99 protein-coding genes and 1 pseudogene are annotated in these 115,343 nt (G+C 68.1%); 64 read left to right on the top strand and 36 right to left on the bottom strand.

Annotation, left to right across the window (positions count from 1 at the left end; genetic code table 11):
- Positions 1 to 164: 164 nt before the first annotated feature.
- Positions 165 to 2,177: an MFS transporter gene (locus G6034_RS08510; RefSeq protein ID WP_218063722.1), complete on the bottom strand. Its 2,013-nt coding sequence runs from the start codon at positions 2,175 to 2,177 to the stop codon at positions 165 to 167.
- Between the two features lie 377 nt (positions 2,178 to 2,554).
- On the opposite strand from G6034_RS08510, the gene G6034_RS08505 reads away from it, so the two are divergent.
- From G6034_RS08505 to G6034_RS08470, 8 genes are all read left to right on the top strand, one after another.
- Entirely contained in the window at positions 2,555 to 2,857 is a 303-nt protein-coding gene (locus G6034_RS08505) for an urease subunit gamma (RefSeq protein ID WP_176634673.1), read from the top strand.
- Between the two features lie 83 nt (positions 2,858 to 2,940).
- Positions 2,941 to 3,276 carry an urease subunit beta gene (locus tag G6034_RS08500; RefSeq protein WP_176634672.1) on the top strand — a complete coding sequence of 112 codons (336 nt, stop codon included), beginning with the start codon at positions 2,941 to 2,943 and terminating at the stop codon, positions 3,274 to 3,276.
- Complete coding sequence (gene ureC, locus G6034_RS08495) at positions 3,273 to 4,985, top strand: urease subunit alpha (protein WP_176634671.1); 1,713 nt, start codon at positions 3,273 to 3,275, stop codon at positions 4,983 to 4,985. Before G6034_RS08500 ends, ureC begins: the two co-directional genes overlap by 4 nt.
- A 10-nt stretch (positions 4,986 to 4,995) precedes the next feature.
- Positions 4,996 to 5,490 (top strand): urease accessory protein UreE, encoded by a 495-nt coding sequence (gene ureE, locus G6034_RS08490; protein ID WP_176634670.1) that lies wholly within the window; start codon positions 4,996 to 4,998, stop codon positions 5,488 to 5,490.
- Positions 5,491 to 5,498: 8 nt separating this feature from the next.
- On the top strand, positions 5,499 to 6,188 hold the full coding sequence (locus tag G6034_RS08485) for an urease accessory protein UreF (RefSeq protein WP_176634669.1): 690 nt from the start codon (positions 5,499 to 5,501) through the stop codon (positions 6,186 to 6,188).
- Between the two features lie 27 nt (positions 6,189 to 6,215).
- A complete protein-coding gene (gene ureG, locus G6034_RS08480; RefSeq protein ID WP_176634668.1) occupies positions 6,216 to 6,833 on the top strand; it encodes an urease accessory protein UreG in 618 nt (205 codons plus the stop codon).
- Positions 6,830 to 7,798 (top strand): urease accessory protein UreD, encoded by a 969-nt coding sequence (locus G6034_RS08475; RefSeq protein ID WP_343037991.1) that lies wholly within the window; start codon positions 6,830 to 6,832, stop codon positions 7,796 to 7,798. The genes ureG and G6034_RS08475 overlap by 4 nt, the downstream gene beginning before the upstream one ends.
- Positions 7,798 to 8,865 carry a HoxN/HupN/NixA family nickel/cobalt transporter gene (locus G6034_RS08470; RefSeq protein WP_176634667.1) on the top strand — a complete coding sequence of 356 codons (1,068 nt, stop codon included), beginning with the start codon at positions 7,798 to 7,800 and terminating at the stop codon, positions 8,863 to 8,865. The genes G6034_RS08475 and G6034_RS08470 overlap by 1 nt, the downstream gene beginning before the upstream one ends.
- Positions 8,866 to 8,875: 10 nt before the next feature.
- Here the strand turns inward: G6034_RS08470 and cyoE are convergent, their stop codons facing one another.
- Complete coding sequence (gene cyoE, locus G6034_RS08465) at positions 8,876 to 9,844, bottom strand: heme o synthase (RefSeq protein WP_176634666.1); 969 nt, start codon at positions 9,842 to 9,844, stop codon at positions 8,876 to 8,878.
- Between the two features lie 235 nt (positions 9,845 to 10,079).
- Between cyoE and G6034_RS08460 the strand changes: the two genes are divergently transcribed.
- Positions 10,080 to 10,628 carry an AMIN-like domain-containing (lipo)protein gene (locus tag G6034_RS08460; protein WP_176634665.1) on the top strand — a complete coding sequence of 183 codons (549 nt, stop codon included), beginning with the start codon at positions 10,080 to 10,082 and terminating at the stop codon, positions 10,626 to 10,628.
- Positions 10,629 to 10,649: 21 nt separating this feature from the next.
- On the opposite strand, the gene G6034_RS08455 is transcribed toward G6034_RS08460, so the two are convergent.
- Positions 10,650 to 11,708 (bottom strand): substrate-binding domain-containing protein, encoded by a 1,059-nt coding sequence (locus G6034_RS08455; protein WP_176634664.1) that lies wholly within the window; start codon positions 11,706 to 11,708, stop codon positions 10,650 to 10,652.
- A 251-nt stretch (positions 11,709 to 11,959) separates the two neighbouring features.
- Between G6034_RS08455 and G6034_RS08450 the strand changes: the two genes are divergently transcribed.
- The 3 genes from G6034_RS08450 to G6034_RS08440 are packed head-to-tail and all read left to right on the top strand — an operon-like array spanning position 11,960 to position 15,230.
- On the top strand, positions 11,960 to 13,093 hold the full coding sequence (locus tag G6034_RS08450) for a Gfo/Idh/MocA family protein (RefSeq protein WP_176634686.1): 1,134 nt from the start codon (positions 11,960 to 11,962) through the stop codon (positions 13,091 to 13,093).
- Between the two features lie 2 nt (positions 13,094 to 13,095).
- Positions 13,096 to 14,337 (top strand): dihydrodipicolinate synthase family protein, encoded by a 1,242-nt coding sequence (locus G6034_RS08445; RefSeq protein ID WP_176634663.1) that lies wholly within the window; start codon positions 13,096 to 13,098, stop codon positions 14,335 to 14,337.
- Positions 14,334 to 15,230, top strand: coding sequence for a sugar phosphate isomerase/epimerase family protein (locus G6034_RS08440; protein ID WP_176634662.1), 897 nt, complete (start codon positions 14,334 to 14,336; stop codon positions 15,228 to 15,230). The genes G6034_RS08445 and G6034_RS08440 overlap by 4 nt, the downstream gene beginning before the upstream one ends.
- Before the next feature lie 53 nt (positions 15,231 to 15,283).
- Here G6034_RS08440 and G6034_RS08435 read toward each other — a convergent pair whose 3' ends face one another.
- A complete protein-coding gene (locus G6034_RS08435) occupies positions 15,284 to 16,435 on the bottom strand; it encodes a PQQ-dependent sugar dehydrogenase (protein ID WP_176634661.1) in 1,152 nt (383 codons plus the stop codon).
- A 43-nt stretch (positions 16,436 to 16,478) separates the two neighbouring features.
- On the bottom strand, positions 16,479 to 16,688 hold the full coding sequence (locus G6034_RS08430; protein WP_176634660.1) for a hypothetical protein: 210 nt from the start codon (positions 16,686 to 16,688) through the stop codon (positions 16,479 to 16,481).
- An 826-nt stretch (positions 16,689 to 17,514) separates the two neighbouring features.
- Between G6034_RS08430 and G6034_RS08425 the strand changes: the two genes are divergently transcribed.
- Complete coding sequence (locus G6034_RS08425) at positions 17,515 to 17,679, top strand: hypothetical protein (RefSeq protein WP_176634659.1); 165 nt, start codon at positions 17,515 to 17,517, stop codon at positions 17,677 to 17,679.
- Between the two features lie 296 nt (positions 17,680 to 17,975).
- On the opposite strand, the gene G6034_RS08420 is transcribed toward G6034_RS08425, so the two are convergent.
- Positions 17,976 to 18,611, bottom strand: coding sequence for a uracil-DNA glycosylase family protein (locus tag G6034_RS08420; RefSeq protein WP_176634658.1), 636 nt, complete (start codon positions 18,609 to 18,611; stop codon positions 17,976 to 17,978).
- Positions 18,612 to 18,840: 229 nt separating this feature from the next.
- Here G6034_RS08420 and G6034_RS08415 point away from each other — a divergent pair, with 229 nt between their 5' ends.
- From G6034_RS08415 to G6034_RS08395, 5 genes are all read left to right on the top strand, one after another.
- The gene (locus tag G6034_RS08415) at positions 18,841 to 19,218 is read left to right on the top strand and encodes a PadR family transcriptional regulator (RefSeq protein WP_246295461.1); all 378 of its coding nucleotides are present in this window, start codon (positions 18,841 to 18,843) and stop codon (positions 19,216 to 19,218) included.
- Entirely contained in the window at positions 19,215 to 20,156 is a 942-nt protein-coding gene (locus G6034_RS08410; protein ID WP_176634657.1) for a permease prefix domain 1-containing protein, read from the top strand. The genes G6034_RS08415 and G6034_RS08410 overlap by 4 nt, the downstream gene beginning before the upstream one ends.
- Positions 20,157 to 20,523: 367 nt before the next feature.
- Complete coding sequence (locus G6034_RS08405; protein WP_176634656.1) at positions 20,524 to 21,759, top strand: pyridoxal phosphate-dependent aminotransferase; 1,236 nt, start codon at positions 20,524 to 20,526, stop codon at positions 21,757 to 21,759.
- Between the two features lie 132 nt (positions 21,760 to 21,891).
- Positions 21,892 to 22,935 carry an LLM class flavin-dependent oxidoreductase gene (locus G6034_RS08400; RefSeq protein WP_176634655.1) on the top strand — a complete coding sequence of 348 codons (1,044 nt, stop codon included), beginning with the start codon at positions 21,892 to 21,894 and terminating at the stop codon, positions 22,933 to 22,935.
- A gap of 146 nt (positions 22,936 to 23,081) precedes the next feature.
- A complete protein-coding gene (locus G6034_RS08395) occupies positions 23,082 to 25,505 on the top strand; it encodes an HNH endonuclease signature motif containing protein (protein WP_176634654.1) in 2,424 nt (807 codons plus the stop codon).
- Positions 25,506 to 25,636: 131 nt separating this feature from the next.
- Here G6034_RS08395 and G6034_RS08390 read toward each other — a convergent pair whose 3' ends face one another.
- Complete coding sequence (locus tag G6034_RS08390; protein ID WP_176634653.1) at positions 25,637 to 26,620, bottom strand: pirin family protein; 984 nt, start codon at positions 26,618 to 26,620, stop codon at positions 25,637 to 25,639.
- A 298-nt stretch (positions 26,621 to 26,918) separates the two neighbouring features.
- Here G6034_RS08390 and G6034_RS08385 point away from each other — a divergent pair, with 298 nt between their 5' ends.
- Complete coding sequence (locus G6034_RS08385; protein WP_176634652.1) at positions 26,919 to 28,301, top strand: inorganic phosphate transporter; 1,383 nt, start codon at positions 26,919 to 26,921, stop codon at positions 28,299 to 28,301.
- A complete protein-coding gene (locus tag G6034_RS08380) occupies positions 28,301 to 28,606 on the top strand; it encodes a hypothetical protein (protein ID WP_246295459.1) in 306 nt (101 codons plus the stop codon). The genes G6034_RS08385 and G6034_RS08380 overlap by 1 nt, the downstream gene beginning before the upstream one ends.
- Before the next feature lie 57 nt (positions 28,607 to 28,663).
- On the opposite strand, the gene G6034_RS08375 is transcribed toward G6034_RS08380, so the two are convergent.
- Positions 28,664 to 29,122 carry a hotdog fold thioesterase gene (locus tag G6034_RS08375; RefSeq protein WP_176634651.1) on the bottom strand — a complete coding sequence of 153 codons (459 nt, stop codon included), beginning with the start codon at positions 29,120 to 29,122 and terminating at the stop codon, positions 28,664 to 28,666.
- Between the two features lie 115 nt (positions 29,123 to 29,237).
- On the opposite strand from G6034_RS08375, the gene polA reads away from it, so the two are divergent.
- The 3 genes from polA (at position 29,238) to G6034_RS08360 (ending at position 34,599) form a co-directional block, all read left to right on the top strand.
- Complete coding sequence (polA, locus tag G6034_RS08370; protein WP_246295474.1) at positions 29,238 to 31,883, top strand: DNA polymerase I; 2,646 nt, start codon at positions 29,238 to 29,240, stop codon at positions 31,881 to 31,883.
- A 50-nt stretch (positions 31,884 to 31,933) separates the two neighbouring features.
- Positions 31,934 to 33,277 carry a GNAT family N-acetyltransferase gene (locus G6034_RS08365; RefSeq protein WP_176634649.1) on the top strand — a complete coding sequence of 448 codons (1,344 nt, stop codon included), beginning with the start codon at positions 31,934 to 31,936 and terminating at the stop codon, positions 33,275 to 33,277.
- A 68-nt stretch (positions 33,278 to 33,345) separates the two neighbouring features.
- Positions 33,346 to 34,599 (top strand): NAD(P)/FAD-dependent oxidoreductase, encoded by a 1,254-nt coding sequence (locus G6034_RS08360; protein ID WP_176634648.1) that lies wholly within the window; start codon positions 33,346 to 33,348, stop codon positions 34,597 to 34,599.
- 18 nt (positions 34,600 to 34,617) lie between these two features.
- On the opposite strand, the gene G6034_RS08355 is transcribed toward G6034_RS08360, so the two are convergent.
- The gene (locus G6034_RS08355) at positions 34,618 to 35,322 is read right to left on the bottom strand and encodes an ABC transporter permease (RefSeq protein ID WP_218063720.1); all 705 of its coding nucleotides are present in this window, start codon (positions 35,320 to 35,322) and stop codon (positions 34,618 to 34,620) included.
- Between the two features lie 255 nt (positions 35,323 to 35,577).
- Here G6034_RS08355 and rpsA point away from each other — a divergent pair, with 255 nt between their 5' ends.
- Positions 35,578 to 37,059: a 30S ribosomal protein S1 gene (rpsA, locus tag G6034_RS08350; RefSeq protein WP_176634647.1), complete on the top strand. Its 1,482-nt coding sequence runs from the start codon at positions 35,578 to 35,580 to the stop codon at positions 37,057 to 37,059.
- Between the two features lie 136 nt (positions 37,060 to 37,195).
- Here the strand turns inward: rpsA and G6034_RS08345 are convergent, their stop codons facing one another.
- Positions 37,196 to 37,918, bottom strand: coding sequence for an IMPACT family protein (locus G6034_RS08345; RefSeq protein WP_176634646.1), 723 nt, complete (start codon positions 37,916 to 37,918; stop codon positions 37,196 to 37,198).
- A gap of 23 nt (positions 37,919 to 37,941) precedes the next feature.
- On the opposite strand from G6034_RS08345, the gene coaE reads away from it, so the two are divergent.
- From coaE to G6034_RS08330, 3 genes are all read left to right on the top strand, one after another.
- Entirely contained in the window at positions 37,942 to 39,135 is a 1,194-nt protein-coding gene (gene coaE, locus G6034_RS08340; protein ID WP_176634645.1) for a dephospho-CoA kinase, read from the top strand.
- 56 nt (positions 39,136 to 39,191) lie between these two features.
- The gene (gene uvrB, locus G6034_RS08335; RefSeq protein ID WP_176634644.1) at positions 39,192 to 41,267 is read left to right on the top strand and encodes an excinuclease ABC subunit UvrB; all 2,076 of its coding nucleotides are present in this window, start codon (positions 39,192 to 39,194) and stop codon (positions 41,265 to 41,267) included.
- Between the two features lie 161 nt (positions 41,268 to 41,428).
- A complete protein-coding gene (locus tag G6034_RS08330; protein ID WP_176634643.1) occupies positions 41,429 to 42,424 on the top strand; it encodes a TerC family protein in 996 nt (331 codons plus the stop codon).
- 107 nt (positions 42,425 to 42,531) lie between these two features.
- On the opposite strand, the gene G6034_RS08325 is transcribed toward G6034_RS08330, so the two are convergent.
- Positions 42,532 to 43,839, bottom strand: coding sequence for an alpha/beta fold hydrolase (locus tag G6034_RS08325; protein ID WP_343037990.1), 1,308 nt, complete (start codon positions 43,837 to 43,839; stop codon positions 42,532 to 42,534).
- Positions 43,836 to 44,366 carry a GNAT family N-acetyltransferase gene (locus G6034_RS08320; RefSeq protein ID WP_176634642.1) on the bottom strand — a complete coding sequence of 177 codons (531 nt, stop codon included), beginning with the start codon at positions 44,364 to 44,366 and terminating at the stop codon, positions 43,836 to 43,838. The genes G6034_RS08325 and G6034_RS08320 overlap by 4 nt, the downstream gene beginning before the upstream one ends.
- Positions 44,367 to 44,540: 174 nt before the next feature.
- On the opposite strand from G6034_RS08320, the gene G6034_RS08315 reads away from it, so the two are divergent.
- Entirely contained in the window at positions 44,541 to 45,908 is a 1,368-nt protein-coding gene (locus G6034_RS08315; RefSeq protein ID WP_176634641.1) for an MFS transporter, read from the top strand.
- 53 nt (positions 45,909 to 45,961) lie between these two features.
- On the opposite strand, the gene G6034_RS08310 is transcribed toward G6034_RS08315, so the two are convergent.
- Both G6034_RS08310 and G6034_RS08305 read right to left on the bottom strand, forming a co-directional pair.
- A complete protein-coding gene (locus G6034_RS08310) occupies positions 45,962 to 47,080 on the bottom strand; it encodes an alcohol dehydrogenase catalytic domain-containing protein (protein ID WP_176634640.1) in 1,119 nt (372 codons plus the stop codon).
- Positions 47,081 to 47,237: 157 nt separating this feature from the next.
- Positions 47,238 to 49,778, bottom strand: coding sequence for a DEAD/DEAH box helicase (locus G6034_RS08305; protein ID WP_176634639.1), 2,541 nt, complete (start codon positions 49,776 to 49,778; stop codon positions 47,238 to 47,240).
- A gap of 57 nt (positions 49,779 to 49,835) precedes the next feature.
- On the opposite strand from G6034_RS08305, the gene G6034_RS08300 reads away from it, so the two are divergent.
- The 17 genes from G6034_RS08300 (at position 49,836) to secG (ending at position 69,911) form a co-directional block, all read left to right on the top strand.
- Positions 49,836 to 50,651, top strand: a complete 816-nt coding sequence (locus tag G6034_RS08300) for a trans-aconitate 2-methyltransferase (RefSeq protein WP_246295457.1) — start codon at positions 49,836 to 49,838, stop codon at positions 50,649 to 50,651.
- A 29-nt stretch (positions 50,652 to 50,680) separates the two neighbouring features.
- On the top strand, positions 50,681 to 51,379 hold the full coding sequence (locus tag G6034_RS08295) for a PIG-L deacetylase family protein (protein ID WP_176634638.1): 699 nt from the start codon (positions 50,681 to 50,683) through the stop codon (positions 51,377 to 51,379).
- Positions 51,380 to 51,624: 245 nt separating this feature from the next.
- Positions 51,625 to 53,367, top strand: a complete 1,743-nt coding sequence (locus tag G6034_RS08290; protein WP_176634637.1) for an ABC transporter transmembrane domain-containing protein — start codon at positions 51,625 to 51,627, stop codon at positions 53,365 to 53,367.
- Positions 53,364 to 55,295 (top strand): ABC transporter ATP-binding protein, encoded by a 1,932-nt coding sequence (locus G6034_RS08285; RefSeq protein WP_176634636.1) that lies wholly within the window; start codon positions 53,364 to 53,366, stop codon positions 55,293 to 55,295. Before G6034_RS08290 ends, G6034_RS08285 begins: the two co-directional genes overlap by 4 nt.
- A 5-nt stretch (positions 55,296 to 55,300) precedes the next feature.
- Complete coding sequence (locus G6034_RS08280; protein WP_176634680.1) at positions 55,301 to 55,684, top strand: GntR family transcriptional regulator; 384 nt, start codon at positions 55,301 to 55,303, stop codon at positions 55,682 to 55,684.
- A 178-nt stretch (positions 55,685 to 55,862) separates the two neighbouring features.
- Positions 55,863 to 58,748 (top strand): excinuclease ABC subunit UvrA, encoded by a 2,886-nt coding sequence (gene uvrA / locus G6034_RS08275; protein ID WP_176634635.1) that lies wholly within the window; start codon positions 55,863 to 55,865, stop codon positions 58,746 to 58,748.
- Positions 58,749 to 58,836: 88 nt separating this feature from the next.
- Positions 58,837 to 59,583: an HAD hydrolase-like protein gene (locus G6034_RS08270; protein WP_343037989.1), complete on the top strand. Its 747-nt coding sequence runs from the start codon at positions 58,837 to 58,839 to the stop codon at positions 59,581 to 59,583.
- A complete protein-coding gene (locus G6034_RS08265; RefSeq protein WP_176634634.1) occupies positions 59,570 to 60,238 on the top strand; it encodes a 1-acyl-sn-glycerol-3-phosphate acyltransferase in 669 nt (222 codons plus the stop codon). The genes G6034_RS08270 and G6034_RS08265 overlap by 14 nt, the downstream gene beginning before the upstream one ends.
- A gap of 2 nt (positions 60,239 to 60,240) precedes the next feature.
- Positions 60,241 to 62,208, top strand: coding sequence for an excinuclease ABC subunit UvrC (gene uvrC / locus G6034_RS08260; protein ID WP_176634633.1), 1,968 nt, complete (start codon positions 60,241 to 60,243; stop codon positions 62,206 to 62,208).
- Between the two features lie 135 nt (positions 62,209 to 62,343).
- Positions 62,344 to 63,264, top strand: a complete 921-nt coding sequence (gene rapZ, locus G6034_RS08255; RefSeq protein WP_176634632.1) for an RNase adapter RapZ — start codon at positions 62,344 to 62,346, stop codon at positions 63,262 to 63,264.
- Between the two features lie 3 nt (positions 63,265 to 63,267).
- Positions 63,268 to 64,296: a gluconeogenesis factor YvcK family protein gene (locus G6034_RS08250; RefSeq protein ID WP_176634631.1), complete on the top strand. Its 1,029-nt coding sequence runs from the start codon at positions 63,268 to 63,270 to the stop codon at positions 64,294 to 64,296.
- Positions 64,297 to 64,299: 3 nt separating this feature from the next.
- A complete protein-coding gene (gene whiA, locus G6034_RS08245; RefSeq protein ID WP_176634630.1) occupies positions 64,300 to 65,280 on the top strand; it encodes a DNA-binding protein WhiA in 981 nt (326 codons plus the stop codon).
- Between the two features lie 112 nt (positions 65,281 to 65,392).
- Positions 65,393 to 66,019, top strand: coding sequence for a Fe-Mn family superoxide dismutase (locus G6034_RS08240; RefSeq protein ID WP_176634629.1), 627 nt, complete (start codon positions 65,393 to 65,395; stop codon positions 66,017 to 66,019).
- 231 nt (positions 66,020 to 66,250) lie between these two features.
- Positions 66,251 to 67,258, top strand: a complete 1,008-nt coding sequence (gap, locus tag G6034_RS08235) for a type I glyceraldehyde-3-phosphate dehydrogenase (protein WP_176634628.1) — start codon at positions 66,251 to 66,253, stop codon at positions 67,256 to 67,258.
- Between the two features lie 23 nt (positions 67,259 to 67,281).
- Positions 67,282 to 68,520 carry a phosphoglycerate kinase gene (locus G6034_RS08230; protein ID WP_176634627.1) on the top strand — a complete coding sequence of 413 codons (1,239 nt, stop codon included), beginning with the start codon at positions 67,282 to 67,284 and terminating at the stop codon, positions 68,518 to 68,520.
- Between the two features lie 101 nt (positions 68,521 to 68,621).
- Complete coding sequence (gene tpiA / locus G6034_RS08225) at positions 68,622 to 69,437, top strand: triose-phosphate isomerase (protein WP_176634626.1); 816 nt, start codon at positions 68,622 to 68,624, stop codon at positions 69,435 to 69,437.
- Positions 69,438 to 69,665: 228 nt separating this feature from the next.
- Complete coding sequence (gene secG / locus G6034_RS08220; RefSeq protein ID WP_176634625.1) at positions 69,666 to 69,911, top strand: preprotein translocase subunit SecG; 246 nt, start codon at positions 69,666 to 69,668, stop codon at positions 69,909 to 69,911.
- A gap of 75 nt (positions 69,912 to 69,986) precedes the next feature.
- Here secG and pgl read toward each other — a convergent pair whose 3' ends face one another.
- From pgl to tkt, 6 genes are all read right to left on the bottom strand, one after another.
- The gene (pgl, locus tag G6034_RS08215) at positions 69,987 to 70,793 is read right to left on the bottom strand and encodes a 6-phosphogluconolactonase (RefSeq protein WP_176634624.1); all 807 of its coding nucleotides are present in this window, start codon (positions 70,791 to 70,793) and stop codon (positions 69,987 to 69,989) included.
- Entirely contained in the window at positions 70,790 to 71,731 is a 942-nt protein-coding gene (locus G6034_RS08210) for a glucose-6-phosphate dehydrogenase assembly protein OpcA (protein ID WP_176634623.1), read from the bottom strand. The genes pgl and G6034_RS08210 overlap by 4 nt, the downstream gene beginning before the upstream one ends.
- On the bottom strand, positions 71,728 to 73,272 hold the full coding sequence (gene zwf / locus G6034_RS08205) for a glucose-6-phosphate dehydrogenase (RefSeq protein ID WP_176634622.1): 1,545 nt from the start codon (positions 73,270 to 73,272) through the stop codon (positions 71,728 to 71,730). The genes G6034_RS08210 and zwf overlap by 4 nt, the downstream gene beginning before the upstream one ends.
- Before the next feature lie 16 nt (positions 73,273 to 73,288).
- Positions 73,289 to 74,926 (bottom strand): glucose-6-phosphate isomerase, encoded by a 1,638-nt coding sequence (locus G6034_RS08200; RefSeq protein ID WP_176634621.1) that lies wholly within the window; start codon positions 74,924 to 74,926, stop codon positions 73,289 to 73,291.
- A 3-nt stretch (positions 74,927 to 74,929) separates the two neighbouring features.
- Positions 74,930 to 76,051: a transaldolase gene (gene tal, locus G6034_RS08195; protein WP_176634620.1), complete on the bottom strand. Its 1,122-nt coding sequence runs from the start codon at positions 76,049 to 76,051 to the stop codon at positions 74,930 to 74,932.
- A 66-nt stretch (positions 76,052 to 76,117) separates the two neighbouring features.
- A complete protein-coding gene (gene tkt / locus G6034_RS08190; protein ID WP_176634619.1) occupies positions 76,118 to 78,274 on the bottom strand; it encodes a transketolase in 2,157 nt (718 codons plus the stop codon).
- Positions 78,275 to 78,632: 358 nt separating this feature from the next.
- Here tkt and G6034_RS08185 point away from each other — a divergent pair, with 358 nt between their 5' ends.
- Entirely contained in the window at positions 78,633 to 79,613 is a 981-nt protein-coding gene (locus G6034_RS08185) for a heme o synthase (protein ID WP_425485487.1), read from the top strand.
- A 106-nt stretch (positions 79,614 to 79,719) separates the two neighbouring features.
- Here the strand turns inward: G6034_RS08185 and G6034_RS08180 are convergent, their stop codons facing one another.
- From G6034_RS08180 to G6034_RS08170, 3 genes are read right to left on the bottom strand one after another with little or no spacing between them, the layout of a single operon-like run.
- Complete coding sequence (locus G6034_RS08180; protein ID WP_343037986.1) at positions 79,720 to 80,664, bottom strand: COX15/CtaA family protein; 945 nt, start codon at positions 80,662 to 80,664, stop codon at positions 79,720 to 79,722.
- Positions 80,665 to 80,678: 14 nt separating this feature from the next.
- Positions 80,679 to 81,449: an ABC transporter permease gene (locus G6034_RS08175; RefSeq protein WP_176634616.1), complete on the bottom strand. Its 771-nt coding sequence runs from the start codon at positions 81,447 to 81,449 to the stop codon at positions 80,679 to 80,681.
- Entirely contained in the window at positions 81,446 to 82,438 is a 993-nt protein-coding gene (locus tag G6034_RS08170; RefSeq protein ID WP_343037985.1) for an ABC transporter ATP-binding protein, read from the bottom strand. The genes G6034_RS08175 and G6034_RS08170 overlap by 4 nt, the downstream gene beginning before the upstream one ends.
- Before the next feature lie 166 nt (positions 82,439 to 82,604).
- Here G6034_RS08170 and G6034_RS08165 point away from each other — a divergent pair, with 166 nt between their 5' ends.
- The 8 genes from G6034_RS08165 to G6034_RS08130 all read left to right on the top strand — a co-directional run bounded on the left by G6034_RS08165 (position 82,605) and on the right by G6034_RS08130 (position 90,557).
- Entirely contained in the window at positions 82,605 to 83,381 is a 777-nt protein-coding gene (locus G6034_RS08165) for a helix-turn-helix transcriptional regulator (protein ID WP_176634615.1), read from the top strand.
- Complete coding sequence (gene sufB / locus G6034_RS08160) at positions 83,381 to 84,856, top strand: Fe-S cluster assembly protein SufB (RefSeq protein WP_176634614.1); 1,476 nt, start codon at positions 83,381 to 83,383, stop codon at positions 84,854 to 84,856. Before G6034_RS08165 ends, sufB begins: the two co-directional genes overlap by 1 nt.
- A complete protein-coding gene (gene sufD / locus G6034_RS08155) occupies positions 84,857 to 86,194 on the top strand; it encodes a Fe-S cluster assembly protein SufD (RefSeq protein WP_176634613.1) in 1,338 nt (445 codons plus the stop codon).
- Positions 86,194 to 86,556 carry a non-heme iron oxygenase ferredoxin subunit gene (locus G6034_RS08150; protein WP_176634612.1) on the top strand — a complete coding sequence of 121 codons (363 nt, stop codon included), beginning with the start codon at positions 86,194 to 86,196 and terminating at the stop codon, positions 86,554 to 86,556. Before sufD ends, G6034_RS08150 begins: the two co-directional genes overlap by 1 nt.
- Positions 86,557 to 86,606: 50 nt before the next feature.
- Positions 86,607 to 87,374, top strand: a complete 768-nt coding sequence (gene sufC, locus G6034_RS08145; protein ID WP_176634611.1) for a Fe-S cluster assembly ATPase SufC — start codon at positions 86,607 to 86,609, stop codon at positions 87,372 to 87,374.
- A 37-nt stretch (positions 87,375 to 87,411) separates the two neighbouring features.
- Positions 87,412 to 87,762: a metal-sulfur cluster assembly factor gene (locus G6034_RS08140; RefSeq protein WP_176634610.1), complete on the top strand. Its 351-nt coding sequence runs from the start codon at positions 87,412 to 87,414 to the stop codon at positions 87,760 to 87,762.
- Between the two features lie 130 nt (positions 87,763 to 87,892).
- Entirely contained in the window at positions 87,893 to 89,365 is a 1,473-nt protein-coding gene (locus tag G6034_RS08135; protein WP_176634609.1) for a class I adenylate-forming enzyme family protein, read from the top strand.
- Positions 89,346 to 90,557 (top strand): acetyl-CoA C-acyltransferase, encoded by a 1,212-nt coding sequence (locus G6034_RS08130; RefSeq protein WP_176634608.1) that lies wholly within the window; start codon positions 89,346 to 89,348, stop codon positions 90,555 to 90,557. The genes G6034_RS08135 and G6034_RS08130 overlap by 20 nt, the downstream gene beginning before the upstream one ends.
- Positions 90,558 to 90,630: 73 nt before the next feature.
- On the opposite strand, the gene G6034_RS08125 is transcribed toward G6034_RS08130, so the two are convergent.
- The 4 genes from G6034_RS08125 to G6034_RS08110 form a co-directional block, all read right to left on the bottom strand.
- On the bottom strand, positions 90,631 to 93,606 hold the full coding sequence (locus G6034_RS08125) for a hypothetical protein (RefSeq protein WP_176634607.1): 2,976 nt from the start codon (positions 93,604 to 93,606) through the stop codon (positions 90,631 to 90,633).
- Positions 93,607 to 93,726: 120 nt separating this feature from the next.
- A complete protein-coding gene (locus tag G6034_RS08120; protein ID WP_176634606.1) occupies positions 93,727 to 94,401 on the bottom strand; it encodes an energy-coupling factor transporter transmembrane component T family protein in 675 nt (224 codons plus the stop codon).
- Positions 94,401 to 95,120, bottom strand: a complete 720-nt coding sequence (locus tag G6034_RS08115) for an energy-coupling factor ABC transporter ATP-binding protein (RefSeq protein ID WP_425485485.1) — start codon at positions 95,118 to 95,120, stop codon at positions 94,401 to 94,403. The genes G6034_RS08120 and G6034_RS08115 overlap by 1 nt, the downstream gene beginning before the upstream one ends.
- A complete protein-coding gene (locus G6034_RS08110; protein WP_176634605.1) occupies positions 95,117 to 95,764 on the bottom strand; it encodes a biotin transporter BioY in 648 nt (215 codons plus the stop codon). The genes G6034_RS08115 and G6034_RS08110 overlap by 4 nt, the downstream gene beginning before the upstream one ends.
- Positions 95,765 to 95,900: 136 nt before the next feature.
- On the opposite strand from G6034_RS08110, the gene G6034_RS08105 reads away from it, so the two are divergent.
- A complete protein-coding gene (locus tag G6034_RS08105) occupies positions 95,901 to 97,499 on the top strand; it encodes an ABC-F family ATP-binding cassette domain-containing protein (protein WP_176634604.1) in 1,599 nt (532 codons plus the stop codon).
- A gap of 21 nt (positions 97,500 to 97,520) precedes the next feature.
- Here the strand turns inward: G6034_RS08105 and G6034_RS08100 are convergent, their stop codons facing one another.
- Genes G6034_RS08100 through G6034_RS08085 form a run of 4 tightly spaced genes read right to left on the bottom strand, consistent with a single transcriptional unit; the run spans position 97,521 to position 99,631 of the window.
- Complete coding sequence (locus G6034_RS08100) at positions 97,521 to 98,000, bottom strand: YbaK/EbsC family protein (RefSeq protein ID WP_176634603.1); 480 nt, start codon at positions 97,998 to 98,000, stop codon at positions 97,521 to 97,523.
- 39 nt (positions 98,001 to 98,039) lie between these two features.
- Positions 98,040 to 98,927 (bottom strand): SURF1 family cytochrome oxidase biogenesis protein, encoded by an 888-nt coding sequence (locus G6034_RS08095; RefSeq protein WP_176634676.1) that lies wholly within the window; start codon positions 98,925 to 98,927, stop codon positions 98,040 to 98,042.
- A gap of 9 nt (positions 98,928 to 98,936) precedes the next feature.
- Positions 98,937 to 99,170, bottom strand: a complete 234-nt coding sequence (locus G6034_RS08090) for an acetone carboxylase (protein WP_176634602.1) — start codon at positions 99,168 to 99,170, stop codon at positions 98,937 to 98,939.
- Entirely contained in the window at positions 99,167 to 99,631 is a 465-nt protein-coding gene (locus G6034_RS08085) for a DUF3099 domain-containing protein (RefSeq protein ID WP_246295455.1), read from the bottom strand. Before G6034_RS08085 ends, G6034_RS08090 begins: the two co-directional genes overlap by 4 nt.
- A 122-nt stretch (positions 99,632 to 99,753) precedes the next feature.
- Between G6034_RS08085 and G6034_RS08080 the strand changes: the two genes are divergently transcribed.
- The gene (locus tag G6034_RS08080; protein ID WP_176634601.1) at positions 99,754 to 100,488 is read left to right on the top strand and encodes a beta-ketoacyl-ACP reductase; all 735 of its coding nucleotides are present in this window, start codon (positions 99,754 to 99,756) and stop codon (positions 100,486 to 100,488) included.
- Between the two features lie 48 nt (positions 100,489 to 100,536).
- Positions 100,537 to 101,277, top strand: a complete 741-nt coding sequence (locus G6034_RS08075; RefSeq protein WP_176634600.1) for an SDR family oxidoreductase — start codon at positions 100,537 to 100,539, stop codon at positions 101,275 to 101,277.
- A gap of 78 nt (positions 101,278 to 101,355) precedes the next feature.
- Here G6034_RS08075 and serB read toward each other — a convergent pair whose 3' ends face one another.
- A complete protein-coding gene (gene serB / locus G6034_RS08070; protein WP_176634599.1) occupies positions 101,356 to 102,261 on the bottom strand; it encodes a phosphoserine phosphatase SerB in 906 nt (301 codons plus the stop codon).
- A 112-nt stretch (positions 102,262 to 102,373) separates the two neighbouring features.
- Between serB and G6034_RS08065 the strand changes: the two genes are divergently transcribed.
- The 6 genes from G6034_RS08065 to G6034_RS08040 all read left to right on the top strand — a co-directional run bounded on the left by G6034_RS08065 (position 102,374) and on the right by G6034_RS08040 (position 107,181).
- The gene (locus G6034_RS08065) at positions 102,374 to 103,159 is read left to right on the top strand and encodes an ABC transporter ATP-binding protein (protein ID WP_176634598.1); all 786 of its coding nucleotides are present in this window, start codon (positions 102,374 to 102,376) and stop codon (positions 103,157 to 103,159) included.
- 52 nt (positions 103,160 to 103,211) lie between these two features.
- Entirely contained in the window at positions 103,212 to 104,030 is an 819-nt protein-coding gene (locus tag G6034_RS08060; protein WP_176634597.1) for a TrmH family RNA methyltransferase, read from the top strand.
- A gap of 9 nt (positions 104,031 to 104,039) precedes the next feature.
- Complete coding sequence (locus G6034_RS08055) at positions 104,040 to 104,519, top strand: peroxiredoxin (protein WP_176634596.1); 480 nt, start codon at positions 104,040 to 104,042, stop codon at positions 104,517 to 104,519.
- A 95-nt stretch (positions 104,520 to 104,614) separates the two neighbouring features.
- Positions 104,615 to 104,869: a type B 50S ribosomal protein L31 gene (locus G6034_RS08050; protein ID WP_176634595.1), complete on the top strand. Its 255-nt coding sequence runs from the start codon at positions 104,615 to 104,617 to the stop codon at positions 104,867 to 104,869.
- A gap of 162 nt (positions 104,870 to 105,031) precedes the next feature.
- Positions 105,032 to 106,093 (top strand): lipoate-protein ligase LplAB, encoded by a 1,062-nt coding sequence (gene lplAB / locus G6034_RS08045; RefSeq protein ID WP_176634594.1) that lies wholly within the window; start codon positions 105,032 to 105,034, stop codon positions 106,091 to 106,093.
- Positions 106,090 to 107,181, top strand: a complete 1,092-nt coding sequence (locus tag G6034_RS08040) for an SLAC1 family transporter (RefSeq protein ID WP_176634593.1) — start codon at positions 106,090 to 106,092, stop codon at positions 107,179 to 107,181. Before lplAB ends, G6034_RS08040 begins: the two co-directional genes overlap by 4 nt.
- On the opposite strand, the gene pepN is transcribed toward G6034_RS08040, so the two are convergent.
- The 4 genes and pseudogenes from pepN to glgC all read right to left on the bottom strand — a co-directional run.
- Positions 107,178 to 109,853, bottom strand: a complete 2,676-nt coding sequence (pepN, locus tag G6034_RS08035; RefSeq protein WP_176634592.1) for an aminopeptidase N — start codon at positions 109,851 to 109,853, stop codon at positions 107,178 to 107,180. The genes G6034_RS08040 and pepN overlap by 4 nt on opposite strands.
- A 57-nt stretch (positions 109,854 to 109,910) precedes the next feature.
- Positions 109,911 to 110,975 carry a putative sulfate exporter family transporter gene (locus G6034_RS08030; RefSeq protein ID WP_176634591.1) on the bottom strand — a complete coding sequence of 355 codons (1,065 nt, stop codon included), beginning with the start codon at positions 110,973 to 110,975 and terminating at the stop codon, positions 109,911 to 109,913.
- A complete protein-coding gene (locus G6034_RS08025) occupies positions 110,969 to 112,408 on the bottom strand; it encodes an SDR family NAD(P)-dependent oxidoreductase (protein ID WP_176634590.1) in 1,440 nt (479 codons plus the stop codon). The genes G6034_RS08030 and G6034_RS08025 overlap by 7 nt, the downstream gene beginning before the upstream one ends.
- 226 nt (positions 112,409 to 112,634) lie before the next feature.
- Positions 112,635 to 113,958 (bottom strand): annotated as a pseudogene (glgC, locus tag G6034_RS08020) (glucose-1-phosphate adenylyltransferase); the annotation flags it as partial.
- 103 nt (positions 113,959 to 114,061) lie between these two features.
- Here glgC and glgA point away from each other — a divergent pair.
- Entirely contained in the window at positions 114,062 to 115,261 is a 1,200-nt protein-coding gene (gene glgA / locus G6034_RS08015; RefSeq protein WP_343037992.1) for a glycogen synthase, read from the top strand.
- Positions 115,262 to 115,343: the final 82 nt, after the last annotated feature.

Below are 115,343 nucleotides of genomic sequence, written 5' to 3'. Positions count from 1 at the left end.
GTCGGCCGGGACACCCGTCGAGGGAGCCGGCCACGCCGGATTCCCCTCCTTCCATTGCAGGCCCTTTCCGCCGCAAGGTCAAGGGGGCCACAGCGGCCGGAGCGCCTGGGCCCACGCCAGCGGGATTCCCTGACCGGGGAGCGGGGTGAGGGCCCCGATGTGGACTAGTCGAGCCGGTGCCGGGGCTCCGCCGGCTGCGCGGCGCCGGGTGCGTGGCGGCCGGGGCCCGCGCCTGGCTGGGCATGGCCGGGCGTTGTTCCCGCGCGCCCGCGCCGCTCGACGGCCGGCACCCGCCGTGCGGGTGGGAAGTCGGCGGGTGGAAGGCCTGCGCGCGTCAGCCCGGGCAGGGGAAGCCGGCCGGCTGAAGGGCCGGAAGGTGCCTGGCGGCCCTCCGCCGGGCCGCCCTGCGCGTGGCCGCCCTGCGCCGGGTCCCGCGGCGTCGTGGGGAGCCCGCCGGCGGTCACCGCCGCCGGGCCGGGGTACGCGTATTTGCCGCCGCGGAGGGCGGACGCAACCGCCGCAACCAGGCACGCGGCAATGGCAAAGCCAAACGCCACGGCGAGCCCGGCGGCGAACGGCCCGGATATCAAGGCCGGGAAGAAGCCGCGGCCGGTGAGGTAGGCGGCATCGGCGGGGGACAGGCCGGAGAGGGCGGCCGGCCCCAACAGTGTCTGGACCGGGTTGTAGCCCAGCAGCGAGGCAAAGAGCACGGAGACGGGCGGCAGGGAGGCGACGTGTCCGGCGTCGGCCGCGCTGATGCCGTGGGCGGTGAGCCCGCTGCTCAGGGTGGCCGGCAGGGTGCGGGCGAGGCCCGTGACCATGAGGGAAAAGAAGATGCCGATGGACAGCACCATGGCTGAGTTTTGAAACGTGGTGCTCATCCCGGCACCCACCCCGCGGCGGTTGGGCGGCAGGCTGTTCATGATGCCGGCCCGGTTGGGCGCGGCAAAGAGCCCCATGCCGATGCCGTTCACCAACAGCGCCAGGGCAAACATCCAGTATTGGAAGTTCACTGGCAGCAGGAGCAGCCACCAGAAACTCAGGGCCGCCACCACCATCCCGCCCGTGGCCAGGAGCCGGGCGCCCATCCTGTCCGAAATCCAGCCGGACACGGGGCCCGCCACGAGGAAGCCGGCGGTCAGCGGCAGCATGTAGATCCCCGCCCACAGCGGCGTGCTGGCAAAGTCGTAGCCGTGGCGGGGGAGCCAGATGCCCTGCAGCCAGATGATCAGGATGAACATGAGTCCGCCCCGGCCTATGGCCGAGAGCAGGCTCGCCAGATTCCCGGCCGTGAAGGCGCGGATCCGGAAGAGCTTGAGTTCAAACATGGGATCCGGGACCCGCAGTTCAATGGCCGCGAAGGCCGCCAGCACGGCGGTGCCGCCGATCAGGGCCGAGAGCACCCACGGGTTGGTCCAGCCCATCGTGTGCCCTCCGAAGGGCTGGATGCCGTAGGTGATGCCCACCAGCACCGCCACGAGTCCGGCGGCGAAGGTCACGTTGCCCCACCAGTCGAGCCGGGCCGGCTGGCGGATGCCGTTGTCGTGCAGCTTCAGGTAGGCCCACACCGTGCCGAAGATTCCGACGGGGACGGAGACCAGGAACACCAGCCGCCAGTCAACCGGGCCCAGCAGCCCGCCGATGATCAGGCCCAGGAAGGATCCGGCGATCCCTGCCACCTGGTTCAGGCCGAGGGCGAGCCCGCGCTGGTCCACGCCAAAGGCGTCGGTGATGATGGCGTTGGAATTTGCCATGAGCAGCGCGCCGCCCACCCCCTGCAGGATGCGCATGGTGATCAGCCAGTACACGGCCGGAACACCCGTCATCCACGTGACGGAAAGCAGGATGGAAAAGACCGTGAAGATGGCAAAGCCGGCGTTGTACATCTTTACCCGGCCGAACATGTCCCCGAGCCGGCCGAAGCTGACCACCAGGACGGCCGTCACCACCATGTAGCCCATGATGAGCCAGAGCAGCAGCGAGGTGTTGCCCGGGGCGAGGGGATTGATGCCGACGCCGCGGAAAATGTCCGGCAGCGCGATCAGCAGGATGGAGGCGTTGATGGTGGCCATCAGGACGCCCACCGTGGTGTTGGAGAGCACGATCCACTTGTAGTGCGGGCTCGCAAGGTCGCGGTCGCGCCGTGCGCGGGCCGCGGCAGCGGTGGTTATTTTCACTGTTGTTTTGGCCACAGTGTTCGCACTCCCTCGGATAGTCCTACGTCCATGGGCAGGGGTTGGTGGTTACCTCTGTCAACTATCCATGCTATGCCTGTCGCGGCACGGTGAAGCTGAAAGGTTCCTGTCAACGCGGGGACGGGGCCGGCCGGAGGCAAGGCGTCGATCCGGCCGCGGGCCCGTGTTCGGTCCGTCCGCACCCGTGCCGAACACCGGTGGAACAAGCGCGGCCCGCCCGCTGCCGGAGGGACGTCCCGGGTCTGATAATCTGGCCGTATCCACGGACCTCCCGGCACGCCCTCCAAGGGCTGGCGATGCTTGCCGGTTGCAGATAACGGGTGGACACTGGAATCCGTTGCTGACTTGAGGAGAGCCACATGCACCTGACGCCCCGCGAACACGAGAAGCTCATGATTGTGGTGGCCGCAGACCTCGCGCGCCGACGGCAGGCCCGCCAACTCAAGCTCAACCATCCCGAAGCCATCGCGATCCTGACGTATGAGCTCGTTGAAGGGGCCCGTGACGGGCGCACCGTGGCGGACCTGATGAGCTGGGGGAGCACCATCCTGAGCCGCGACGACGTCATGGAAGGCGTGGCGGAGATGATCAAGGACGTTCAGGTGGAAGCCACCTTCCCGGACGGCACCAAGCTGGTCACGGTCCACAACCCCATCCGCTGACCCGGCCACACTGCGGACCGCCGCCCACCAAAGGCGGTCCACGGCAAGCGGTCCAATGACAGCCGAGCACTGAAAGGCAAGCCATGATTCCGGGTGAATACATCCTCCGCACCGATCCCATCACCTGCAACGAACAGGCCGAGGCAAAGCCGCTGCAGGTCACCAACCGCGGCGACCGGCCCATCCAGGTGGGCTCCCACTACCACTTCCTCGAGGTCAACAGCGCCCTCGAGTTCGATCGCGGCGAAGCCCGCGGGTACCGCCTGGACATCCCCGCGGGCACCGCCGTCCGCTTCGAACCGGGCGACGCAAAGACCATCAAGCTGATCAAACTCTCCGGCACCCGCGAAGTCCACGGATTCCAGGACCAGGTGAACGGGCCGCTCGACGCCGGCTCGGCAGGGGAGGGGCGCAAATGAGCTTCGAACTGAGTCGCAAGCAGTATTCGGACCTCTACGGGCCGACCACCGGCGACGCCGTGCGCCTGGCAGACACCGAGCTGTTTGCCGAAATCGAGCACGACTTCACCAGGTACGGCGAGGAAGTCGTGTACGGCGGCGGCAAGGTCATCCGCGACGGCATGGGCCAAAACGGCCAGCTGGTCCGCGACGAGGGCATCCCCGACACCGTCATCACCAACGTGATCGTCCTGGACTACACGGGCATCTACAAGGCCGACGTCGCCCTGCGCGACGGCCACATCTTCAAGATCGGCAAGGCCGGCAACCCCCAAATCTCCGACGGCGTCACCATCACCATCGGCGCGGCCACCGACATCATCGCCGGCGAGGGGAAGATCCTCACGGCCGGCGGCATCGACACGCACGTGCACTTCGTCAGCTCCGACCAGATCCCCGTGGCCCTGGCCTCCGGCGTCACCACGCTCATCGGCGGCGGCACCGGCCCCTCGGATGCCAGCAAGGCCACCACCGTCACGCCAGGCGCCTGGCACATCGGCAAGATGCTGCAGGCCGTGGACAGCATGCCCATCAACGTCGGCCTGCTCGGCAAGGGCCACGCCAGCGCCATCGAGCCGCTCGCGGAGCAGATCCGTGCCGGCGCCATCGGGCTGAAGGTCCACGAGGACTGGGGTGCCACGACGTCCTCGATCGACATGTCGCTGAAGGTCGCCGATGAGTACGACGTCCAGGTGGCCATCCACTCCGACACCCTGAACGAGTGCGGCTTTGTCGAGGACACGATCCGGGCCATCGACGGCCGCGTCATCCACACCTTCCATACGGAGGGCGCCGGCGGCGGGCACGCTCCGGACATCATCAAGATCGCCGGGCTGCCCAACGTCCTCCCGGCATCCACCAACCCCACCCTGCCCTACACGGTCAACACCATCGACGAGCACCTGGACATGCTCATGGTCTGCCACCACCTCAGCCCGGACATCCCGGAGGATGTGGCCTTCGCCGACTCCCGCATCCGCAAGGAAACCATCGCCGCCGAGGACGTCCTGCACGACATGGGCATCTTCTCCATCACCTCCTCCGACTCCCAGGCCATGGGCCGCGTGGGCGAGGTGGTGCTGCGCACCTGGCAGGTGGCCGACGCCATGAAGCGCCAGCGCGGCAAGTACGACGACGACCCCTCCGTGGGCGACAACGCGCGCCTCAAGCGCTTTGTGGCCAAATACACGATCAACCCGGCCATTGCCCACGGCATCGCCGATTCCGTGGGCAGCGTCGAGGAAGGCAAGTTTGCCGACCTGGTGCTGTGGGAACCTGCTTTCTTCGGCGTCAAGCCGGAGATGGTGCTCAAGGGCGGCCAGATGGTCATGAGCGTCATGGGCGACCCCAACGCCTCCATCCCCACCCCGCAGCCACGGACCCTGCGCCCGAACTTCGCCTCGCTGGGCCGCGCGGTGCACTCCAGCTCCATCACGTTCATGTCGCAGGCCGCCGTCGACGCCGGGGTGCCCGCGCAGCTGGGCCTGCAGCACGAGGTCCGGGCCTGCCACGGCATTCGCAACCTCACCAAGTCGGACATGAAACATAACGGCGGCACACCGGACATCCAGGTGGACCCCGAGACCTACGAGGTCCGCGTGGACGGCGAAGTGATCACGGCCGAACCCTCCAGCGTGCTGCCCATGGCCCAGCGCTACTTCCTGTTTTAAAAGGAGATCAATGATTATCAGTGCCATCCTGGGCAACAAGTTTGACCCGGCCACGGACTCCTTTGACCCCGCCAGTCTGGCCGGGCTGCACGAGGAAAAGGTGGTGCTGCCCTCCGCCGCCCTGGTCAAGCGCATCCAGCGCGTCACCACGGACCACGGCAGGGAGCTGGGCATCAGGCTCACCGGCGACACCGTGGCCGACCTTCGCGACGGCGACGTCCTGTTCCTTGCGGGGCACAGCGCCATCGTCGTGGCCGTCGAGTCCACCGACGTGCTGGTCATCGCCCCGGCGACCATCAAGGAGATGGGCGTGGTGGCCCACAACCTGGGCAACCGGCACATGCAGGCCCAGTTTTTCGACGCGGACACCGAGTACGGGGCCGAGGTGATGGTGCTGGCCTTCGACCACACGGTGGAGGACTACCTCAGGCACGTCGGCGTGCCGTACTCGCGCCAGGAACGCGTGATGCCCGTGCCGTTCCGGCACGCCGAACACTCGCACTGAGGCCGGCCATGAACTCCGCCGCACCGTCCTACCTGCTGCCGCTGCTGCAGCTGAGCGATTCGGCCCTGCCCACCGGGGCCTTCAGCCACTCGTTGGGCCTGGAAACGAGCCTGCACCGCGGCCAGGTGCACGACGAAGCCACCTTTGCCGACTGGCTCACCCAGTTCATCCGCATCCAGCTCGTCCACTCCGACGGCATGGCCATCCGCCTTGCCCTTGAGGCTGACACGGAGGCCGGGCTGAACCGGGTGGACCGGGAGCTGCACGCCGCGGCGCTGCCGCGGGAAGTCCGTGAGGCCGGGGTGAAAATGGGCGCGCGCATGCTGGACATTGCCCTTGCCGTGGCCCCCTCGGCGGGGCTCGGCCGCTACGCCGACGCCGTGGCCCGCGGGGAGTGCGCCGGGCACCCCTCCCTGGCCTTCGCCGTCGCCGGGAAGTCCCTGGGGGTTCCCCTGGGCGAGTTGTTGACGACGTACCTGTTTTCCACCGCCACGTCGCTGACCCAGAACGCGATCCGCGGCATCCCCTTGGGCCAAAGCGCCGGCCAGCGGGTCCTGCGGGCCGCCCACGGGGAGGTGCGGGACGCCGTCGTGCTGATCCAGGTGCTGGAACGCGGGGACTTCGGCGTCACGGCCCCCGGACTGGAAATCGCCCAAATGCAGCACGAACGCCAGCGGGCGCGCATGTTCATGTCCTGACCCCACAAACTTTAGAAGGAGACACACATGAAACCCATCAAGATCGGCATCGGCGGCCCGGTCGGCGCCGGCAAGACCCAGCTTGTGGAGCGCCTCACCCGGGCCCTGGACGGGGAAGTGTCCACCGCCGCCATCACCAACGACATCTACACCATCGAGGACGCCAAGATCCTGGCCGCGAACGGCGTGCTGCCGCTGGACAGGATCATCGGCATCGAAACCGGCGGCTGCCCGCACACGGCCATCCGCGAGGACACGTCGATGAACTCGGCCGCCGTGGCGGAGCTGGAGGCACGGCACCCGGACCTGCAGGTCATCTTCATCGAGTCCGGCGGCGACAACCTCTCCGCCACGTTCAGCCCCGAGCTCGTGGACTTTTCCATCTACATCATCGACGTGGCGCAGGGGGAGAAAATCCCGCGCAAGGCCGGGCAGGGCATGATCAAGTCCGACCTCTTCATCATCAACAAGACCGACCTGGCCCCCTACGTGGGCGCCGACCTGTCCGTGATGGAGGCGGACACGCTCGAGTTCCGCGGGCCCAGGCCCTACTGCTTCACGAACCTGAAAACCGACGACGGCCTGGACCACGTCATCAGCTGGCTCAAGCGCGACGTGCTCATGCTGGACCTGGAAGCCCGGTGACCGCAGCCGTCACCTCCGCTGGCGGCGGACCGGCATTCCCTCGGTCGCTCCCCGCCCAATCGGCCGCGGGCCGCCTCGGCCTCCTGGGCGCGAGCTCCGGGAACACCGGATCCGCCACGGTCGGCCGGCTTGCTGAACCGTCCCCGTGGGCCGGGACGCTTTCCCTGTCCATCGACCGGCGCGGAGACAAGTCGATCGCGGTGCGCCAACACCATGCCGGGGCGCTGCGGATCCTGCGTCCGCACTATCTCGACGGGTCCGGGCAGGTCTGCTACGTGGTCATCAACCCGGGCGGTGCCTACCTGGGCGGGGACAGGTACCTGATCGAGGTTGATGTCGCCCCGGGGGCGGACCTGCTGCTGACCACTCAATCAGCCACCAAGGTGTACCGCACGCCCGGCAGCCGCGCCGAACAGCACACCCACGTGCGGCTCGGGGCCGGGGCCCGGCTGGAACTGCTCCCGGACCCCCTCATCGCCTACCGCGAAGCGTCGTACCGCCAGGTGACCACCGTGGACATGGACCCCTCGGCATCGTTCGTCATGGCCGAGGTCCTCACGCCGGGGTGGTCCCCGGACGGGAAGCTGTTCCGCTACGACGAGATCCGCCTCCGGAACGAAGTCTCCGTTGACGCACGGCTGAGGGTGCTGGACAACTTGTTGATCCGGCCCCGGACGGGCTCGCCGGTGGACGGCATGTCCTTCATGGACCGGCACACCCACCTGGGCTCGCTGCTGGTCATGGACGCACGCGTCGATGGTGTGCTGGTCGACGAACTTCACACCGTCCTGGCGCCCATGGACCCGCAGGGGCAGCTGGGGATCACGCTGCTGGACGGGCCCGGCCTGGCCCTGCGCGCCCTGTCCCGCTCCACCGAACCCCTGAACGAAATCCTGGCCGCCGCCGTGGACCTGCTCCGCAGGCGCTGGCACGGCCAGGAAAACCTGAACCTGAGGAAATACTGATGACCGCCACCGCCCGGAGGGGATACCTCGAGCGCGAGCAGCTCCCCGTGGCCAGGCGTGCAGGTGCCACCTTTGCGGCGGTGGCCGCGCTTCACCTCGCGGTGGTCGCCCTGATGGCCTTCTCCGCCCTCCGCGACCCGCACCCCTTGGCCCTGGGCCTGGTGCTCACCGCGTACCTGGCCGGCGTCAAGCACAGTTACGACTGGGACCACATCGCCGCCATCGACAACTCAAGCCGGAAGTTTGCCGCCGAGGGCAGGGCTCCCGTCAGCGTCGGCTTTGCCTTCAGCATGGGGCACAGCTCCGTGGTGATGCTGGCCGGCATCCTGGTGGTCAGCGGCGCCGGAATCATGGGAACGCTGCTCCGGGAGGGGTCGGCCGCCAACATGGCACTGGCCGTGTCCGGGGCCGGCGTTTCCGCCTTGTTCCTGCTGGCCATCGGCCTGTTCAACGGCTCCGCGTTCCTGAAGGCCAATGTGCTCTTCCGGCGCGTGCGCCGGGGCGGATCGGTGGCCGGCGGCGAGCTGGTGCCCACCGGCATGGTGGCCCGGCTCCTGACCAAGCCCCTGTCCCGCGTCAAGCGGCCCCGGGACATTTATGTGCTCGGCTTCCTGTTCGGGCTGGGCTTTGACACGGCCTCCACCATTGCGTTCCTGCTGCTCACCGCCTCGGCCGCGCTGGCCGGGATCTCCATCGGGGCGCTGCTGGCCCTGCCCTTGGCCTTCACGGCGGCCATGACGCTCTGCGACACCGCCAACGGCATGGCCATGATGAAGATGTACCGCTCGGCCCTCATGAACCCGGCCCGGCGGATCGGCTTCAACATGGTTGTCACGGGGCTTTCCGCGACGTCGGCCCTGTTCATCTCGGCGCTGACCGCCGCCGCCGTGCTGCACGAGGCGCTCCGGCTCACGGACCCCGTCACCAGCTGGCTGGCGGGACTGGACCTCGGCCAGGCAGGGCTGTTGCTGGTGGGATTGTTCCTGGCGGTGTGGGGCGTGGCCGCCTTGGGCTGGCGCCGGGACCGCACCCGCGCGCCCGGCCCGGCTGGTCCCCCAGGCCGATAGTGGCGGCCCGTCAAGGCAGGCGGGGCCCCACGGCCAGCATGATGGAGAGTGCCGCCATCATCACCAGGGCGTAACGGAACATCAGCCGGGCCCACGCCTCAGCCGGCTCGGCGGCGAGCCCCCGGACGGCCGCCGCGACCCATCCAATGCACAGGGGGCCCATCACCGCCGTATAGCTCCAGCCGGCGAGGCCGGCGGGCTGGGGGAGCAGCGCCACCACGCCGAAGGCAACCGCGTACGCGAGAATCCGGACGTTGGTGTGGGCAACGCCGCGCGCCACGGAAATGACCGGAACGCCCGCCCTGGCGTACTCGTCGCGGCGGTAGATGGAGATGGCGTAAAAGGCCGGCAGCTGCCAGAAAAACAACATGAGAAACGCGATGGCGGCGCCGGCGTCCAGCCTGCCGGTGGCGCCCACATATCCGCCAAGGATTGGTGCGGCGCCGGAGATGCTGCCCACCAGGGTGCCGTGGACGGTCATCCGCTTCGACAGCATTCCGTAGAGCACCACGTACGCCAGGTAGCCGCCCAGCCCAACGGCGACCACCAGCCAGTTGGTCCAGGCCACCAGCATGGCGATGCCGGCCAGGCCCATGAGCACTGAAAAGATCAGCGCATTGCGGGCCTCGACGCTTCCTGTGACAGTGGCCCGCTTCCTGGTCCGTTCCATCACCGAGTCGATGTCACGGTCCAGTACGTTGTTCAGCACGCAGGCGGAGCCGATCACCAGCGTGGTGCCGGCGCAGACTGCCAGAAACTGCGCCCAGTCCACGCGGCCGGGGCTGCCGAACACAAAGCCCGCGGCGGCGGTGAGGACATTGCCAAAGAGCACTCCCGGTTTGGCCAGCGAAAAGTAGCGCAGGGCCGCAGCCCTCCAGCTGCTGCCGGTGGCGCGGGCGGCCAGGGCGGCGTCGGTGCCGTCGGCCGGGGATTTGCCGCCCATTCGACGGGCAGGTGGCGTGGGGCGGGGCGCGGCCATGCGGTCGCCTTTCAACGAAGTGCGGTGTCAAACCAGCATATCGAAACAATGCAACGGCGCCCGGTCACGGTTGGTCGCAGGTGAGACGGGAGATAACGTTTGGGGCCGCCGTCGTTGTGTGCTAACAATTCACCGCCATTTGGTTCCCGGGGCTCGCATGCCGTGCGGTGGTGCGATAAACCTGAACTTGCCCATCACCCGTTCAGTGCACACATTCCCCCAAGGGGTGTTCCCAATGAGAAAGTTCAAGTCATGGCTGGCCGTACTGGGGCTGCTGGCCGCATTCGTTTTGGTGGCGCCAAGCCAGTCACAGGCGGCCCCCTACTGCGGGATCACCTGGGGTTCCCTGGCGAAGTCCGCAGGCACGCTGTCCAGTGCACCCATCTCCAACGTCAGGGCCGGCCGGCATGCCTGCTTTGACCGCCTGGTGGTTGACATCAGCGGCCACGGCGGCGGCTACACGGTGCAGTACGTCTCCGCGGTCCACCGCGAGGGCAGCGGCGCTGTGCTGCCGCTGCGCGGCGGCGCATTCCTGCAGGTGGTGGTGAAGGACCCCACCTACAACGTGGCGACGGGCGCCGCCGTCTACAGCCCCGCCAATCCCCGTGAGCTGGTCAACACTGCCGGCTACGCCACGTTCCGACAGGTGGCACTGGGCGGCAGCTTTGAATCCCAGACCACGCTGGGTCTGGGCGTGCGGGCACGCCTGCCGTTCACGGTGTTCACGCTGGGCGGACCGGGGAACCAGACGCGGCTGGTCGTTGACGTCGCCCACCGCTGGTAGGCGTTGGGACGCGCCGGGGCGCTATGCCCCGGCGCTTTCGCGCAGGATGACTTCCCCCGTGATGCCGGCCCCGGGTGCGTGCTCCGGGTCCAGGGCCAGCTCCGCCGCGAGCCGGCCAATCCCCTTCAGCGGCAGCCGATACGTGGTCAGCCCGGGGGAGTGGTCGCGCAGGGTGGGGATGTCGTCAAAGCCGGCCACCTGCACGTCCTGGGGGATGCGCAGCCCGCGCGAGCGCAGCGCCGTCATGGCGCCGAGGGCCATGACGTCGTTGGCCGCCAGGAGGCACACGCCGGCGGCAACACCGCCGCCGTCCCCCGCCGCGGCGCCGCCGGGCCTGATGCCGAGCGCGTCCAGGCACTCGAGCGCGGCGTCAAAGCCACCCTGGCTGTTGAAACCGCCCGGGACCACGGCCAGCGGATCGATTCCGGCCGCGGCCAGGGCGTCCAGGAAGCCCTCCACGCGTCGGCGGGCCGTGTTCCGGTCCCCGGGGCCGGCGAGGACGGCAAACCGGGCGTGGCCGCGGTCGATGAGGGCACGGGCCAGCGCGGCCGCCCCTTCCCTGTTGGGCAGGGTCAGCGACTGCGCCCCCGGGATGGTCGTGGCGCCCAGGGCCACCACCCGGCCCCCGTTTTTGATGTAGCGGCCCAGGGCGGCGGAAAGCCGCGGGTCCTCCTCCTTCAGCCGCGACACCGCGAGGATGATTGCGTCCGTGCGGTAGGAGATGAAGGCGTTGACGGCGGACAATTCTGCGCTGCGCTCCGGTTCGGCACCGCCGGCGATGTCCGTGCCCGCGAGCAGCACCTGGTGGCCGTGCTGCAGCGCGGACTCCTGGACGCCGTGGGCAATTGCGGAAAAGTAGGGGTCGGCGATGTCGTGGACCACCAGGCCCACCAGCCCCGTTGTGGACCGGGCCAGGGCCTGCGCCTGTGCGTTCGCAACGTAGCCAAGCTCGTCGGCCGCGGCCCTGACGCGGTCCGCGATGGCGGCGGCCGGCGTCCGGGCGGAGCCGTTCAGGACCCGGGAGGCGGTGGCCAGCGACACGCCGGCCTGGCGGGCCACTTCTGCTAGTTTCACGCTCACGGTGCGGATCCTTCTCGTGGAATGGCTGTGGGTCCGGCGGACACGTCTGAGGGGTCTTGACCGGCGGCTATGTTCAGCATATATTGGAAAGCGCTTTCCAAACTTCGGGCCACGCCGGACCACCCGCCGCGGCCACCACCCCCTTCAAGGAGTTTCCAGTGTCGCTGACAGCCACCACCGAACGGGCCGCCACCGCAGCCACTACCGCCGGCACCAGTACGGGGGGTGGAGGGAAGGTCATCCGCATCGCCATGAACGGCATCACCGGGCGCATGGGCTACCGCCAGCACCTGCTCCGCTCCATCCTGCCCCTGCGCGAAACCGGGCTGACACTGGAAGACGGCACCAAGGTTGCCATCGAGCCCATCCTGGTGGGCCGCAACGAGGCCAAGGTGCGCGAGCTGGCCGGGCTGCACAACGTTGGGCACTGGACCACCGACCTGGACGCGGTCATCGCCGACCCCACGGTCGACGTCGTCTTTGACGCCTCCATGACCAGCCTGCGCGCCGCCACCTTGAAGAAGGCCATGGCCAACGGCAAGCATATCTTCACCGAGAAGCCCACGGCCGAGACCCTGGAAGAGGCCATCGAGCTGGCCCGCATCGGCCGGGAAGCGGGCATCACCGCCGGAGTCGTGCACGACAAGCTGTACCTGCCCGGCCTGGTCAAGCTGCGCCGCCTGGTCGATGAGGGCTTCTTCGGACGGATCCTCTCCATCCGCGGAGAGTTCGGCTACTGGGTCTTCGAAGGCGACCACCAGGCGGCCCAGCGCCCCTCCTGGAACTACCGCAAGGAAGACGGCGGCGGCATGACCACCGACATGTTCTGCCACTGGAACTACGTCCTGGAAGGGATCATCGGCAAGGTCAAGAGCGTCGCCGCGAAGACCGCCACCCACATTCCGGCCCGCTGGGACGAGGCGGGCAAGGAGTACAAGGCAACCGCCGACGACGCCGCCTACGGCATCTTTGAGCTCGAGACCCCGGACGGCGACCCCGTCATCGGCCAGATCAACTCCTCCTGGGCCGTGCGCGTCCACCGCGACGAACTCGTGGAGTTCCAGATCGACGGCACCCACGGCTCCGCTGTGGCCGGCCTGAACAAGTGCGTCGCCCAGCAGCGCGCCCACACGCCCAAACCCGTCTGGAACCCGGACCTGCCCGTCACCGAATCCTTCCGGGCGCAGTGGCAGGAAGTCCCGGCGAACGCGGAACTGGACAACGGCTTCAAGCTGCAGTGGGAGGAGTTCCTGCGCGACGTTGCTGCCGGCCGCGAACACCGCTTCGGCCTGCTCTCCGCAGCGCGCGGCGTGCAGCTGGCCGAGCTGGGCCTGCGGTCCTCCGAGGAGCGCCGCACCCTGGACATCCCGGAAATCGAGCTTTAACCATGACCACCTCCATCACCCTGCCGCTCGCCACCGGCGGGCTTGAAACCCTGACGCTGAACGCGACCGGCCCGTGGCGCAAGCCGGCGTCCCTGATCACCAGCCGCAAGGTCTACGCGGCAGCCCACGTCACTCCGAAGGTGCTGGGCGGCAACGTCCCCGGCGCCCCGGCCGACATTGACTGGGACGCCACCCTGGCCTTCCGCCGCGAACTGTGGAGCTGGGGCCTGGGCGTCGCCGACGCCATGGACACCGCCCAGCGCGGCATGGGCCTCGACTGGGCCGCCACGCAGGAGCTCATCAACCGTTCCGCCGCCGAGGCCGCCCTCTTTGCGAGCCCCGAGCGCACGGTCCGCGACCTCCTGGCCTGCGGCGCCGGCACCGACCAGCTGGACCCGGCCTCCGTTGAGCCCGGCGAGGCCGGCCTGGCCGCGGTACTGGCCGCCTACCGCGAGCAGATCGCCGTCGTCGAGGCCTCCGGCGCCAAGGTCATCATCATGGCCTCGCGCGCCCTGGCCAAGGTTGCCGCGGGCCCCGGAGACTACCTGGCCCTCTACGGCACGCTGCTGTCCGAGGTGAAGGAGCCTGTTGTCCTGCACTGGCTGGGCACCATGTTCGACCGTGCCCTGGCCGGCTACTGGGGCAGCGACGATGTCTCCGCCGCCACGGTCACGTTCGAGCAGCTCGTTGAGGCGCACGCCGCGAAGGTGGACGGCGTGAAGGTTTCCCTGCTGGACGCCAGCCACGAGGTTGCGCTGCGGGCCGGCCTCCCGGGGGGCGTGCGCCTGTACACGGGGGACGACTTCAACTACCCCGAGCTCATTGACGGCGACGGCTCCCACCACTCGGACGCGCTCCTGGGCATCTTTGCCGCGATCGCCCCCGCCGCCTCAACCGCCCTGCAGGAATACGATGCCGGCCGTCCGGCCGGGGCGCGGGCCATCCTGGACTCGACCCGGGACCTTGGCCTGCACATCTTCGAGGCGCCCACGTACCACTACAAGACGGGCATCGCCTTCCTCGCCTGGCTCAACGGCCACCAGGCCGGCTTCCAGATGGTCGGGGGCCTGCACTCCGGGCGCGACGTCAACCACCTGGTCAGGCTGTTCCGCCTGGCCAACACGGCCGGCCTGCTGCTCAACCCCGGGCTGGCCGCCACCCGCATGGCGGGGTTCCTGAACACCGCAGGCGTTTCCTCCGAGGCCGCAGTTGGGTCAGCAGTCTTGGAAGGCGCCAACACATGAGCACCTTCGAAAAGCTCTCCATCAACACGGCCACCATCAAGAGGGCCTCGCTCACCGAAGCCCTCGACCTCAGCGTCGCCGCCGGCCTTTCCCACATTGGCCTGTGGCGCGACAAGGTCGCCGAAGTCGGCCTTGACACGGCCGTCGAGCTGGTCAAGGCGTCCGGCCTGCGGGTCTCCAGCCTGTGCCGCGGCGGCTTCCTGACCGCGGCGAACGAGGCTGGCCAGGCCGCCGCCCTCGAGGACAACAAGGCCGCCATCCTCGAGGCGAAGGCACTCGGCACCACCGAAGTCATCATGGTGGTGGGCGGGCTGCCCGACTTCAGCGTGGCCCCCGGCGCCGTGGACGCCGGGGGCGGCGCACCCGCCGTCGCCGGGGGCAAGGACCTGGTGCTGGCCCGCCGGCGCGTGGCGGACCGCCTCGCCGAGCTGGTGCCGTTCGCCCTGGAACACGGCGTCCGCCTGGTCCTGGAAGCCCTGCACCCGATGTATGCCGCCGACCGCGCCGTGCTCTCGACCCTGGGCCAGGCCCTGGACCTGGCCGCGCCGCACCCGGCCGGGGCCGTCGGCGTCGTGGTCGACACCTTCCACGTCTGGTGGGATCCGTCGCTGCGTGAGCAGATCGCCCGCGCCGGCGCCGAGGGCCGCATCGCGACCTACCAGGTGTGCGACTTCAACCTGCCCATCGCCGCGGACGCGCTGCTGTCCCGCGGATTCATGGGCGACGGCGTCATCGACTTCGCGTCGATCGGCGCGTGGGTTGCCGGGGCAGGCTACGACGGCCCGGTCGAGGTGGAGATCTTCAACGAGGAGATCTGGAACCGGCCCTGCGCGGACGTCATCGACACGGTCAAGCAGCGGTACGCCGAGCTGGTGGCCCCGCACCTCGGGTGATGGCGCTGCACGGAATTCCGCTCCGCGCCATGCAGGCGGCGACGGTGGTCCGTTCAACGTGCAACCTCCACGATCCTGTCACCGCCCGGCGTGGGGGCGCCGCGGCCGTCAGTGTTGTTCGTCAGGACAAGCAGGCGGCCGCCGGGCGTTAAGGCCACGTCGCGCAGGCGGCCCAGCTGGTTGGTCAGCAGCGCGCGGGCGGATGGTTCGCCGTCGAGGGCCACCTGCCACAGCCGTTCACCGCGCAGCGCCGCCATGTACAGCGTGGTGCCGCTGATGGCGATGCCGCTGGGGCTGGCCTGGTCCGTGGGCCAGACAAGGACCGGATTCGTGAACGGGGCCAGGTCCGGGCCGCCCATTCCCTCGACGGTGGGCCAGCCGTAGTTCCTGCCGGCCCTGATCTCATTGAGTTCGTCCCAGGTGTTCTGGCCGAACTCGGAGGCCCACATGCGGCCGCGGCTGTCCCAGGCGATCCCCTGCACGTTCCGGTGCCCCATGCTCCAGACCGGGCTGCCGGGGAACGGGTTGCCGGCCGGGATGCCGCCGTCGGGGGTCATCCGCAGGATCTTCCCCGACAGCGAGGACCTGTTTTGGGCGTTGGCGCTGGTGCCGGCGTCGCCCGTGCCCACGTACAGCATCCCGTCGGGGCCAAAGGCGATCCGGCCGCCGTTGTGGTTGGACGATTTGGGGATGCCCTGGAGAATGACGGCTGCCGGCCCCAACGACCTGCGGCCGGCCGTTTCCAGCAGCGGCATCCGCACAATCCGGTTGTCCGTCGCCGTGGTCAGATAGGCGAACAGGTCAAGGCAGGGGTTGTCGGGATCAAACGGACCAGGCCGCGGGCAGGAACCCACATGCACCGCCAGTCCCAGCAGCCCTCCCTCACCCTGGTGCACGACGCCGGCGACGGTGCCAACAAGCTGCCTGGTGCCCTTCGGGGCGACGTCGATGACTTGCCCCGCATCGCGTTCGCTGACCAGGAGGTGTCCGTCGCCCAGGACCACCATGGACCACGGTGCTGCCAGCCCGCCCACGGCAACGGTGCCACTTCCCGTGGGAACGGGGATCGACGGCGGCCGCGCGGTGACGGTTGTTTGCAGGTTTTCGGCCTGGGGTGGACCGGTGCAGGAGGCAAGTGCCAGGGCCGCGCACAGTGCGAGCGCGGTTGGTCCGCCGCGTCGCCGAGGAGCCCCTGTGCCCACCATCCCCCGAGCCTAGCGCAACGGGTCCGGCCCGGCGCTGTCCCGATCACAGTGGCCCCGGCGCCGCGAGGGTGATGGCCAGCCGGTGCTCCACGGGCAGGGGGCGGAGGAAGTGCTCATGGAGGTTGAGGCGGTGTAACGACCTGGCGTCCGGGAAGTCGCTGATCTTGACGGGCGCGCCGTCGGTGGTGTTTCTGCAATAGTTCACGAGCGGGTGCTCGCCGACGAAGCGGGCATGCACCTCGCGCGTTTCCACGCCCAGGCTGTGGAACGGAGGGTCACGGCAGCTGACGCCACGCGGACCGAATTCACTGTAGGTGGCGACGTCACCTCCCGGCAGCGACGACAGCGCGGGGGCACGGGGTCAGGAAATTGCCCAAGCCGGTTCGGGGGATCCAGACCCCCACCTGGTCCACCAGCGTTTCCAGCTGACGAAGCGACATGTACATCTCCAGCGCCCGATTTCACGAAGCCGCCTGGTGGCACGCCGCCGCGGTCCTGGCCCGGGGAGTCGTGCGCGATGTGCGTATATTCAACCGCCGCCCCGCTGCCTGGCGTAGGGGGTGGGCGGAAGCTGCACCGCAAAGATGAGGACGGCACATCACGGATTCAGGACGCATGGCGCAGTTGCGCGAGGGCATCCACGGCACAGTGGTTTCCCCGCAGGACGGGGGCCATGACGCGGCGCGGGCCGTGTACAACGGCATGATCGACAAGCATCCGGCGGCGCGGCCCGGTGGGAACCCGTCCCGGGTGCCGGACCGGTGCTGGGTCAGTTCGTCGGGCCCATGCCCTGCACGGCGCTCAACGGCCTGTTTCATGCCATGCTTCCGGCGGGGATGCAGGCCTGCCGGACGGCGGATTTCCCGGAGCAACTGAGCGATCAGGCGCGCGGGGTTGCCGTCGAGTTCAGTTCCCGGGTGCCCAGCGTCCAGCCGGCCAGCCACTTTTTGTCCAATTATTGGCGCGGTGCAGCGGGTGGCTGCTGATTTAACGGCGTTCGGCTGCCGGGACGTGGGATTTGTCCCGTCATTGCCGGCAGGTGGGACCACCCGGCGGCCAACGCGGCCAACATCAAGTGGGTGCGGGACCATCAGGAGGCGCTGCGCCCCTACGCCGAGGCTGGCGGCTACATCAACTTCATGGACGCGGATGACCAGCACCGCATCCAGGCCAACGACCCCGGCAACGTCTTCCACCTCAACCAGGACATTGTGCCGGCAGAACCTGCACTGTCCCATCAATGACACTCATTAGTGGCGGCGACTGGATGAAGGGAGGTGAAAAGAGTGGCACGGGTGATGATTGACTGCCGCAAAGTGCCCGGCGACGTTGGCTGCACCCTGACGGTGGCGGGAACGGGAGAGGAGGTCCCGGCCGTCTCCATGGCGCAGGCAGGGCGCCGCGCGCCCGGCGTCGTGGCTGAAAAGTCACGGACAAATATCTGTGCACCACGCGCTGCACGGAAATCCCCGATATCGGGAGGTTTCCGCACAGGGTGTGGTGCACGGTCACTGTGTGGTGCACGCTTGCGCGCGGCGGGTCAGTGTCCCTTGACGGGGATGCCGTTGCGGGTCATCGACTCGGCGTAGGCCTTGGCGGACTCCAGGAGCCAGCCGGCCTGCCGTTCGGCGGAGCCGGCGAAGCTGCGGCCGGAGAGGGACCGGACCTTGTAAATGCCGAAGCCGCGCTTGTAAAGCATGGGCCCCTGGGCCTTCAGGAGCTGGTCGGCGAGGCGGTGGGCCTCCGTGCCGTGGGCCACCAGGGCGGAGGCGCGGGGGACCAGTGTCATGAACTTCACCAGGGGGCGCAGTCCCTGTTCGATCTGGGCGGCCGTGAGACGGCCGTTGGCCTGGCCGGGCGTGAACCAGGGGTGGACGTTCCACGGCATCACGTAGCTCGGGCGCAGCCCAATCTGCCAGTGGATGCCGAGCAGACGGGTGGAGGCCTGCTCGTCGCCAGCCGTGATGAAACCCGACGGGTCCATTTCACCAACGTTGGAAAACAGGCTGACAATGCGGCACCCATCAACATCGTGAACCGGATCCACATACGCCACCTGCTGCTCGGGCCGGGCCTCGGCCAGGGAGTCGCAGAGTTCGGTTACGGGTGCAATGTTCTCGTCAAAGCGACGGTTCCAGAGCTGTTCACGCAGTGATTCGGTTGCCACGGATGTCATTGAGGGCTTGGTCTCCTTGAGGGTGAAAGTGATGTGACAGGCATTTCCCCACAAGTGCCTTGGTCCAACGTTTCAGCCTACCAATCTTCGGCCGTCCACGGGTGCGGGCCGGTTGTGCTAGGCCGCGTTAACGGTGTGCGTTGTGAGAAAGTCAACAGCCCTATCCGGAGGCCGGGCCGGGCAGAAGAACCTTTCCAGGCCGAGTACACGACCTGATATGGTAATTGACATGATGGAAAACCTCCAGGGCACGGTGCCACGGGCCGAGCCATTTTCCGCGGACCTGCTGCGGGGGCACACGGACACGATCGTGCTCGGGATGCTGGGCAATGCGGAACGGTACGGCTTCGAGATCTACAAGTTGATCCGCGACGCCACCGGCGGCCTTTATGAAATCAAGGAAGCCACGCTATACGCCACCTACCGCCGGCTGGTGAAGGACGGACTCGTCGAGGCCAGCTGGGGCGACGAAACCCAGGGCGGCCGGCGCAAGTATTACAGGATCACCGATGCCGGGCGCGCGGTCTACCACCAAAACGTGAGCGACTGGACCGCTACGCAGCGCATCATCAATACGCTCCTGACCGTGAAAGGCACCCTCGAATGAGCGCCGCCGACTGCTCCAACATCCACCGGCACCTGGACGAGGCCTTCGCGGGACGGGCCATGACGCCGGAACTTCAGGGCCTCAAGGAAGAGATCCGCTCCAACCTTGCCGCGCGGGTCGACGAGCTCCGGGGAAACGGCGCCGCGGAAGAGGAAGCCGCGGCGACCGCGATCGCCGCGCTGGGGGACATCGGTCAGATCATCCGGCAGGAATCGCCGGGGGAGGCCGACGAACCCGCTAGCCTGGGTGTGGCCCAGGCGCCGGAGTACGCGCGCAGTCGTGTCAGGCGCAGCTCCGGCTTCGCCATCGGCACGGTCCTGGTGTCCGTGGCGGCGGTGGCGGCGATGCTGCTGTTCGTGATGGTCCTGGGACCCTATGGAAATCCGGGGCTGGCCGTCCTGTCCGCACTCGTGGCCGCCATGTCCACCGGCACCATTGTCGCCTGGAGCCTGCGGCAGGAGACGAGCCAGAACTTTCCGGTGCCCCCGCGCCGGGCGGTCTCCTATGGCCTGGCGGCGGCTGCCGCCGTCGTCGGACTTGCCCTGTGCACCCTGGTGACCATGGCCGGGCCGGGCCTGCTGGCCGCCGGCGTGTTCGTGGTCCTGGGATCCGTGGTGGGCTTCATTCGGCTGGGTGTCTCCCAGACCAACAGGAGGAAGCCTTGGGTGCGGGAGGCGCAGCGCGGCAGGGAGGGCCGGGGCGGGTCTTCCCGGGATCCGGCGGCGGCTGCCAGGTTTGGCATGCACGTCGGCGCCCTCTGGGTCGCGGCCCTGGCCGTGTTTGCCGTGCTGTCGTTCACGGTGGGCCTTGCCTGGTCCTGGCTTGCGATCCTGGCCGCCCTGGCGGCCACCGTGGTGATCCTGGCCCGCATGCTGTTCCCCAACGGCGCCCCAGCGGAAACCCCCGCCGGGGACGAGGCGGACGGCGCGCCCGGCTGACCCCATCAAGCAGCACCACCCATAAAGGGAAGCGGCCCGGATGTTCGAGCTTCCAGGCCGCTTGTACCAACCAGGGGGTCGGCCGAACGGGAGCTGCGCTGGCAATCACTCAAGGCAATCACTGAAGGCACGCACTCAAGGCACGCTTGCCAGTTTCCGCCCACGAACCGTGACGGGAGGCTCCCACCAAGGAAGCCAACCACGGCACAGACACAACCGGCCTTGGAGGCCCGCGGGCCGGCCAGGTCCCATCCGGGTGGCCGCGGCAAACCGTGCCCTGCGGAGGCGCCGTGGTGCCTCGCTCCCGTGCGACCGCCATGTGGACGGGGCCGCGGCCCACGGGCCGGCCTGTGTGAAAATAGAGTTCATGCGCCCCATGCAACACTCCAGCAAACTGGCCAATGTACGGTATGAACTTCGCGGTCCGATTCTCCACGCGGCCCAGAAGATGGAGGCGGAGGGGCACCGGATCCTGCGCATGAACCTGGGTGACACCGCCCCGTTCGGCCTGGAGGCGCCCGAATCGATCGTGGTGGACATGATTCACCACCTGCGCGGGGCACAGGGCTACAGCGATTCCAAAGGCATCTTTTCCGCCCGGACCGCCATCTCGCAGTATTATCAGACCCAGGGCCTGATGACGATCGGCGTGGATGACATCTTTGTCGGCAACGGCGTCAGCGAGCTGATCTCCATGACCCTGCAGGCGTTCCTGGAAAACGGCGACGAGGTGCTGATCCCGGCCCCGGACTACCCGCTCTGGACCGCCTCCGTCACACTCACCGGCGGCGTGCCCGTCCACTACCTGTGCGACGAGGACAACGAGTGGTGGCCGGACATGGCGGACGTGGCGGCGAAGATCACCCCGGCCACGCGGGCCATGGTGATCATCAATCCGAACAACCCCACCGGCGCGGTCTACCCCCGGCACATCCTGGAGCGGTTTGTGGAGCTGGCGCGCGAGCACGACCTGGTGATCTTTGCCGACGAGATCTACGAGAAGATCCTCTATGACGGCCGCACGCACATCCACATGGACTCGCTCGCGGACGACGTGTGCATGCTCACCTTCAGCGGCCTGTCCAAGGCGTACCGGATGCCCGGCTACCGCGCCGGGTGGGTCGCGCTGTCCGGTCCGCGCGCCGCGATGGCGGACTTCAAGGAGTCGCTGGAGCTGATTGCCTCGCTGCGGTTGTGTTCGAACGTTCCGGCCCAGCACGCCATCCAGACCTCCCTGGGCGGCTACCAGAGCATCAACGACCTCACGAAGCCCGGCGGGCGCCTGTGCGAGCAGCGGACGCGTGCCTCGGAACTGCTCAATGCCCTGCCCGGCGTCTCGTGTGTTCCCGCGGCCGGTGCCATGTACCTGTTTGTGAAGCTGGACCCGGGGATGTACCCGATCGACGACGACGAAAAGTTCGTCATCGACCTGCTGCAGGACCAAAAGATCCTCGTCTCCCACGGCACGGCCTTTCATTGGCCCACCCCCGACCACTTCCGCTTTGTCCTGCTTCCCAATGTGCGCGACATCGAGGAGGCCGTGCGGCGGATATCCACCTTCCTGGCCGTGTACCGCAGCAAGGCGGCAGTGGCCCGCCGGTAGCGCCTCAAGCCGGCCGGGCCCGTGGCCGGGAATAGTTTTGCCTGCCGCCCAGTTTGCCCGATAGATGCAAACGCATATGTCCAGGCTGGCTTGTTTGACCACCGGGACTTTGGTTACGGAAGGAAGCAAGGCATGAGCGCTGCTGAATTTGAACTGGGGCTGGACACCTTTGGCGACGTCACCCTGGACAGGGAAGGCCAGCCCAAGCCGGCCGCACAGGTGATTCGCGACGTCGTTGAACAGGCCGTGCTGGCCGACTCGCTGGGGCTCGACTACTTTGGCATCGGCGAACACCACCGCGACGATTTCGCCATCTCGTCCCCGGACATGGTGCTGTCGGCGATCGCCGGGCAGACGACGCGGATCCGCCTGGGATCGGCCGTCACGGTGCTCAGCTCCGACGACCCCATCCGCGTCTTCCAGCGCTTTTCCACGCTCGACGCCGTTTCCTCCGGCCGCGCCGAGGTCACCCTGGGCCGGGGCTCGTTTACGGAGTCGTTCCCGCTGTTTGGGCTGGACCTTTCCCAGTATGAAGAGCTGTTTGAGGAAAAGCTGGCCCTGTTCGCCGAGTTGCTGAAGCAGGGGCCGGTCACCTGGAGCGGCAAGACCAGGCCGGCGCTGTCCGAACAGATGGTGTATCCGCACCTTGAGTCGGGAACGCTGAAGTCGTGGGTGGCCGTGGGCGGCAGCCCCCAGTCCGTGGTCCGCGCGGCGCACCACGGGCTGCCGCTGATGCTGGCGATCATCGGAGGGGAGCCGCTGCAGTTCGCGCCCTTCATCAAGCTCTACCACCGCGCCCTGAAGGAGTTCGGCCAGCCGGAGCAACCCGTTGGCGTCCACTCGCCCGGGCACATTGCCGAGACGGATGAAGAGGCCATGGAGGAACTCTGGCCGCACTATGCCGCCATGCACAACCGCATTGGACGCGACCGCGGCTGGCCGCCCCTGACCCGTCTGCAGTTCAACGCCACGGCCGGCCCCAAGGGAGCGCTCATGGTGGGTTCGCCGGAAACCGTGGCCCGCAAGATCACCGCGGTGGCGAAGTCGCTGGGGCTGTCCAGATTCGACCTCAAGTACAGCCACGGCACGCTTCCACACGAATCTATGCTGCGCAGCATTGAACTCTATGGCACACAGGTGGCACCCATGGTCAGGGAGAACCTGCGCAACGCCTGACGCGTGCCGCGTCGGGGTCGGCCGGCCGGCACGGATGAGGACCTGGGGAAACAAGCTGGAAGAGTCGGTATGAAAGGGGCAAAAATACTAGAATAAATATTCTAGGAACTATTGAGAAAGTCAGACATAGGGTCTAGTCTTGAGACATGGACACGCCGGATTCTGACCCCGGCAACGGGGGATTCCCCGCCACAGCTGATGCGGCGGCACTGATCTCCGCCCTGTCCCTTCCCTCCATTGAACCCTTTGGCCCCGACAATGCCCTGCTGGCCGGGCTGCCCGCCTACACCCCGCACCCGGCCCCGGTCCCGGAGCCGGCCTCGCGGGTCTCGGTGGCGCGGGCGGTGTACGATTCCGCGGCCGCCGCCCTGGCGGCGCTGAAGTGCCTGGAGGACCGGACGGCGGCCTGCAAGGCGGCCGCCGTGGCGCGCCTGCTGGGCGCCGCGGCCGTGGAGGCGGCCGCGACAGCCCTGGACCCGTGGCAGGCCGGGCTGGCCGAGTCCGCCGCCACGGCGGAGATCGCCACGACCCTGTGCATCCCGCAGGGCAGCGCGAGCGCCCTGGCCCACCAGGCGGCCGAGCTCACCACCCACCCGGACACCTTCGACGCCCTCGCCGACGGTGTCCTGTCCTGGCGGCACGCGTGCACCGTCCTCGCCGAAACCCGCACACTGGCTGCCACGCCCGGCACGCAGCCGTTGGACGTCACCGCCTTTGAGGCGGAGCTGCTCGCCGCCGCGCCCGGCACGACCGGAGGCGCGTTCGCCTCCAGGGCGAGGCGGCTGCGCGAGGGAGTGCACCCGGAAACCCTCACCACCCGGATGCGCGAAGCCATCGCCAAACGCTCCCTGAGCCTGGACCCGGGCAGGGACGGCATGGATTGGCTGACCCTGCACCTCCCGGCCCCGGCAGCCAACGGCGCCCTGGCCCACTGCACGCGCCTGGCCCGCGCCCAACAAGGCCCCGGCGAACACCGCACCCTCGACCAGCTCCGCGCCGACACCGCCGCGATCCTCCTCCTCGGCCAGGCCCTGCCCGACGCCTGCAATGCCGTACGCACCGGCACGAGCGCCGGCGCCGCCCCGCACGCCGCTCCGGGCAACAGCACCGGGGCGAACCACAGCGGCGTGAACCCCGGCAGCGCGAATCCCGGCGGCGCGAATCCCGGCGGCGCGAATCCCGGCAGCGCGAACCCCGGCAGCGCGAACCCCGGCAGCGCGAACCCCGGCGGCGGCAAGAATGCGATGGGGACCACCCAGGGGGCGGGCCAGGCGGCAGGCGTCCGGTCCTCGGGTGCACGCTTCATCGGCGATGCGCTCTCTGGCGCGATCCTGGACGCCTACGCACCCTTCGGTCCACAAAGGCTGGTAGACAACGGATACACGTGTCTGAGCCTCATTGATGTGGTTCCCGACTGGGTCCACCGCCCCAAAAACGCCGTGGTAGGGTCCCGGACCGAGGAAGGCCATGCCCGGGACCGGGCGTGGGAAACAAACCCGGAAAACATCCCCCTCCAAGGGCTCCTCTGCCCCGATGCCGGGCCCTCCAGCCAGGCTGACGACGGAGCCAGCACCCACCCTGACAGCCTCCACATCGACGGCGCTGGAGAAGCCCAACACCCGGGAGAAAACCCTGCCCCGGACCGTCAGCCTGCGGACGTGCCGGCAGTGGAGGGCGGCGGCAGCATTCCGGAGTTGATCACGGAGCTGGCGGCCGCCGTTCAAGACGGTGTGGTCGACGGCGTCCTGAAGGACCCCATGAAAGAGTACTTTGAGCAGTTGGAGGCCACCCGCAACGGGACGGCGGTCACGGAGCCGCCACTGCCTTCTGCTCAGGTCATCGTCACCGTCCCGGCCCTGGCCCTGCTCGGCCTCACGAACGAGCCAGCACAACTGGCTGGACACGGGCCCATCCCGGAAGAGATCGCCCGCAAGCTCCTGCTCAACGCCGGCGCGTTCCTGCGCGTGCTCACCGACCCGCTCACCAACGTTCCGCTGGCGGAGCTGCCCCCGGACCGCTACCGGCTGCGCGAAGCCGAGAAAACCCTGCTCCGGGCCCTGCACGAGACCTGCTCGTTCCCGAACTGCACCAACCCGGCCCTGGACACGGAAACCGACCACATCATCCCCTACTCCGCCGGCGGGCCCACCACCGTGGAGAATTCCCTGCCCGAATGCAAACGCCACCACGCGCTCAAGCACTTCCGTGACGACAAGGACAGGCACGGCCGGTTCCGGCAGGACCTGGACCCCGACCGTCGCGGGATCAAGCTCCGCGGCTGGAAAGCATCCGCCACCGCCGACGGGCGGGTCGGCTGGACGTCGCCTTCGGGCAAATACCACCCCCCGAAGCCGCGCACCACCCAGCCGCCCGCCTACCCCAAATGGCTCAAGAAGCGCATGGACAAAAAACTCAGGCACCGCAAAAGCTGCCCCGAAGCCAGCCCGGAGGCGATCACGGCAAACGACCTGCGCCCCGGCGCCCCACCACTGATCGACCTGCACCACAGCCCCCTCGAGCGGCTCATCAGCTACAACGTCAAGCATCCCAACGATGACAACGGCCCCTGAACTGGTTTCGACAGGCTCAACCACCGGGGGACTGAACTGGTTTCGACAGGCTCAACCACCGGGGGACTGAACTGGTTTCGACAGGCTCAACCACCGGGGCTTGCGCCAGGACAGACCACCGGCAGTTTCGCTCAGCTCGGATTGGTCCTCGGCCGCAGGGTGACTGTGGGCAGGCCCGGCGCGGGGAGCGGCGGATCAACGTGGTTTTCCGGCAGTCCAAAAAGCGGCACCGCGGCCGGAGCCCCAGCGGCGCCAATCTCGGCCTGCCAGGTGTTCCGTGCCGCGACAATGTCATCGTGGGTGCGTCCCACGAAGTTCCACCACATGACAATTGACTCGCCGAGCGGCGTGCCGCCAATGAGGAGCAGCCGAACCGGCGCCGCCCCGGCCTCCAGCAGGACTGTTGACCGGCCGGGGCCCACATACCCCAGTTCTGCGCAGCCCAGAGGTTGTCCGGCCACGGTGACAGTGCCCGAGTCCACGAGGAACCCGTGCTCAAAGGACGGGTCAGTGTCCAGCGTGACGGAAGCGCCGGCGTCGATCATCAACTCGGCGCCGAGGAGCGGCGTGTGGGTCACCACGGGGGACACCTCCCCGGCCAGGCCTCCAAGAAAGACGCTCAGCGACACGCCGGGCAGGGTGAGAGGCGCCGGACGGTAATGTTCGAACGTCGGCTCCATGAATCGCGCACCTGCCGGCAGGGCCACCCACAACTGGGCGCCATGGAGCATGGTGGTGGCGGCGGTGGAATACTCCGAATGGCTGATGCCGCGCCCGGCAGTCATCAGGTTCAGCTCGCCCGGCCGCACCATGGCGCGATATCCGGCGCTGTCGGAATGTTCAATTTCGCCGGTAAACAGCCAGCTGACCGTCTGCAGCCCGGTATGCGGGTGCGGCGGGACGGACATGCCCCCGGTGCTGGCAACGTCGTCCGGGCCGTAATGGTCAACGAAGCACCAGGCCCCGATGAGGGAGCGCTGCCTTTGCGGCAGGGTCCGGCGCACGGTCATGGCCCGAGGCCCGCCCAACGGCACCAGCCGCGGCTCCAGCACTTCCACCGAGCCGGGATTGCTCGGGCAGACAAGCTCCAGCGGGGCCTGCTCCAAGTTGCTCACAACACACCATCCATCCTTGAACCGCAACGCGGGCTGGGCCGGCCCCGAAACGTCCCCGGAAACCTCGGACCGGCGCCCCCCTTCATGCCTTGAAGCGTAGCGCGGCCGGCAGCTCCGTGGGGAGCTGACGGGGACAATGCCCCGCGGCAATTCCGGAGGGTGGCAGAACCGTCGTAGGATCGTAAGGTTGGCTCTTTCCACAGTGCAGGTGCTGAAGGCACACGCAAGGGCGGTGACTGCCTTGTCCGACTAGACTCTTTGAAGTTTCGCTTTTGCCCCCAAGAGAAATGGATCGCGGGTGGATCTCACCTTCATGGTCGTGCTTGTCATTGCACTGGCCCTTTTTTTCGACTTTACGAATGGCTTTCATGACACGGCAAATGCGATGGCCACGCCCATCGCCACCGGTGCCATCAAGCCCAAGACTGCCGTGGCGCTGGCCGCAATCCTGAACCTGGTGGGTGCGTTCCTCTCGACGGAAGTCGCCAAGACCATTTCCGGTGGCATCATCAACGAGGGACCCGGGGGCGTTGCCATCACCCCGGAAATGATTTTCGCCGGGTTGATGGGCGCCGTGCTGTGGAACCTCTTCACCTGGCTGCTGGGCCTTCCCTCCAGCTCCTCGCACGCGCTGTTTGGCGGCCTGATCGGTGCCGCAATCGTCGGAACCTGGTCCTTCGGCGCCGTCAATTTCCTGGTCGTCCTCTCCAAAGTCATCTTCCCGGCCCTCCTGGCGCCGGCCGTGGCGGGCGGAGTGGCCTACCTCTGCACCAAAATGGCCTACGGCATCACGCGCCGCTCCGACCCGGACTCGGGTGACAAACTGACCCAGAAGCGCCGCGGATTCAAGCACGGGCAGGTCTTTAGCTCCTCGCTCGTGGCCTTGGCGCACGGCACCAACGACGCCCAAAAGACCATGGGCGTCATCACCCTGGTGCTGATCGCATCCCAGCTGCAGGCCCCCGGCACGGGACCCCACATCTGGGTCATCACGGCCTGCGCCATTGCCATTGCCGGCGGGACCTACGCCGGAGGCTGGCGCATCATACGCACCCTCGGCTCCGGCCTGACCGACGTGAAACCCGCACAGGGCTTCGCCGCGGAAACCAGCACGGCGGTCGCCATCCTGGCGTCCAGCCACCTCGGGTTCGCCCTTTCCACCACCCACGTGGCGTCCGGCTCCGTCATCGGATCGGGACTTGGCCGCAAGGGTTCCACGGTGCGTTGGGGGGCCATCGGCAAGATCAGCCTGGGCTGGCTGTTCACGCTCCCCGCCGCCGCAGTGGTCGGCGGCCTGGCGGCCCTGCTGATCCGCACCGGCACAGTGGGAATCGTCATTGTGGCGGTTCTCGGACTGGGCGCCATCCTCGTCATGTTCTACCTCTCCCAGCGTGAAGTCGTAGACCACAGCAACGCCATCAGCGACGTCGACGCCGTGGGTGAGGCCCTGCACATCCCGAGCAGGAAGGAGCGGGACCGTCTCGCCGCCAAGGCCCGGGCCGCGGAAAAGCTGGCGGAGAAGGCCGCCCGGAGGGCCGCCGAGACCGCCGCCCTCCGTGCCAAGGCGCAGGCAGCCCTGGACCAGGCGGACACCGCCGTGCTGAAGGCCATGACCAAGGCCGCCGCCGCTGCCGACGCCCCAAAGCCGCGCAAGAAGCAAACCAGCAAGAAGGGTAAATAATGCAGTTTGCGACCATCGCCAACCTGGCCGCCAACACCGCCAACAAGGCTGTGATCGACTGGAAGGGGTTCATTGTCGTGGCCGTCGTCACGCTCGTCGGCGCCGGGTTCGTCGTCCTCATGTACTCCCTCGGCGTGCGCCTGACGGCCATCAGCAGCGACCACGCCGCCCGCGCCCACACCACGGCCAAATGGGGCGCCTGGACCTGCTTCGGCCTGTGCGGCCTGGCCGTGGCCATCGGCATCATCCTGATAGTCCCGCTCTTCTACAAAACCGTCATGGGCTGGTTCGGCGTCACCGCCTAGCCGCGCCAAGTACGACGCCGGGAACCCGCCGCGAACCTGCAAGCGGAGGGCGTGGGATCAGGCATCCAGGATCATGTTCGTGATCCGGGCGGTGGAGAGCAGCCGGCCGCCGGCGTCCGTCATGACCACCTCGTGCGTGGCCAGCGTGCGGCCCAGGTGCAGCGCGGTGGCGGTGCCGGTGACCAGGCCGGACGCGATGCCGCGGTGGTGCGTTGCACCGATCTCAATGCCGACGGGGCGGCGGTGCGGGCCGGCATGGAACGCCGCGGCAAAGGAACCGAGTGTTTCGGCCAGCACCAGGTGCGCACCACCGTGCAACAGCCCGGCCAGCTGCGTGTTTCCCTCCACCGGCATGGTGGCCGTCATCCGCTCCGCCCCCATCTCGCCAAAAACAATTCCCATCTTCACCACCAGGGCTCCGACGCCCAGGTCCCCGAGCCACGCGTGGTACTCGTCCGGCACCCCCGCAGCGGCAAGTTCGGCGAGAAAGGGCGGCGGCGTGAAATTAGCGTTCATGATGACTAGGCTGGCACCTGTGACTGAATCTGCCAAGACGGCCCCCAAAACACCTGTTTCCGCCGCTGCCACGCACGGCGGGGAGTCCCGCCTGCTGGTGATCGACGGCCATTCCATGGCGTTCCGGGCGTTCTACGCCCTGCCGCCGGAGAACTTTTCCACGGATTCGGGCCAGCACACCAACGCCGTCCACGGCTTCACGTCCATGCTGCTCACCATGATCCGCCAGCAGAAGCCCACCCACGTGGTGGTGGCCTTCGACCTGGACACCCCCACGTTCCGCTCCCTCGAGTACACGGAGTACAAGGGCGGGCGCAACAAGACGCCGGAGGAGTTCTACGGCCAGGTCGACCTGATCATCAAGGTCATGGCCGCGATGAACATCCCCACCATCTCCGTGGACGGCTTCGAGGCGGACGACATCATCGCCACCCTTGCCGCGCAGGGCGAGGCCGCCGGCTGGGACGTCCTGGTGGTCTCCGGCGACCGCGACGCCTTCCAGCTCATCACCGACAAGGTGCTGGTGCTCTACCCCAAGAAGGGCATCTCGGACATTCCGCCGATGGACGCCGCCGCCGTTGAGGCCAAGTACTTCGTGCCGCCCAACCGCTACTCCGACCTGGCCGCGCTGGTCGGCGAAACCGCCGACAACCTCCCCGGCGTGCCCGGCGTCGGGCCCAAGACCGCCGCCAAGTGGATCAACCTCTACGGGGGCCTTGACGGCGTCCTGGAGAATCTGGACTCAATCGGCGGCAAGGTGGGCGAGTCCCTGCGGGCGCACGTGGAGGACGTCAGGCGCAACCGCCGCCTGAACCACCTGCTGCGCGACATGGAGCTGCCCGTCGCCCTCGAGGACACGGTGCTGCGCGCCCCGGACCGCGAAGCCGTGGAAGAGCTCTTTGACGCCCTCCAGTTCAACACGCTCCGCAAGCGCCTCTTCGACCTTTTCGGCGAGGAGGAGGCGGCCGACGACGGCGAGGGCCACGAGGTGCCCCGGCACGAAGTGGTCACGGACGCGGCCGCGCTCAAGGCATGGCTCGACGCCGGGACCAACGGTTCCGGGGCGCCGGCACCCACCGCCGTGGAAGTGTTGTCCGAACGCGTCGGCCTGATGACCGAGGCCACCGCGGTGGCCCTGGTGCGCGCGGACTCGGCGGCCGTCGTCGAGCTTGGCACGGCGGACGAGGCACTGGACCGGGAGCTGGCACGCTGGCTGACCTCGGACGCCCCGAAGGTGGCCCATGAGTACAAGGAAGCGTTGAAGGCCCTGGCACCGCGCGGACTCGCCCTGGGCGGCGTGGTGGATGACACCTCCATTTCCGGCTACCTGATCCAGCCGGACCGCCGCAGCTACGACCTGCCGGACCTCAGCCAGGTCCACCTGAAGGTGACGTTTGCCGCCGCAGGGTCCACGGGCGCCGGCCAGCTGGACCTGGGCCTGGAGGATGGCGCGAAGTTCGCCGACGCGGTGCAGCGCGGCTACGTGGCCCTGCTCCTGAGCGGGCATTTCGCCCCCATGCTGGCCGAACGCGGCGCAGACCACCTGCTGGGGGAGCTTGAGCTGCCCCTGGCCGCCGTCCTGGCACGAATGGAACTGACCGGGATCGAGATCTCCCGGGACCGCCTGGACACCCTCATGGCAGACCTGACGGCTGCCATGGACGCCGCCCAGGCCGCCGCGTTTGCCGCGATCGGCCACGAAGTGAACCTCGGCTCGCCCAAGCAGCTCCAGCAGGTCCTGTTCGAGGAGCTTGGGCTGCCCAAGACCAAGAAGATCAAGACCGGCTACACCACGGACGCCGCCTCGCTGAAGGCGCTCCTGGACAAGACCGGGCACGAATTCCTGGCCCAGCTCATGGCCCACCGCGAGGCGTCGAAGCTGCGGCAGATGGTGGAGACGCTGAAGAAGTCCGTGGCGGACGACGGCCGCATCCACACCACCTATGCGCAGAACGTGGCCGCCACGGGCCGGCTGTCCTCCAACAACCCAAACCTGCAGAACATCCCGGTCCGCAGCGAGGAGGGCCGGCGCGTCCGGGACATGTTCGTGGTCGGTGCCGGCTACGAGTGCCTGCTGGCGGCGGACTACTCCCAGATCGAGATGCGCATCATGGCGCACCTCTCCGGCGATGCCGGGCTCATCCAGGCCTATGCGGAAGGCGAGGACCTGCACCGCTACGTGGGCTCCCACGTGTTTGGCGTGGCCCCGGGGGAGGTTACCTCCGCCATGCGCTCCAAGGTCAAGGCCATGTCCTACGGCCTAGCATACGGGCTCACCAGCTTTGGCCTGTCCAAGCAGCTGGAGATCTCCGTGGACGAGGCCCGCACGCTCGTCAAGGACTACTTTGACCGCTTCGGCGGCGTGCGGGACTACCTGCGCGGCGTGGTCGAACAGGCCCGCATCGACGGCTACACCTCCACCATCGAGGGCCGCCGCCGCTACCTGCCCGACCTCTCCAGCACCGACCGGCAGCTGCGTGAGCTGGCCGAGCGCGTGGCCCTGAACTCGCCCATTCAGGGGTCCGCCGCGGACATCATCAAGCACGCCATGCTCGGTGTTGCGGCGGAACTCGACAGGCAGGGCCTGAAGTCGCGCATGCTGCTCCAGGTCCACGACGAACTGGTACTGGAAGTCTGGCCGGGGGAGCGGGCGGCGGTCGAGGCCCTGGTGGTGGCGCAGATGGGCGCCGCGGCGGATCTCCTGGTTCCCCTGGAAGTCCAGGTGGGCGTGGGCTCCAGCTGGAACGACGCCGGACACTAGCCTCCCGGCCCCACCCGCCATCCCGCATCCCATACAGCGAAGGAACCACGATGAGCACGGAGCGCGACCCGTCCACCCGCAACCCGCGGCCGTTCCCGTACGAACTGCGCACCTTTCCCATGCGCCTGGTGGACGGGAAGGTTCCCGACGAGGTGGCCAAGTGGACGCAGGCCGTGGCGCTGGGGTTCTACGGCAACGCTCCGACGGCGGAGGACATCGCGAAGTTCGCCGTGATGGAGGAGGTGGACGGCCGCATGTCCACGGGGGCCTACCTGACGGATGCCCCCGGACACGCCGGGGCCTGGGGCCCGGAGTACCCCGTGGCCACCTACGCCTACCACCGCAAAAACCTCAACGTCGGAGGCGGGACGCTCCTGCCGGTGCACCAGATCACGGCTGTGACGGTGCGCCCCAGCCACCGGCGGCGCGGGATACTGCGCGCCATGATCAGCTCCGACCTGGCCCAGGCGAAGGCTGCCGGGATCCCCATGGCCGCGCTCACGGCGTCGGAAGCCGTCATCTACGGCAGGTTCGGCTTTGGCGTGGCCACGCACGTGTGCCAGGTGGAAGTGGCCAGCCGGGGCGGGATTGGCTTCCACAACCCGGCAGCCGCGGCCCGGGGCACGGTGGAGGTGGCCGACCCCCTGACCGTGCGGGACCTCCACAATGGGATCTTCGCCCGCGTCCACGCCGCCACATTCGGCTCGATCGGCCGGCACGACATGTACCGCCTGATCGCCTCTGGACAGGGGAACTACGCGTCCCTGGAACCGTCCCGGAACGTCCGCGCCGCGCTCCACTACGATGCCGCCGGCGCCGTGGACGGCTACGTCAGCTACCAGCCGGATGAGTCCGCGACTCCGCCCACGGTCAAGATTGTGGACCTGCTGGCGGCCGGGGAAGGCGCCTACCTGGCCCTCTGGAACTACCTCGGGTCGCTGGACCTGATCGAGCGGGTCACCTGGGACATGGCGCCGGAGGCGGACCCCCTTGAATGGGCCATGGCCGCCAAGCGGGACTACAAGCGGACCGGGACCGAGGACCACCTGTGGCTGCGCATCCTCGACGCCCCGGCGGCCCTGGCGGCCCGCAGCTACGCCGCGGACGGTCGGATCACCATCCACATCGGGGATCCGCTGGGCCATGCCTCAGGCATCTTCTCCATCGAGGTGGCCCACGGCACGGCCACCGTCACCCGCTGCCGGGAGGACGGGTCAGTCGCGCCGGAGCTGTCCATGGGGGTCAGCGAGCTTTCCAGCGCATACCTCGGTGCCGTCACGGCCCGGATCCTGCAGGCCGCCGGGCGGCTCCGGGAGGAAATGCCCGGCGCCGCCGCACGGTTCGACGCACTGTTTGCCCTGCCGGTCGCCGCCCACAGCCTGACCAACTTCTAGCCCGCTTCACCTGCCACATCCTGCCCGCCCCCGGTAGGATGCACCCACAGGAGTGAAAGGGCCAGGCAATGGAAAAGACATTCGAGGTCATAGTGGTGGGCGGCGGGTTTGCCGGCGTGGCCGCCGTCAGGGCCCTGGGCCGCGCCGGCGTTGAGGTGCTGCTCATTGACCAGAACAACTACCACCAGTTCCAGCCGCTGCTCTACCAGGTGGCGACGGCGCAGATCGGCGTCTCCGACGTCACGCGGACCTTTCGGGGCATGTTCCAGCGCTACCGCAGCGCCACCGTGCTCACCGCCAGGGTGGCGGCGGTGGATGTCCAGGCGCACACCGTCACCACCTCCGACGGCGACACGTTCCACGCCCAAATCCTGGTGCTGGCCGCCGGCGCCGAGGCCAACTACTTCAACACGCCCGGAGCCGAAGAGAACGCCTACCCCCTGTATTCAGTCACGGATGCCGTCCGTCTCGGCAATGCCCTGGTCCACGCCCTCGATGCGGCCCAGCGGCAGGGCAGCGGCAGCGGGGGAGTCCACGTCGTGGTGGTCGGCGGCGGGCCCACGGGAGTCGAGACCGCCGGCGCGATCGCCGAAAACTTCAAGTACGTGGTCCCCAAGTACTTTTCGAATGACGTGGCGGCGCGCTCCAGCGTGCACCTGGTCGACATGGTGCCCAGTGTCCTGACGCCGTTTTCGGACAGGAACAAGGCCTATGCCACCAGGCGGCTGCGGCAGGCCGGGGTGCGGCTCAAGATGGGGTCCGGCGTGACGGAGGTCCGCCGTGACGGGGTGGATTTTGCCGACGGCGCCTCCCTGCCCAGCCAAATCGTCGTCTGGGCCGGCGGGCTGAAGGCCGGCACGCTCATCGCCCAGTCGGGACTCCCCCAGGGGCGCGGCGGGCGGATCGACGTCAACCCTGACCTGACCGCCCCGGGGACCACGGGCGTCTATGTCCTGGGCGATGCGGCCAACATGACGGACTCCCGCGGGGAGAAGCTCCCGCAGCTCGGTTCCTGCGCCCAGCAGGCGGGCAAGTGGGCCGCCCGCAATATTCTGGCCGATCTGAAGGGCGGGCGGCGCAAGCCCTTTGCGTACCTGGACAAGGGCTACATGGCCATGATCGGCCGCGGCGCGGCCGTGGCGGAGATCGGCCGCAAGCGATGGCAAATACAGGGCCCACTGGCCTTCCTCGCATGGCTGGCCGTGCACGTGGTGCTGTTGTCCGGCAAGCGCCAGCGCGTCAGCGCGCTCATCTCGTGGGCGGACGACTACCTCACCCACAGCCGGTCCCACGTGGTGCTGGGCGGCCCGGACCGGGGTTGACGCCGCAGCGTCAGGCCGTCAGGCCGCCCGCAGGGCCCAGGCACCGCGGCAGCTCAGCCACAAGGTCGTTGCCGCGGCAGTGGAGTTGACCAGCAGCAGGGAAATCAGCACCAAAAGCTGGATCAGCCCGGCGTCCAGCGGCGCGGCACCGCCCAGGATCATGCCCACAAAGGCGCCGGGCAGCGTCACCAGCCCGGCCGTGCGGGTCTGGTCCACGGACGGCAGCACCGCCTCGCCGGCCACGGGCCTGCCCACCATCATCCGGGCGGCGAACCACATGAAGCCCAACGCCACGGCGGCCTCGACTTCGCCGCGGCGGACCACCAGCTCATCCTCAACCCGGCGGCCACTGAGCGTAACGGTGGACATGGCCCCGCCAATCTGCTGCCCCAGCACGGCGATGATGGCCAGGGCGGAGAACGGGAGCACGCCGGCGGCAAACATGAGCCCGGCCACGGGAAGCACCCCGGCGGCCAGGGGAAGCGCCGCCAGCCACCACCGGCCCTTCCGCGCCACCCGGCGCCCGCACGTCCACACGCCCACCAGGAACATGAGCGCCACAAAGGCAAAGGCCCATGCGCCGCGGTTGGCCAGAAAGGCAATGACCAGGGCGACGGCGGCCAGCTGGACGAGCGCCCGGAGCCCCGCCACCAGCATTTGGGCCGGCGGCCGGCCCAGCGTGACACCCCACATCGCAGCCGCCAGGGCCAGCAAAACGGCCAATAGAACCCACGCGCTCGGGCCCAACACGAGAAGGGTTGAATTGTCCACAAACGCAATTATCGCCGTCGTGCCTGCATTTTGCGCTGCTTGGCGCAACCCACTAGACTAATTGGGCATGTAATGCGTGGTTTGGGCCACCAAAAGCCCGGCACCCGCGCACCGCATGCAGGCACACCCGCAGGAACCCCTGCAAACATAGTAAATCGCCGGAACTGTCCCGGCTTAGCCAACTATCCACATCGGAGCCCCTACTACATGACCATCACGACCCCCGAGAAGACTAGTACCACTCCTGTTGTTGCCATCAACGACATCGGTACTGCTGAAGAATTCCTCGCCGCAGTGGACGCAACCATCAAGTACTTCAACGACGGCGACCTCGTCGAAGGTGTTGTAGTCAAGGTTGACCGCGACGAAGTTCTGCTCGACATCGGTTACAAGACCGAAGGCGTCATCCCCTCCCGCGAGCTCTCCATCAAGCACGACGTTGACCCCGGGGACGTTGTCTCCGTTGGCGATCAGGTCGAGGCCCTGGTGCTCACCAAGGAAGACAAGGAAGGCCGTCTCATCCTCTCCAAGAAGCGCGCGCAGTACGAGCGCGCCTGGGGCGACATCGAGAAGGTCAAGGAAGAAGACGGCGTCGTCACCGGTACCGTCATCGAGGTGGTCAAGGGTGGTCTTATCCTCGACATCGGCCTGCGCGGCTTCCTGCCCGCATCGCTCGTCGAGATGCGCCGCGTGCGCGACCTGGCTCCGTACATCGGCCAGCAGATCGAAGCCAAGATCATCGAGCTGGACAAGAACCGCAACAACGTGGTCCTGTCCCGCCGTGCCTGGCTCGAGCAGACCCAGTCCGAGGTTCGCTCCACGTTCCTCAACAAGCTGGAAAAGGGCCAGGTCCGTCCCGGCGTTGTGTCCTCCATCGTCAACTTCGGTGCCTTCGTGGACCTTGGCGGCGTAGACGGCCTCGTGCACGTTTCCGAGCTGTCCTGGAAGCACATCGACCACCCGTCCGAGGTTGTGGAAGTTGGCCAGGAAGTCACCGTCGAGGTGCTCGAAGTGGATCTGGACCGCGAGCGTGTATCGCTCTCGCTCAAGGCCACGCAGGAAGACCCGTGGCAGACCTTCGCCCGCACCCACGCCCTCGGGCAGGTTGTCCCGGGTAAGGTCACCAAGCTGGTTCCGTTCGGCGCGTTCGTTCGCGTCGAGGACGGCATCGAAGGCCTGGTCCACATCTCCGAGCTGGCCGTCCGCCACGTTGAGCTGGCCGAGCAGGTTGTCTCCGTGGGCGACGAGCTGTTCGTCAAGGTCATCGACATCGACCTGGAACGCCGCCGCATCTCGCTGTCCCTCAAGCAGGCCAACGAAGGCGTCGACGTCGACTCCACCGAGTTCGACCCGGCCCTGTACGGCATGGTGGCCGAGTACGACGAAGAGGGCAACTACAAGTACCCCGAGGGCTTCGACCCCGAGTCCAACGAGTGGCTCGAGGGCTACGAGACCCAGCGCGCCGTGTGGGAGCAGCAGTACGCCGACGCCCAGACCCGCTGGGAAGCCCACAAGAAGCAGGTTGCCCAGCACGCCGCTGAGGATGCAGCTTCCGACGGCACCGAAGGCGGTGGCGAGTCCGCAGGGACTTCGTACTCCTCCGAGCCCGCCGCGGCCGACACCGGTGCCGGCACCCTGGCTTCCGACGAGGCACTCGCCGCACTGCGCGAGAAGCTCACCGGAAACTAATTCGGCAACGGCAGTCACACGCGGGCGCCGTTGGATGGGCCCCCCACCTTCGGGTGGGGGGTCCATTCCCCTTTAATCGCCGGCGCGTCACCGTGCCGTGGCCGGACGTCGACGGCGCCCCGGCGGCCCGCTGCGCCTAGCGCCCGGCCAGCGGCGTGTCCACCCAGTCGGTGCCGGCGGGGACCAGGGTGCAGGCCCCCGCCGTGAGGGACGCCAGCCGCGCGTGCCCGGCCGCGATCACACCGGCGTCGTCGGCCATGGCCAGCCCCACGTAGGTGTTGACGGCGTCGAAGCTGTTGCCGGTCATCACATGGCCGGCGCTGCGGAGCTCGTTCTCCAGGCGCCCCGCGGCGGCGTGCGGGACGGCGACGGTGAACAGCTGCAGCCGGTCCCGGCGCACGAGCGGCGCCAGGGACACGGCCGCGCTGACCGATTCCGAATACGCCCGCACGAGTCCTCCTGCTCCCAGCAGGATCCCGCCAAAATAGCGCACGACGACGGCGCACACGTCGCTGAGGTCGGCCGCCGGCACCGCGCCGTTCCCGGTTTCGCGCTTGAGCAGCGCGTCGAGCATGGGCGCCCCCGCGGTGCCGGAGGGCTCGCCGTCGTCGTTGGAGCGCTGGACGCCACGGTCCGGACCCAGCACGAACGCCGAACAGTGGTGCCGGGCGTCGTAAAACTCGCGCCGGAGCTCCGCCACGAGCCCGCGCGCGGCATCCTCGTCGCCAACCCGCCGCAGCACGGTGATGAAACGCGAGCGCTTGACGGAGAGCTCGTGGCGGAAGTCCACCCCGGCGGCCAGCGTCGTGTAGCGGTTGGCGACCGGCAGCGCGGCGGGCAGGGGTCGTCTCTGGCTCATCCGATCCAGTCTAGTGTGGAGACATGCTTTCGATTGGTCTCACGGGCGGCATCGCCGCCGGCAAGTCCCTGCTGTCCGCACGCTTCCGGGAATTGGGTGCCGTGGTCATCGACGCCGACCGGCTGGCCCGGGAAGCCGTGGCCCCCGGAACCCCCGGACTGGCCGCCGTGGCGAAGGCGTTTGGCCCCGGCGTGCTCACGGCCGGCGGGGCCCTGGACAGGCCCGCCCTCGGGGCGTTGGTCTTCGCCGACAAGGACAGGCTGGCGGCGCTCAACGCAATAGTCCACCCCTTGGTCCGGGCTGCGGCCGGACGCCTTGAGGACGACGCCGCACCGGACGCCATTGTGGTCCAGGACATCCCGCTGCTCGTGGAGACGGGCCAGGGCGCAGGCTTCCACCTGGTCATCGTGGTGGATGCGCCGCTGGGGCAGCGGCTGGCGCGCATGGTCGAAACACGCCGGATGACGCCGGAGGACGCGCGCGCCAGGGTGGCGGCGCAGGCCGGCGACGAACAGCGGCGGGCGGCGGCCGACGTCGTGCTTGACAACTCCGGGGCGCCGGAGGCGGCCCTGGCGGCGCTGGACGCGCTGTGGGCTGCACGGCTGGTGCCGTTTGCCCGCAACCTGGCGGCGGGCGTGCCGGCCCGGCACCCGGGGCCGCCTGCCATCACGGGCCCGGACCCGGCGTGGCCGGGGCAGGCAGCCCGCCTGGCAGCCCGCATTGCGAAGGCTGCCGGGGGTTTTGGCGTGGCCGTCGACCACATTGGCTCAACGTCCGTGCCGGGGCTTGCCGCCAAGGACGTCATAGACCTGCAGCTGCGCGTGGCGTCGCTGGCGGACGCGGACGCGGCGGCCCCGGCCCTGGCCGCCGCCGGCTTCCCGCGCCGCAGGGGGCAGTGGTGGGACACGGGGCATGACTTTGCCGGGGGCCGTGCGGGGGAGCGGTGGGAGAAGCGCTTCCACAACGCCGCGGACCCGGGCCGGCCCGTCAACCTGCACGTGCGGGTGGACGGGTCGCCGGGGGCCGTGCTGGCGTTGGCCTTCAGGGACTGGTTGCGGGCCGATGCCCCGGCGCGGTCCCGCTACGAGTCAATCAAGCGCCAGCTGGCGGCCGCTCATGCCGCGGACACCGACACCGCCGGCTATGCCGGTGCCAAGGAGCCCTGGTTTGCCTCGGCTGTCCCCGAGCTGGCCAGGTGGCTGGAGCTCGCCCGGTAGTCGGTGACCTCGGGCGGGTTGTTCAGCGGCGCCACAACGGGAGTAGCGTTATGCGCATGAGTCTTGCGCAGGAAATTAACCGAGTCGTTGCCCCGTTTGAGGTCATTAGCGATTTTCAGCCGGCCGGGGACCAGCCCGCGGCGATCAAGGAACTCACCGAGCGGATCACCAACGGTGAGAAGGACATTGTCCTGCTGGGCGCCACGGGCACCGGAAAGTCCGCCACGGCCGCCTGGCTGATCGAGCAGGTGCAGCGGCCCACCCTCGTGATGGTGCAGAACAAGACGCTGGCCGCCCAGCTGGCCAACGAGTTCCGGGAGCTGCTGCCCAACAACGCAGTCGAATATTTCGTCTCCTACTACGACTACTACCAGCCGGAAGCGTACGTGCCGCAGTCGGACACGTTCATTGAAAAGGACTCCTCGGTCAACGAGGAAGTGGAACGGCTGCGGCACTCGGCCACCAACGCCCTGCTGACCCGGCGCGACGTGGTGGTGGTGGCCACGGTGTCCTGCATTTACGGCCTGGGCACGCCGGAGGAGTACGTTGCCGGCATGGTCACGCTGACCAGGGGCGCCACGATGAACCGCGACGACCTGCTGCGGAAATTCGTCAGCATGCAATACGCGCGCAACGACATCGACTTCCACCGCGGAACCTTCCGCGTGCGCGGCGACACCGTGGAGATCATCCCCATGTATGAGGAACAGGCCCTCCGCATCGAGTTCTTTGGCGACGAGATCGAGAACATCTACACGCTGCACCCGCTGACGGGCCAGGTCATCCGCGAGGAAACCGAAATGTACGTGTTCCCGGCCTCGCACTACGTGGCCGGGCCGGAGCGGATGGCCCGGGCCGTGAAGGCGATCGAGGACGAGCTGGCCGTGCGCACCAAGGAGCTGGAGAGCCAAAACAAGCTGCTCGAGGCCCAGCGGCTGCGCATGCGCACCACGTATGACCTCGAAATGATGGAGCAGATGGGATTCTGCAACGGCATCGAAAACTATTCACGCCACATTGACGGGCGCGCGGCGGGAACCGCCCCGCACTGCCTGCTGGACTACTTCCCGGACGACTTCCTGCTGGTCATCGACGAATCCCACGTCACGGTTCCCCAGATCGGCGCCATGTACGAGGGCGACATGTCCCGCAAGCGGACCCTGGTGGACCATGGCTTCCGGCTGCCCTCCGCCATGGACAACCGGCCGCTGAAATGGGACGAATTCCTGGACCGCGTCGGCCAGACCGTCTACCTTTCCGCCACCCCGGGCAAGTACGAGCTGGGAAAGTCGGACGGGTTCGTGCAGCAGATCATCCGCCCCACGGGCCTGATCGACCCGGAAATCATCGTCAAGCCGTCCAAGGACCAGATCAACGACCTTTTGGGCGAGATCAGGGAGCGGACGGCGAAGAGCGAGCGGGTCCTCGTCACGACGCTGACCAAGCGGATGGCGGAGGACCTGACGGACTACCTCCTGGGCAACGGCATCAAGGTCCAGTACCTGCACTCGGACGTGGACACCTTGCGGCGCGTGGAACTCCTGCGCGAGCTGCGCATGGGAGTTTTTGACGTCCTCGTGGGCATCAACCTGCTCCGGGAAGGCCTGGACCTGCCCGAGGTGTCCCTGGTCAGCATCCTGGACGCGGACAAGGAAGGCTTCCTGCGCTCCGGGACCTCCCTGATCCAGACAATCGGCCGTGCCGCGCGCAACGTGTCCGGACAGGTGCACATGTATGCGGACCGGATCACCGACTCGATGCAGTTTGCCATCGACGAGACCAACCGCCGCCGGGTCATCCAGGTGGCTTACAACACCGAACGGGGCATCGACCCGCAGCCGCTGCGCAAGAAGATCGCCGACATCACCGACCAGCTGGCACGGGAGGACGCGGACACCGCCGCGCTGCTCCAGGAGGCCCGGACCAAGCGCGAAACCGCCAAGTCGTCGGTGCGGCGCGACGGGCTCGCCGCCCGTCCCGCCGGCGACCTGGTGGACCTGATCGAGGACTTGACGGCACAGATGCACGGCGCCGCATCGGAGCTGCACTTTGAACTTGCGGCCCGGCTGCGCGACGAGGTGGGGGACCTGAAGAAGGAGCTGCGGCAAATGCGCGAGGCGGGCCACGCGTAGGCGGCAGGCCCCAATGCCGTGTAGGCTTGGACGCACGTAGGGGAGTATCCCAAGCGCTACATTCGTCAGCACGTGCGGCACCGTTGCCGCGCCGGGTGTAGCGGCTGCCTCAAGGCAGCGGAGAGACTTATGTCTCTTCGCCATACCTTGAAAGGCGCACAATGCACAATTTGCCCGTTTGGTTCGAGGTCGGGTCCTTTGCCGTCCTGGGATTGATCCTCCTCGCCGACCTCCTGCTGGTCATCAGGCGCCCGCACATCCCCTCCATGAAGGAGGCCGGGCTGTGGGTGGCCTTCTACGTCGGGCTCGCCCTCCTGTTCGCGGTGATGCTGTTCATCTTCACGGGCGCCGAGTTCAGCGGCCAGTTCGTGGCCGGCTGGGTCACTGAATACAGCCTCAGCATCGACAACCTGTTTGTCTTCATCATCATCATGGCCCGCTTTTCCGTGCCGCGACGCTACCAGCAGGAAGTGCTGATGGTGGGCATCATCATCGCCCTTGTCCTGCGCGGCATCTTCATCATGGTCGGCGCCGTGGTCATCGAGCAGTTCAGCGCCGTGTTCTACATCTTCGGCGCCTTCCTGCTTTGGACCGCCTGGAAGCAGAGCCGCCCCGAAAGCGAAGGCGGCGACGAGGACAAGGAGAACTTCCTCATCCGCGGCGTGCGCCGCATCATCCCCATGACTGACACCTACGACGCCGGCCGCCTCCGCACCACCACCGCCGCAGGCAAGAAGGTGTTCACGCCCATGCTGGTGGTGTTTGTCACCATCGGCATCACGGACCTGCTGTTCGCCGTGGACTCCATCCCGGCCATCTTCGGCCTGACGCAAAGCGCCTTCATTGTCTTCACGGCGAACATCTTCGCGCTCATGGGCCTGCGGCAGCTGTACTTCCTGCTCGGCGGGCTCATGGACCGGCTGGTATACCTCAAGCACGCCCTGTCCGTGATCCTGGCGTTTATCGGCATCAAGCTGGTGCTCCACGCCATGCATGTCAACGAGCTTCCGTTCATCAACGGCGGCCACTCCATCGCCTGGGCCCCGGAGATCCCCACCTTCGTGTCGCTGGCCGTCATTCTCGGCACCATGGCCGTCGCGATCGTCGCCAGCATCGTCCACGCCAAAAACAAGGAGCGCCAGCCCAACGCCGGTTGAGGCGTTCGGTGTTCGGAAGGCAAGTCCGGAGCAGGCCGCAAGTCTCACTTTGCGCATGCTCCGGACTGGCCCGGGCTGTGGCGCATGGTGGCCGCCGCCCAGCCCCCCTAGGCGTCTTCCCCGCGGACCATGGCCAGAAGGCGGGCAAAGATGCCCTCCCCGTCGTCGGCAATGCCGTCGTGGTGGAAGTCGGCCGTCTCCCAGACCTGGAGGCCCTTCACGGCGGACGCCGTGGACAGGGATATGTCCCGGTCCACATAGATGTCCTCCGTGTAGACTGCCGCCGCCGCGGGAACAGTGTTGCGCGCCAGCCGGTCCAGGTCGTACAACCGTCCCCAGCCCTCGGTCCGGGCGGCCAGGAGTGCCGCTACTTCACGCAGCGGCGCCAGCGCGGGGTCCTGGACGAAGTACCACGGATACACGGCCTCGCCCGTGAGCAGCGGCTCCGCCGCATCCGGGGCGAACTCGGGCCGGGCGGAGAGGACCCGCGCGGCGGCCCAGTTGCTGGCCTCTTCCTGGACGTAGATTGATTCGTGCATGAGCGCATACAGCGGATTTGCGGCGCGGGAGACCTGGGCGGACAGCTGGGTCAGGAATCCGTCGGAGAGGCGGTCGCCGCCGGGCGTGGGGACAAACGCGTCTTCCAACAGGTAGTGGAGTGCATCGATGCGCGTGTTGCCGCCAAGGTAGTTGCCGAGCATCTGCACGCGCTCAGGGGTGAGGCGTTCACCCGTGGGCAGGAGTTCCGGCACGTCCCTGACGTGGCGCATGATCCGGGTGAGAACCGCCCGGTCCTGCGGGTAGCGCGCAAAGTACTCGGCGTTGCGGCCAATCAGGCGGCCAAAGGTGGCCTGGTACACCTGGTCCGCCGGCCCAGTGAGCGGGCCCAGGCCACCCGTAATGAGCACCTCCTTCAAGCCCCCGGGGGCAAAGGACAGGTACGTCAGGGCGCAAAAGCCGCCGTAGCTCTGGCCGAAGATCGACCAGGGGCCCGACCCCAGCGCCGTGCGGATCAGCTCGGCGTCCGCCACAATGTCGGTGGCCCGGAAGTGGGCCAGGTAGTCGGCCTGCGCACCGGCATCGCCGAGCAGGGGCAGTGTCTGCCGCGATGCCGGGGTGGACAGGCCCGTGCCCCGCTGGTCCAGCATGAGCACCCGGAAGCTCTTGGACGCCTCGCGCAGCCAGCCGCTCAGCCCCAGGGGGCGGTTGCCGCGCCCGCCGGGGCCGCCCTGCAGAAACAGCAGCCAGGGCAGTCCCGCCGACTCCAGCGCGGGGTCAAACATCTCGCGGGCGAACAGCTTGATGGTGGGGCCGGACGGATCGGCGTGGTCCAGGGGGGCGTCAAACCAGTGGTCCCGCAGCGCGGTGCCACGGACTACATAGCTGGCCCCGGCGCCGTTGCCGCCGGCGCTCACGCGCCGGCCCCGGCGGTACTGGCCGCTTCCGCCGTGTTGGCCGCCCTGGCGCCCAGGGTGCCCAGCGCGCCGCCGTCGAGCCTGTACACGTGCCAGCCGTCCATGGGTTCGGCGCCGATCGACTTGTAAAAGTTGATGGACGGCTCATTCCAGTCCAGCACGCTCCACTCGACGCGGGCGTAACCGCGCTCGACCGCGATTCGCGCCAGCGTGCGCAGCAGGGCCTTGCCGTGGCCCCCGCCGCGCGCCTCGGGGCGCACATACAGGTCCTCGAGGTGGATGCCGTGGGTGCCCTCCCAGGTGGAGTAGTTCAGGAACCACAGCGCGAAACCGACAATCGGCCCGCCCGCAACCGGGCTGTCCACGACATGCGCGTAAACCTGCGGGTTGTCGCCAAAAAGGCGCGCATGCAGCATTTCCCCCGTGTTGACCACTGCGTGGGGCTCTTTTTCGTAGACGGCGAGATCGTGGATCATGCCCAGGATGGCGGGAACGTCGGCGGGCGACGCGGTGCGAATCAAACTCATGAATCGAGCTTATCCGGTGCCGGGGGCCGGTGCGCCGCGCCCGGTCCGCCAGCTGTGAATGCACAGCCGTTCCCAAGGAATCCTCCACGATTCCTTGACAAAACACACAACTCTCATTAGGACGGAAAAGGGGGAAAACGGTTTAAGCGATTCAATGATGAAAGCGGGACCACCATGAGTACAGGTGAAATGGCTGCGCTGAGCAGCCACGAACAGCGAAGCCAGATGCGCAAGGCGGCGGTCGCCAGCACCATTGGCACAACCATCGAGTGGTATGACTACTTCCTCTACGGCGCGGCGGCGGCCCTCGTGTTTCCGCACGTGTTCTTCCCCCACATGTCCCCCTACCTGGGCCTGATCGCCTCCTTTGCGTCCTACTTTGTCGGCTTCGTGGCGCGTCCCATCGGGGCGGCCATCTTTGGCCACTGGGGGGACAGGATCGGGCGCAAGGCGATGTTGATCATCACGCTGCTGATGATGGGCATTTCCACGGCACTGATCGGCGCCCTGCCCGGGGCCGGCTCCTGGGGCGACGCCGCCCCGGCCATCCTGATCATCCTGCGCGTCTTCCAGGGCATTGCGGTGGGCGGGGAGTGGGGCGGCTCCATCCTGCTGTCCATGGAGTGGGGCAACCAGAAGCGCCGGGGGCTCATGGCCAGCTGGCCGCAGCTTGGCGTGGCGATCGGCATCATTCTCTCCACGGGGTTGATGGCCCTGTTCAATGCCATCATGGGAACGGAGGCGTTCATCGCCTGGGGCTGGCGCATCCCGTTCCTCCTGAGCCTGGTCCTGGTGGCCATCGGGCTGTACATCCGGATCCGGATTCTGGAAACGCCCATGTTCGCGGAGGTGGTCAGGAACCAAAAGACCCAGAAGGCGCCCGTCCTGGAGGTCATCAGGCGGTACCCGAAGGAGATCGTCCTTTCGGCCCTCCTGCGCATGTCGGAGCAGATGCCCTTCTACATCGTGACGGCGTTTGTGCTGTCCTACCTGACCGACAAGAACCACAACTACAGCTACAACTTCGTCCTCATCGGCACCATGGTCGCCGCGGCGCTGGAACTCTTCTTTGTGCCGTACTTCGGGCATTTGTCAGACAAGAAGAGCCGCCTGCGGATCTACCAGCTCGGCGCCGCCATCACCGGGGTGTGGGGCTTTGTCTACTTCGCGCTGCTGGACAGCGGCGCCCCCTGGCTGGTCTTCATCGCCCTGTCCGTGGCGCTCATCCCGCACGCCATGCAGTATGGCCCCCAGGCGTCAATCATTGCGGAAAACTTCCCAACCAACCTCCGGTACACCGGCGCCGGGCTGGGATACCAGCTGTCCTCGATCATTGCCGGCGGCCCGGCCGCCCTGGTGGCCACCGTCCTGCTGCACAACTTCGGCACCGGATATGCGGTGTCCGTGTACATCCTGATCTCTGCCCTGATCACCATCGCCGCGTCGCTGGGGCTGAAGGACCGCTCCAAGTCCGACATCTCCGATTCGAGCACCTACACCCCGCGGCCGGACCGCGTGGGGGAAACCCGCAGCGCAGGCTGAGCGCCGGCCCGGCCGGCGCCCCGGCGTCGGACCGGGCCGGCCGGCGCCCGGCGTCAGGCCTTGAACAGCCGGCGCACCACCCGTCCGGCCGCCAGTTCGTCGAGGCTTTCATTGATCTCGGCCAGCGGCCGGGTGTCGGTGTGCAGCAGTTCCACGGGAAGCCGGCCCCGCCGCCAGCAGTCCAGGTACCGGGGAATGTCCTCCCGCGGGACGGCGTCGCCCATGTAGGACCCCAGCAGCCGCTTGCCCGCACCGGCGAACTGCAGGGCGGGAACGGTCAGTTCCGCGGAGGGGTGCGGCAGGCCCACGGACACCACGGCCCCGCCCCGGGTGACCAGGTCCAGGCAGGAGGCGATCACGGCCGCTGACCCGACCGCCTCGACAGCCACGTCGACGCCGTCGCCGGAGGCCTCGGCGACCAGCCGGGCGGCGTCGGCCGGCGTCCCCGCCACGCTCGCCCCGCAGTCGAGGGCGAGCTGGTGCTTGGCCCCAATCGGATCGATCGCGATGACGGCGGACGCCCCGGCCAGCCGGGCCGCCATGACGGCGGAGAGGCCCACGGCGCCCAGGCCAAACACGGCCACCGACTGTCCGGGCTGCACGTCCGCGGTGTGCAGGATGGTTCCTGCCCCGGTGAGCACGGCGCAACCGAACATGGCGGCGACCTCGTCGGGTACGTCGTCGTCGATGACCACCGCCGATTCGCGGGCGACCACGGCATAGTCGGCGAACGCGGAGACGCCCAGGTGGTGGTTGATGCGTTCGCCGCGGGAGGTTTGCAGCAGCGCGTCGCCGTGCAGCAGCGCGCCCGCGCCATTCGCGGCGGCGGCCCGGTGGCACAGGGCGGGGCGCCCGGCCGTGCAGGCCCGGCAACTGCCGCAGCTTGGCACGAACACGAGCACCACATGGTCGCCAACCTTCACGTCGGTCACCCCGGGGCCAACCGTGGCGACGCGGCCCACCGCCTCATGCCCCAGCGCCATGGGCAGCGGCCGGATGCGGGAACCGTCCACCACGGAAAGGTCCGAATGGCACAGGCTGGAGTACACGATGCGCACGCCCAGCTCCCCGGCGCGCGGTTCCGGCGCCTCGAGTTCTTCAAGGACCAGCGGACGCGCGTCCGCGTAGCTGGTTCCGGGCGCGACGGTGGAATAGAGGACAGCGGCTCGCATGGCACGGCCTTTCAGTGGATTCGGCGCGGGTGTGTGCCCCTGGCAGCCACGACCGGCCTTGTGGCGGCGGGAGGGTCATCCCAAGTGTCGGCAGGGGCACATGGCTCCAATGTCGATCCGGGCAGGCCTTCGTGTCAAGCGGGGCGCGCGGGGAGCGCTACAGGCGGCTGAAGTCCTCCAGGCGCACGACGGCGGCCCCGGCCTGGTTCGACGCCTCGAGGTCCACGGTGGCCGTGATGGACCAGTCGTGGTTGCCCGCCGGATCCGCCAGCACCTGCCGGACCTTCCATTGGGCGGGGCCCTCCGTGATGTGCAGGAGCGCCGGCCCGCGCGCGGCCGGGCCGGACTCGATGTACTCGTGCTCGTCCCAGTACCCGTCCAGGGCGTCGGCCCAGCGGTCGGCATCCCAGCCATGGCCGCCGTCGAGCGCGCCCAGCTCCTCAAAGTTGTCATCCGCGGCGAGTTCCACGCGGCGGAACAGCTCGTTGCGGACCATGACCCGGAAGGCGCGGTGGTTGTCCGTCAGCTTCGGTGGCACGGGAGGCACGGCAAATTCGGCCGCAAGGGCCTCCTCCGGCTCGCCACTGGTCATCTTTTCCCATTCGTCCAGCAGGCTGGAGTCCACCTGGCGAACCAGCTCGCCCAGCCAGGCGATGATGTCCTCCAGGTCCTCGCGCAGCGCGTCCCGGGGGACGGTCTGGCGCAGCGCCTTGTAGGTGTCGGTGAGGTAGCGCAGCACAATGCCCTCGGAGCGGGCCAGGGAGTAGTACTGGACGTATTCGCCGAAGTTCATGGCCCGCTCGTAAAGGTCGCGGACGATCGATTTGGGGCTGAGCTCAAAATCGCCCACCCACGGGGCCGCCTTGCGGTAGACCTCAAAGGCGCCGAACAGCAGCTCAGCCAGCGGCATCGCGTACGTGACCTCGTCAAGGATGGCCATGCGCTCGTCGTACTCGATGCCCTCGGCCTTCATGGCGGCCACCTTTTCGGTCCGTTCGCGCTTGAGCTGGGCGCTGAGGATCTGCCGCGGCTTCTCCAGCGTGGACTCGATGACGGAAATGACGTCCAGGGCGTAGCTTGGGGACTCGGGGTCCAGCAGCTCCAGCGCGGCCAGGGCGAAGGGGGAGAGCGGCTGGTTCAGGGCAAAGTTCATCTGCAGGTGCGTGGTGAGCCGGACGGTGCGCCCGTCCGCCTCCAGCTCAGCCTCCGGGATACGCTCCACAATGCCGGCGCCCAGCAGCTCGCGGTAGATGCCCAGGGCCTTGCGGATCAGCCTGCGCTGCGCGGCGGGGGACTCGTGGTTTTCGGTGAGCAGCTTCCGGGCCGCGTGGAAGGGGTCGCCCGGGCGCTCGAGGAGGTTCAGCAGCATCGCGTGGGTGACGGTGAAGCTGGACGTCAGCGGCTCGGGCACGGATTCGCTCAGCCGGGTGAACGTGGGCTCGCCCCAGCTGACAAAGCCCTGCTGCGGCTTCTTTTTCACCACCTGGCGCAGCTTCTTGGCGTCGTCACCAAACTTGGCCACCGCCTTGGCCATGGCCTTGGTGTTTTCAACGACGTGCTCCGGCGCCTCCACAATCACCGTCCCTGCGGTGTCGTAGCCGGCCCGCCCGGCCCGGCCCGCAATCTGCTGGAACTCCCGCACCTGCAGGACGCGGGTGCGCACGCCGTCGTACTTGCTCAGGGCCGTCATGAGGACGGTGCGGATGGGCACGTTGATGCCCACGCCCAGGGTGTCGGTGCCGCAGATGACCTTCATCAGCCCGGCCTGGGCCAGCTGCTCCACGAGGCGCCGGTACTTGGGCAGCATGCCCGCGTGGTGGACGCCGATCCCGTGGCGCACCAGCCGGTTGAGCGTCTTGCCGAAGCCCGCGGAAAAGCGGAAGCCGGCAATGAGCTCCCCGATCCGGTCCTTTTCCTCCCGCGTGCAGACGTTGATGCTCATCAGGTTCTGCGCGCGGTCAATGGCCTCGGCCTGGCTGAAGTGCACCACATAGACGGGGACCTGCTTTGTGGCGAGCAGTTCCTCGAGCGATTCGTGGACGCCGGTGGTGACGTAGTAGTAGTGCAGCGGAATGGGACGCACGCCGGAGGAGACCGTGGTGGTGGTCCGGTTGGTCAGTTCCGTGAGCTCCTTTTCAAAGCGCGTGACGTCCCCCAGGGTGGCGCTCATCAGCAGGAACTGCGACTGCGGCAGCTCCAGCAGGGGCACCTGCCACGCCCAGCCCCGCTGTGGGTCGGAGTAGTAGTGGAACTCGTCCATGACGACCACGCCAACATCGGCGTCCTCACCCTCGCGCAGGGCGATGTTGGCCAGGATTTCCGCCGTGCAGCAGATGATGGGCGCGTCCTGGTTCACGGAGGAATCGCCGGTCACCATGCCCACGTTCTCGGCGCCAAAGATCTCACACAGGGCAAAGAACTTCTCGGAGACCAGGGCCTTGATGGGGGCCGTGTAGTAGCTGGAGGCGCCTCGTGCCATGGCGTTGAAGTGCGCGGCGATGGCCACCATGGACTTCCCCGAGCCCGTGGGGGTGGAGAGGATCACGTTGTTGCCGCTGACCAGCTCAATGGCGGCGTCTTCCTGCGCCGGGTACAGCTCCAGCCCGCGGTCCGCTGTCCATTCCAGGAACGCCTCCAGGACGTCGTCATCGCTGGAGGTTTTCGGGTCGAGGCCGGAGAGCTGTTCAAGAAGGTTCATGGTCCCCCCAGTCTACGGGCGCCGCAGCCAGGGGAACGGCTGTGGCAGGATAACGCCATGGGAACAAAGCAGCTGGCCTGGGACCCGGCCAAATACGTGGAATTCGGCGACTTCCGCAACCGGCCCTTCTTCGACCTCACGGCCCGCATCACCGCCCCCGCGCCACGGGGCGTGGTGGATCTTGGCTGCGGTCCGGGGAACCTGACAGCCACCCTGGCCCGGCGCTGGCCCGGCGCGCGGGTGCGGGGCCTGGACAGCTCCCCGGAGATGGTCGCGGCGGCCCAGCGCGCGGGCGGATCCGCGGACGACGCCGGTCCGCGACTCCCGGCAAACCTCGCCTTTGGGCTCGCCGACATTGCGAATTGGGCTCCCGGGCGGGAGACCGACGTGGTGGTCTCCAACGCCACCCTGCAGTGGGTTCCGGGCCACCAGAAGCTCTTGTCCGGGTGGCTGGGCGTCCTGGAGCCAGGTGCCTGGCTGGGTGTGCAGGTGCCGGGAAACTTTGACGCGCCCTCGCACACGCTCATGCGCGAGGTGGCCGGATCCCCACGCTGGCGAAAGCAGCTGGCCGGCGTCCTGCGGCACCAGGACACGGTATGGGAACCGGGGCAGTACCACGAGCTGCTCCTGCGCGGCGGAGCCCGGGCCGATGTGTGGGAAACCACCTACAGCCAGCTGCTCCCCGGGGAGCACCCCGTGCTGGACTGGGTGCGCGGGACCGGGCTCCGCCCCGTGCTGCAGGCCCTCGGCGAGCGGGATGGGGGCGCGTTTGAGGCGGAGTATTCGGCGCTCCTGGACGAGGCCTACCCTGCGGGGGAGTTTGGCACCGTCTACCCCTTCCGCCGGATTTTCATGGTGGGGCAGAAGCAATGAAATTCACGCACGGATGAAAGGCACGTCACATGGCTGAGCTGGAAGCATTTCCCCTGGACTGGCAGACCGCCCTGGTCATTGTTGCCCACCCCGACGACCCCGAGTACGGCATGGCCGCGGCGGTGGCGGAGTGGACGGAGGGCGGCAGGGAGGTCCACTACCTGCTGGCCACCCGCGGCGAGGCGGGCATTGCGGGCCTGCCGCCGCAACAGTCGGGTCCCTTGCGCATGCGGGAGCAGCAGGACGCGTGCCTCCGGGTGGGCGTCGCCAGCCTGGCGTTCCTGGACCACCCGGACGGCCGCGTCCAGGAGGGCCTGCAGCTGCGCCGCGAGATTGCCGGGCGCATCCGCCAGGTGCGGCCGGATCTGGTGCTCACCCTGAACCACCGGGACGAATGGGGCCCGGGCCGCTGGAACAGCGCCGACCACCGCGCCGTGGGCCGCAGCGTGCTCGACGCCGTCTCCGATGCGGACAACGAGTGGATCTTCCCGGAACTGCTCGAGGAGGGACTGGCACGGCACAAGGTGCGCCGCGTGGCCATCAGTTCGCCCCACCCCACCCATGCCCAGCCGGTCAGCGAACGCAGCATTGAACGCGCCGTGGCATCCCTGGCCGAGCACGCAGAATACCTCAAGGCGCTCGGCACGGACCCGGTGGAGTCCCAGGCCCGCCGGCAGGTGGGGATGGTGACGGCAGGGGGCCAGGTGAGGTTCGAACTCTACGGCTAGTCCCCACGCCCTCCCCGGCTAACGCTGGCGCGTCAGCCGGGGCCCCTCGGGCGCGTGGGCCCAACCACACCCTCCCACGCCAACGCTGGCGCGTCAGCCGGGGCCCCTCGGGCGCGTGGGCCCAACCACGCCCTCCCACGGAAAATATGCCCAGAGAAAACTGGGCAGACAAGGCACAAGCCGGGGGAGTAGCTTGTTAGCTGAATGAGTCAATGCGCCCCGACCGGGCGCCATGAGGAGGATCCGTGCTGTTCCGCTTGATCGGGCGCAACCTGGCCCCGCACAAGGTTCCACTCATTTCCATAGTGGTGCTGCAGTTCCTCTCGACCCTGGCCACCCTGTACCTGCCCACCCTCAACGCGGACATCATCGACGACGGCGTGGTCAAGGGTGACATCGGCCTCATCTTCAACCTGGGCGGCTGGATGCTGCTGATCACCGCCGGGCAGGTCGTCTGCGCCATTGTGGCAACGTTCCTCAGCGCCCGCCTGGCCATGGGCGTGGGCCGGCAGGTGCGCCGGGACCTGTTCAACAAGGTCGAGACATTTTCGGCCCAGGAGGTGGGAATCATCGGCGCGCCATCGCTGATCACCCGCACCACCAATGACGTCCAGCAGGTGCAGATGCTGACGCTGATGTCCTTCACCCTCATGGTCGCCGCGCCCATCATGTGCATCGGCGGAATCATCCTGGCCATGCGGCAGGACGTGCCGCTCTCCGGGCTCCTGCTGGTCATCCTGCCCGTGCTCGTGGTGGCCATCGGCCTGATTGTGCGCATCCTGGTCCCCACCTTCCGCAAGGTCCAGCACCAGCTCGATGACATCAACGGCGTGCTGCGCGAGCAGATCACCGGCATCAGCGTCATCCGCGCCTTTGTGCGCAGGGACTACGAGGCCGAACGCTTCGACACCGCCAACGGCGCCCTGACGGCGTCGCAGCTGCGTGCCGGCCGGCTGCTCTCCCTCATGTTCCCCACCATCTTCTTCGTGGTCAACCTCACCAGCGTCGGCGTGCTCTGGTTCGGCGGGCAGCGCATAGCCGGCGGCAACATGCAGATCGGCGCCCTGACCGCGTTCCTGAGCTACATCATGCAGATCCTGATGTCGGTCATGATGGCCATGTTCATGTTCATGATGATCCCCCGCGCCGCCGTCAGCGCCGAACGCATCCAGGAGGTCCTGGACACGGAACCCTCCGTGGCGGACACCCCGGAGTCGCTCGCCGTGGCCCGGCTGGACGGCCGGCTCTCCGTCCGAGACGCCGCGTTCAAGTACCCCGGCGCCCAGGACCCCGTGCTCTCCGGCATCAGCTTTGACGCCACACCCGGAACCACGACGGCGGTCATCGGCTCCACGGGCAGCGGCAAGTCGACCCTCGTGAACCTCATACCCAGGCTGCTCGACGCCACCGGCGGCAGCATTGCCCTGGGCGGGCACGACATCCGCGCGGTGACGCTGCAGTCGCTGCGCAGCGCGATCGGGCTGGTCCCGCAAAAGGCGTACCTGTTCAGCGGCACCGTGGCGACCAACCTGCGCATGGGCAGGCCGGACGCCACCGAAGACGAGCTGTGGGCCGCCCTCGGGGTGGCCCAGGCGGCGGACTTTGTCCGCGACATGCCCGGCGGCCTGGACGCCACGATTGAACAGGGCGGCGCCAACGTCTCCGGGGGCCAGCGCCAGCGCCTGTGCATTGCCCGGGCCGTGGTCAGCAATCCGTCCCTGTACCTGTTTGACGACAGCTTCTCCGCCCTGGACTACGCCACCGACGCCAGGCTGCGCGCCGCCCTCAAGCCGGTCACCGCGAATGCGGCCGTGCTGGTGGTGGCCCAGCGCGTGGGCACCATCCGCCACGCGGACAACATCCTGGTGCTGGACGAAGGGAGGCTGGTGGGTCAGGGCACGCATGAGGAACTGCTGGAAAGCTGCCCCACCTACCAGGAAATTGTCACCTCGCAGCTGACGGACGAGGACAGGGAGACCGCGGCATGAGCATGATGAGGGGCGGCGGCAGGCCGCCGCAAAAGCCCATGGCCTTCGGCCCGAGCCTCAAGCGCATCCTGCGCCTGCTGGCCGTGGACCGGCTGCGGATGGTCTCCGTGGTGGTGCTCGCCGCCGTGTCCGTGGGCCTGTCCGTGGTGGCGCCGAAAGTGCTGGGCCACGCGACCGACATCATTTTCAACGGCGTGGTGGGCCAGATGCTGGACCGCTTCCCGGCCGGCACCACCAAGGACCAGGCCGTGGCGGCGCTGCGTGCCGCCGGGCAGGGACAGCTGGCGGACATGCTCTCGGGCATGAACGTGGTGCCGGGCCAGGGAATGGACATGAACGCCCTGGCCGCCGTGCTGGCGATCGTCCTGGCCCTCTACATTGCGGCCTTCTTCTTCAACTGGTCCCAGGGCTACATCACCACGGGCATTGTCCAGCGGGCCATGTACCGCCTGCGGTGGCAGATCGAGGAGAAGCTGGACCGCCTGCCCATGTCCCACTTCCAGCAGGAATCCCGCGGCGACGTGCTTTCCCGCGTCACGAATGACATCGACAACTTTTCCCAGACGCTCAACCAGACCCTGACGCAGCTGCTCATCGCCGCCATGACAGTGGTGGGCGTGCTGGCCATGATGTTCTCCATCTCCCCGCTGCTGGCCGGCATCTCGCTGCTCACCGTGCCCATCATCGCCGGCATCACGGTGGTGATCGCCAAGCGTTCCCGCGTGCAGTTCATGGTGCAGTGGAAGTCCACCGGCGACCTCAACGGACACGTGGAGGAAATGTTCACGGGGCACGAGATCGTCAAGGCCTTCGGGCGGCAGGACGAAGCCATTGAAAAGTTCCGGGCCTCCAACGACGAACTCTACGAATCCAGCGCCAGGGCCCAGTTCATTTCCGGCATCATCATGCCCAGCATGAACTTTGTCTCCAACCTGAACTATGTGGTGGTGGCCGTGCTCGGCGGAATCCAGGTTGCCTCGGGCATCCTCACGATCGGCAGCGTCCAGGCCTTCATCCAGTACTCCCGGCAGTTCAGCCAGCCCATGGCCCAGATCGGCAGCATGATCAACCTCCTGCAGTCCGGCGTGGCCTCCGCCGAACGCGTGTTTGAACTCATTGACGCGCCGGAGCAGAAACCCGACCACCAGCCGGCCGCCACGCTGCCCGTGGTCAGGGGCCGGGTGGTCTTCGACCACGTCAACTTCAGCTACAAACCGGACGAGCCCCTCATCCGGGAGTTGTCCCTGGTCGCCGAGCCGGGGCAGACGGTGGCAATCGTCGGCCCCACGGGCGCCGGCAAGACCACCCTGGTCAACCTGCTCATGCGCTTCTACGAGATCGACTCCGGCCGGATCAGCATCGACGGCGTCAACACGGCCGAGCTCACCCGGGACGAGCTGCGGCGCAAGTTCGGCATGGTGCTTCAGGACGCGTGGCTCTTTGGCGGGACCATCAGGGACAACCTGGCCTACGGCAAGCTGGACGCCACGGAGGCGGAAATCATTGGGGCGGCCGAGGCCACCCACGTGGACCACTTTGTGCGTTCCCTGCCCGAGGGCTACGACACTGTCCTGACGGACGACGGCGGCGGGCTGAGCCAGGGCCAGCGGCAGTTGGTGACCATTGCCCGGGCCTGGATCGCCAACCCCGGCATCCTGATCCTGGACGAGGCGACGAGCTCCGTGGACACCCGCACCGAGGTCCTGATCCGCCAGGCGATGAACCGCCTGCGCAAGGACCGGACCAGCTTTGTCATTGCCCACCGCCTCTCCACGATCCGCGACGCCGACCTGATCCTGGTCATGGACGACGGCCGGATCATCGAGCAGGGCACGCACGGCGAACTGCTTGATCAGCACTCGTTCTACTACGATCTCTACATGAGCCAATTCGGCGACCCGTTGGTGGAGGAAGTGGGCACGGCGTGAACGCCATGGACGTGATAGTGCGCAGGTGGGCCCTGGACACCGGCTCCTCGGTGCCGCCGTTCGAGCAAATCCGGCTGCGCATCCTGGACCTTGCGGCCTCCGGCGGGCTGGCCGTCGGCGCGAAGCTTCCCCCCGTGCGGTCGCTGGCCGCGTCCCTGGGTGTCGCGGCCAACACCGTGGCACGGTCCTACCGCGAGCTCGAGCAGGCCGGGATCGTCGTCACCGCGGGGCGCAGCGGCACGGCCGTCGCCTCCGGCGGGGACGTGATCGGCGCCCAGGTGGCCGAGGCCGCGGAGTCCTATGCCGCCGTCGTGCGCGCACTGGGCATTCCCGGGCCCAAGGCGCTGGCAATTGTCTCCGCCGCGCTGGAACGCGGCACCGTGCGCTAGACCGGGCGCGGCGCCCGGAGTGCCGTTCGAAAATGGTGTTCGAGAGGCGTTGTTCGAACGAAGATTCGACTATACTATAGGGTGGTGCGACGTGCGCACCGCGTCCGCGCCTGCCGGAAAACTGGGCCGGAATGAGTGCCGGAGCCCCAGGACGCCGGACGGAAAAGCGAAGGAAACAATGTACCAACCTGCCACCGCGACCCCGGAAACCAAGCGCCCCGACCTTTCGCGGCTCGTGGTGAAGGGCGCCCGCGAACACAATCTGCGCAACGTCGACCTGGACCTGCCGCGCGACTCCATGATCGTCTTCACCGGCCTGTCCGGCTCGGGCAAGTCATCGCTGGCCTTTGACACCATTTTCGCCGAGGGCCAGCGGCGGTACGTGGAATCCCTCTCGGCCTATGCCCGGCAATTCCTCGGCCAGGTGGACAAACCGGATGTCGACTTCATCGAGGGGCTCTCCCCGGCCGTGTCGATCGACCAGAAGTCGACATCGAAAAACCCGCGGTCCACCGTGGGAACCATCACCGAAATTTACGACTACATGCGCCTGCTCTGGGCGCGTGTGGGCGTGCCCCACTGCCCCGTGTGCGGGGAGCCCATCGCCAAGCAGACGCCGCAGCAGATCGTGGACCAGCTGCTGGAGATGCCCGAGGGCACCCGCTTCCAGGTGCTGGCGCCCGTGGTGCGGGACCGCAAGGGCGAATTCGTGGACCTGTTCCGCGAACTCACGGCCAAGGGCTACTCCCGCGCCAAGGTCGACGGCGCGCAGGTCCAGCTGTCCGAGCCGCCCAAGCTGAAGAAGACGTTCAAGCACACCATCGAGGTGGTGGTGGACCGCCTGGTGGTCAAGGACGGCATCTCCCAGCGCCTCACCGATTCCGTGGAAACGGCCCTGGGCCTGGCCGAGGGCCGTGTCCTCGCCGAGCTGGTGGACCTGGGGGAGTCCGACGCCGGGCGCATCCGGTCGTTCTCCGAGAACCTTGCGTGCCCCAACGAGCACCCCCTGGCCATCGACGAAATTGAGCCGCGCTCCTTCTCCTTCAACAACCCCTTTGGCGCCTGCAGCGCCTGCAGCGGCATTGGCACCAAGCTGGAGGTGGACGAGGACCTGGTGGTCCCCAACCCGTTCCTGTCCCTGCGCGACGGCGCCATCGCGCCCTGGTCGCTGGGCACCGCCACCACCGAATACTGGAACCGGCTCCTGGAGGGGCTGGCGGACGACCTCGGCTTTTCGCTGGACGATTCCTGGAACAAGCTCAGCACCGATTCGCGCCAGGCCATCCTGTACGGGAAGGACCACAAGGTGGTGGTCCAGTACCGGAACCGCTTCGGCCGTGAGCGCAAGTACAGCACCGGCTTTGAAGGGGCGGTGCAGTACATCCAGCGCAAGCACCTGGAGACGGAATCGGACTCCGCCCGCGACCGCTACGAAGAGTACATGCGCCAGATCCCGTGCCCGGCCTGCGGCGGCGCCCGCCTGAACCCGGCGTCACTGTCCGTGCTGATCAACGGCAAGTCCATCGCCGAGGTGTGCGCCCTGTCCATGCGCGACTGCTTCGAGTTCCTCTCCAACCTGGTGCTGACCGGCCGCGAAGCCCAGATCGCCAGCCAGGTTCTCAAGGAAATCCAGGCCCGGCTGAAGTTCCTGCTGGACGTGGGCCTGGAGTACCTGAACCTCGAGCGGGCCTCCGCCACCCTGTCCGGCGGCGAGGCCCAGCGCATCCGGCTGGCCACCCAGATCGGCTCCGGCCTGGTCGGCGTGCTCTACGTGCTGGACGAGCCCTCGATCGGCCTGCACCAGCGCGACAACCGGCGCCTCATCGAAACCCTGACCCGGCTCAGGGACCTGGGCAACACGCTCATCGTGGTCGAACACGACGAGGACACCATCAACGAGGCCGACTGGATCGTGGACATCGGCCCCGGCGCCGGGGAACACGGCGGCCGGGTGGTGCACTCCGGCTCCGTGGCGGACCTGCTGAAAAACACGGAGTCGCTGACAGGCGACTACCTCTCCGGGCGCAGGAGCATCGCCGTGCCGGCCAAGCGCCGCAAGTACGACAAAAAGCGGGAGCTGAAGGTCATCGGCGCGCGGGAGAACAACCTGCGGAACCTGGACGTCGCCTTCCCCCTGGGCGTCATGACCGCCGTCACCGGAGTGAGCGGCTCAGGCAAGTCCACGCTGGTCAACGAAATCCTGTACAAGGTGCTGGCCACCAAGCTCAACGGCGCCAAGCAGGTGGCCGGCCGCCACCTTCGGGTGGACGGCCTGGAGCACCTGGACAAGGTGGTGCACGTGGACCAGAGCCCCATCGGGCGCACGCCCCGCTCCAACCCCGCCACGTACACCGGCGTCTTTGACAACATCCGCAAGCTTTTCGCCGAGACCAACGAGGCCAAGGTCCGCGGCTACCAGCCCGGCCGCTTCTCCTTCAACGTCAAGGGCGGGCGCTGCGAGGCCTGCATGGGCGACGGCACGCTGAAAATCGAGATGAACTTCCTGCCGGACGTCTACGTCCCGTGCGAGGTGTGCCACGGCGCGCGCTACAACCGTGAAACCCTGGAGGTCCACTACAAGGGGAAGTCGATCGCGGACGTGCTGAACATGCCCATCGAGGAGGGCGCGGAGTTTTTCGCCGCCTTCACCCCGATCGCGCGGCACCTGCGCACACTGGTCGACGTCGGCCTCGGCTATGTCCGCCTGGGCCAGGCCTCCACCACGCTGTCCGGGGGCGAGGCGCAGCGCGTGAAACTGGCCGCGGAACTGCAAAAGCGCTCCAACGGACGCAGCATCTATGTCCTGGACGAGCCCACCACCGGCCTGCACTTTGAGGACATCCGCAAGCTGCTGCTGGTCCTGCAGGGACTCGTGGACAAAGGCAACACCGTCATTGTGATCGAGCACAACCTCGACGTCATCAAAAGCGCGGACTGGATAGTGGACCTGGGCCCGGACGGCGGCACGGGCGGCGGGCAGCTGGTGGCGGCCGGGACACCCGAGAAGGTGGCCAAGAGCACCGAAAGCTACACGGCCACGTTCCTGCGCGAGGCGTTGGTGTAGGTGCGCGAAAATACCGCACGGCCCGCCGTGCATGCCGGCAGGGGCATATGTGCCCGGCGGGCCGCAGGGCTCATGAGAAACTAGGGTCGTGACTATAGCCGAAGCCGCCGTTGTTGACGCCGGCCCCATCCCCGCCGTCCTCTTCGACCTGGACGGCACCCTCGTCGACCCGGCCGGCGGCATCACCGGCGGCATCGCGCATGCCCTGCGCGCCATGGACCTGCCCGTCCCGGAGCCCGCGGTCCTCGACCGCATGGTGGGTCCCAAGCTGGCCGACGGCCTGGTCGGCATTGTCGGGGTGCCGGAGGCCCTGGTGCCGACGGTGATTGCCGAGTACCGCAGCTGGTACGCCGACCGGGGCATGGCCATGTCCGTGGTCTACCCCGGCATGAAGGAACTGCTGGGCGAGCTGCGCACCCGCGGCGTCAAGCTGGCCGTCGCCACGCAAAAGCCCGAGCACCTGGCCCGCACCCTGCTCGCCCACCACGGGCTGGCCGCCTGTTTTGACATCATCCGCGGCTCCCACACGGACGAGTCCCTCATGCCGGGGGACCCCGGCTACCGCGCGGGCAAGGCGGAGATCATCTCCTCGGCCCTGGTCGGACTCGCCGGCCCGGACCGCGCCGTCATGGTGGGGGACCGGCACCAGGACGTCAACGGGGCCCGTGCCAACGGCCTGGACTGCATCGGCGTTGCCTGGGGATTCGCCCCCGACGGCGAGCTGGAGGCGGCGGGGGCCGCCGGCGTCGTCCATTCGTCGGCCGAGCTGCTGCAGGCACTGGCCGGTGAACTGTCCGTCCCCGGCGCCGGGGAGGCCGCCAGTGGCACTGTATGACCTCACCCGGGTCCTGACCCGGGCGACCATCGCCGGACTGTGCCGGCCCACCGTGGAGGGGCTGGAAAACGTCCCCGCGCGCGGACCGTTCATCGTGGCGCCGAACCACCTCTCCTTCCTTGACTCCGTCATCGTCCAGGCGCTCACCCCCAGGCCCGTCTCGTTCTTTGCCAAGGCCGAGTACTTCACCGGCAAGGGCGTGCGGGGCCGCCTCACGAGGCAGTTTTTCGAGGCCGTGCATTCCATCCCGGTGGAGCGCGGCGAGCAGGCCGCCAGCGTCCAGGCACTGAAGACGCTGCTGGAGATCCTGGGCCGCGGCGACGGCGTGGGCATCTACCCGGAAGGCACGCGCTCCCGCGACGGCATCCTGTACCGCGGACGCACCGGCGTGGGATGGCTGGCCCTGACCACCGGCGCACCCGTGGTCCCGGTCGGGATCACCGGGACCGAAAAGCTGCAGCCCGCCGGCCGGAATACTGTCAAGGCGGCACACTTCACCCTGCGCTTCGGCAAGCCGCTCCACTTTGAGAAGACCGGCCCCGACCACTCGCTGCCCGCCCGCCGGGCCGTCACTGACGCCATCATGGACGCCATCGCCGCCCTGACCGGCCAGGAACGCTGCGCCCAGTACAACCAAAGCCCCAGCGCGGAGTAGCCATGGCAGACCCAGCAAGCTACCGGCCCCGGCCCGGGGAGATCCCCACCGATCCCGGCGTCTACAGGTTCCGGGACGAACACGGGCGCATCATCTACGTCGGCAAGGCGAAAAACCTGCGGTCCCGGCTGAACTCGTACTTCGCCAACCCTGCCGGGCTGCTGCCCAAGACACACGCCATGGTGCACCATGCGGCCAGCGTCCAGTGGACCACCGTGGGCAGCGAACTCGAGGCCCTCCAGCTGGAATACACGTGGATCAAGGAATTCTCGCCCCGGTACAACCTCGCCTTCCGCGACGACAAGTCCTACCCGTACCTGGCCGTCTCCATGGGGGAGAAGTACCCCCGCGTGCAGGTCATGCGCGGCGAGCGGCGCAAGGACACGAAGTACTTCGGCCCCTACACGGCCGGGGCCATCCGCGAGACCATGGACACCCTGCTGCGCGTCTTCCCCGTCCGCAGCTGCAGCCCGGGGGTGCTGCGGCGCGCCGAACGCAGCGGCCGGCCATGCCTGCTCGGCTACATCGACAAGTGCGCGGCCCCGTGCGTGGGCCGCATCAGTGAACAGGACCACCGGGCGCTGGCCCAGGACTTCTGCGACTTCATGGGCGGTGAGGCCAAGCGCTTCATCGGACGGCTGGAGAAGGACATGGCGGCCGCCGTGGCCGAACTCGACTACGAGCAGGCCGCCCGGCTGCGCGATGACGTCATCGCCCTGAAAAAGGTGTTTGAGCGCAACGCCGTGGTGCTGGCGGAAGACACCAACGCCGACATCTTCGCCGTCGAACAGGACGAGCTCGAGGCGGCCGTGCAGGTGTTTTACGTGCGCGGGGGCCGGATCCGCGGGCAGCGCGGCTGGGTCGTGGAAAAGGTGGAGGACGCCACCGACGCCGACCTCTGGGAGCACCTCATGCAGCAGGTCTACGGCGCCGAGGACCAGCAGCAGGACGCCATTCCGCGGCAGGTCCTGGTGCCCGAGCTCCCCGCGAACCACGGGGACCTGGCCGCCTGGCTCGCCGGGCTGCGCGGGGGCAAGGTGGACATCAAGGTGCCGCAGCGGGGGGAAAAGGCCGCGCTCATGGACACGGTGCGGCAAAATGCGCGCCAGGCCATGGTGCTGCACAAGTCCCGCCGCGCCGGAGACCTCACCGCCCGCTCGCTCGCACTGGCCGAACTGCAGGAGGCGCTGGACCTTCCCATGCCCCTGCTGCGGATCGAATGCTTTGACATTTCGCATGTGCAGGGCACCAACGTGGTGGCCTCCATGGTGGTGGTGGAGGATGGGCTGGCCAAGAAGGGCGAGTACCGCAAGTTCGCCATCACCGGCGACGCCGCCGTCGACGACACCGCCTCCATGCACGATGTCATCACGCGCCGGTTCCGCAACTACCTGGCCGAGAAGCAGGAGCGGGCCCGGACCATGCAGGCTTCCGGGGACATCACCGCCGGCGACGCCCCCGAGCCCGCCCGGAGCAAGTTCGCCTACCCGCCCAACCTGGTGGTGGTCGACGGCGGCGTGCCCCAGGTGAACGCCGCCGCCCGCGCCCTCGCCGAACTCGGCATCACCGACGTCGCCGTCGTCGGGCTGGCCAAGCGGCTCGAGGAGGTGTGGGTGCCGGACAGCGACTTCCCCGTCATCCTGCCCCGGTCCTCCGAAGGGCTCTACCTGCTCCAGCGCATCCGCGACGAGGCGCACCGCTTCGCCATCACCTTCCACCGGGCCAAGCGCGGCAAGGCCATGACAGCCTCCGCCCTCGACACCATCCCCGGCCTGGGCGCGGCCAAGCAAAAGGCCCTCCTGGGCCATTTTGGCTCGCTGAAAAAGGTGCGGGCCGCCTCGGTGGAGGAACTGGAGCAGGCCAAAGGCATCGGCCCCGTGCTGGCGCGGTCCATCCACGACACCCTGGCCTCCGGCAGCCAGGCCGCGGCCCCCGCCGTCAACATGGCAACCGGCGAGATCCTTGACTAAGACGCCCGGACCGCCGCTGCCCGCAGCAGGCGGGGATTCCAAGCCGGCGGGAAATTCCTCTAGGCTGGCAGTAACAAAACGTCCCACCCTGCACTGCAGGCGGGCTTTCCACGCCACTGACTTCAAGGGAGCGCAATGACCGGGCACCAAGAGCCAGCAACCGAGGGCAGCCCCCTGACGCCGGTCAAGCCTGTCGAACCGGAACTGCTGGTGGTCACCGGCATGTCGGGCGCCGGCCGCAGCACCGCCGCCAACGCGCTGGAGGACCTGGGCTGGTACGTCATTGAAAACCTGCCGCCGCAGATGCTGGCCGCGCTGTCGGAACTGGTCTCGCGGATGCCAGGCGCCCTGCCGAAACTGGCCGTGGTGGTGGACGTGCGCGGCAAGGCCCTGTTTGCCGACATCCGGGAGTCGCTCAACGCCCTCTCCTCCGCGGGCGTGGCCTACCGGGTGCTGTTCCTGGACGCCAGCGACGAAACGCTGGTGCGCCGCTTTGAACTGGCCCGCCGCCCGCACCCGCTGCAAAAGGACGGCCGCATCCTGGACGGGATCGGCTCCGAACGCCAGCTGCTCGCCGAGATGAAGTCACAGGCCGAAATGGTCCTGGACACCACAGCCCTGAACGTCCACGAGCTCGGCGCCGCCGTGACGGAGCTGTTCTCCGAATCCGGTCCCGTGGTCCTGGCCCTGACCATCATGAGCTTCGGCTTCAAGTACGGCCTGCCGGTGGACGCCAATTTCGTGGCGGACGTGCGCTTCATCCCCAACCCGCACTGGGTCCCCCAACTGCGCCCCCTCACAGGCGAGGATGCGGCGGTGAGCGACTTCGTGCTCAAGGACCATGGGGCCGCCGACTTCGTGGAACGCTACGTGCACGCCCTCGAGCCCGTCCTGGAGGGGTACCGCCGGGAAAACAAGCACTACGCCACGATTGCCGTCGGCTGCACTGGCGGCAAGCATCGTTCCGTGGCCGTGGCCATCGAGCTGGCCAAGCGGCTGAGCCAGTACCCGAGGGTCACCACCAGCATCCGGCACCGCGACCTGGGCCGGGAGTAGCAGGTGTACACGGGCATCCTGCCGATCATTCCGGCCGGCGGGCGGCTGCCGGCCTTCGAGTCCGGGGTGAAGGTCACGGCCCTGGGCGGCGGCCACGGCCTGGCCGCCTCGCTCTCCGCGCTGCGCCTGCTGACGAGCAACCTCACTGCCGTGGTCACCGTGGCGGACGACGGCGGCTCCTCCGGCCGCCTGCGCGAAGAGTTGGGCGTCCTGCCGCCCGGCGACCTGCGCATGGCCCTGGCCGCGCTGTGCGACGACACGGACTGGGGCCGGACCTGGCGCGACGTCATGCAGCACCGCTTCACGTCCCGCAACGGGACTGCCGGCTCCCTCGACAACCACGCGCTGGGCAACCTGCTCATCGTCACCCTCTGGGAGCTCCTCGGCGACACCGTGGCCGGCCTCCGGTGGGCGGGGGCCCTGCTGGGCGCCCGCGGCGAAGTCCTGCCAATGGCCAGCGTGCCGCTGACCATCGAGGGCCGTGTGGTGGCCACCGTGGACGCCGCCCACCCGCAGGGGCAGGTCATCCGGGGACAGGCCCGGCTCGCCAAGGCCGGCGGACTGGACAACGTCCGGCTGCTGCCCGAGGACGCCCCGGCCTGCGTTGAGGCGGTCACGGCCATCCACGGGGCCGATTGGGTGGTGCTGGGCCCCGGATCCTGGTACACCTCCGTCCTGCCGCACCTGCTGCTGCCGGACATGCGGGAGGCGCTGTGCACCACCCGGGCCCGACGGCTGCTGACCATGAACCTTGACGTCAACGACCTCGAGGCCACCGGCCTGGACGCGGCCGGCCACCTGCGGGTCATTTCCCGCTACGCACCGGACTTCGGGGTCGACGTGGTCCTGGCCGACCCTTCCTCCATCGCCGACGTGGCCGGTTTCACCGAGGCGGCAGCGATGCTGGGGGCCGAGGTGGTGTTCGGTAAAGTGGGGAGTTCCGCAGGAACTTCCGTCCACGACCCCTTGCGGCTGGCGGCGGCATACCGGGACATTTTTGGGGACAACCAGCATTTGAAAGTGAAGGGCTGAACCATGGCGCTGACAGCATCGGTCAAAGAGGAACTGTCCAGGCTGGACATCAAGAAATCCTCGGTGCGCAAGGCGGAAGTGTCGGCCCTGCTGCGCTTTGCCGGCGGCCTGCACATCATTTCCGGGCGGATCGTGATTGAGGCGGAGGTTGATTCCGCCGCCACGGCCCGGCGCCTGCGTGTGGCCATCGCGGAGATTTACGGCCACCACAGCGAAATCATCGTGGTCTCCGGCGGCGGGCTGCGCCGGGGCAGCCGCTATGTGGTCCGCGTGGTCCGCGACGGCGAGGCGCTGGCCCGCCAAACCGGCCTGCTCGACGGCCGTGGGCGGCCCGTGCGCGGGCTGCCGTCCGTCGTCGTCAACGGCTCCGCCGCCGACGCCGAGGCCGTGTGGCGCGGCGCGTTCCTGGCGCACGGCTCGCTGACCGAGCCCGGCCGCTCCTCGGCCCTGGAAGTCACGTGCCCCGGCCCGGAGGCCGCCCTGGCGCTGGTGGGTGCCGCCCGCCGCATCGACATTGCCGCCAAGGCCCGCGAGGTGCGCGGCATTGACAGGGTGGTGATCCGCGACGGCGACACCATCGCCGAGCTGCTCGTGCGCATGGGCGCCCACGAAACCCTCCTGGTCTGGGAGGAGCGGCGCATGCGCAAGGAGGTGCGGGCCACAGCCAACCGGCTGGCCAACTTTGACGACGCCAACCTGCGCCGCTCGGCACAGGCCGCCGTCGCCGCCGGGGCCCGCGTGGACAGGGCCCTGGAAATCCTCGGCGACGACGTCCCGGAGCACCTCAAGTACGCCGGCGAGCTGCGGGTGGCCCACAAGCAGGCCAGCCTGGACGAGCTCGGCCGCCTGGCGGACCCGCCGCTGACCAAGGACGCCATTGCCGGGCGGATCCGCCGCCTGCTGGCCATGGCGGACAAGAAGGCACTGGACCTGGGCATCCCGGGCACCGAATCAAGTGTCACGTTCGACATGTTGGAATCGTAAATGTGCCTAATATGAAAGAGTAGAAACATAACCGGCACCACACCGGTTATGCAGTTTGCCCGGGGTTCACGCCCCGGCGCCAACCCACCAGAAGAATCGCAACGGAGGAACCGTGACCAAGTACACACTTCCAGACCTCAGCTATGACTACGCTGCCCTGGAGCCGAACATTTCCGCCCGCATCATGGAACTGCACCACAGCAAGCACCATGCCGCGTACGTTGCCGGCGCCAACACGGCACTGGAGCAGCTCGCTGAAGCACGCGCGAGCAACAACTTCGCCAACGTCGCCAAGTACTCCAAGGACCTCGCATTCAACCTTGGCGGACACACCAACCACTCCATTTTCTGGAACAACCTCTCACCCGAGGGCGGCGACAAGCCCGAGGGCGAACTGGCCGCGGCCATCGATGACGCCTTCGGCTCCTTTGACGCCTTCCGCGCACATTTCACCGCAGCCGCCCTCGGCATCCAGGGGTCCGGCTGGGCGCTGCTGTCCTTCGAAGGCCTCGGCGGCAACATCATCATCGAGCAGCTCTTCGACCAGCAGGGCAATGTCCCCGTCGCCACCACCCCGCTCCTCATGCTCGACATGTGGGAGCATGCCTTCTACCTTGACTACGTCAACGTCAAGGCCGACTACGTCAAGGCCTTCTGGAACATCGTCAACTGGGCCGACGTCGCCAAGCGCTTCGACGCCGCCCGCAAAAACGCCACCGGGCTGATCGTCCTGCCATAGGCGACAAACAAGCGTGCGCGGCCCCCTGCCGCGCGCGTGTGACCACTCTGTGGACGCCCGGCCCGCCCAAATTGGCGGGGCGGGCCCCATGGAACGTAATATGGATCACGGCGTGCACATCGCAAGGCGCGCCTTGAAGAAATCTCTGCCCAACGTCGTGCGGGAACCATCGGTTGAGTGCAAGCACCCGGCCAGACAATGGGTGCCCCAGGCACCAAGGAGAGAGAATCAGTGACTACACGTATTGGCATCAACGGCTTCGGCCGCATCGGCCGCAACTATTTCCGCGCAGCGCTGGCACAGGGTGCCGATCTTGAAATCGTCGCGGTCAACGACCTCACAAGCCCCGAGGCGCTGGCACACCTGCTCAAGTATGACTCCGTCAACGGCCGCCTCCCCGTGAGCGTCGACGTTGTCGACGGCCACCTGGTGGTTGACGGCAGGAAGATCAAGGTCCTGGCCGAGCGCGACCCCGCCAAGCTGCCCTGGGGCGAGCTGGGCGTGGACATCGTCGTCGAGTCCACCGGCTTCTTCACGAAGGCCTCGGACGCGCAGAAGCACATCGATGCGGGAGCCACGAAGGTCCTCATCTCCGCGCCGGCCTCCGACGAGGACATCACGATCGTCCTGGGCGTCAACGACGAACGGTACGACCCCGCCGCGCACCACATCATCTCGAACGCCTCCTGCACCACCAACTGCCTGGGCCCGCTGGCCAAGGTCCTCAACGACAGCTTTGGCATCGAGCGCGGCCTCATGACCACCGTGCACGCCTACACTGCCGACCAGAACCTGCAGGACGGCCCCCACAGGGACCTGCGCCGTGCGCGCGCCGCCGCCATCAACATGATCCCGACCTCCACCGGTGCCGCGAAGGCGATCGGCCTGGTCCTGCCGGAGCTCAAGGGCAAGCTCGACGGCTACGCCATCCGCGTCCCCGTCCCCACCGGCTCGGCCACCGACCTGACCGCCACCCTCAGCCGTGAGGTCACCGTCGAGGAAGTCAACGCCGCCTACAAGGCTGCCGCCGCCGAAGGCAGGCTCGCCGGCTACCTGAGCTATACGGAGGACCCGATCGTCTCCTCGGACATCGTCGGGGACCCGGCGTCGTCCATCTTTGACGCGGGCCTGACCAAGGTCATTGGCAACCAGGTCAAGGTGGTCTCCTGGTACGACAACGAATGGGGCTACTCCAACCGCCTGGTCGACCTGACCGAACTCGTTGCATCCAAGCTCTAAGGCGAAGTTAGGCAAAAAACAGCATGACACTTCACACCCTCAGCGAACTCGTCGATGAAGGTGTCCGCGGGCGGCACGTTCTTATCCGTAGTGATTTGAACGTGCCGCTCGACGGCGCTTCCGTGAGTGACGACGGCCGCATCAAGGCCTCCCTGCCCGTGATCAGGGCACTGGCCGCCGCCGGCGCCAAGGTCCTGGTCTGCGCCCACCTGGGCCGCCCCAAGGGCACCCCCGACGCGAAGTATTCCCTGGCACCGGCGGTGGCCCGACTCGCGGAACTGGCGCCGGAACTGAACGCCACCCTGGCGGCGGACACCACCGGCCCCGCGGCCCAGGCAGCCGCGGCGGCGCTGAAGGACGGTTCCGTGCTGGTCCTGGAGAACGTGCGCTTCGACGCGCGGGAAACATCCAAGGACGACGCCGAACGCGCGGCCTTTGCGTCCGAGCTCGCCGCCCTGACCGGGGACAACGGCGCCTATGTGGACGACGCCTTTGGCGCCGTCCACCGCAAGCACGCCAGCGTCTGTGACATCGCCAAGGCGCTCCCGTCCTACCAGGGCGACTTGGTGCGCACGGAGCTGGAAGTGCTGACCAGGCTGACCCGGGACCCGGTCCGCCCCTATGTGGTGGTCCTCGGCGGCTCGAAGGTCTCCGACAAGCTCGCCGTCATTGACAACCTGCTGGGCAAGGCCGACACCATCCTGGTGGGCGGCGGCATGCTCTTCACCTTCCTGGCCGCGCAAGGCCACAAGGTGGGGGCGTCGCTGCTGGAAACGGACCAGATCCCCGTTGTCCAGGACTACCTCAGGCGGGCCGAAGCGGCAGGGACCACGTTCGTGCTCCCCACCGACATCGTGGTGGCCGCCGGCTTCTCCGCCGATGCCGCCCACGAAACGGTCGCCGCGGACGCCATCGAGTCCTCCAGCTTCGGCGCCGCCGGGCTGGGCCTTGACATCGGCCCGGAGTCCGGTGCGGCCTTCGCCGCGGCCATTGCCACGGCGAAGACGGTGTTCTGGAACGGGCCCATGGGCGTGTTCGAGTTCCCGGCGTTCGCCGAGGGCACGCGGGCCATTGCGGCCGCGCTGGCGGAGAACACGGCGCGGGGCGGCTTCACCGTCGTGGGCGGCGGGGACTCGGCCGCCGCCGTGCGCACGCTCGGGTTCGCCGACGACGACTTTGGCCACATTTCCACCGGTGGCGGGGCCAGCCTGGAATTCCTCGAGGGCAAGGACCTGCCCGGCCTGAACGCGCTGGAGCGTTAGCCACACCCGGCGGCGGCAGGAAGACTGCCGCCGCCGGGAGGCGCGCCCCACGCCGGGCCGCCATGATTTCCATTTCGAGCACTGCAAGAAACGAGAGAGCGATGACCACTTCGACCAACGGGACATTTGACCGCACACCGCTGATTGCCGGCAACTGGAAGATGAACATGGACCACGTCCAGGGCATCACGCTGCTGCAGAAGCTCGCATGGACGCTGTCCGACGCCCGGCACGACTTTTCCCGGGTTGAAGTTTCCGTCTTCCCCCCGTTCACCGACATTCGCGGCGTGCAGACACTGGTGCAGGGCGACAAGCTCAAGCTCAGCTACGGCGCCCAGGACCTCTCCGACAAGGATTCGGGCGCCTACACCGGTGACATCTCCGGAGCCTTCCTGAACAAGCTCGGCTGCAGCTACGTGCTGGTTGGGCACAGCGAACGGCGCGAGATCCACGGCGAAAGCGACGAACTGCTCAACGCCAAGGTCAAGGCCGCCTTCCGCCACGGCCTCACGCCCGTGCTGTGTGCCGGCGAGGGGCTGCAGATCCGCCAGGCAGGCACCCACGTGGAGCACACCCTCGCCCAGGTGCGCGCCGCCGTCGCCGGCCTGGACGCCGCGCAGGCAGCCCAGCTGGTCATCGCCTACGAGCCCATCTGGGCCATCGGCACCGGCGAAGTGGCCGGACCGGCGGACGCCCAGGAGCTCTGCGCCGCCATCCGGGCCGAGCTGTCCAAACTGTTCGACGCGGACACCGCAGCCAAGACCCGCCTGCTGTACGGCGGCTCCGTCAAGGCGGCCAACGTTGCGGCGATCATGGCCGAGCGCGACGTCGACGGTGTCCTGGTGGGAGGGGCCAGCCTCGACGCCGGCGAGTTCGCGAACATTGCCCGCTTCGAAAACCACCTCGTCACTAACTAGTCCCCACGCCCTCCCCGTCTCGGCTCGCAAGCGAGCCGAGACGGGGCCCCTCGGGCGCGTGGGCCCACCACGCCGTCCCCGCGCGCGTTCGCAAGCGAGCCGAGACGGGGCCCCTCGGGCGCGTGGGCCCACCACGCCGTCCCCGCGCGCGTTCGCAATGTACGGACGGACACCGCTAGACTTGGGAGCGACTTGGACAATGAGACGAACCACGCTGAAAGGCCTCAAGTGGAAGCACTGAAAATTGCCCTGCAGATCCTGCTGGGTGTCACCAGCCTGCTGCTGACCCTGCTGATCCTGCTCCACAAGGGCCGGGGCGGCGGGCTCTCGGACATGTTTGGCGGCGGCATGAGCTCCAACCTCGGCTCCTCCGGCGTGGCCGAGCGCAACCTCAACCGATTCACCGTCGTGCTCGGCATCACCTGGGGCGTGGTCATTATCGGCCTGGGCCTGGTCATGTCCTACGCCACGTAGGCGGACTGCAGACAAAATGGCGCGGGGACAAGGAAAGGTCCCGTCCGGAGCAGTCCGGACGGGACCTTTCCCGCGTCAGGTGTCGCGGCGCATGAGCTGCTCGGGAACCTTTGCGGCGGCTTCCTGGTCGATCAGCCACAGCGTCTTGTTGAGCCCGCGGGCGCCGGACGCGGGCACCTGCACCGGGTTGGCGCCGGCCAGGCCCAGCCCCACGGCGGCGGCCTTGTCCGCGCCGGCCGCCACGATCCAGATTTCCTGGGCCGTGTTGATGGCCTCCAGCGTCAGGGAAACGCGCGACGCCGGGGGCTTGGGGGAGTTGACGACCCCCACCACGGGCACCCCGCGGCTGCGGATGCCGGACATCTCCGGAAACAGCGAGGCGATGTGCGCGTCCGGGCCCAGGCCCAGCAGCAGCACGTCGAAGCGCGGGAGGGCTGGGGCGGACTCGGAACGGTCGTCGTCGTCATTCTCCCATTCCTGCTGCGCCGCTGCCGCGAGCTGGGCCGTGTAGTCGGCCACGGCCGCGTCCAGGTCCTCCACCGCATCGGATGCCGCCATGAAGTGCACGCGGGCGGGATCCACGTCGATGTGGTCCAGCAGCGCGCCGGCGGCCTGGCCGGCGTTGCGGTCCGCGGAATCCGCGGGCACAAAGCGTTCGTCGCCAAACCAGATGTTCACCTTGGCCCAGTCCACGGCCAGGCGCGCAGGCGATTCCGCAAGGGCCTTCAGCGTGGCAATGCCGACGCTGCCTCCGGTCAAGACCACCGATGCCTCGCCGCGTTCGCTCTGGACGTCCAGCAGCCGCGTGATGAGCCGCGCCGCCGTGGTGGCCGCAAGCACGTCGAAGGAGGGGTGCAGGGTGATGCGTACATTGTGGCTCATGCCGTGATTACCTTTTCTTCCGCCAACAGCTTCCTCATGCCTTCGGTGATGACTTCGCCGAAGACCTCGTCGGGGTCCAGCCTACGCAATTCCTCGGCGAGGCAGTCCTGCAGGGTGCGCCGCGGAAGGGATATCTGCTGCACGGGCTGGCCGGGCTGGGTCAGCACGGCCTCGATGGTGCCGGGGCGGTAGAGTTCGACGTTGCCCCCCTCACGTTCCAGGACCACGCGGCGGATGCCGGTGCCACGGGGGTCCTCCGTCACGGTGATGGGGGCGCCCAGGGCGCGGTGCAGCCAGGACGCCAGCAGCAGCGTGCTGGGGGAGTCGCTGGCGCCCTCCACCTGCAGGCCCGTGATGGGGCCTGCGGTGTCCAGTTGGTCCAGGACGGCGGCGAGTTGGATGCGCCAGTTGGTCAGCCGGGTCCAGGCCAGGTCGGTGTCGCCGGCGGCGTAGGTGGCGCCGATGTGTTCCAGTGCCGCGCGGGGATCGGCCTGGCCGGCGGAGTCGGTGATGCGGCGGTGGGCGATGCGGCCCACCGGGCTCGTGCTGACGGAATCGGGGGCCTCGTTGGGCCACCAGGCCACGATGGGGGCGTCGGGAAGCAGGAGCGCGGAGACCACGGACTCGCTTTCGGCGGCGAGTTCGCCGTAGCCGCGCAGCACGATCACCTCGGAGGCGCCGGCGTCCCCGCCGACCCGGATTTCCCCGTCCAGGCGCGTGGGCTCCCCGGCCGAGCCAGCGGCCAGGACGATGATGCGGCAGGGATGTTCGCGGCTGGCGAGGTTGGCGGCCGCAATGGCCGCCTCCTCCTGCCCGTTTTGGGTGATGACCACCAGGGTCAGGACCCGGCCCAGGGTGACAACGCCGCCCTGTTCGCGCATCTTGACGATCCTTTTGGTGATCTTCGAGGTGGTGGTGCTGGGTAGGTCAACGATCACGGTCGCCGCCACGTCCTTCCGTCTCGCTTCAACAGGTCATCGGCCGAGGCCGGCCCCCAGCTGCCGGGCTCGTAGGCCTCGGGCTGGATGTTTTCGGCCGCCCAGAAGTCCTCGAACGGGTCCAGGATCTTCCAGGACAGCTCCACTTCCTGGTGCCGCGGGAACAGCGGCGGCTCGCCGAGCAGGACGTCCAGGATCAGCCGCTCGTAGGCTTCCGGGCTGGATTCGGTGAAGGCGTGCCCGTAGCCAAAGTCCATCGTGACGTCGCGGACCTCCATCTGCGTCCCCGGGACCTTGGAGCCAAAACGGATCGTGACGCCCTCGTCGGGCTGGACCCGGATCACCACGGCGTTCTGCCCGAAGTCGTCCTCGGCGTGGTCGGTGAACAACAGGTTCGGGGCGCGCTTGAAGACCACCGCGATCTCCGTCACGCGCCGGCCCAGGCGCTTGCCGGCCCGCAGGTAGAACGGCACCCCCGACCAGCGCCGGGTGTTGATGTCCAGCCGGACCGCCGCGTACGTCTCGGTCGTGGAGTCCGCCGGGATCCCCTCCTCCTGAAGGTAGCCAAGCACCTGCTCCCCGCCCTGCCACCCGCCCGCGAACTGCCCGCGCGCGGAATGGCCGGACAAATCCGCCGGCAGCTTCACGGCCGCCAGGACCTTTTCCTTCTCCGCGCGCAGGTCCTCGGCGTTGAAGGAAATGGGCTCCTCCATGGCCGTCAGCGCCAGCAGCTGCAGCAGGTGGTTCTGGATGACGTCCCGGGCCGCGCCCACCCCGTCGTAGTACCCGGCCCGCCCGCCCGTGCCGATGTCCTCGGCCATGGTGATCTGCACATGGTCCACATAGTTCGCGTTCCACAACGGCTCGAAGAACTGGTTGGCGAAGCGCAGGGCCAGGATGTTCTGGACGGTTTCCTTGCCCAGGTAATGATCGATCCGGAACACGGCATCGGGCGGGAACACCGATTCGACAATGTCGTTCAGCGCCCTGGCCGAGGCCAGGTTGTGCCCGAACGGCTTCTCAATGACCACCCGGCGCCAGCAGTCCGGCCCGCCCTGGGCCAGCCCGTGCCCGGAGAGCTGGCGGCAGACCTGCTCGAAGGCCTTCGGCGGGATCGAGAGGTAGAACGCATGGTTGCCCTGCGTGCCACGCTGTTCATCGAGCCCGGCCAGGGTGGCCTTGAGCCGTTCAAACGCGGCATCATCGTCGAAGGTGCCCTGGACAAAGCGGATGCCCTCGCTCAACTGGTTCCAGACGGCCTCGTCAAAGGGGGTGCGGCTGTGCGCCTGGACGGAGGCCTTGACCTCCGCGGCGAAGTCCGCACGGTCCCAGTCACGCCGGGCAAAGCCCACCAAGGCAAAACTCGGCGGCAGCAATCCCCTGTTGGCCAGGTCGTACACGGCCGGCATGAGCTTCTTACGGGCCAGGTCCCCGGTGACCCCGAAGAGCACCAGCGACGACGGGCCCGCCACCCGGGACAACCGGCGATCGCGGCTGTCCCGGAGCGGATTGGCTTGTTGTGTGTCAGCGTTCATGGGCATGGGGGGAGGTTCGGCCTTAGGCTTCGGTGCGGAGGCCCGCAAGCGCGGCCACCGCAGTCTTTAATTGTTCAACGCCGGTGTCGACGTCCGTCAGGTGCAGGCGCAGCACGGGGCGGCCGTGGTCGGCCAGCACCGCGGCGTCGCCGGCAGCTTGGGCGGCGATCAGCTGTCCAAAGGTGAACGGCCGCTCCGGGATGGCCAGGTCCTGCGCCGCGTCGCCGGTCACCTGGAGGAATACGCCAATGGCGGGGCCGCCCTTGTGGAACTGGCCGGTCGAGTGCAGGAACCGCGGCCCCCAGCCGAAGGTGACAGGGCGGGCCGTTGCGCCCGCCAGCTTGTCGCGGATGCCGGCGAGGGGGGCGTTGGCGAGCCTGTCCAGGTAGGCCTGGACGCTGAGGTAGCCGTCCGCGGGAAGTGTCCCGATCAAGGCGGTGAGGGCGCCGGTGACCGTTGACACCCCTGTCAGCCAGCCGGCGTCGGCGTTGGCCGCGCGGACCTCGATGGCGCCCTCGGTGAAGACGGCCGGGGTGGGTGCCGGCGTGGCGTCGAGCAGGCCGCGCGCGGCGGCCTTGGCGGCCTCCACGTCCGGCTGGTCGAAGGGGTTGATGCCCAGCAGGCGTCCTGCCACGGCCGTGGCGAACTCCCAGACCATCATCTGCGCCCCCAGGTCCCCGGCGATGCTCACTTCATTGTCGCGAAGTTCGACGTCGGCGTCCCCGGCCACCAGCCGGACCACCAGGACGTCGGCGAGGCCTTCGGTGACCTCGGGGGAGGCCGGGCCGGCCACGACCGGGAGGAGGCCCGTGCCAAGCTTGCCGGTGGATTCGGCGATAAGCTGTTCGGCCCAGTCGGCGAATCCGACAATGCCGGAGCCTTCGTCGACAATGACCACCTTGTTGCGCAGCGGGGCGGTGCCGCCCAGGGCCGCGCCGAGGCGCAGGCCGATGTTGTCGGCGTCGTCCTCGCGCAGGAACTCGGCGGCTTCCTCCGCGGAGTCGAGCAGCGCCTGGACGTCCACGCCGGCCAGGCCGGACGGGACCAGGCCGAACGCAGTCAGGCCCGAGTAGCGCCCGCCCACGTTGGGGTCCGCATTGAACACCTTGCGGTACCCGGCCTGGCGGGCCGCCTTGTCCAGCGGCGAGCCGGGGTCGGTGACGACCACGATCCGCTGCCTTGCCTCGATCCCGGCGGCGGTGAATTCCTGCTCGAAGATGCGCCGCTGCGAGTCGGTCTCCAGGGTGGAACCGGACTTGGAGGACACCACAATCGCGGTGTGCGCCAGTCGGTCGGCCACGGCCGCACGGACCTGGCCGGGCTCGGTGCTGTCCAGCACGGTCAGGTCGACGCCGGCCGTGGCGGCGATGACCTCGGGCGCCAGGGAGGAGCCGCCCATGCCGCAGAGGACAATGTGGGTCACGCCCTCGGCGGCCAGTTCGGCGCGCAGTGCATTAATCTCGGTGACGAGCGGGGCTGAGACCCCGGGGGCTTCCACCCAGCCGAGGCGGATGGCGGATTCGGACTCGGCGTCGGGGCCCCACAGGGCGGGGTCCTTGGCAAAGATCTTGGATGCCACCTGGTCGGCCACGAGTGTGTCGAGGTGGAGCAACCCGGCGGCCTGTGCGGCGCCGGTGGCCGCGAATGCGAGAGTCGTCATCGGCTATGCGTCCTTGCCTGCGGCGTTGAGGGCGTCCTGCACGTGGGTGAGCAGGTCCTTCCAGCTGGCCACGAACTTGTCCAGTCCTTCCGTCTCCAGCAGGCCCACAACGTCGTTGTAGGAGATGCCCAGGCCCTCGAGCCTGTTAAGCAGCGCGTTGGATTCGTCGTAGGTGCCGGTGATGGTGTCGCCCGTGACCTCACCGTGGTCGAAGGTCGCGTCGAGCGTCTTTTCCGGCATGGTGTTGACAACGTTCCTGGCCACCAGGCCCGTGACGTACAGCGTGTCGGGGTAGGCTGGGTCCTTGACACCCGTGGAAGCCCACAGGGGCCGCTGGGGGAGGGCGCCGGCGTCGGCCAGGAGGGCCCAGCGCTCGGAGGAGAAGACTTCCTCGAAGACCTGGTAGGCCAGGCGGGCGTTGGCCAGGCCGGCCTTGCCCTTCAGGCCCTTCGCCTCGTCGGTGCCGAGGGCGTCCAGGCGCTTGTCGATCTCGGTGTCCACGCGGGAGACGAAGAAGGACGCCACCGAGTGGATGTCGGCGAGGTTGTGGCCGTTGGCCTTCGCCTTTTCCAGGCCGCTGAGGAAGGCGTTGACCACGGCGCGGTAGCGTTCCAGCGAGAAAATCAGGGTCACGTTGACGCTGATGCCCTCGGCCAGGGTTGCCGTGATGGCCTCCAGGCCCTCCACGGTGGCCGGGATCTTGATGTAGACGTTCTTCTTGTTGACCTTCGCGTAGAGGCGCTTGGCCTCGGCGATGGTGCCCTCGGTGTCCCAGGCCTTGCGGGGGTCCACCTCGATGGAGACGCGGCCATCCACGCCCTTGGTGGCCGCGGCCACGCCTGCGAAAACGTCGCAGCCGTTGGCGACGTCCTCCGTGGTCATTTCAAACACGGCTTCCTCGGAGTGGACGCCCTTGGCGGAGAAGTCCTTCAGGGACGACTTGTACGCGTCGCTCTTGGTGATGGCGGCCTCGAAGATGCTGGGATTCGTGGTGACGCCGACGACGTTCCTCTCGTCGATGAGCTTCTGCAGGCTGCCGTCCGTCAGGCGGGTGCGGGTGAGGTCGTCGAGCCAGATGGACACGCCGGCGGCCGAGAGCTGGGCGGTGGGTGAGTTGGTAGTCATGTCTGCTTGCTTCTTTCCTTCAAAAATGATGGACAGGGGGAGTCGGCGGTTCGACGGCGGGGGCTGCTAGGCGCCGGCGGCGGCGAGGGAGTCCTTGGCGGCGGCTGTGACTGCCTCGGTGGTGATGCCGAATTCCTGGAACAGGCGCTTGTAGTCGGCCGAGGCGCCAAAGTGCTCCAGCGAAATGGAGCGTCCGGCGTCGCCGACGAACTCGCGCCAGGTCAGGGCGACCCCGGCCTCCACGGAGACGCGGGCCCTGACGGCGGCGGGGAGCACGGACTCGCGGTACTCGGCGGGCTGGGCGTGGAACCACTCCACCGACGGCATCGAGACCACGCGGGTGGCGATGCCGTCGGCCTGGAGTGCTTCGCGGGCCTCCACGGCCAGCTGGACCTCGGAGCCGGTGGCGATCAGGATCACGTCGGGCGTGGCCACGGCGCCGTCGCGCACTGCTTCGGCCAGGACGTAGCCGCCCTGGGCCGCGCCGGCGGCGGAACCGAACTCGGTGGCCGTCGCCGCGCCCGTGCCGCGGGCAAAGGTGGGGATGTTCTGGCGGGTGAGCACGATGCCGGCCGGGTGGTCGGTGGTTTCCAGGATCTTCTTCCAGGCGGCGGCCACCTCGTTCGCGTCGCCCGGGCGGACCACGTCCAGGCCCGGGATGGCGCGCAGCGTGGCGAGCTGCTCCACGGGCTGGTGGGTGGGGCCGTCCTCGCCCAGGCCGATGGAGTCGTGCGTCCAGACGTAGATGGACGGGACGCCCATCAACGCGGAGAGGCGGATGGCCGGGCGCTGGTAGTCGCTGAAGATCAAGAAGGTGCCCGAGAACGCCCGGGTGGGCCCGCCCAGGTGGATGCCGTTGACGATCGAGGCCGCGGCATGCTCGCGGATGCCGAAGTGCAGCACCCTGCCGTAGGGTCCGCCGGACCAGGTGTCGGTCTGCTTGGACGCCGGGACGAAGGAGCCGTATCCGTCGATGGTGGTGTTGTTGGAGCCGGCGAGGTCGCAGGAGCCGCCCCAGAGTTCCGGCAGCACGCCGCCGATCCCGTTGAGGACCTTGCCCGAGGCGACGCGGGTGGAGACGTCCTTGCCGGCCTCGAACACCGGGAGGGTGTTTTCCCAGCCGGCCGGGAGCTCCTTGTTTTCGATGCGCGCCAGCAGGGCGGCGTTGACCGGGTTGGCGGCCTTCCAGGCGTTGAAGCCAGCATCCCATTCCTTGTGGGCGGCCGCGCCGCGCTCGGCGACCTGGCGGGCGTGGGCCAGGATGGCGGGGTCGACGTCGAAGTGCTTCTCCGGGTCAAAGCCGAGCTCGGCCTTCAGGGCCGCCACCTCGGCGGCGCCGAGCGCCGAGCCGTGGATCGCGCCGGTGTTCTGCTTCTTCGGTGACGGGTAGCCGATGATGGTGCGCAGCAGGATGATGGAGGGCTTGTTCGTCTCGGCCTTCGCAACCGCCAGCGCCTCGTTGAGCTCGGCCACATCCTCGACGTACTCGCCGGTCTTGGTCCAGTCCACGCGCTGGACGTGCCAGCCGTAGGCCTCGTAGCGCTTGAGCACATCCTCCGAGTAGGCGATGTTGGTGTCGTCCTCGATGGAGATGTGGTTGGAGTCATAGATGACCACCATGTTGCCGAGTTCCTGGTGGCCGGCCAGCGAGGAGGCCTCGGATGTGACGCCTTCCTGCAGGTCGCCGTCGGAGGCGATGACCCACACGGTGTGGTCGAACGGGCTGGTGCCGGGGGCGGCGTCGGGGTCCATGAGCCCGCGCATGCGGCGCTGGGAGTACGCGAAGCCAACGGCGGAGGCCAGGCCCTGGCCCAGCGGGCCGGTGGTGATTTCCACACCCTTGGTGTGCTTGTACTCCGGGTGGCCCGGGGTCAGCGAGCCCCAGGTGCGCAACGCCTCCAGGTCCTGCAGCTCCAGGCCGTAGCCGGAGAGGAAGAGCTGGATGTACAGGGTCAGCGAGCTGTGGCCCGGGGAAAGGATGAAGCGGTCGCGGCCGGTCCAGTTCGGGTGCTTCGGGTCATGGCGCATGACCTTCTGGAACAGGAGGTACGCGGCCGGGGCCAGGGACATCGCGGTTCCCGGGTGCCCGTTGCCCACCTTCTCAACGGCGTCCGCAGCCAGGACGCGCGCCGTGTCCACTGCCCGCCGGTCCTCGGACGTCCAGGAAAATGTTGCTGATTCAGGATTAGACACTGACAGGTCCCTCTCGTTGGGTGCGTGCATGAAGCAGGTGCGGGGCACACGGATGGCCTGCGGGCGTGAACTCGTCCGCCATCGGACACCGCGCACTGTCCAGCGTTGAAACTATTGATCTTTCTTCAGCTTAGCGCCACGGGTGCCGTGGAGGGCCAAACTGGCGTGCGGCGGCCAATTCATAAAGCCGGTGGCGGCGGGGCATTTGATCTAGTTTTCACGAACTTGGCGTAAAGACTTGACTTATGCCCGTTCATGTCTTTTCTCGCGGGGGCGGCTATGATATTTAGAGGTTTGGCCCGCCCGCGCCCGCAGGCCGGCTGGTGCGGTGCGCCAGGCCCGCGGCGCCGAGCCAGAGAATCTGTTGTGAACAACCGACGAGAACATGGTGACATTACACGTGAGTGCAACGCATGCCCCGACCGCTGGAACCTCACCGGAAGTGCCTGGCGCACGGGTGGGATTTTCCGCAAAGGCCAAGGGGTATTTGGCCCTGACCAAGCCCCGGGTGGTGGAATTGCTGCTGGTCACCACGCTGCCCACCATGTTCTTCGCCCAGGGCCATTCGGGCAGGGGCGGCCTGCCGGGCCTGTGGCTCATGGTCGCGACGATGGTGGGCGGGGCCCTGGCGGCCGGCGCGTCAGGCGCGTTCAACTGCTACATCGACCGTGACATCGACAAGGTCATGCACCGCACGTCCCAGCGCCCGCTGGTGACCGGCGTCATCACCCCGCGCGAGGCCCTCGTCTTCTCCTGGGTGCTGACCGTCCTGGCCGTGGTGCTGCTCTGGAGCATCAACCCGCTCACCGGATTGCTCGGCGTTGGCGCCATCTTCCTCTACGTGGTGGTGTACTCGCTGATCCTCAAGCGGCGCACCACGCAAAACATCGTGTGGGGCGGCGCGGCGGGCTGCATGCCCGTGCTCATCGCCTGGTCCGCCGTGACGAACACCGTCCAGTGGCCGGCCGTGATCCTGTTCATGATCATCTTCCTGTGGACGCCGCCGCACTACTGGCCCCTGTCCATGCGCTACAGCGACGACTACAACGCCGTGAACGTGCCCATGCTCGGTGCCGTGGCCGGCTCCCGCACCGTGGCCGTGCAGGTGGTCCTCTACACCTGGGCCATGGTGGCGTGCTCGCTGCTCATGATCCCGCTGGGCGGTGCGGGCATCGTCTATGCCGTGGTGACTGTTGCCGCCGGCGCATGGTTCCTGGTCGAGGCCCACACGCTGTACAACAATGCGAAGAAGGACCTGGTCACCAAGAAGAACGCCATGAAGGTCTTCCACGTCTCCATCACCTACCTGACGCTGGTGTTCCTGTCCCTGGCCGTGGACCCGTTCGTCGGCGCGGCCTTGATGCGCTGACGTACCCTGAACCACCGACCCCAACCCGAAGCACGACGGCGGCACCCACCCCTTGCGGGCGGGTGCCGTTTGGCTGTGCCGGCCCGCGGGGCCGGGAAACCGGCTGTCAGGCGCGGACGGGGTCCTTGCCGCGGCGCAGGGCCAGGTCAACGATGTTGGTGCCCGTGGCCAGCAGCAGGGAGGAGCCCACCATGTGCAGGCCGACGAGGAACACGGGCACGCCGGTGAAGTACTGCCAGTAGCCGATGGCGCCCTGGTACACCACCGTGACGATCAGCAGCAGGGATGCGTTGCGCAGGATGTCGTTCCTGCCGCGGCCCCACAGCAGCACCACCAGCAGCACCGAGACCGCCACCAGGACATAGACCGGAAGCACGTGGATGCGCGTGACGAGGTAGCCGTCCAGGTTGGTGCGCGGGGAGGAGGCGTCGCCGGAATGCGGGCCCGTGCCCGTGACGAGCGTGCCCAGCGCCACGGCGAGGTAGGTGCACACGGCGGCCGCCACGGCCAGCTGTCGGATGGTCTTGCGGGGCCGGACGGCGTGGGCGGGGGCGGTCCGGCCGGTGCGGCCGTAGGCCCGGTTGACCAGCAGCATGGAGAAGACCACCAGGGCGGCGGAGACCAGGAAGTGCAGGCTCACCACGTAGGGGTTCAGGCCCGTCAGCACCGTGATGCCGCCAATCACGGCCTGGACCGGGATGCTGGCCAGCAGCGAGAACGTGAGCCAGAACAGGTCCTTGCGCTCCTTGCGGAGGTTCCACAGCACCACCAGCAGGGCCAGGGCCACGGCCGCCAGGGCAAAGGTCAGGGTCCGGTTGGTGAACTCAATGACGCCGTGGATGCCCATGGCCGGCGTGTTGGTCAGCGACCCCGCCGTGCAGTTGGGCCACGTGGGACAGCCCAGCCCGGAGCCGGTCAGGCGCACCACGCCGCCGGAGACAATCAGCACGCCCTGCCCAATCAGCAGCCCCACGGAGAGGCGGCGGATCGCGGGCGTCACGGTGGTGGGCAGCTTGTCCGTGAAGGATCTTAGTGTGTTGCTTTGACTCACTTCATTCACATCTTTCAGGTCCATTTGAACCACTTGATCGCCGCGATGGAACCGGCAACGGCCCAGGCGAGCAGGATGACAATTGCAAAAACATCAACGCGGCCCTGGAGCAGCGCGGCCCGCATGAGGGTGCCCAGCGCGCCGGACGGCAGCCAGTCCACGATCCCGGCCATGGTGGCCGAGAACTTGGCGGCCGGCAGGACAATCCCGCCCAAGGCAGCCAGCAGGATCCAGCCAAGGTTGGTGATGGCCAGGGTGGCCTCCGGCCGAACGGTCCCTGCGATCAACAAGCCCAGCGCGGTAAACGTGGCCGCGCCCAGCACAAGCAGCGGGATCCCCAGCGCAACTCCGGCGGCGGATGGACGCCATCCCAGGAAGGCGGCCACCGTGGAGATGATGACGACCTGGATGGCCAGCGCCACGAGCACGGCGATGACCTTCCCGGCAATGAGGCCGGCCTTGCCCAGCGGGGTGGTGGAAAGGAAGCGGAGCACCCCGTAGCGCCGGTCAAAGCCCGTCGCAATGCCCTGGCCGGTGAAGGCGGTGGATAAGGCGCACAGCGCCAGGATGCCCGGCGTGGCAATGTTGATCCGGGAATTGCCCATGCCGTCGAGGATGGGCGTCACGGCGAGGGCGATCAGGCCCAGCAGCGGCATGACGATCATCAGCACCAGCTGTTCACCGTTGCGCAGCATGGCGGCGGCCTCATAACGTCCCTGGCTCAGCACGCGGCGGGCAAGGGAGGCCGGCAGTCCGGCGGGGGCGTCACGGAACAAGGTGCTCATCGGGTCTCCGTCTTCAGTGCGAGGGGTTCCTTGGACGCCGCAATCGCCAGGAACACGTCTTCCAGCGACTGGGACGCCAGGTGGACCGAGGTGGGCATGATGCCCTGCCCGGCGCACCACCCGCCGAAGCGGCCCAGGTCCGCCGGTTCCAGCGCACCGCCCAGCCGGTAGCTGCCCGGCCGGGTTTCCTCGCAGCGTACGCCGTCGTGGACCAGGGCCGCCGTGTCCAGGCCCGGCGCCGCCTCAAAGGTCACGACACGGTGGGACTGCGACGCCGTCGACTGGCTCAGCAGCTCCGGCACGGTGCCCTCGGTGACCGATTCGCCGTGGTTGACAATGTAGACGTAGTCCGCCAGCCGCTGCGCGTCGTCGAGCAGGTGCGTGGTGAGCACGATCGCCTTTCCGGCGTCGCGCAGTTCACGGATCAGCTCAAAGACCATCAGGCGCGACTGCGGGTCCAGCCCGGCGCTGGGCTCGTCCAGGAACAGGATCTCGGGATTGCCCAGCAGGCTTGCGGCCAGGGCCACGCGCTGCTTTTGCCCCCCGGAGAGACGCCGGATGGTGGTGCCGGAGAACTCGCCGATGCCCAGCCGGGCCACGAGCGCGTCTACGCTGAGCGGGTTGCTGTAGAGGCTGGCCACGTGGCGCAGCAGTGTCACAGGCCGCGCCGCGGGCGGAAGCCCGCCGTCCTGAAGCATCACGCCGACCCGGGCGCGGAGGGTTGCGTCGGCATCATCCGGGTCCCGGCCCAGCAGTGAAATGCTGCCCCCGGTGCGGTTCTGCAGACCCTGGGCACATTCGATGGTGGTCGTCTTGCCGGCGCCGTTGGCGCCCAGCAGGGCCGTCACCTCGCCGAACCGGGCCTGGAGGCTAATATTGGATACGATCCTTTTCATCCGCCCGTCAAGGGCGGCGATGGGACCAACGTCCTTGACGAGCCCGGAGATGACGAGGGCGGCGTCGGGAGCGGGAGGGGAAGTCTGCGTCACGGGCCTATTCTACGTGATGTAGTACCCCGCCGGTGAAGTGTCCCACGGCGGTCCGGGCGCCGTGCGTGCCCGCGTAGGGTCGCCTTACTGGAAAGTCCGCGTGAATTACGACATAATTGTGTTGTTTATTGTTGTGTCCCCTATTCACGCGGCGGAGGTGCCAGGAATGACAGACGTTCACGCAGGGCATGCCCCCGCCGTCGCCGTCGAGCCGGACGAGAGGACCCGCGACCGGGTGCTGACGGCCGTGCTGGAACACGGCCCGGTGAGTGCCGCCCAGCTGGGCCAGCTGCTGGGCCTCACGCCCGCCGCCGTCCGCCGCCACCTGGACACGCTGTCCCGGCACGGCGTGATTGAAATCAAGCTCATCAGCAATCGCAAGAGCGGGGCCGGGCGCCCCGCCCGCCGCTACGTTGTTTCGCGGCAGGGCCAGACGGAAATCGGTGACGACTACCTGGAAATTGCCCGGCTGGCGCTGTCCGAACTTGCCGCACACAGCGGTGACCGGGGCGTCGTTGACTTCGCCGAGCGCCGCTTTGCAACGATGGAGGCCAGCTACCAGCCGCTGGTCGACGCCGCCGGCAGCGATGTTGCCGCACGATCCAAGGCACTGGCCGCGGCCCTGAACGCGGACCGCTTCGTGGCGACGTCGAACTCGTTGAACCCGCATTCGGCCATGGCGGCCGAGCAGCTGTGCCAGGGGCACTGCCCCATTCAGGAACTGGCCAGCTCGTTTCCCGCATTCTGCGACGCCGAGACGGAAGTTTTTTCCCGGCTGCTCGGTGTCGACGTGCGCAGGCTCTCCACCATGGCAAGTGGCGGGCACGTGTGCACCACCCATGTACCAACGGGCCGTGCCGTGGTCCGCAAGCGCGACCCTGCGCCTGCGGACGCCTCACGACCGTCGACAATTATTTCCAACCATCAGCAAGAAAGGCCGTGATGACGGATCAACTAGCGCAGGATGTCCGCGTGGATGGTGCGGTGGAAGACTCCACCAACCACGATATCCTTCAAAGAAACCCGGAGCTGGAGGGCTTGGGCACTTATGCCTTTGGCTGGTCGGACAAAAACACGGCCAGCGACAATGCCCGCCGCGGCCTAAGCGAGGAAGTCGTCCGCGACATCTCGGCGAAAAAGGGCGAGCCGGAATGGATGCTGGACCTGCGCCTGAAGGGCCTGAAGTACTTTGACCGCAAGCCCATGCCCACCTGGGGTGCAGACCTCTCCGGCATTGACTTCGACAACATCAAGTACTTTGTGCGCTCCACCGAAAAGCAGGCCCAGACCTGGGAAGACCTGCCCGAGGACATCCGCAACACCTACGAGCGCATCGGCATCCCCGAGGCCGAGCGCAACCGCCTGGTGGGCGGTGTCACGGCGCAGTACGAGTCCGAGGTGGTCTACCACCAGATCCGCGAGGATCTCGAAGCCCAGGGCGTCATCTTCACCGACACCGACACCGGACTGCGCGAGTACCCGGAAATCTTCCAGGAATACTTCGGCACCATGATCCCGGTGGGCGACAACAAGTTCGCCTCGCTGAACACGGCCGTCTGGTCCGGCGGATCGTTCGTCTACGTCCCCCCGGGCGTCCACGTGGAAATCCCGCTGCAGGCCTACTTCCGCATCAACACCGAGAACATGGGCCAGTTTGAGCGGACGCTGATCATCGCCGACGAGGGCAGCTACGTCCACTACATCGAAGGCTGCACGGCCCCGATCTACACCTCGGACTCGCTGCACTCGGCCGTCGTCGAGATCGTGGTGAAGAAGAACGCCCGCGTCAGGTATACCACCATCCAGAACTGGTCCAACAACGTGTACAACCTGGTGACCAAGCGCGCCATCGCACACGAGGGCGCCACCATGGAGTGGGTCGACGGCAACATCGGCTCCAAGGTGACCATGAAGTACCCGGCCGTGTACCTGGTCGGCGAGCACGCCAAGGGCGAGACCCTGTCCGTGGCATTTGCCGGCGAGGGCCAGCACCAGGACACCGGCTCCAAGATGGTCCACATTGCGCCGAACACGCAGTCCTCCATCATCTCCAAGTCCGTGGCGCGCGGCGGCGGCCGCTCCGCCTACCGCGGGCTGGTCCAGATCCGCGAGGGCGCCAACCACTCGGCCAACACCGTCCGCTGCGACGCCCTGCTGGTGGACAACATTTCCCGCTCCGACACGTACCCGTACGTGGACGTCCGCGAGGACGACGTCTCCATGGGCCACGAGGCCACGGTGTCCAAGGTCAGCGAGGAGCAGCTGTTCTACCTGCAGTCCCGCGGCATGCCCGAGGACGAGGCCATGGCCATGATCGTGCGCGGCTTCATTGAGCCGATCGCCAAGGAACTGCCCATGGAATACGCGCTGGAACTGAACCGCCTGATCGAACTGCAGATGGAAGGGGCCGTCGGCTAAATGACCGAGCTCACCGAAGAAAAAGTTATTGACACCCCTGTCTCTGAAGAGCACGACGGCAAGGTCTGGTCGCAGGGCTTCATCAAGGGCATGACCGAGGAAGGCGAAAAACTTTCCGACCTCAACCCCGAGTCCGGCCCCCTCGGCGGCAGCGCCGTCAAGGCCCACAGCCACGGTGACAGCCACGGCGGCGGCGTCGGAGTTCCGGACAGCTCGCGCGCCGGACGCCTGACCTCCTACAAGCTGGCCGACTTCCCGCTGATCACCGGCCGCGAAGAGGACTGGCGCTTCACCCCGCTCAAGCGGCTGCGCGGCCTTGACCGCGTGGGTGTCAAGGGCCAGGAACTCAATGGCCCAGCCCCCGTCGTCGCGGTCACCAAGCCCGACGCCGTCACCGTTGAGACCGTGGGGCGCGGCGACGCCCGGATCGGCTCCGCGGGCATCCCCGAGGACCGCGTGGCCGCCGCCGCGTGGGAGCACTTCGCCGAGGCCACCGTGGTCACCCTGCCCGCCGAGTACCAGGGCACGGCCGACGACGTCACGACCCTGACGCTGACGGGCGCCGGCGACACCCCCGCGGCCTCACACATCGTGGTGCACGCGAAGAAGTTCGCCACCGGCGTGGTGGTCCTGGACCACCGCGGCACCGCCGTGCTGAGCGAGAACGTGGAGGTCCTGGTCGAGGACGGCGCCAACCTGACGGTTGTCAGCATCCAGGACTGGAACGACGACGCCGTGCACGCCAGCGGACAGCACATCTCGGTGGGCCGGGACGCGAAGGTCAAGCACGTCGTCATCAACCTGGGCGGCAACCTGCTGCGCACCACGCCGTCGGCCCGCTACACGGGCCCGGGCGGTGAGGTTGAAATGTACGGCCTGTACTTTGCCGACGCCGGCCAGCACCTGGAACAGCGCCTGTTCGTGGATCACTCCACGAAGAATTGCAAGTCCCGGGTCACGTACAAGGGCGCCCTGCAGGGTGACGGCGCACATGCCGTCTGGATTGGCGACGTGCTGATCCGCAAGGAGGCCGAGGGAACCGACACCTACGAGATGAACCGCAACCTCATCCTGACCCAGGGTGCGCGCGCCGACTCGGTGCCGAACCTGGAAATTGAGACGGGCATGATCGAAGGAGCCGGCCACGCAAGCGCCACCGGCCGCTTCGACGACGAGCAGCTTTTCTACCTGCAGTCCCGCGGCATCCAGGAAGACGTGGCCCGCCGCCTCGTGGTGCGCGGCTTCCTCAACGAAGTCATCCAGCACATCAAGGTTCCCGCACTGGAAGAGCGCATGCGCGACGCCGTGGAACGTGAATTGGCGGCAGGCGCACTGTAATGACCGAGCCATCCACCACGACGCCCACAGGCGTGGTTGTCTGCCAGGACAGCGACGTCGAGGTGAAGTCCGCCCTGCTCGTGGAAATTGACGATTACCCCATCGCCATAGTCCGCGACTCCGCAGGCGTCCTGCACGCCATTGGCGACACCTGCTCACACGCGGAAATCTCGCTCAGTGAGGGCGACGTGGAAGGCTGCACCATCGAATGCTGGGCACACGGCAGCTCGTTCGACCTCAGGACAGGCGAACCGCTGACGCTGCCCGCATTCGAGCCGGTGCCCGTCTTTGCCCTGTCAGTCCACGGCAGCGACGTCTACGTGGACGTCACCAACATCATCAACGGTGTCAGCACGCAGTAGCGTCCCGCGCACCAGCACACCCCCATTCATTCTTAGGAGAAACAAAGAGCATGTCGACTCTGGAAATCAAGGACCTGCACGTCAGCATCGCCACCGAGCAGGGCGTCAAGCCGATCCTCAAGGGCGTCAGCCTGACCATCAACACCGGTGAAACCCACGCCATCATGGGCCCGAACGGCTCCGGCAAGTCCACCTTGGCGTCCACCATCGCCGGCCACCCGCGCTACACCGTGGACAGCGGCTCCATCACGCTCGACGGCGAGGACGTCCTCGCGATGACCGTCGACCAGCGCGCCCGCGCCGGCCTGTTCCTGGCCATGCAGTACCCCGTGGAAATCCCCGGCGTCACCATGACGAACTTCCTGCGCACCGCCAAGACCGCCATCGACGGCGAAGCCCCCAAGCTGCGCACCTGGACCAAGGACGTCAAGGCGGCCATGGCCCAACTGCGGATCGAGCCCGAGTTCGCCGAGCGCAACGTCAACGAAGGGTTCTCCGGCGGCGAAAAGAAACGCCACGAAATTCTCCAGCTCGAACTGCTCAAGCCGAAGTTCGCCATCCTCGACGAGACCGACTCCGGCCTGGACGTCGACGCGCTGAAGGTGGTCTCCGAGGGCGTCAACCGCGCCATCGAGGACGGTGGGCTGGGCACCATGCTCATTACCCACTACACGCGCATCCTGCGCTACATCAAGCCCGACTTTGTGCACGTCTTCGTGGACGGAAACATCGCCGAGCAGGGCGGCCCCGAGCTGGCGGACCGCCTGGAAGACGAAGGCTACGACCGCTACCTGGCCGACGCACCGGCCACGGTCTAGCGCCGGCCCTCTTCAAGCGAAAGCGAAGACACACATCATGACTGAGATCAGCGAAACCAGCGCCGCCGCCCCCAGCGCGCAGGCCGACCTCGAAGACGTCGAGGAGGCCCTCAAGGACGTCATTGACCCCGAACTGGGCGTCAACATCGTCGACCTGGGCCTGCTGTACGGCATGCGCTATGGCGACGACGGCGCGCTTCTGCTGGACATGACACTGACCACGGCGGCCTGCCCGCTCCAGGACGTCATCGAAGAGCAGGTTGAAAACTCGCTCGGCCCGATCGTGGACGAGTGGCGCATCAACTGGGTGTGGATGCCGCCGTGGGGTCCGGAACGGATCACCGACGACGGCCGCGACCAGATGCGCGCCCTCGGCTTCAACATCTGACAGCCCGCCCAACGGCGCCGGCTTTTGGGGCCCCGCCCGCCCTGAGGGGCGCTGGCGGGGTCCCCTGTGTCAAGGTCCGCTGCCTTAGGAGTCCGCTGCCTTAAGAGTCGGCTGCCTTAAGATGGGTCACATGCCTTTTATCGACCAGCTGCGGCACTGGGCCCGCACGCAACCGCACCGGGCCGCCGTCGTGGTGGGCACGCAGCGGCTCAGCTTCGCCGGGCTCCTTGACGCGGCAGCGGCATGGCCGGCACCCCAGCCGTCCGCCGGCGCGGCACTGGCCGTCATTGACGAACCGGACGGCACCGCGCTGGCTGCACGCTTTGTGGGTGCCGTGGCCCGCGATGGCGTGGCGGCCGTGCTGGACCCAAGCTGGCCGCAGGAACTGAAGGCGGCGGTCACGGACCGGGCGGTCGCGTGGGCGGCCACGGAAGCGGCGCCCCCGGCCTCGGAACCCGGCTTCCGCGACGGGCCGCCCGGCTCAACGTTCCTGCTGGGCCTTTCCTCCGGGACGAGCGGTGTGCCCAAGGCCTTTACGCGGTCGAGGGCGTCATGGCAGGCCTCCTTCGCTGCGAGTGCCGCCTACTTCGGCGTCACCGCGGCGGACGTCACGCTTGCGCCGGGCCCCATGGCTGCGAGCATGAACCTCTACGCCCTGGGCGAGGCCTTGTTCACGGGCTCCACCTTTGTGGCCCTCCCTCAGTTCAGCGCCGATGCCGCCCTTCACGCCGTCACGCACGACGCCGCCACCCGCCTGGTGCTGGTCCCCACCGTTCTGGCCCTGCTGGCCAGGCGCGGCCTCGACACGGGGCAGGGGGCGGGGGCCGTCACGTCGATCGTGTGTGCCGGTTCGGCGCTGCCCGCGGGCGTGGAGGAGTTGGCGCGGCAGTGGGCGCCCCGGGCCAGGATCTTCCAGTACTATGGCGCCTCAGAGCTCGGCTTTGTCGCTGCGTCCGGGAACGACGGGGACGACGGGACGCCGTGCGCGGGCCGTGCGTTCCCGGGGACCGAAGTTTCGGTGCGCGGCACCGGCGGACTGCCTGCCGGCCCGGGGGAGTGCGGCAGCATTTGCGTCCGCGGCCCCTACGTGGGGAACGGCTACGCCTGGGGCGACGACGGACTCGCCTTCAACGTGCTGCCCGGCGGCGGGGCTTCCGGGGGCGGTGCTTCCGACGGCCCCTGGTACACGGTCCACGACCAGGGCTTCCTGGACGGCTCCGGCAGGCTCCATGTGGTGGGGCGGGCGTCGGACATGATCGTCACGGGCGGCGCGAACGTCTACCCCCAGCAGGTGGAGGGAGATCTGGAGGCCGTTGCCGGCCCCGGCACCGTTGTGGTGGCGGGTGTGCCGGACGCCGTGCGCGGACAGCGCGTGGTGGCCGGACTCTTCCCGGGCGGGGGCCCGCCGGGCGTGGCACCCCTGACGGCCGGACAGCTGCTGGCCGCCTGCCGGCGGCGGGCGGCCGCCCTGCCGGCCCCCCAGCGCCCCACCCGCTACTACGCCCTGACGGATCTGCCCCTGACCGGCGCAGGCAAGCTCAGCCGCACCCTCCTGCAGGCCTGGATCGGCGGAGGGGACGCCCGTGCGCAGCGGATCCACTGACTCCAAGCCCGCCGGCGGGGCCGAACCCGGCGTCGTGCCCGACGACGCCCGCACCCCGGTCATCATTGCCGCCCGCCGGCTTGCCACGGCCAAGGCCGGGGGCGCCTACGGCCGGCTGCGCGTCCACGATCTTGCAGCCCCCGTACTCCGGGCAGTCCTGGACGACTCGGGGGTGGGCGGCGCCGAGGTGGACGACGTCATCCTCGGCAACGCCACCGGGGGCGGGGGCAACATGGCCCGGCTGGCCGCCTTGACGGCCGGTCTGCCGGACGCCGTGCCGGGCCTCACCGTGGACAGGCAGTGCTCTTCCGGACTCGACGCGGTGGTCCTGGCGTGCCGCCTTGTCCAGGCGGGCGCGGGGGAGCTGTACCTCGCCGGGGGTGCGGAGAGCATCAGCACGGCGCCGGCCCGCGCCCACCGGCTGGACGGCGGGGGCCTGGACTTCTTTGACAGGGCGCAGTTCGCCCCGCAGGCATCGGGGGATCCGGACGCGGGAGTGGCCGCCGAAAACGTGGCGGCCCGTTTTGGCATCAGCCGCGAACGCCAGGACGCGTATGCGCTGGAGAGCCACCGCAGGGCCCGCGCCGCGGCGGACAACGGCGTGTTCGACCGCGAGATCGTGCCACTGGCCGGGCTCAGCGCGGACCAGGGGCTGCGCAGGACGCTGACCCCGCGGCTCATGGCCCGCTTTCCAGCGGCCTTCGTGGGCGGCGGCACCGTGACGGCGGGGAACTCGTGCCCTTACAGCGACGGCGCCGCGGCCGTCGTCGTGACCACGCTGGCGAAGGCGCGGCGCCTGGCGGCACACGGCCTCGTGTTCCGGGGGAGCGCGGCGGCCGGGACGGACCCCACGCTGATGGGGGTGGGCGCCGCACACTCCACCCTGGCCCTTTCACAGTCCCTGGGAACCGGGCTGGCAGGGCTGGCGCCGGGGCTGCTGGAATTCAACGAGGCCTTTGCCTCCCAGGTCCTCGCGTGCGCGGGGCTGCTGGGCGTCGACCCCGCAGCCTTCAACCGCGACGGCGGAGCCTTGGCCCTGGGGCACCCCTACGGGGCGTCGGGCGCCGTGCTCGTCACGAGGTTGTTTGCCCAGTCACTGGCGCGCGGCGAATCCGGCCTGGGCGCGGTGGCCATGGTCAGCGCCGCGGGCGGCCTGGGCGTCAGCGCCGCCTTCGAGTGGCGCGCCTTCTGACGCGGGCTGTCGCCGGCCCCGTCCTGCCATTTTCCCAGGACGCCCGCATGGCGGCGGGGATCCGGCGCCACCGTCAGGCCCGCACGATGATCCGCACGACGTCCGCGGGCCGGTGCCGGGGAGAGAGAACAGCCAGGTCGAGCCGGTCGCGCCGGGCCCGCAGGAGCAGCTTGGCGAGGTCCGGGTCCCGCGTGAGGTAGCGGTGTCCGTCGCAGCAGCCGGCGATGGCGAAGCCCTCGATGCGCCCGTGGCAGTCGAAGACGATCTCCGCGACGCGCCCGGAGTGCTCCACCAGGTCGCCGCACGGCTCCTTGTGGCGCGGGGGCACGCCGGACGGAGAGGGGAGGATCGACTCCGGGTCGCCCCCGAGTCCTGCGACACGTCCGGCCAGATAGTCGACATAGCGTTTCAGTACAGGATGCCAGCGGTCGTCCGGCGGGAGCTGGCCCAGCCGCCACCGCATGATGGCCAGGGTGTTCTCCTCGGGCAGGAGCATCGATTCGGCCGTGCCCACGGGAATCCTGACGGAGAACGTCCCGATGACGGAGCGCCACGTCGCTCCGGCCCGGATGGGGGGATGTTCGCCGCCTTTCCCGCGGCCCTTGGGGAACTCGATCACCCGGTTGGCCTTGTGGCCCAGCCGCCGCACGACGACGTCGTACTGGTCGCCGGTGTGCACGGTGGTCGGCAGGTCGAGCGTGAGCAGGCCCGCGAGGTTCCCGCCGGCCCGGGCGGGAATGGGCACATAGGTGACGCCGCCGGTCACCTGGCAACGGATCGTGTGCGGATCAGCCACCGTGAGCCCGTGCGCCGGGTGGGCGGCCGTGGCAAGGTCGACGACGTCGCCGGCGTCGACCTGCGGCCAGAAGATCGAGGCGGTGCTGCCCGAGGGGATCCGGCCCCAATCGATCATCAACTCATCGACCCCGTCGATTGCCCCGAGCGGGCTGGGCCGCAGGTCGAACGTCTGGGGGATGCGGTGGGCGGACGCGGGACCGGGGTTGTCGGAGTGGGTCACCTGCAGGTTGCGCTGCGCGAGCTTGTCTGAGCCCTCCGGGGTCGCGCCGGCGAAGATCGGTGCGCCGTCGAAGGCGATCTGGGCGACGAGGCAATGGTGGGTGCCGTTGAGCCAGCCCTGCACGGGCCGGCCGTCGATGACGTACGACGCGTCGTAGATGTTCAGGAAGCACCCAAAGTACGCCCACACGCTGTCCTTGCCGGTGGGGATCACGACATCGCGGGTATTGGCACCGCCGGTGCCATAGTCGGTGTTCGCCCCAAGGTTTCCCGAGGCAAAGAACGGCAGCGTCGTGTGCCCCGCCCCCGGCTGCGGTGAAGCCGGAAGTCCGCCCGCATCGGTGGAACTCGGATAGGTCGAGCCCGTCTGGTAGTCGGTGTCAGCCGTCTGGGAGGACCAGAGCCGGAAGAAGGTGCGCACCCCGTTGGCGGCGCCCGCAGGGCCCGGGGACCCGCGGAGCCGCACGCGGGCCACGGCGAACTGGTAGTTGCTGTGCACCTGGGGCGGGAAGTGGCCGAAGTCCACGGTGAACGGGGTCACCGACGAATCGCCGCTCAGTGCGGTGCCCTGCCCCGGGAGCACCGTGGCGAATGGATCGCTCCCGGCGGGGTCCGCATACGTCGCGTTGAGCCAGGTGAGGAGCCGCTGGGCGTAGTCGTAGGCCCCGGCCGGATTGTCGGCAAGGAAGGCCGGCCCGCCGGGAACGGGCGTCCCGTCGACCGCCGGCGTCGCCGTGAACACGCGCAGGTCCTGGCTCAGGTAGAACACGTTGCCCTGCGCCGGGTCGATGTTGGTGAAATACGGATCGGCGCCGGCGACGAGCTCGAACAGGGCTGACGTGTCGGTGGAGGGCACCTTGGTCCCGTCGGTGGCGAGGTACGCGTCCAGCGGGTACGTCTGGCTTCCGGCACTCGGGAAATGCGTCAGCGACTGGGCAGAGAAGGTGATGTCGAACGCCACCCTGATCCGCTGCTGCTGGTCGGGCTGCGCGGCGTTTTCGAAGTCGACGGCGCCGTTCGCCGTGACCGTGACCCCGGGGATGCCGGCGAAGGGTCCCGTGGGCGTCGGCACCGAGACATGCAGCGAGCCGAAGGTGGTCCGGCTGAAGCCCTCGACGACGAGCCAGAACGCGTTCTCTGCCTTGCCGCCGTTGGTGTTGATCAGGTCCTGGACCTCGTCCTTGCCGAACGTGTCCTTGTCCACCCAGAAGGAGACCGAGCCCAGCGGCAACACGCAGGTGTTGGCCGCCTTGCTCCAGTAGCTCTGGACGGAGCAGGTGATCCCGTTCATGTCGACGGTGGCGAACTCGTTGTTGCAGGTGTCGCCAATCTCGTCGTTGGTCACCGGGCTCCCGTCCGACTTCGTGCCCTGGACGAGGATGCTGTTGTTTGACGTGTCGACGTCGGGATTCGTGCAGGCCTCGACGAGTTCGTGCGAGAACACCTTCGTCACACAATCGTGGCCCGTGAGCGAGCCGGTGTTGTCCACCCAGGCGTAGTACGCGGTGTTGCCGTTGTACGTCAGGCTCTGGTGCTGGCCGGCGAGTCCGTTGTTGCTGTTGCTGACGCCCTGGGGTGCAATCACCGCGTAGAAGCGGTTGTGCCCGGCGGCCGGCTGTGGCATCGAGGTGTTGTTCGCGAAGCGGGCCTTCAGCATCGCCACGACGTCGGCGTCGGTATAGCCGTTCGCCGGGCTGGTGCCGTCGAAGATCTCACTGTAGATGACGCTGCCCTGGCCCACCCCGCGGTACTGGCCTAGGCCGCTCATATACGGCCCCGTCACGATCCCCCTCATGGCCTGCTCGTACTGGTCCCGGGACGGGGACGGCGTGGCACTCCAAAAGCTGCCCCAGAAAACGATGACGACCTCGACGCCGGTGAGCACGCGGCCGCCCTTGTCGTCAGTGCCCGTGACCGTGTAGTCCGGGCTGAACGTCAGGTCGCCGCCCACCGGCTCGGTGCCGGGCTCGACCTTGCGGACGATGCCTCGCAGCGTGGCCCCGCCGTCCTCGATTTCGCCGTTTGCCGTCATCGCGCACCCCGCCCCTGTGTCCACCGCCGCCGCCCCTGCAGACGTCTGTTGTGAGGCATGTTACAACTGATGGACGGGACAGTACAGGGCGCGCAGCGGGCTTTTGGCGGCCACGGGGTGTCACTGCGTGGAAGCCGGATGATGCCAGCCTTCGGCGGGGTCCGGGTCGCCCAGGCCGCGCGCCGACAGGGCCTCGCCCGTGGCCCGCGCGTATCCCACGGTGGCAATGACGACGGGCAGCGAACGGGCCAGCAGGTTGCGCTCGAGCCCACGGGCCCGCGCGGCGTCGCGCACGTCGCTGAACGCGCCGATCACAAAAGGGATGCTGCGCAGCATGAGGGCCACGGTGAGCGAGAACCGCTCGGGATCCGCACCAAGCCGCTCGAGCGGCCGCACCACCGCTGCCAGACCGTCCAGGAGCTCGTCCACCGGCGTCGTGGCCGTGAGGATGTTCGACGCCAGGACCGTGGCCACAATGGCGGCCACCACCTGCCACGCCACCACGGCCCCGTTCTGCCACCACTGGTAGGCGGCAATGAGCACCAGGAACACCAGCATGAGCCTGACGGCACGCCACAGGCGTCCCCGGGGCAGCCCGGCCAGGGCGTGGCCCGCGACGACCACCAGCAGCACGGCCGTGGTGACGGCCGCCCCGGCAGCCACGGACACGGCGGGGGAGGCCAGGCACAGCACGGCAACGGCCAGCAGCAGGACCGCCTTGAGCCAGAGGGGAAGGCGGTGGACGGGAGAATGTCCCGGGACGTACCCGGCCACCAGGTGGGCGTGGCCGCGCATCAGGCCACCAGGGCCCGGTACCGGTCCACGGCGTGCCCGGGCGGACCGTCAAAGGCGATGCCGCCGTCGTCCACCACCAGCACCCGCTCGCAGCTGGCGGCCAGCTCGAGGTCGTGGGTGGACATGATCACCTGCTGGGGCAGCCCGGCCAGCAGCCCGCGCAGCATCCGCGTGTTGCGCAGGTCCAGCAGCGTGGAGGGTTCATCCAGCACCAGGATGGCGGGCTCCACGGCCAGGACCGCGGCCAGCGCCACCAGCTGCCGTTCGCCGCCGGAGAGCTCGTAGATGCTGTTGGCTGCCAGGTGGGCCAGGCCGTACCCGGCAAGCTGGTCCAGCGCCCTTTGCCGCCGTTCCCGCTTGGGCAGCTTCAACCGGCGCAGGGACAGCTCGACATCCTCCACCGGAGTGGGCATGACCAGCTGGGACAGCGGATCCGTGAAGACGAAGCCCACCGTGCGGCGGACCGCGGCCCCCTCCATGGCGGTGTCCAGCCCGTTGACCCGCACGGTCCCGGTGCTGGGGAGCACCAGGCCGTTGAGGAGGCGCAGCAGCGTCGACTTGCCCGATCCGTTCGCCCCAATGACGGCGATGCGCCGCTGCGCCAGTTCCAGGTCCAGCGGCTTCAGGATGGTCTTGGGGCCGTCACCGCCGGCCCCGTCCGGCGGAATGCTGACCCCGGCCGAGGAGAGCACAATCGAGTGGCGTGCAGGGTTGTTCACCGGCGGCGGCGCACCAAAAGGTCGGGAAAGGCCCGGTGCAGGCTCAGCGCGATCGCGACGGCAACGACGTTCTTCAGGATGTCACCGGGGAGGAAGATGACGTCCGCGCCGGCCGCCGCGGCCAGCCCCATGCCCTTGAGGGCGAGGCCGAGAATGCCGCAGAGGTGGATGACCACCATGCCGGCGAGGGCGGCACCGAACAGTGCAACGCCGCGGAAGCGGCTGCGCACGGCCCACACGGACAGCAGGCCCACCACCGCGGCGCCGAGGACAAAGCCGATGATGTAGCCGGCGGACGGGCTGGCCAGCACGGCCGGCCCGGCCCTGAAGCCGCTGAAAATGGGCAGCCCCACGAGGCCCAGCAGAATGTACAGGGCCACGGCGGCGGTTCCGCGGCCAAAGCCCAGCACCAGCCCGCACAGGCTGACCACCAGGGTCTGCAGCGTGATCGCCACGCCTAGCGGGCCCACATTGATTCCCGGCACGGCGACGGAGGCGGCCAGCAGCGCCGCAAAGACGGCGACCAGTGAAAGGTCCACGGCGCTCCAGCGTTGGCGGCGGACGCCCCGGCCGGCGGTGGAGGCGGGCTGGGTTGTGCCCTTGGACGGCCCGTCAAGGGCGTGCGGCCGTGATGTTCGATTCATTGTGCGTGACTTTCCTCGCGCCGGGGCGTGGTTGGCCCCGGACGTCGTTAGACTGTATAGGTTGCGCCGCGAGTGCCCAACCGCCGGCAGGGTGCGTTTTGCATCACCTGCCCCCCATATGTGAAAGGTTACTACGTTGATTACGGTCCAAGACCTTGAGTTACGCGCCGGGGCGCGCCTGCTCATGGACGAAGTGTCATTTCGGATCGACAAGGGTGACAAGATCGGCCTGGTGGGGCGCAACGGTGCCGGCAAGACGACGCTGACCCGCGTGCTGGCCGGCGAGGGCCTGCCCGCCGGTGGCAAGGTCACCCGCAGCGGCGAGATCGGCTACCTGCCCCAGGATCCCCGCACCCCCGACATGGAGCAGCTGGCCAAGGACCGCATCCTGGCCGCCCGCGACCTGGACAAGGTCATCACGAAGCTGCGCGCGGCAGAACATGACATGGCCAGTGAGGACGACAGCGTCCGGGACAAGGCCATGCGCCGCTATGACCGGCTCGAACAGGAGTTTCTGGCCGGTGGCGGCTACGCTGCCGAGGCCGAGGCAGCCGCCATCTCCTCCAACCTGGCCCTGCCGGAGCGGATCCTGAACCAGCCGTTGAAGACGCTGTCCGGCGGCCAGCGGCGCCGGGTGGAGCTGGCCCGGATTTTGTTTTCCGGCGCCCAGACCATGCTCCTGGATGAGCCCACCAACCACCTGGATGCCGACTCCATTGCCTGGCTGCGGGATTTCCTCAAGGGCCACCAGGGCGGGCTGATCGTGATCAGCCACGACACCGGGCTCCTTGAGGCGACGGTGAACAAGGTGTTCCACCTGGACGCCAACCGCGCCACGATCGACCAGTACAACCTGGGCTGGAAGAAGTACCTGGCCCAGCGCGAGACCGATGAGCGGGCCCGGCGCCGGGAACGCGCCAACGCTGAAAAGAAGGCCGGCGTCCTGATGGACCAGGCCAACAAGATGCGGGCCAAGGCCACCAAGGCCGTGGCTGCGCAGAACATGGCCAAGCGCGCCGAGCGGCTGCTGGCCGGGCTGGAGGACGTGCGGGCCCAGGACAGGGTCGCGGCGCTGCGCTTCCCGGATCCCTCGCCCTGCGGGAAGACCCCGCTGATGGCCGAGGGCCTGAGCAAGTCCTATGGTTCGCTGGAGATCTTCACCGACGTCAGCCTGGCCATCGACCGCGGCTCCAAGGTTGTCATCCTGGGCCTCAACGGTGCCGGCAAGACCACGCTGCTGCGGATGCTGGCCGGCGTGTCCACGCCGGACACCGGGGAGATCATCCCCGGGCACGGGCTCAAGGTGGGCTACTACGCGCAGGAGCACGACACCTTGGACGTTACCCGGACGGTGCTGGAAAACATGCGTGCGTCCGCCGGGGACATGAACGACGCCGAGGTGCGCGGCATCCTGGGCTCCTTCCTGTTCTCCGGCGACGACGTCAACAAGCCCGCCGGCGTCCTTTCCGGTGGCGAGAAGACCCGCCTGGCCCTGGCGACCATCGTGGCGTCCTCGGCGAACGTGCTGCTCTTGGATGAGCCCACCAACAACCTTGACCCGGCCAGCCGTGCGGAGATCCTGGGCGCGCTAAAGAACTACACCGGGGCCGTGGTGCTGGTCAGCCACGACGAAGGGGCCGTGGCGGCCCTGGACCCGGAGCGCGTGGTCCTGCTGCCCGACGGCGACGAGGACCTGTGGAACCCGGACTACCTGGACCTGATCACGCTCGCCTGAGAACTTTGTGCACGACGCCGGTCAGCGGACCGACGTCGGCACGGCGCCGCTGACGCGGGCCAGGTCGTCATAGCTGATCGAGAGCATGGCCTGGTGGCTGCCCGCCCCCGCCCACAGCACGGGATACTGCGCCAGCTCGGTGTCCAGCAGGGCCCGGATCGGGCGGGGGTGTCCCAGCGGGGCCACGCCGCCCACAGGCTGCCCGGCGTGTTCAAGCACGAATTCGGGGGTTGCCCGGGTGATCTTGGGCAGGCCGTGTTTGCGGGCCACGAGCTTCACGTCCACCTTCGCGGCGCCGCTTGCCAGGATCAGCAAGGGCTCCCCGCCGCACTCGAAGATCAGGCTGTTGGCGATGGCCCCCACGTCGCAGCCAAGCACGGCCGCCGCCGTCGCGGCCGTGGCGACTTTGTCGTCAACCAGCACCACCGTGTCCGGCATGCCGGCGGCCAGCAGGGCGGCACGGACATTCTCGACGGCAGGGTCCACAGTGTGTTCAAACATGAAAGCACTCACCTTCCCAGTCTATGGCGGTGGGAATGGCTAAAAGCCCTGCGCATCCAGGATGGCGTCCTCTTCCTCCTCGGCCGTGGGCCTTGCACCTGGCTTGCGCACCTTCCGGGAGGGGCGCGGGTGGAATGCGGAGCCGCGCCCGTAGACTTCCTCGACGGGCACGCCGGTCTCGGCAGCCTCCAGGGCGTCGTACTCGTCATTGCGCCGCTGCGTCCTTGCCGCGTAGCCGAATCCCACAAAGGCCAGCACTCCGAAGCAGATCCATTGGAGGGCGTAGCTGAGGTGGGATCCCGGGTCGATCGACGGGGCCGGGAACGGCGTCGGGTTCACGGAGGCCGCCGGGGACTCGCTGGCCAGCTGTCCATAGGCGCCGGTCTTGATCGGGTAGCTGAGCTGGGCAGCGTAGTCGTTGAGTTCAATCGAGGCGATCTGCCCCGCCGGCGCGCCCCGGTTCAGCTTGGGCTCGGGCGGACGGAGCCGGGCCACCACCGTCACGGTGCCGGCATGGGGCTGGGGCACCACGTCAGGGTGCCCGGGTTCCTTGTTGCCGATGGGGAGCCAGCCCCGGTCGATGATGACGGTGTCGCCGTTTTCAAGCCTGAGCGGCACAATGACCTCATAGCCGGCGGCCCCGTTGAGGGGCCGGTTGCGCACCACGCGCTGGTCGGCCGTCATGTAGGTCCCCGTCATGGCGACGGCGGTCCACTCCTTGGCCGGGTCGAGGTGGTTGAAGTTGGCCTGAAGCTGCTGGTAGGGCACCGGGGCGGCGGAGTAGTTCGCCGTGATCTTGGCGATGTTGGCCATGGTGTCGTTGTTGCGGTTCATCTGCCAGTTTCCCAGCGCCACGCAGGCGACGGCGAACACCACGGCCACGGCGAAGTAGCCGGCCCATTTGCTGGAGAACAGGAATCTATACATCTTCATGGATCAGGCGCGCCCCTCGGATGTCATGGGCAGGGTTTCCTTCCACAGCGACCGGCCCCGCAGGTAGTCTTCCAGCCACGCCGCGTGTTCATCGCAGGCAAGCCAGATCTTGCGGCGCTCGGGCGTGTGGATTTTGGGGTTGTTCCACAACAACTGGGTGGTGGCCCTGTTCCGGCAGCCCTTGCGGGAGCAGATGGCCTCGGCCGGTTCCGGGCCTGAGATGCCCAACAGGTTCACTGCTGCTTCCCTTCCGGCCCGAGCTCGTCCGGCCCAGTGCCGCCGTCCGCTTTGTCCGGCGCATCGTCGTCGTCGACCAGTTCGCCTTCGAGCACCACGGGGGACGCGTCGTCGTCCGGGTCGCCGGTGAGTTCATACAGGGGAGCCTGGTCCAGGAGGCTGGCGTTTTCCTGGTGGGTGGTGTCCGCGCCGCCGTTGGCAATGACCACGGCAATCCACGGCAGGATCACGGCGCCCACCATCGGCACCAGCTTGAACCAGCCGTCAACGACGAAGATCAACACGATGCACGCCATGCGGATGCCCATGGCGATGGAATACTTCACAAGCCGCCCGTGCATCTCCTGGCTGTGGGCCTCTTGCGCATTGGTGATGGACTGGACCTCGGGAACGGCGGCGCCGTGCCGGTACAATTTCCGGTGCGGTTCGCCGAAGGACGGCATGGCTGTTTGGTCTTTCATCACACTCCAAGGGACGTTTTCATTCTCTCACCGCCGCTGTGCACAACCAAAAAGCCCAAAGTGTGTGGGCCCGCGGCTTTCACCGTAGGATTCAATCCGAGTCGAAAATCTTGGAGGAATACATGACTGCACCAGCAAGTGCACCCGGCCAGGGCCGCAGTGTCCTGGTCACCGGTGGAAACCGGGGGATCGGACTGGCCATCGCGCAGGCGTTCCTTGCCAACGGAGACAAGGTGGCCGTCACGTTCAGGAGCGCCTCCGTTCTTCCCGACGGCATTCTGGGCGTGCGGGCCGACGTGACGGACGCCGCATCCATTGACGCGGCCTTTGCGGAGGTCGAAGCGGCCCACGGGCCCGTCGAGGTGCTGGTGGCCAATGCCGGGATCACCAAGGACACGCTGCTGCTGCGCATGAGCGAAGAGGACTTCACCTCCGTGGTGGACACGAACCTGACCGGCGCGTTCCGCGTCATCAAGCGCGCCTCCAAGGGCATGATCCGCCTGCGCAGGGGCCGCATCGTGCTGATCTCCTCCGTGGTGGGCCTGTACGGCTCCCCGGGGCAGGTCAACTATGCCGCGTCAAAGGCGGGCCTGGTGGGCATCGCCCGCTCGCTGACCCGGGAACTGGGTTCACGCGGGATCACGGCCAACGTGGTGGCGCCCGGCTTCATCAGCACCGACATGACGGCGGCCCTGCCGGAGGAGACCCAAAAGCAGTACCTCTCCACCATCCCGGCCGGCCGCTTCGCCACGGCCGAGGAAGTGGCCGGCGTGGTCCGGTGGGTTGCCAGCGACGAGGCCGCCTACATCAGCGGAGCGGTGATCCCGGTCGACGGCGGACTGGGCATGGGCCACTAGGCCCCCACCACCGAGCCAACGCACCATTTGAGAAACGAAGGAATGTTTATGGGAAAGCTTGACGGAAAGACAGCAATTGTGACGGGGTCCTCGCGCGGAGTGGGAGCCGACGTGGCGAAGTTCCTGGCCGCCGAAGGCGCGGCTGTGGTGGTCAACTACCGCCAAAAGGCGCCCCGTGCCAACAAGGTGGTTGCCCAGATCACCGAGGCCGGCGGCAGCGCCGTGGCCGTTGGGGCGGACCTGACCACGCAGGAAGGCGTGCAGGCGCTGGTCAGTGCCGCCATGGAGAACTTTGGATCGCTGGACCTGGTGGTGCTCAACGCATCCGGCGGCATGGAAAGCGGCATGGCGGAGGACTACGCGCTCCAGCTCAACCGCAACGCCCAGGTCAACCTGCTCAACGCCGCCCTGCCCCTCATGAAGCCCGGATCGCGCGTGGTGTTTGTCACCAGCCACCAGGCACACTTCATCCACACCGTGCCCACCATGCCCGAGTACGAGCCCGTGGCCAGGAGCAAGCGTGCGGGCGAGGACGCCCTGCGCGCCCTGATCCCGAACCTGGCCGCCGAGGACATCTCCCTGGTGGTGGTCTCCGGCGACATGATCGAGGGCACTGTCACGGCCACGCTGCTGGACCGCGCCAACCCGGGCGCCATCGAGGCGCGCCGTACAGAAGCCGGCCGCCTCTACTCGGTGGCCGAGTTTGCCGCGGAGATCGCCAGGATGGCCACGGCCGACGTCGAGACCGGCCACACCGAATACGTGGGCGGCGCCGACTACTTCAAGTAGGCCGGCAAGTTCAAGTAGGCAAGCAGGTTAAAGTAGGCAAGCAAGGCTCCGGCCCCCGCAGCACGGAGGGCGGCGCCGCTACGCGACGGGGATCCCTGCCAGGGCCAGCGCGACGTCGAGGTTCGGCAGGTTGATCTGGGCGTCCGCGACGGCCCGCACGGCCGGCTTCGCGTTGAAGGCCACACCGAGGGCAGCGGCCGCCATCATGTCGAGGTCGTTGGCGCCGTCGCCGATCGCCATGGTGGCGCCCTGTCCAATTCCGGCCTGGGCGCTCCAGGCGCGCAGGGACGCCGCCTTGGCTGCACGGTCCACCACGGCGCCGTGGACCCGCCCGGTCAGGTGGCCGTCCACGATTTCAAGGTCGTTGGCCAGGGCAAAGTCCAGCCCCAATTCCGCGGCGAGCGGGGCAAGGATTTGGGAAAAGCCGCCCGAGACCGCTGCCACCGCGTGCCCGGCGGCCTTGGACCGCGCCACCAGGCGTTCCGCGCCCACCGACAGCTTGATCTTGCCGCCCACCTCATTCAGCACGCTTTCCGGCAGCCCCGCCAGTGTGGCGACGCGGTGGTGCAGGCTTTGGGCAAAGTCGAGCTCGCCGCGCATGGCGGCCGCTGTCACCTTCGCCACCTCGGCCTCCGTGCCGGCATGGGCGGCCAGCAGTTCGATGACTTCCTGCTGGATCAGCGTGGAGTCGACGTCCATGATGATGAACTTCCGTTCCGCGCCGCGCAGCGAGTCGGGCACGACGGCGGTGTCCACGCCCGCGATGGGCGCGGCGGCGAGGGCGGCGCGGAGCCTGGTGACGGCGTCGCCCGTGTCCTTGGTGCCGGCGGCCAGGGCGAAGGTGGCGCATTCGAAGCCGGGGTGGCTCTCGGCCGTTTCCCCGGTGATGCGCAGTCCGTTGGCGGCCAGCACGGCCCGGACTTGGCGCAGGGTTTCCTGGGGGAGCGTTTCGCCGTAGCTGACCGCGGTAAATGTGGAGGGCATGGGCCGATTCTATCGAAGCCGGCCCGCCATGCGGCGCACACCGGCTGTGCCCTGGCTCGGCACAGGTGCGCAGTTCGCGCTGGCTGGCCCGCGTGCCCTAGGCTCATGGTTTATGAGTGAAGTTTTGGGTTTGGCCGGTGTCAGCGTGGTCCGCGGCACCAAAACATTGTTGGATTCGGTCGACTGGCGGGTGGCCGACGGTGAGCGCTGGGTGGTCCTGGGGCCCAACGGCGCGGGCAAGAGCACGCTGCTGCAAATCGCCGGTGCCCGCATGCACCCCACCCGCGGCGTGGCGGGCATCCTGGACGAGGTCCTCGGCGCCGTGGACGTCTTTGAATTGCGGCCCCGGATCGGCTTGGCCTCGGCCACGCTGGCGAGCCAGATTCCGGAGCACGAGAAGGTCCTGAACGTGGTGGTCACGGCCTCCTACGGCGTCACCGGCCGCTGGCGCGAGGCCTACGAGCGCGATGACGAGCGCCGCGCCTTCCGCCTTCTCGAAGACTGGGGCATGTCCACCTTCCTGAACCGCCCCTTCGCCTCCCTCAGCGAGGGGGAGCGCAAGCGCGTCCAAATCGCCCGCGCCCTCATGAGCGACCCGGAACTGCTGCTGCTGGACGAGCCCGGCGCCGGCCTCGACCTGGGCGGCCGCGAGGACCTGGTCCGCCGGCTCGGGGACCTGGCCGCGGATCCGCTGGCACCGTGCACCGTGCTGGTCACCCACCACCTGGAGGAAGTCCCGCCGGGCTTCACGCACGCCCTGCTGATGCGCGACGGCGGCATCGTCGCCCAGGGTCCCATCGACGCCGTGCTGACCGAGGAACACCTCAGTGCCACCTTCGGCCTGCCGCTGACAGTGACGCGCACGGGCGGCCGCTATGCCGCGACCGCACGCCACTAGCGGTGCGGCCGCCGTCAGTGCCCGGCCGCCCGGGAACCGGGACCACCGGCGCATGATCATCCACCTGGCAGACCCCGCGGACCCGCGCGTCAGCGACTACACCTCGCTGACCGACGTGCAGCTGCGCAGGACCCGCGAACCGGCCGAGGGCATGTACATCGCCGAAAGCTCGCGGGTCCTGCGGCGCGCGCTGGAAGCGGGGCACCGTCCTCGCTCCTTCTTCATGGCGGAGAAATGGCTGGCGGAGCTCACCGACGTCATCGACGCCCACCCCGACGTCCCCGTCTTTGTGGGCACGGCACGCTTGCTCGAGGACATCACCGGCTTCCACCTGCACCGCGGCGCCATGGCAGCCATGCACCGCCCGGCCCCGGTGGACCTTCCCGCGCTGCTGGCCGGGGCCCGCCGCGTGGCCGTCCTTGAGGACATCGTGGACCACACCAACATCGGGGCCATCTTCCGCTCCGCCGCGGCCCTGGGGGTGGACGCCGTGCTGGTCAGCCCGCGCTGCGGGGACCCGCTGTACCGGCGCAGCATCCGGGTGAGCATGGGCACCGTCTTCCAGGTCCCCTGGGCCCGGCTCACCGCCTGGCCCGAGGACATGTCCCTTCTGCGTTCTGCCGGATTTACGACGGCGGCCCTCGCCCTGAAGCCCGATTCACTCACCATCCGCCAGCTCGCCGCACGCAACGACGGGAAGCTGGCGCTCATCCTCGGCACCGAGGGGGACGGGCTCGGCGCGGAAACCGTGGCGGAGGCCGACCACGCCGTCATGATCCCCATGCACGCCGGGGTCGACTCGCTCAATGTTGCCGCCGCCAGCGCCGTTGCCTTCTTCGCCACGCAGCCCCCACACGGGACGCACGGGTAGGCTGGCACCATGAAAATTGGTGACGTGGTTGCGGATTTTGAACTGCCTGACCAGCATGGCACGCCGCGCAGGCTTTCCACGCTGGCGGCAAACGGCCCCCTCGTGATCTTCTTCTACCCCCTCGCGGGCAGCGGCGGATGCACCCGCGAGGCGTGCCGCTTCCGCGACCTGGAGCAGGAATTTGCCGCCGCGGGCGCGGCGATCGTGGGCATCAGCACCGATTCACCGGAGAGGCAGCTGGCCTTCGCCGCCGCAAACCGGTTCAGCTACCCGCTCCTGAGCGACCCGCGGGGAGAGGTGACGGAACTCTTTGGCGTCCGGCGCCACCTGCTGGCCAGGACGCTGCCCACCAAGCGGTCCACGTTCATCGTGGACCCGTCGCTGACGCTCCGCTTCCAGGTGTCCAGCGAGACCAACATGGAGGTCCACGCCAACGACGCCCTGGCCGCGCTGGCAACCTCGCCTGGGAATTGGCGCCGGCTTGGATAATTCGGCACCCAGCCGGTAAAGTTTGTAGCTGGCCCGTGCGGCCATAACATTCATCAGTCTGGCAAAAACCAGGCGATTACATTTAGAGGTCACCCGTGAAGTTGAACACCCACCCCAAGTACCAGGCCATCGTCTTCAACGACCTGGCCTCCGGCACCAAGTTCCTGACGCGCTCCACCGCGACGTCGAGCAAGACCATTGAGTGGGAAGACGGCAACACCTACCCGGTCATCGACGTTGAAATCTCCTCCGAGTCGCACCCGTTCTACACGGGCAAGCAGCGCATCATGGACAGCGCCGGCCGCGTGGAGCGCTTCAACGCCCGCTTCGCAGGCTTCGGCAAGAAGTAGCAGCCTCTTCCAACTGGCCCGCAGCACAGGTGGAGAATCGCGTTTTGGACGCGATTCTCGACCGCGGCTGCGGGCCGGCTGCTTTAAGGGCACGACGGCGGCGCGGCCAAGGCTTGCCGGCTGACTTTGCGCGCGGATGCCGCGGGCAGGGAAGATGGAGCCATGGCTTCTGAACTGCACGGCGAATACAAGGTCCACGGCGGAAAGCTGGTGGTGGTTGATCTCGAAGTCGCCGACGGGTTGCTGGCCGGCGTCTCCGTCAGCGGCGACTTCTTCCTGGAGCCCGACGAGGCCCTGGCGGACATCAACCGGGCCCTCACCGGCCTCCCGGCGGAACTCCCGGCCACGGCGATGGCGGACGCCATCACGGCGGCCCTGCCCGACGGCGTCGTCCTCTTCGGCTTTTCCGCCCAGGCCGTGGCGATCGCCGTCCGTCGGGCCCTGGCCAAGGCCAGCAGCTGGCTCGACCACGAGTGGGACGTCATCGCCCCCACCGTCCTGCCCACGGCCGTCAACGTGGCCCTCGACGAGGTGCTCACCGGGGAAGTCGGGGCAGGACGACGCAACCCCACCCTCCGCTTCTGGGATTGGGACGAGCCCTCCGTGGTGATTGGCAGCTTCCAGTCGGTGCGCAACGAGCTGGACCCGGCCGGCGTCGAAAAGTACGGCATCCAGGTGGTGCGCCGGATCAGCGGCGGCGGGGCCATGTTCATGGAGGCCGGCAACTGCATCACCTATTCGCTGTACCTCCTGCAGAGCCTCGTGGACGGGCTCACCTTTGAGGATTCCTACAAGTTCCTGGACAGCTGGGTCATGGCGGCCCTGGAGTCCATCGGCGTGCAGGCGTTTTACGTCCCCCTCAATGACATCGCCACCGACCAGGGCAAGATTGGCGGGGCTGCACAGAAACGCCTCAGCAACGGCGGCATGCTCCACCACGTCACCATGAGCTACGACATCGACGCCGACAAGATGGTCCAGGTGCTGCGCATTGGCCAGGAAAAGCTCTCCGACAAGGGGACCCGTTCGGCCAAGAAGCGCGTCGACCCGCTGCGGCGGCAGACAGGCCTCCCGCGGGCTGAAATCCTGGCCCGCATGATGGAGACGTTCGCCGCCCGGTACAACGCGTCTCCCTCGAAGCTGACGGAGCAGGAACTTTCCGCCGCCGGCCGGCTGGTGGAAACCAAGTTCGGCACGCCGGCCTGGCTGAACAGGATCCCGTGAGCGGCGCCGCGTCCGGGACGGCCCCCGGGACCGGGCCGCTTTCCCTTATGCGCGTGTGGTGGCGCAGCCAGCCCCCGGCCGCCTTCGCGTTCGTCATGGCGACGGGCATTGTCTCCGCGGCACTCACCGACGCGGGGGTGGCGGCCGCCGGGCTGGCGCTTCTCTGGCTGGCGGCGGCGGCCCTGGTCCTGCTGACCGTGGGGCTGGCAGGCAGGCTCTGCGTTGGACGCAGTGCGGCGGTGGCCGCCTTCCGCAACCCGCACTCCGGCTTCGGCTACCTGACCATGGTGGCCGCCATGAACGTTGTCGGCGCCGGCTTCCACGGCAGCCATCCGGCCGTCACCTGGACCCTGGGCATCATCAGCTTTGCGCTGTGGCTGTTCCTCGCCTACGGGATTCCGCTCTCCATGATGCTCCGCACGGAAATGGGGGAGAGCGCGGTACCGCGGCTGCTTCCCGTGGACGGCACGTGGTTCCTGTGGGTCGTGTCCACGCAGTCGCTGTCCGTCGCGTCGGCCACTCTGGCAGGCGGCGATCAGACCAAGCGCCTGCTCAGCGACGCGGCCGTCGCCTTCTGGGGCATCGGCATCATGCTGTACCTCACCCTGACCACCCTGGTGATCCTGCGCCTGCTGACCGGCGGCGAAAACAGGGGAGGCATTGTCCCGACGAACTGGATCTTCATGGGCGCCACCGCCATCACGGTGCTGGCCGGGTCCATGATCCTGCACCTGCCGGCGGGGGTGCCTGTGCTGGAACTGGCGGCGCCCACCGTTGGCGGCCTCAGCTACCTGCTGTGGGCCTTCGGCCTGTGGTGGGTGCCGCTGCTGGTGGCGTTCGGGGTGTGGCGCCACATCATCCGGCGCGAACCGTTGAAGTATGCCACCGCACTGTGGTCGATCGTGTTCCCGCTGGGCATGTTCGCGGTGGCCACCTACCACTTCGGAAACGAGAACGGCATGCCGCTGGTGGCGCTGCTGGGCCTGTGGGCCAACTGGATCGCCGTGTCGGCCTGGATCCTGGTGGCCGCCGGCATGGCTGCGGCCGCAGTGGCATTCCTCCGCCGCAAAGAGCCGGTGGCCGACTAGGCCGGCCCCCCAGCAGTCAGCGACGCCGCCAGGGCCTGGGCCGTGAGGGCCCGGACAAGGTGGTCGCGCTGTTCCACCAGGATCCTGCGCAGCCCTGTCGCCGCGTCGGGGTTGACGGCGAGCCACGCATCGGTGCGCACCACCACCGGATGCGCCAGCGGGTCCGCCCCGTCCTCCAGATCCTGGCGTGCCGGGAACAGCCCGCCCACAATCCGGCTGGCAATTTCAATGCTGCGCGTCACCCACACGGTGTTCAGCGCCGCGAAATACGGTTCAACATAGGCATCGAGCAGCTCGTGCCCGCCCACCATGAAGCCCTCGATCGTGGCGCTGAGCAGTTCGTTTGTCAGGGAAGTCCCGGCCACCGCCTGCTCCCACGCAGCGGCCTTGCTCGCGGCGTCGGGACGGGCAGCCCCGGCCGTGGTCCGCGCAACCCGCGTTTCCGCCGTGGTGTGGCGGGCCAATTCGGCATCGAGCTGCTCCACGGTTGCGGCGCCTCGGGCCGCCAGCGCCTCCCACAACAGCCACCTCAGTTCCGTGTCGACCGCCAGCTCCTGCGGGACTGCGTCCCCGGCCAGCAGTCCCTGGATCCGGGCCGTCGGCAAATCGCTGCTGCGCCCGAGCGCGGCAAGGGCCCTGGCCCACACCAGCTGTTCATCGCTGCCCGGTGCGGCCGCGTCCAGGTGGCGTTCGACGGCGGCCAGGAGTTCCGCCTCCACCCCGCCCCGTGCTGCCGGCGCGCAGTAGTGTGCCACCGCGGAGCGGGCGTTGTCGGCCAAGGTCTGCAGGAGCGCAATGTCCGGTTCGCCCGCGGCGTGCCTGCACACCGCAGTCACGTAGCTGCCGGCGGGCAGCACGGCGTCGCGGACGGCGTTCCACAAGGAGGACCAGACCAGGCTCCTGGCCAGCGGGTCCGCCACGGACCCCAGTGAGGCAAGTGCCGTCCGGAGGGAAGCCGGGTCCAGCCGGACCTTTGCGTAGCTGAGGTCCTGGTCGTTGACGACGATCAGGGCCGGCGCCGGCAGCCCTGCCAGCGCCTCCACGTCCGTCACGGGCCCGGCCACATCGACCGCCGCCGAATGGGTGCGGACCAGGCGTCCGGCGTCGTCCGCGGACGTGCCGAAGTTGAACAGGCCCACGGACAGGCGGTGCGGGCGCAGGGCCGGGAGCCCCGTGGTGGGATCCACGGCCGCTTGGGCGATTGAAAACGAGGTGATGGCCCCGTCCGCCACGGTTAACGTGGGCGTCAGCGTGGAGATGCCGGCGGTCTGGAGCCAGCTGGCCGCCCACTGTGCCAGGTCGCGGCCCGAGGCGGCCCCCAGGGGTTCCAGCAGGTCGGCCAGCGAGGTGTTGGAGTATTCGTGGGCGCGGAAGTACTCTCGCGCGCCCGCCATGAACGCGTCCCTGCCCACGTAGGCCAGCAGCTGCTTGAGCACGGACGCGCCCTTGGCATAGGTGATGCCGTCAAAGTTCTGCTTGGCCGCCTCGAGGTTCGGGATGTCGGCGACGATCGGGTGTGTCGTGGGCAACTGGTCCTGGACATAGGCCCAGGCCTTGCGCCTGCTGGCGAACATCGTCCAGGACTTCGCGCCCCAGCCGGTGGCGTCGGCCACGGCAAGGTGGCCCATCAGGTCTGCGAAGGATTCCTTGAGCCAGAGATCGTCCCACCAGCCCATGGTCACGAGGTCGCCAAACCACATGTGTGCCATCTCGTGCATGATGGTGTTGGCCCGCTGCTGGTATTGGGTGTCCGTGGCGCGCGAGGTGTGAATGTACGACTCGGTGAACGTCACCAACCCCGGATTTTCCATGGCGCCCAGGTTGTATTCGGGGACGAAGGCCTGGTCGTACTTGCCGAACGGGTACGGGTAGTCGAACAGCTCGTTGAAGTAGGCCAGGCCGGCCTTGGTGACGGCAAAGATCGGGTCCGTGTCGAAATTGTCCGCCAGGGACGCACGGCAGTACGCGGTCAGGGGAATCGCCAGGGCCGTTCCGGCGTGTGCGCTGTCCGGGCCGAACACCATGCTGAACTGGTCCGAGACCTTGAAGTAGGGCCCGGCCAGGATGGTGGTGATGTAGGTGGAAATGGGCAGCGTCGGGGCAAAGTCCCAGCAGCCGGAAACGGCCTGGCCCTGCTCGTCGCGCCCCACTTCGGCATAGCCGGCAACCGGCTGGTTGGAGGCCACCTCCCAGTGGGCGGGGGCTGTGACGTGGAAGGTAAACGGTGCCTTGAGGTCGGGCTGCTCAAAGTTGGCAAAGACGCGGCGGGCGTCCGCCGGTTCGTATTGCGTATACGTGTAGATCCTGCCGTCCGCCGGGTCCTGGAAACGGTGCAGGCCCTCGCCGCTGCGGGAGTAGGCTGCGGTCGCCCTGACGGTGACCCGGTTCTCCGCGGCCAGAGCGGGCAGCGTGATGCGGGCGCCATCCACCACCTGGCCAACGTCCAGCGCGCGGCCGTTGAGCACCACCTCATTGACGCCCTGTCCGATGAAGTCCAGGAACGTGTTCGCTCCCGGTGAATGCGCGCTGAACGTGATGGTGCTCTGCGTGGCGAACCCTGGATCGTCCAGGTCGGCGGCATTGCTGATGTCCACCCGGACGTCGTAGGAATGGACGGTGATCAGTGATTTTCGCGTGGCAGCTTCGGCACGGCTCAAGTTGGAATTCGACACCAGTTCATTCAACCACGGACCAGGGCGGGCGCCGCCGGGGACCGCTTGGGCCCGGGCCTAGGACCCCATGAGGTGGACCGCGCCAAAGGCGAGTGCGGCGATGAGTGCCCACGAGCAGAGCGCCATGGCCGTGGCCCGCGCGCCGGTCTTGAAAAGCTGGCGCACCCGGACGGATGCGCCAAGGCCGAAGAGGGCCGCGCCCAGGGCGACGTCCTGGGCCGTGGAGCCCGCGGCGACAATTCCCGCCGGGAGCCAGCCGGTGGTGCGCAGAAGGATCATGGCCAGAAAGCCCATCACGAACAGCGGCACCACGGGCGGGAACTTCCCCGCAGCGGCGCCCTGGCCCCCGGGCAGCGCGGCGCCCCGGAGCGCGTGCCGGCGTCGTTCCAGTCCCCCCGCCACGCCCACGATCGGGGCCAGCAGCACCACGCGCGTCAGCTTGATGACGATGGCCGCACTCAGCGCGACGCTGCCGGCGGTCTGGGCGGTGGCCACCACCTGGCCCACGTCGTGGACGCTGGCGCCCACCCACTGGCCAAACCGCAGTGCGTCCAGCCCCAGCGGGTTCATCAGCAGCGGCAGCACACCAATGGCGAGGGTGCCGCAGAGGGTCACCAGCGCCACCGGCAGCACGGTGTCGGCGTGCCTGGTGCCCCTCACGGCGGCCATGGCGCCGATGGCCGACGCGCCGCAAATGGAAAATCCTGTGGCAATCAGGAGGGGCAGGTCGCCGTCGAGCCTGAACAGCTTTCCGAGCGCATAGGTGCCCGCAAAGCTGAGCAGGACCACGCCCACCACCAGCGCCACCGTCACCCACCCCAGCCCGGCAATGTCAGCCAGGCTCAGCTTGAGGCCCAAAAAGACGATGCCCGCGCGCATGAGGTGTTTGCCGGCAAAGTTCAGGCCCGCCCGCAGCGCCCCGTCGCAGAGGGCGGCCGTCCCGGGCAGGTTGACCGCCGCTATGCCCAGGACGACGGCGATGGTCATGGCCGGGAGCAGCGGCACCACCGCGTGGACTGCCAGGGCAACGGCGACGGCCGCCAGGGCGGCGGCGAGGCCCGGGACCAGGGGCGCGGTGCGGCCGCGCCACGTGGCCCTGGCGGTCTTGGCGGTTCCTACCACGGGCTCGGCTTGTAGTCCTTGAGGAATACGCCATATTGGTCGTTCCCGGACTCGCCGGTGACGATGGGGTCATAGACACGCGCCGCGCCGTCCACCAGGTCAAGGGGCGCGTGGAAGCCCTCCTCGGCCAGCCGGATCTTGGTGTGGTGGGGCCGTTCGTCGGTGATCCACCCGGTGTCCACGGCGGTCATGAGGATGCCGTCGGCGTCGAGCATTTCCTGGGCACTGGTGCGGGTGAGCATGTTCAGGGCGGCCTTGGCCATGTTCGTGTGGGGGTGGCCGGGGCCCTTGTAGGCGCGGGAGAACTGGCCCTCCATGGCGGAGACGTTGACAATGTACTTCCGGCGGGCAGCCGAGGCCGCCAGGGCCGGGCGCAGCCGCGAGACGAGCAGGAACGGGGCGGTGACGTTGCACAACTGCACCTCGAGCATTTCCAGGGGGTCCACCTGGTCCACCACCTGCGTCCAGCTGTTGACGGTGGCCACGTCCGGCACCAGGCCGCCGGCGTCAATGGCGGTGCCGGCCGCGACCCGCTCCAGCGAGGCGGAGCCCATGGAAAGGGCCAATGCGGCAATTTCGTCTCCACCCAGCTGCGGGTGCGCGGAGATCTGGCTCGCCAGGGCCAGGGGGTGTTTGTCATGGGCGTGCCCAAAGGTGAGCAGCTCCGGCATGGGGCAGTGGTCCGGCAGCGGTTCCAGTTCGGCGTCGACAAGCGGTCTGTAGGCATTGCCCGATCGCCGGACGGTCTGGGCGGCATTGTTGATGATGATGTCCAGGGGGCCGGCCGCGTTGAGTGAATCCGTCAGGGCGATGACCTGGGCCGGGTCGCGCAGGTCAATGCCCACAATGCGCAGGCGGTGGAGCCAGTCGCCGCTGTCCTCCATGGCTGCGAACCGGCGGGCGGCGTCCTTCGGGAAACGGGTGGTGATGGTGGTGTGGGCGCCGTCGCGGAGCAGGCGCAGGGCAATGTACATCCCGATCTTGGCGCGGCCCCCTGTCAAGAGGGCGCTCCTGCCGCTCAGGTCGGTGCGGGCGTCACGCTTGGAGTGGTTGAACGCGGCGCATGCGGGGCACAGCTGGTGGTAAAAGGCGTCAACCTGCGTGTAGTGCTGCTTGCAGATGTAGCAGGGGCGGGAACGCTGCAGCGTTCCGGCCACCCTCCCCGTGGTTGACGGCTTGAGCTTGTTGCCACGTGTTTCGTCGTCAATCCGGTCGGGCGCGGCGGTGGCCGTTTTGGCCATGACCGCCCTGTCGGCATCATTTATGGCATCCCTTTTAACATTTCGGCGATATCGCTTGACCGCCTTAAACATTTTTCCGGTGGCCCGGCGGACGTTAACATAGTCCGCATTTTCTTCATCATAAACGTGAATGTTTTCCAAAACCTTAATGCAATTTTGGATTTCTTCAGGGGTCAGTTCAGCAGCGCTCACTCCACAATTTTAGCTGCTTTCACGTCCCCCTCCGACCCGGCTGCGGGCAGGCCTTTCCCATCGGTGGCAGGAGTGAGCCCGTCCGCGGCCGGGGCAGGGCGGCTGGCGGAATCGCCCCCCGCCCCAAGGTCGCGCCGGCCTTCCAGCCCGGCCGCAGTCTCCGCGGCCGTGAGCTGGTTGTCCACCACCTGGTCCAAGGTTTGGCGATGCAGCCGGTGCTCCGCGACGGCGAGTTCCACGGCTGCCGGCAGGGCGGCTGCAGCTGCCTTGGCCAGCGCCAGCTCGTCGGCGTCGGGGGCCGGCACCACCTGCCCCTTTCTGAGGATGGTCAGCCCGGAATCGGTGACGGTGAAGCCCCGCGCCAGGTCGAGTTCCTGGCTGACGCCCACCGTCGCCCCGGCCGGGATGCGCACGAACTTGTCGATGATTGCCCGCTTCACCACTGCACCGGCGCCCACCACCACGCCGTCCATGACCACTGAATCCATGACGCGCGAGCCGGTGCCGACAAACACGTCGTTGGACAGGACGGAGTTTTCCACGACCCCGCCTGAGACCACCACGCCGGGGGCTACGATCGAGTCCAGGGCCGTTCCTACGGAGTTGTGCTCGCCGTGGACAAATTTTGCGGGCGGCGAGGTGGTGTTGCGCGTGTAGATCGGCCAGGCCCTGTTATAGAGGTTGAACACGGGAAGCGGGGAGATCAGGTCCATGTGGGCGTCGTAGTAGGAGTCGATGGTCCCCACGTCGCGCCAGTAGTTGCGGTCCCGGTCCGTCGCATCCGGGATGTCGTTGGTGGTGAAGTCGTAGACGAACGCCTCGTCACGGTCCACGAAGTAGGGAATGATGTCACCGCCCATGTCGTTCTTGGTGTCACTCTTGAGCGCGTCCTGTTCCAACGCCTCGACCAGCGCGTCCGTGTCGAACACGTAGTTGCCCATGGAGGCCAGGAACTGTTCCGGCGCGTCCGGCAGTCCCGGGGTGGAGGCGGGCTTTTCCACGAAGGCCGAGATCTTGTGCGCGCCCGTGACGCCGGTGTCAAAGGAATGGTCCACCTCGATGACACCGAACTGGTCTGCCATGGCGAGGGGCTGCCGTACGGCTGCAACCGTGGCCCGTGCGCCCGACTTGATGTGGCTTTGCACCATCTGCTCAAAGTCCATGCGGTACACGTGGTCGGCGCCCACCACCACCACAATGTCCGGGGCCGCATCGACTATCAGGTTCATTGACTGGTAGATGGCGTTGGCGCTACCCAAGAACCAGCTCTTGCCGCGACGCTGCTGCGCCGGGACGCTGGCCACATAGTTGCCCAGTTGCGTGGACATCCGCCACGTCTGGGAGATGTGCTGGTCCATGCTGTGGGACTTGTATTGCGTCAGCACCACGATCTTCAGGTAGCCCGAATTAACCAAATTTGACAGCGCAAAATCGACAAGCCTGAATCCCGCGAAGGGCACAGCCGGCTTGGCTCGATCTGCCGTCAAGGGCATCAACCGCTTGCCCTCACCGCCAGCCAATACGATCGCCAGTACTTTCTTGACAGGCATTCCCCAACCTCCGACAGCTTGTTGTTGCCATGGATAACGTCCCGTGACCGGGTACAACACCTTCACACTAGAACAACGTGTTCAAAGACACTACATTGGGATGGTGCGTATCGATATTGTGACTAAAGAATTTCCCCCGGAAATATACGGCGGTGCCGGCGTCCACGTCGCCGAACTCAGCCGTGTCCTTGCCGCGAAGGTGGACCTGCGGGTCCACGCGTTTGGCGGCGACCGCGAACCGGACTTCCACGGCGCCACGGTGTCCTCCTACGGGAACCTTCCAGAGCTCGCGGGCGCCAATGCCGCGATGCAGACGCTGGGGGTCGATCTCCAGATCGTCCCGGACATCGCCGGTGCGGACTTGGTGCACTCGCACACGTGGTACGCGAACATGGCGGGTCACTTGGCGTCGTTGTTACATGGGATTCCGCACGTGCTCAGCGCGCACAGCCTCGAGCCGCTGCGACCGTGGAAGGCGGAGCAGCTCGGCGGCGGTTACGCGCTTTCCTCGTGGGTGGAGAAGACGGCCTATGAGGCCGCCGCGGCCATCATTGCCGTGTCCGACGGCATGCGCCAGGACATTCTGAGCAGCTATCCCGACGTCGACCCCGACAAGGTCAAGGTCATCCACAATGGCATAGATGTGTCCTCCTGGCAGCGTGATGAGAAGGACGACGTCGTCCGGCACCTGGGCATCGACCCCGCCCGTCCCAGCGTGGTGTGGGTTGGGCGCGTCACGCGCCAAAAGGGCGTGCCGTACTTGCTGAAGGCCGCCGCGGCGCTTCCGCCGGAGGTGCAGCTGGTCCTGTGTGCCGGCGCCGCCGACACCCCGGAGCTGGGCGCCGAAGTGAATTCGCTCATCGACGGGCTAAAGGCCCAGCGCGACGGGATCATTGTCATTGAACGCATGCTGCCCCGCAACGAGCTCATCCAGGTGCTCAGCCATGCCACCGTCTTTGCCTGTCCCTCAATTTACGAACCGCTCGGCATTGTGAACCTTGAGGCCATGGCCTGTGGCGCCGCCGTCGTGGCCAGTGCGACAGGCGGCATTCCGGAGGTCGTGGCCCATGGCGAGACCGGTTTGCTGGTGCCGCTGGAACAAGTCACCGATGGAACGGGCACGCCCCTGGATCCGGACAAATTCGTGGCTGACTTTGCCGCTGCACTTATTGAGGTGGTCAGCGATCCCGAGCGGGCTCGCACGATGGGGGAGAAGGGCCGCGCACGGGCCCAGGAGAACTTTTCCTGGGAGTCGATCGTGGAGGAGACCCTTGGCGTCTACCGCAGCGTGCTCCCCAAGTAGCTGAACGCCCTCTCCGGTGGCTGGGCTGTCCGGGTCTGGGGTTGTCCGCCGGTTTGCGGGTCAGTGGCTGGTGAGGGTCAGC

The sequence above is a fragment of the Arthrobacter wenxiniae genome, from assembly GCF_013376105.1.
Taxonomy (GTDB): Bacteria; Actinomycetota; Actinomycetes; order Actinomycetales; family Micrococcaceae; genus Specibacter; species Specibacter wenxiniae.
The sequence above is the reverse complement of the archived record's forward strand: the minus strand, read 5'-3'. Positions and strand labels throughout refer to the sequence as shown.

What these genes read in the sequence shown, in the direction of transcription:
- zwf (WP_176634622.1), bottom strand. Translation starts at nt 73,272, where the DNA reads ATGCCCATGAACGCTGACACACAACAAGCCAATCCGCTCCGGGACAGC.
- G6034_RS08445 (WP_176634663.1), top strand. Translation starts at nt 13,096, where the DNA reads ATGACCACCTCCATCACCCTGCCGCTCGCCACCGGCGGGCTTGAAACC.
- cyoE (WP_176634666.1), bottom strand. Translation starts at nt 9,844, where the DNA reads ATGGCCGCGCCCCGCCCCACGCCACCTGCCCGTCGAATGGGCGGCAAA.
- ureG (WP_176634668.1), top strand. Translation starts at nt 6,216, where the DNA reads ATGAAACCCATCAAGATCGGCATCGGCGGCCCGGTCGGCGCCGGCAAG.
- sufB (WP_176634614.1), top strand. Translation starts at nt 83,381, where the DNA reads ATGACGGATCAACTAGCGCAGGATGTCCGCGTGGATGGTGCGGTGGAA.
- G6034_RS08460 (WP_176634665.1), top strand. Translation starts at nt 10,080, where the DNA reads ATGAGAAAGTTCAAGTCATGGCTGGCCGTACTGGGGCTGCTGGCCGCA.
- G6034_RS08280 (WP_176634680.1), top strand. Translation starts at nt 55,301, where the DNA reads ATGGACGTGATAGTGCGCAGGTGGGCCCTGGACACCGGCTCCTCGGTG.
- G6034_RS08150 (WP_176634612.1), top strand. Translation starts at nt 86,194, where the DNA reads ATGACCGAGCCATCCACCACGACGCCCACAGGCGTGGTTGTCTGCCAG.
- G6034_RS08055 (WP_176634596.1), top strand. Translation starts at nt 104,040, where the DNA reads ATGAAAATTGGTGACGTGGTTGCGGATTTTGAACTGCCTGACCAGCAT.
- rapZ (WP_176634632.1), top strand. Translation starts at nt 62,344, where the DNA reads ATGACCGGGCACCAAGAGCCAGCAACCGAGGGCAGCCCCCTGACGCCG.
- G6034_RS08365 (WP_176634649.1), top strand. Translation starts at nt 31,934, where the DNA reads ATGAGCACGGAGCGCGACCCGTCCACCCGCAACCCGCGGCCGTTCCCG.
- G6034_RS08395 (WP_176634654.1), top strand. Translation starts at nt 23,082, where the DNA reads ATGGACACGCCGGATTCTGACCCCGGCAACGGGGGATTCCCCGCCACA.
- G6034_RS08375 (WP_176634651.1), bottom strand. Translation starts at nt 29,122, where the DNA reads ATGAACGCTAATTTCACGCCGCCGCCCTTTCTCGCCGAACTTGCCGCT.
- G6034_RS08165 (WP_176634615.1), top strand. Translation starts at nt 82,605, where the DNA reads ATGACAGACGTTCACGCAGGGCATGCCCCCGCCGTCGCCGTCGAGCCG.
- G6034_RS08175 (WP_176634616.1), bottom strand. Translation starts at nt 81,449, where the DNA reads ATGAGCACCTTGTTCCGTGACGCCCCCGCCGGACTGCCGGCCTCCCTT.
- sufC (WP_176634611.1), top strand. Translation starts at nt 86,607, where the DNA reads ATGTCGACTCTGGAAATCAAGGACCTGCACGTCAGCATCGCCACCGAG.
- G6034_RS08095 (WP_176634676.1), bottom strand. Translation starts at nt 98,927, where the DNA reads ATGTATAGATTCCTGTTCTCCAGCAAATGGGCCGGCTACTTCGCCGTG.
- G6034_RS08080 (WP_176634601.1), top strand. Translation starts at nt 99,754, where the DNA reads ATGACTGCACCAGCAAGTGCACCCGGCCAGGGCCGCAGTGTCCTGGTC.
- rpsA (WP_176634647.1), top strand. Translation starts at nt 35,578, where the DNA reads ATGACCATCACGACCCCCGAGAAGACTAGTACCACTCCTGTTGTTGCC.
- G6034_RS08285 (WP_176634636.1), top strand. Translation starts at nt 53,364, where the DNA reads ATGAGCATGATGAGGGGCGGCGGCAGGCCGCCGCAAAAGCCCATGGCC.
- G6034_RS08400 (WP_176634655.1), top strand. Translation starts at nt 21,892, where the DNA reads ATGAGCGCTGCTGAATTTGAACTGGGGCTGGACACCTTTGGCGACGTC.
- G6034_RS08360 (WP_176634648.1), top strand. Translation starts at nt 33,346, where the DNA reads ATGGAAAAGACATTCGAGGTCATAGTGGTGGGCGGCGGGTTTGCCGGC.
- ureE (WP_176634670.1), top strand. Translation starts at nt 4,996, where the DNA reads ATGATTATCAGTGCCATCCTGGGCAACAAGTTTGACCCGGCCACGGAC.
- uvrB (WP_176634644.1), top strand. Translation starts at nt 39,192, where the DNA reads ATGAGTCTTGCGCAGGAAATTAACCGAGTCGTTGCCCCGTTTGAGGTC.
- G6034_RS08440 (WP_176634662.1), top strand. Translation starts at nt 14,334, where the DNA reads ATGAGCACCTTCGAAAAGCTCTCCATCAACACGGCCACCATCAAGAGG.
- lplAB (WP_176634594.1), top strand. Translation starts at nt 105,032, where the DNA reads ATGGCTTCTGAACTGCACGGCGAATACAAGGTCCACGGCGGAAAGCTG.
- uvrA (WP_176634635.1), top strand. Translation starts at nt 55,863, where the DNA reads ATGTACCAACCTGCCACCGCGACCCCGGAAACCAAGCGCCCCGACCTT.
- sufD (WP_176634613.1), top strand. Translation starts at nt 84,857, where the DNA reads ATGACCGAGCTCACCGAAGAAAAAGTTATTGACACCCCTGTCTCTGAA.
- G6034_RS08380 (WP_246295459.1), top strand. Translation starts at nt 28,301, where the DNA reads ATGCAGTTTGCGACCATCGCCAACCTGGCCGCCAACACCGCCAACAAG.
- polA (WP_246295474.1), top strand. Translation starts at nt 29,238, where the DNA reads ATGGCGTTCCGGGCGTTCTACGCCCTGCCGCCGGAGAACTTTTCCACG.
- G6034_RS08120 (WP_176634606.1), bottom strand. Translation starts at nt 94,401, where the DNA reads ATGCGCGGCCACGCCCACCTGGTGGCCGGGTACGTCCCGGGACATTCT.
- G6034_RS08060 (WP_176634597.1), top strand. Translation starts at nt 103,212, where the DNA reads ATGATCATCCACCTGGCAGACCCCGCGGACCCGCGCGTCAGCGACTAC.
- tpiA (WP_176634626.1), top strand. Translation starts at nt 68,622, where the DNA reads ATGACCACTTCGACCAACGGGACATTTGACCGCACACCGCTGATTGCC.
- G6034_RS08110 (WP_176634605.1), bottom strand. Translation starts at nt 95,764, where the DNA reads ATGAATCGAACATCACGGCCGCACGCCCTTGACGGGCCGTCCAAGGGC.
- G6034_RS08450 (WP_176634686.1), top strand. Translation starts at nt 11,960, where the DNA reads ATGAACGGCATCACCGGGCGCATGGGCTACCGCCAGCACCTGCTCCGC.
- G6034_RS08310 (WP_176634640.1), bottom strand. Translation starts at nt 47,080, where the DNA reads ATGCGAGCCGCTGTCCTCTATTCCACCGTCGCGCCCGGAACCAGCTAC.
- G6034_RS08485 (WP_176634669.1), top strand. Translation starts at nt 5,499, where the DNA reads ATGAACTCCGCCGCACCGTCCTACCTGCTGCCGCTGCTGCAGCTGAGC.
- uvrC (WP_176634633.1), top strand. Translation starts at nt 60,241, where the DNA reads ATGGCAGACCCAGCAAGCTACCGGCCCCGGCCCGGGGAGATCCCCACC.
- G6034_RS08345 (WP_176634646.1), bottom strand. Translation starts at nt 37,918, where the DNA reads ATGAGCCAGAGACGACCCCTGCCCGCCGCGCTGCCGGTCGCCAACCGC.
- G6034_RS08330 (WP_176634643.1), top strand. Translation starts at nt 41,429, where the DNA reads ATGCACAATTTGCCCGTTTGGTTCGAGGTCGGGTCCTTTGCCGTCCTG.
- G6034_RS08505 (WP_176634673.1), top strand. Translation starts at nt 2,555, where the DNA reads ATGCACCTGACGCCCCGCGAACACGAGAAGCTCATGATTGTGGTGGCC.
- G6034_RS08500 (WP_176634672.1), top strand. Translation starts at nt 2,941, where the DNA reads ATGATTCCGGGTGAATACATCCTCCGCACCGATCCCATCACCTGCAAC.
- tal (WP_176634620.1), bottom strand. Translation starts at nt 76,051, where the DNA reads ATGACTACCAACTCACCCACCGCCCAGCTCTCGGCCGCCGGCGTGTCC.
- tkt (WP_176634619.1), bottom strand. Translation starts at nt 78,274, where the DNA reads ATGCACGCACCCAACGAGAGGGACCTGTCAGTGTCTAATCCTGAATCA.
- G6034_RS08100 (WP_176634603.1), bottom strand. Translation starts at nt 98,000, where the DNA reads ATGTTTGAACACACTGTGGACCCTGCCGTCGAGAATGTCCGTGCCGCC.
- serB (WP_176634599.1), bottom strand. Translation starts at nt 102,261, where the DNA reads ATGCCCTCCACATTTACCGCGGTCAGCTACGGCGAAACGCTCCCCCAG.
- G6034_RS08470 (WP_176634667.1), top strand. Translation starts at nt 7,798, where the DNA reads ATGACCGCCACCGCCCGGAGGGGATACCTCGAGCGCGAGCAGCTCCCC.
- G6034_RS08140 (WP_176634610.1), top strand. Translation starts at nt 87,412, where the DNA reads ATGACTGAGATCAGCGAAACCAGCGCCGCCGCCCCCAGCGCGCAGGCC.
- G6034_RS08410 (WP_176634657.1), top strand. Translation starts at nt 19,215, where the DNA reads ATGAGCGCCGCCGACTGCTCCAACATCCACCGGCACCTGGACGAGGCC.
- G6034_RS08300 (WP_246295457.1), top strand. Translation starts at nt 49,836, where the DNA reads ATGGGAACAAAGCAGCTGGCCTGGGACCCGGCCAAATACGTGGAATTC.
- G6034_RS08405 (WP_176634656.1), top strand. Translation starts at nt 20,524, where the DNA reads ATGCGCCCCATGCAACACTCCAGCAAACTGGCCAATGTACGGTATGAA.
- G6034_RS08415 (WP_246295461.1), top strand. Translation starts at nt 18,841, where the DNA reads ATGATGGAAAACCTCCAGGGCACGGTGCCACGGGCCGAGCCATTTTCC.
- G6034_RS08435 (WP_176634661.1), bottom strand. Translation starts at nt 16,435, where the DNA reads ATGGTGGGCACAGGGGCTCCTCGGCGACGCGGCGGACCAACCGCGCTC.
- G6034_RS08305 (WP_176634639.1), bottom strand. Translation starts at nt 49,778, where the DNA reads ATGAACCTTCTTGAACAGCTCTCCGGCCTCGACCCGAAAACCTCCAGC.
- G6034_RS08420 (WP_176634658.1), bottom strand. Translation starts at nt 18,611, where the DNA reads ATGACATCCGTGGCAACCGAATCACTGCGTGAACAGCTCTGGAACCGT.
- G6034_RS08065 (WP_176634598.1), top strand. Translation starts at nt 102,374, where the DNA reads ATGAGTGAAGTTTTGGGTTTGGCCGGTGTCAGCGTGGTCCGCGGCACC.
- G6034_RS08320 (WP_176634642.1), bottom strand. Translation starts at nt 44,366, where the DNA reads ATGAGTTTGATTCGCACCGCGTCGCCCGCCGACGTTCCCGCCATCCTG.
- G6034_RS08125 (WP_176634607.1), bottom strand. Translation starts at nt 93,606, where the DNA reads ATGACGGCAAACGGCGAAATCGAGGACGGCGGGGCCACGCTGCGAGGC.
- G6034_RS08200 (WP_176634621.1), bottom strand. Translation starts at nt 74,926, where the DNA reads ATGACGACTCTCGCATTCGCGGCCACCGGCGCCGCACAGGCCGCCGGG.
- whiA (WP_176634630.1), top strand. Translation starts at nt 64,300, where the DNA reads ATGGCGCTGACAGCATCGGTCAAAGAGGAACTGTCCAGGCTGGACATC.
- G6034_RS08295 (WP_176634638.1), top strand. Translation starts at nt 50,681, where the DNA reads ATGGCTGAGCTGGAAGCATTTCCCCTGGACTGGCAGACCGCCCTGGTC.
- G6034_RS08135 (WP_176634609.1), top strand. Translation starts at nt 87,893, where the DNA reads ATGCCTTTTATCGACCAGCTGCGGCACTGGGCCCGCACGCAACCGCAC.
- ureC (WP_176634671.1), top strand. Translation starts at nt 3,273, where the DNA reads ATGAGCTTCGAACTGAGTCGCAAGCAGTATTCGGACCTCTACGGGCCG.
- G6034_RS08085 (WP_246295455.1), bottom strand. Translation starts at nt 99,631, where the DNA reads ATGAAAGACCAAACAGCCATGCCGTCCTTCGGCGAACCGCACCGGAAA.
- G6034_RS08315 (WP_176634641.1), top strand. Translation starts at nt 44,541, where the DNA reads ATGAGTACAGGTGAAATGGCTGCGCTGAGCAGCCACGAACAGCGAAGC.
- G6034_RS08075 (WP_176634600.1), top strand. Translation starts at nt 100,537, where the DNA reads ATGGGAAAGCTTGACGGAAAGACAGCAATTGTGACGGGGTCCTCGCGC.
- G6034_RS08230 (WP_176634627.1), top strand. Translation starts at nt 67,282, where the DNA reads ATGACACTTCACACCCTCAGCGAACTCGTCGATGAAGGTGTCCGCGGG.
- coaE (WP_176634645.1), top strand. Translation starts at nt 37,942, where the DNA reads ATGCTTTCGATTGGTCTCACGGGCGGCATCGCCGCCGGCAAGTCCCTG.
- pgl (WP_176634624.1), bottom strand. Translation starts at nt 70,793, where the DNA reads ATGAGCCACAATGTACGCATCACCCTGCACCCCTCCTTCGACGTGCTT.